General features: G+C 50.0%; 91 protein-coding genes, 1 CRISPR repeat array and 1 riboswitch (2 of these 93 running past the window's edge). Of the genes, 6 read left to right on the forward strand and 85 right to left on the reverse strand.

Going from position 1 to position 115,343, the window contains the following annotated elements; genetic code table 11:
• Positions 1-1,201, forward strand: the 3' portion of a protein-coding gene (locus SNR34_RS28180; RefSeq protein ID WP_486180657.1) for an allantoinase. Its footprint begins 155 nt before the window's first position; 1,201 of the gene's 1,356 nt are visible here — the last part of the coding sequence; its start codon lies beyond the left edge, outside the window; its stop codon occupies positions 1,199-1,201.
• Between the two features lie 185 nt (positions 1,202-1,386).
• The gene (locus SNR34_RS28185; protein WP_236420904.1) at positions 1,387-2,172 is read left to right on the forward strand and encodes an alpha/beta hydrolase; all 786 of its coding nucleotides are present in this window, start codon (positions 1,387-1,389) and stop codon (positions 2,170-2,172) included.
• A 134-nt stretch (positions 2,173-2,306) separates the two neighbouring features.
• On the opposite strand, the gene argH is transcribed toward SNR34_RS28185, so the two are convergent.
• From argH to argC, 7 genes are all read right to left on the reverse strand, one after another.
• Positions 2,307-3,710, reverse strand: a complete 1,404-nt coding sequence (gene argH / locus SNR34_RS28190) for an argininosuccinate lyase (protein WP_236420946.1) — start codon at positions 3,708-3,710, stop codon at positions 2,307-2,309.
• A gap of 148 nt (positions 3,711-3,858) precedes the next feature.
• Positions 3,859-5,094 (reverse strand): argininosuccinate synthase, encoded by a 1,236-nt coding sequence (locus SNR34_RS28195; RefSeq protein WP_339274895.1) that lies wholly within the window; start codon positions 5,092-5,094, stop codon positions 3,859-3,861.
• Between the two features lie 299 nt (positions 5,095-5,393).
• The gene (argF, locus tag SNR34_RS28200) at positions 5,394-6,359 is read right to left on the reverse strand and encodes an ornithine carbamoyltransferase (protein ID WP_236420906.1); all 966 of its coding nucleotides are present in this window, start codon (positions 6,357-6,359) and stop codon (positions 5,394-5,396) included.
• 195 nt (positions 6,360-6,554) lie between these two features.
• Entirely contained in the window at positions 6,555-7,817 is a 1,263-nt protein-coding gene (gene argD, locus SNR34_RS28205) for an acetylornithine transaminase (protein WP_486180658.1), read from the reverse strand.
• Positions 7,818-7,911: 94 nt separating this feature from the next.
• Positions 7,912-8,754 carry an acetylglutamate kinase gene (gene argB, locus SNR34_RS28210; RefSeq protein ID WP_486180659.1) on the reverse strand — a complete coding sequence of 281 codons (843 nt, stop codon included), beginning with the start codon at positions 8,752-8,754 and terminating at the stop codon, positions 7,912-7,914.
• Positions 8,755-8,858: 104 nt separating this feature from the next.
• Complete coding sequence (gene argJ / locus SNR34_RS28215; protein WP_486180660.1) at positions 8,859-10,097, reverse strand: bifunctional glutamate N-acetyltransferase/amino-acid acetyltransferase ArgJ; 1,239 nt, start codon at positions 10,095-10,097, stop codon at positions 8,859-8,861.
• Between the two features lie 127 nt (positions 10,098-10,224).
• Positions 10,225-11,274: an N-acetyl-gamma-glutamyl-phosphate reductase gene (gene argC, locus SNR34_RS28220; RefSeq protein ID WP_486180661.1), complete on the reverse strand. Its 1,050-nt coding sequence runs from the start codon at positions 11,272-11,274 to the stop codon at positions 10,225-10,227.
• A 561-nt stretch (positions 11,275-11,835) separates the two neighbouring features.
• Here argC and cls point away from each other — a divergent pair.
• Entirely contained in the window at positions 11,836-13,284 is a 1,449-nt protein-coding gene (cls, locus tag SNR34_RS28225; protein WP_236420910.1) for a cardiolipin synthase, read from the forward strand.
• 128 nt (positions 13,285-13,412) lie between these two features.
• On the opposite strand, the gene SNR34_RS28230 is transcribed toward cls, so the two are convergent.
• The 5 genes from SNR34_RS28230 to SNR34_RS28250 form a co-directional block, all read right to left on the reverse strand.
• A complete protein-coding gene (locus SNR34_RS28230) occupies positions 13,413-14,318 on the reverse strand; it encodes a YitT family protein (protein WP_486180662.1) in 906 nt (301 codons plus the stop codon).
• 286 nt (positions 14,319-14,604) lie between these two features.
• Positions 14,605-15,718 (reverse strand): peptide chain release factor 2 gene (prfB, locus tag SNR34_RS28235; RefSeq protein ID WP_236420911.1). Its coding sequence is split into 2 segments (ribosomal slippage): positions 14,605-15,645 and positions 15,647-15,718, totalling 1,113 coding nucleotides; the frame shifts between segments, so codons are not numbered across the junction.
• A 111-nt stretch (positions 15,719-15,829) separates the two neighbouring features.
• The gene (gene secA / locus SNR34_RS28240; RefSeq protein ID WP_236420912.1) at positions 15,830-18,334 is read right to left on the reverse strand and encodes a preprotein translocase subunit SecA; all 2,505 of its coding nucleotides are present in this window, start codon (positions 18,332-18,334) and stop codon (positions 15,830-15,832) included.
• 738 nt (positions 18,335-19,072) lie between these two features.
• Entirely contained in the window at positions 19,073-19,633 is a 561-nt protein-coding gene (gene hpf / locus SNR34_RS28245; protein WP_236420913.1) for a ribosome hibernation-promoting factor, HPF/YfiA family, read from the reverse strand.
• A gap of 397 nt (positions 19,634-20,030) precedes the next feature.
• On the reverse strand, positions 20,031-20,228 hold the full coding sequence (locus tag SNR34_RS28250) for a cold shock domain-containing protein (protein ID WP_024631599.1): 198 nt from the start codon (positions 20,226-20,228) through the stop codon (positions 20,031-20,033).
• Positions 20,229-20,747: 519 nt separating this feature from the next.
• On the opposite strand from SNR34_RS28250, the gene SNR34_RS28255 reads away from it, so the two are divergent.
• Positions 20,748-21,902, forward strand: coding sequence for a hypothetical protein (locus SNR34_RS28255; protein ID WP_486180663.1), 1,155 nt, complete (start codon positions 20,748-20,750; stop codon positions 21,900-21,902).
• Between the two features lie 69 nt (positions 21,903-21,971).
• Here SNR34_RS28255 and SNR34_RS28260 read toward each other — a convergent pair whose 3' ends face one another.
• The 35 genes from SNR34_RS28260 to fabZ form a co-directional block, all read right to left on the reverse strand.
• Complete coding sequence (locus SNR34_RS28260) at positions 21,972-22,313, reverse strand: hypothetical protein (RefSeq protein ID WP_486180664.1); 342 nt, start codon at positions 22,311-22,313, stop codon at positions 21,972-21,974.
• Positions 22,306-22,707 (reverse strand): flagellar export chaperone FliS, encoded by a 402-nt coding sequence (gene fliS / locus SNR34_RS28265; RefSeq protein WP_486180665.1) that lies wholly within the window; start codon positions 22,705-22,707, stop codon positions 22,306-22,308. The genes SNR34_RS28260 and fliS overlap by 8 nt, the downstream gene beginning before the upstream one ends.
• Before the next feature lie 26 nt (positions 22,708-22,733).
• Positions 22,734-24,584 (reverse strand): flagellar filament capping protein FliD, encoded by a 1,851-nt coding sequence (gene fliD / locus SNR34_RS28270; RefSeq protein WP_486180666.1) that lies wholly within the window; start codon positions 24,582-24,584, stop codon positions 22,734-22,736.
• A 20-nt stretch (positions 24,585-24,604) separates the two neighbouring features.
• Positions 24,605-24,883: a flagellar protein FlaG gene (locus SNR34_RS28275; RefSeq protein WP_486182521.1), complete on the reverse strand. Its 279-nt coding sequence runs from the start codon at positions 24,881-24,883 to the stop codon at positions 24,605-24,607.
• A 225-nt stretch (positions 24,884-25,108) separates the two neighbouring features.
• Positions 25,109-26,359 carry a flagellin lysine-N-methylase gene (gene fliB, locus SNR34_RS28280; RefSeq protein ID WP_486180667.1) on the reverse strand — a complete coding sequence of 417 codons (1,251 nt, stop codon included), beginning with the start codon at positions 26,357-26,359 and terminating at the stop codon, positions 25,109-25,111.
• A 130-nt stretch (positions 26,360-26,489) separates the two neighbouring features.
• Positions 26,490-28,205 (reverse strand): flagellin N-terminal helical domain-containing protein, encoded by a 1,716-nt coding sequence (locus tag SNR34_RS28285; protein WP_486180668.1) that lies wholly within the window; start codon positions 28,203-28,205, stop codon positions 26,490-26,492.
• A gap of 144 nt (positions 28,206-28,349) precedes the next feature.
• A complete protein-coding gene (gene csrA / locus SNR34_RS28290) occupies positions 28,350-28,595 on the reverse strand; it encodes a carbon storage regulator CsrA (protein WP_486180669.1) in 246 nt (81 codons plus the stop codon).
• Between the two features lie 2 nt (positions 28,596-28,597).
• Positions 28,598-29,044 (reverse strand): flagellar assembly protein FliW, encoded by a 447-nt coding sequence (fliW, locus tag SNR34_RS28295; RefSeq protein WP_486180670.1) that lies wholly within the window; start codon positions 29,042-29,044, stop codon positions 28,598-28,600.
• A gap of 88 nt (positions 29,045-29,132) precedes the next feature.
• On the reverse strand, positions 29,133-29,690 hold the full coding sequence (locus SNR34_RS28300; RefSeq protein WP_486180671.1) for a DUF6470 family protein: 558 nt from the start codon (positions 29,688-29,690) through the stop codon (positions 29,133-29,135).
• A gap of 32 nt (positions 29,691-29,722) precedes the next feature.
• Positions 29,723-30,643, reverse strand: coding sequence for a flagellar hook-associated protein FlgL (gene flgL, locus SNR34_RS28305; protein WP_486180672.1), 921 nt, complete (start codon positions 30,641-30,643; stop codon positions 29,723-29,725).
• Between the two features lie 25 nt (positions 30,644-30,668).
• Positions 30,669-32,216, reverse strand: coding sequence for a flagellar hook-associated protein FlgK (gene flgK, locus SNR34_RS28310; protein WP_486180673.1), 1,548 nt, complete (start codon positions 32,214-32,216; stop codon positions 30,669-30,671).
• Between the two features lie 22 nt (positions 32,217-32,238).
• Positions 32,239-32,742, reverse strand: a complete 504-nt coding sequence (locus tag SNR34_RS28315) for a flagellar protein FlgN (protein ID WP_486180674.1) — start codon at positions 32,740-32,742, stop codon at positions 32,239-32,241.
• Positions 32,743-32,753: 11 nt separating this feature from the next.
• A complete protein-coding gene (gene flgM, locus SNR34_RS28320; protein WP_486180675.1) occupies positions 32,754-33,041 on the reverse strand; it encodes a flagellar biosynthesis anti-sigma factor FlgM in 288 nt (95 codons plus the stop codon).
• Positions 33,042-33,203: 162 nt separating this feature from the next.
• Positions 33,204-33,611: a TIGR03826 family flagellar region protein gene (locus tag SNR34_RS28325; RefSeq protein WP_486180676.1), complete on the reverse strand. Its 408-nt coding sequence runs from the start codon at positions 33,609-33,611 to the stop codon at positions 33,204-33,206.
• Between the two features lie 148 nt (positions 33,612-33,759).
• Entirely contained in the window at positions 33,760-39,243 is a 5,484-nt protein-coding gene (locus SNR34_RS28330; RefSeq protein WP_486180677.1) for a fibronectin type III domain-containing protein, read from the reverse strand.
• Positions 39,244-39,484: 241 nt separating this feature from the next.
• On the reverse strand, positions 39,485-40,477 hold the full coding sequence (locus SNR34_RS28335; protein WP_486180678.1) for a ComFC family protein: 993 nt from the start codon (positions 40,475-40,477) through the stop codon (positions 39,485-39,487).
• Positions 40,478-40,503: 26 nt separating this feature from the next.
• Complete coding sequence (locus SNR34_RS28340; RefSeq protein ID WP_486180679.1) at positions 40,504-42,360, reverse strand: helicase-related protein; 1,857 nt, start codon at positions 42,358-42,360, stop codon at positions 40,504-40,506.
• Between the two features lie 608 nt (positions 42,361-42,968).
• Positions 42,969-43,349: a hypothetical protein gene (locus tag SNR34_RS28345; RefSeq protein WP_236420940.1), complete on the reverse strand. Its 381-nt coding sequence runs from the start codon at positions 43,347-43,349 to the stop codon at positions 42,969-42,971.
• A gap of 267 nt (positions 43,350-43,616) precedes the next feature.
• The gene (locus SNR34_RS28350) at positions 43,617-44,339 is read right to left on the reverse strand and encodes a response regulator transcription factor (RefSeq protein WP_236420949.1); all 723 of its coding nucleotides are present in this window, start codon (positions 44,337-44,339) and stop codon (positions 43,617-43,619) included.
• Positions 44,340-44,343: 4 nt separating this feature from the next.
• On the reverse strand, positions 44,344-45,504 hold the full coding sequence (locus SNR34_RS28355) for a sensor histidine kinase (protein ID WP_236420941.1): 1,161 nt from the start codon (positions 45,502-45,504) through the stop codon (positions 44,344-44,346).
• 47 nt (positions 45,505-45,551) lie between these two features.
• Positions 45,552-48,275 carry a stalk domain-containing protein gene (locus SNR34_RS28360; RefSeq protein ID WP_339274945.1) on the reverse strand — a complete coding sequence of 908 codons (2,724 nt, stop codon included), beginning with the start codon at positions 48,273-48,275 and terminating at the stop codon, positions 45,552-45,554.
• A 481-nt stretch (positions 48,276-48,756) separates the two neighbouring features.
• Complete coding sequence (locus SNR34_RS28365; RefSeq protein ID WP_486180680.1) at positions 48,757-52,515, reverse strand: SwmB domain-containing protein; 3,759 nt, start codon at positions 52,513-52,515, stop codon at positions 48,757-48,759.
• Positions 52,516-52,711: 196 nt separating this feature from the next.
• Positions 52,712-53,914, reverse strand: coding sequence for a methionine adenosyltransferase (metK, locus tag SNR34_RS28370; protein WP_486180681.1), 1,203 nt, complete (start codon positions 53,912-53,914; stop codon positions 52,712-52,714).
• Between the two features lie 273 nt (positions 53,915-54,187).
• Positions 54,188-54,460 carry an alpha/beta-type small acid-soluble spore protein gene (locus SNR34_RS28375; RefSeq protein ID WP_290371414.1) on the reverse strand — a complete coding sequence of 91 codons (273 nt, stop codon included), beginning with the start codon at positions 54,458-54,460 and terminating at the stop codon, positions 54,188-54,190.
• A gap of 149 nt (positions 54,461-54,609) precedes the next feature.
• A complete protein-coding gene (locus tag SNR34_RS28380; RefSeq protein WP_486180682.1) occupies positions 54,610-55,215 on the reverse strand; it encodes a hypothetical protein in 606 nt (201 codons plus the stop codon).
• A 322-nt stretch (positions 55,216-55,537) separates the two neighbouring features.
• On the reverse strand, positions 55,538-58,156 hold the full coding sequence (locus tag SNR34_RS28385; protein WP_486180683.1) for a hypothetical protein: 2,619 nt from the start codon (positions 58,154-58,156) through the stop codon (positions 55,538-55,540).
• A gap of 133 nt (positions 58,157-58,289) precedes the next feature.
• Positions 58,290-61,922, reverse strand: coding sequence for an S-layer homology domain-containing protein (locus SNR34_RS28390; protein ID WP_486180684.1), 3,633 nt, complete (start codon positions 61,920-61,922; stop codon positions 58,290-58,292).
• A gap of 496 nt (positions 61,923-62,418) precedes the next feature.
• Positions 62,419-62,760 (reverse strand): hypothetical protein, encoded by a 342-nt coding sequence (locus SNR34_RS28395; RefSeq protein ID WP_486180685.1) that lies wholly within the window; start codon positions 62,758-62,760, stop codon positions 62,419-62,421.
• A gap of 204 nt (positions 62,761-62,964) precedes the next feature.
• Complete coding sequence (locus tag SNR34_RS28400) at positions 62,965-66,933, reverse strand: S-layer homology domain-containing protein (RefSeq protein ID WP_486180686.1); 3,969 nt, start codon at positions 66,931-66,933, stop codon at positions 62,965-62,967.
• Between the two features lie 167 nt (positions 66,934-67,100).
• Positions 67,101-68,228: a glycosyltransferase family 4 protein gene (locus tag SNR34_RS28405; protein WP_339274953.1), complete on the reverse strand. Its 1,128-nt coding sequence runs from the start codon at positions 68,226-68,228 to the stop codon at positions 67,101-67,103.
• Between the two features lie 428 nt (positions 68,229-68,656).
• The gene (locus SNR34_RS28410) at positions 68,657-69,415 is read right to left on the reverse strand and encodes a WecB/TagA/CpsF family glycosyltransferase (protein WP_438286877.1); all 759 of its coding nucleotides are present in this window, start codon (positions 69,413-69,415) and stop codon (positions 68,657-68,659) included.
• A 7-nt stretch (positions 69,416-69,422) separates the two neighbouring features.
• Complete coding sequence (gene csaB / locus SNR34_RS28415) at positions 69,423-70,568, reverse strand: polysaccharide pyruvyl transferase CsaB (RefSeq protein ID WP_486182522.1); 1,146 nt, start codon at positions 70,566-70,568, stop codon at positions 69,423-69,425.
• Positions 70,544-72,565 (reverse strand): DUF5693 family protein, encoded by a 2,022-nt coding sequence (locus SNR34_RS28420; protein ID WP_486180687.1) that lies wholly within the window; start codon positions 72,563-72,565, stop codon positions 70,544-70,546. Before SNR34_RS28420 ends, csaB begins: the two co-directional genes overlap by 25 nt.
• 249 nt (positions 72,566-72,814) lie before the next feature.
• Positions 72,815-74,536 (reverse strand): phospho-sugar mutase, encoded by a 1,722-nt coding sequence (locus tag SNR34_RS28425; RefSeq protein WP_236412999.1) that lies wholly within the window; start codon positions 74,534-74,536, stop codon positions 72,815-72,817.
• A 96-nt stretch (positions 74,537-74,632) separates the two neighbouring features.
• Entirely contained in the window at positions 74,633-75,064 is a 432-nt protein-coding gene (gene fabZ, locus SNR34_RS28430) for a 3-hydroxyacyl-ACP dehydratase FabZ (protein WP_236413000.1), read from the reverse strand.
• 44 nt (positions 75,065-75,108) lie between these two features.
• Between fabZ and SNR34_RS28435 the strand changes: the two genes are divergently transcribed.
• Positions 75,109-75,399 carry a hypothetical protein gene (locus SNR34_RS28435; RefSeq protein WP_486180688.1) on the forward strand — a complete coding sequence of 97 codons (291 nt, stop codon included), beginning with the start codon at positions 75,109-75,111 and terminating at the stop codon, positions 75,397-75,399.
• A gap of 152 nt (positions 75,400-75,551) precedes the next feature.
• On the opposite strand, the gene SNR34_RS28440 is transcribed toward SNR34_RS28435, so the two are convergent.
• The 32 genes from SNR34_RS28440 to tnpB all read right to left on the reverse strand — a co-directional run bounded on the left by SNR34_RS28440 (position 75,552) and on the right by tnpB (position 108,154).
• Positions 75,552-75,776, reverse strand: coding sequence for a DNA-directed RNA polymerase subunit beta (locus SNR34_RS28440; RefSeq protein ID WP_236413001.1), 225 nt, complete (start codon positions 75,774-75,776; stop codon positions 75,552-75,554).
• A gap of 9 nt (positions 75,777-75,785) precedes the next feature.
• Positions 75,786-76,625, reverse strand: a complete 840-nt coding sequence (locus SNR34_RS28445; protein WP_236413003.1) for a flagellar hook-basal body protein — start codon at positions 76,623-76,625, stop codon at positions 75,786-75,788.
• A gap of 86 nt (positions 76,626-76,711) precedes the next feature.
• Positions 76,712-77,596, reverse strand: a complete 885-nt coding sequence (locus tag SNR34_RS28450; RefSeq protein ID WP_486180689.1) for a flagellar hook-basal body protein — start codon at positions 77,594-77,596, stop codon at positions 76,712-76,714.
• Between the two features lie 104 nt (positions 77,597-77,700).
• Complete coding sequence (mreB, locus tag SNR34_RS28455; RefSeq protein ID WP_236413006.1) at positions 77,701-78,699, reverse strand: rod shape-determining protein; 999 nt, start codon at positions 78,697-78,699, stop codon at positions 77,701-77,703.
• A 220-nt stretch (positions 78,700-78,919) separates the two neighbouring features.
• Positions 78,920-79,207 carry a sporulation transcriptional regulator SpoIIID gene (spoIIID, locus tag SNR34_RS28460; RefSeq protein WP_024632710.1) on the reverse strand — a complete coding sequence of 96 codons (288 nt, stop codon included), beginning with the start codon at positions 79,205-79,207 and terminating at the stop codon, positions 78,920-78,922.
• A gap of 173 nt (positions 79,208-79,380) precedes the next feature.
• Positions 79,381-80,115, reverse strand: coding sequence for a M23 family metallopeptidase (locus SNR34_RS28465; RefSeq protein WP_236413008.1), 735 nt, complete (start codon positions 80,113-80,115; stop codon positions 79,381-79,383).
• Between the two features lie 706 nt (positions 80,116-80,821).
• On the reverse strand, positions 80,822-82,114 hold the full coding sequence (gene spoIID, locus SNR34_RS28470) for a stage II sporulation protein D (RefSeq protein ID WP_486180690.1): 1,293 nt from the start codon (positions 82,112-82,114) through the stop codon (positions 80,822-80,824).
• 306 nt (positions 82,115-82,420) lie between these two features.
• Positions 82,421-83,767: a UDP-N-acetylglucosamine 1-carboxyvinyltransferase gene (murA, locus tag SNR34_RS28475; RefSeq protein ID WP_236413706.1), complete on the reverse strand. Its 1,347-nt coding sequence runs from the start codon at positions 83,765-83,767 to the stop codon at positions 82,421-82,423.
• Positions 83,768-84,290: 523 nt separating this feature from the next.
• Positions 84,291-84,548, reverse strand: a complete 258-nt coding sequence (locus SNR34_RS28480) for a DUF1146 family protein (RefSeq protein ID WP_339274966.1) — start codon at positions 84,546-84,548, stop codon at positions 84,291-84,293.
• 639 nt (positions 84,549-85,187) lie between these two features.
• Positions 85,188-85,592, reverse strand: coding sequence for a F0F1 ATP synthase subunit epsilon (locus SNR34_RS28485; protein ID WP_236413013.1), 405 nt, complete (start codon positions 85,590-85,592; stop codon positions 85,188-85,190).
• 64 nt (positions 85,593-85,656) lie between these two features.
• Complete coding sequence (atpD, locus tag SNR34_RS28490; RefSeq protein ID WP_236413015.1) at positions 85,657-87,060, reverse strand: F0F1 ATP synthase subunit beta; 1,404 nt, start codon at positions 87,058-87,060, stop codon at positions 85,657-85,659.
• A gap of 150 nt (positions 87,061-87,210) precedes the next feature.
• Entirely contained in the window at positions 87,211-88,080 is an 870-nt protein-coding gene (gene atpG / locus SNR34_RS28495; RefSeq protein WP_236413017.1) for an ATP synthase F1 subunit gamma, read from the reverse strand.
• A gap of 240 nt (positions 88,081-88,320) precedes the next feature.
• Positions 88,321-89,835 (reverse strand): F0F1 ATP synthase subunit alpha, encoded by a 1,515-nt coding sequence (atpA, locus tag SNR34_RS28500; RefSeq protein ID WP_236413019.1) that lies wholly within the window; start codon positions 89,833-89,835, stop codon positions 88,321-88,323.
• 16 nt (positions 89,836-89,851) lie between these two features.
• Positions 89,852-90,400, reverse strand: coding sequence for a F0F1 ATP synthase subunit delta (locus tag SNR34_RS28505; protein WP_236413021.1), 549 nt, complete (start codon positions 90,398-90,400; stop codon positions 89,852-89,854).
• Positions 90,397-90,885, reverse strand: a complete 489-nt coding sequence (gene atpF, locus SNR34_RS28510; RefSeq protein ID WP_236413022.1) for a F0F1 ATP synthase subunit B — start codon at positions 90,883-90,885, stop codon at positions 90,397-90,399. The genes SNR34_RS28505 and atpF overlap by 4 nt, the downstream gene beginning before the upstream one ends.
• Before the next feature lie 115 nt (positions 90,886-91,000).
• Positions 91,001-91,225, reverse strand: coding sequence for a F0F1 ATP synthase subunit C (gene atpE / locus SNR34_RS28515; RefSeq protein ID WP_090903513.1), 225 nt, complete (start codon positions 91,223-91,225; stop codon positions 91,001-91,003).
• A 75-nt stretch (positions 91,226-91,300) separates the two neighbouring features.
• Positions 91,301-92,119 (reverse strand): F0F1 ATP synthase subunit A, encoded by an 819-nt coding sequence (gene atpB, locus SNR34_RS28520; RefSeq protein WP_236413023.1) that lies wholly within the window; start codon positions 92,117-92,119, stop codon positions 91,301-91,303.
• A gap of 40 nt (positions 92,120-92,159) precedes the next feature.
• A complete protein-coding gene (locus SNR34_RS28525) occupies positions 92,160-92,540 on the reverse strand; it encodes an ATP synthase subunit I (protein ID WP_236413024.1) in 381 nt (126 codons plus the stop codon).
• On the reverse strand, positions 92,533-92,787 hold the full coding sequence (locus tag SNR34_RS28530; protein ID WP_236413025.1) for an AtpZ/AtpI family protein: 255 nt from the start codon (positions 92,785-92,787) through the stop codon (positions 92,533-92,535). The genes SNR34_RS28525 and SNR34_RS28530 overlap by 8 nt, the downstream gene beginning before the upstream one ends.
• A gap of 187 nt (positions 92,788-92,974) precedes the next feature.
• Entirely contained in the window at positions 92,975-94,132 is a 1,158-nt protein-coding gene (gene wecB, locus SNR34_RS28535; protein ID WP_236413026.1) for a non-hydrolyzing UDP-N-acetylglucosamine 2-epimerase, read from the reverse strand.
• Between the two features lie 42 nt (positions 94,133-94,174).
• Positions 94,175-94,804, reverse strand: a complete 630-nt coding sequence (gene upp / locus SNR34_RS28540; protein ID WP_236413027.1) for a uracil phosphoribosyltransferase — start codon at positions 94,802-94,804, stop codon at positions 94,175-94,177.
• A 205-nt stretch (positions 94,805-95,009) separates the two neighbouring features.
• Entirely contained in the window at positions 95,010-96,260 is a 1,251-nt protein-coding gene (locus SNR34_RS28545) for a serine hydroxymethyltransferase (protein ID WP_486182523.1), read from the reverse strand.
• Between the two features lie 30 nt (positions 96,261-96,290).
• Positions 96,291-96,884 (reverse strand): TIGR01440 family protein, encoded by a 594-nt coding sequence (locus SNR34_RS28550; RefSeq protein ID WP_236413031.1) that lies wholly within the window; start codon positions 96,882-96,884, stop codon positions 96,291-96,293.
• Positions 96,885-97,020: 136 nt separating this feature from the next.
• Positions 97,021-97,103: riboswitch (ZMP/ZTP riboswitch) on the reverse strand.
• 119 nt (positions 97,104-97,222) lie between these two features.
• Positions 97,223-97,795: a low molecular weight protein arginine phosphatase gene (locus tag SNR34_RS28555; RefSeq protein ID WP_236413032.1), complete on the reverse strand. Its 573-nt coding sequence runs from the start codon at positions 97,793-97,795 to the stop codon at positions 97,223-97,225.
• Between the two features lie 283 nt (positions 97,796-98,078).
• Positions 98,079-98,639 carry a manganese efflux pump MntP gene (locus SNR34_RS28560; RefSeq protein ID WP_236413035.1) on the reverse strand — a complete coding sequence of 187 codons (561 nt, stop codon included), beginning with the start codon at positions 98,637-98,639 and terminating at the stop codon, positions 98,079-98,081.
• A 547-nt stretch (positions 98,640-99,186) separates the two neighbouring features.
• Positions 99,187-100,308, reverse strand: a complete 1,122-nt coding sequence (locus SNR34_RS28565; RefSeq protein ID WP_486182524.1) for an L-threonylcarbamoyladenylate synthase — start codon at positions 100,306-100,308, stop codon at positions 99,187-99,189.
• 564 nt (positions 100,309-100,872) lie between these two features.
• Positions 100,873-101,541 carry a stage II sporulation protein R gene (gene spoIIR / locus SNR34_RS28570; RefSeq protein ID WP_486180691.1) on the reverse strand — a complete coding sequence of 223 codons (669 nt, stop codon included), beginning with the start codon at positions 101,539-101,541 and terminating at the stop codon, positions 100,873-100,875.
• Between the two features lie 170 nt (positions 101,542-101,711).
• Positions 101,712-102,929 (reverse strand): FtsW/RodA/SpoVE family cell cycle protein, encoded by a 1,218-nt coding sequence (locus tag SNR34_RS28575; RefSeq protein WP_486180692.1) that lies wholly within the window; start codon positions 102,927-102,929, stop codon positions 101,712-101,714.
• A 231-nt stretch (positions 102,930-103,160) separates the two neighbouring features.
• On the reverse strand, positions 103,161-104,399 hold the full coding sequence (locus SNR34_RS28580) for an FtsW/RodA/SpoVE family cell cycle protein (RefSeq protein ID WP_236413041.1): 1,239 nt from the start codon (positions 104,397-104,399) through the stop codon (positions 103,161-103,163).
• 82 nt (positions 104,400-104,481) lie between these two features.
• Positions 104,482-105,369: a peptide chain release factor N(5)-glutamine methyltransferase gene (gene prmC, locus SNR34_RS28585; protein ID WP_236413710.1), complete on the reverse strand. Its 888-nt coding sequence runs from the start codon at positions 105,367-105,369 to the stop codon at positions 104,482-104,484.
• A gap of 24 nt (positions 105,370-105,393) precedes the next feature.
• Entirely contained in the window at positions 105,394-106,461 is a 1,068-nt protein-coding gene (gene prfA / locus SNR34_RS28590; RefSeq protein ID WP_236413043.1) for a peptide chain release factor 1, read from the reverse strand.
• Positions 106,462-107,065: 604 nt separating this feature from the next.
• Complete coding sequence (gene tnpB / locus SNR34_RS28595) at positions 107,066-108,154, reverse strand: IS200/IS605 family element RNA-guided endonuclease TnpB (RefSeq protein ID WP_486180693.1); 1,089 nt, start codon at positions 108,152-108,154, stop codon at positions 107,066-107,068.
• 68 nt (positions 108,155-108,222) lie between these two features.
• Between tnpB and bluB the strand changes: the two genes are divergently transcribed.
• The gene (gene bluB / locus SNR34_RS28600; RefSeq protein ID WP_486182525.1) at positions 108,223-108,897 is read left to right on the forward strand and encodes a 5,6-dimethylbenzimidazole synthase; all 675 of its coding nucleotides are present in this window, start codon (positions 108,223-108,225) and stop codon (positions 108,895-108,897) included.
• Positions 108,898-108,914: 17 nt separating this feature from the next.
• Here the strand turns inward: bluB and SNR34_RS28605 are convergent, their stop codons facing one another.
• The 6 genes from SNR34_RS28605 to fni form a co-directional block, all read right to left on the reverse strand.
• Positions 108,915-109,514 (reverse strand): SUKH-4 family immunity protein, encoded by a 600-nt coding sequence (locus SNR34_RS28605; protein WP_339274976.1) that lies wholly within the window; start codon positions 109,512-109,514, stop codon positions 108,915-108,917.
• A gap of 433 nt (positions 109,515-109,947) precedes the next feature.
• On the reverse strand, positions 109,948-111,048 hold the full coding sequence (gene ychF, locus SNR34_RS28610; protein ID WP_236413049.1) for a redox-regulated ATPase YchF: 1,101 nt from the start codon (positions 111,046-111,048) through the stop codon (positions 109,948-109,950).
• A gap of 219 nt (positions 111,049-111,267) precedes the next feature.
• Positions 111,268-111,738: a GNAT family N-acetyltransferase gene (locus SNR34_RS28615; RefSeq protein ID WP_486180694.1), complete on the reverse strand. Its 471-nt coding sequence runs from the start codon at positions 111,736-111,738 to the stop codon at positions 111,268-111,270.
• Positions 111,739-111,882: 144 nt separating this feature from the next.
• Positions 111,883-112,077: an aspartyl-phosphate phosphatase Spo0E family protein gene (locus SNR34_RS28620; protein ID WP_486180695.1), complete on the reverse strand. Its 195-nt coding sequence runs from the start codon at positions 112,075-112,077 to the stop codon at positions 111,883-111,885.
• Positions 112,078-112,528: 451 nt separating this feature from the next.
• The gene (locus SNR34_RS28625; protein ID WP_486180696.1) at positions 112,529-114,001 is read right to left on the reverse strand and encodes a transcriptional regulator; all 1,473 of its coding nucleotides are present in this window, start codon (positions 113,999-114,001) and stop codon (positions 112,529-112,531) included.
• Positions 114,002-114,525: 524 nt separating this feature from the next.
• A CRISPR array of direct repeats spans positions 114,526-114,961; the repeat unit is 32 nt; unit sequence ATTTCAATCCACGCACTCATATAGAGTGCGAC.
• Positions 114,962-115,218: 257 nt separating this feature from the next.
• On the reverse strand, positions 115,219-115,343 hold the 3' end of the coding sequence (gene fni / locus SNR34_RS28630) for a type 2 isopentenyl-diphosphate Delta-isomerase (RefSeq protein WP_486180697.1). It continues 943 nt past the right edge of the window; the window shows 125 of its 1,068 coding nt (coding positions 944-1,068); the start codon falls outside the window, past its right edge; the stop codon is at positions 115,219-115,221.

Consider the following 115,343-nt stretch of genomic DNA (forward strand, 5'->3'; position numbering starts at 1 on the left):
TGTGCTTCCAGGCATGATCGACGTGCACGTTCATTTCAGCGAGCCGGGCCGCGAGCATTGGGAAGGCTTTACGACCGGATCAGCCATGATGGCTGCCGGCGGCTGCACCACCTTCTTCGATATGCCGCTGAACGGCATTCCGTCTACGGTGAATGAGGAGGCGCTGCTGGATAAGGCTCGTCTTGGAAACGAAAAGTCGCTCGTCGATTTCGGCCTTTGGGGCGGACTCGTGCCGGGTAACGAAGACGATCTGCAGCCTTTGGCGGAATCTGGCGTGATTGGATTCAAAGCGTTCCTGTCCACGACAGGCAACAAAGAATTCGAAGCCGTGGACGACATGACGCTCCTGAACGGCATGAAAAAGATCGCAGCACTCGGCAAGGTACTGGCCTTGCATTCCGAGAGCGCAGCAATCACCAACTGGCTGAAAGCGGAAAAGGAAGCGGCGGGACTTGTGAGTGCTGACGACTATCTGGAGACTCGCCCGATTCTCGCCGAAGTTGAAGCAGTGGAACGCGCACTGCATTATTCGGAAATAACCGGCTGCGCGCTGCATTTTGTGCATATCAGCTCGGCTGCGGCCGTGGCGAGAATCGAGGCGGCGAAGGCTCGCGGCATGAATGTAACGGTTGAGACGTGCCCGCATTATTTGCTCTTTAATCACAATAGTCTGCGGGAAAAAGGCAGCATCGCCAAGTGCGCGCCTCCACTGCGGGAAGCAGACGAGCAGCAACGGCTAATCGCCCTGCTGGCACAAGGCAAATTCGATATGCTGTCGTCGGACCATTCACCGTGTCCGTACGATATGAAGGACCCGAAAGATTATAACCTCTTTCAGGCCTGGGGCGGCATTAGCGGTGGACAGTTCACGCTGCTGTCGGCCCTGGAACTGGCACTGGCGCACGACATCCCGCTCGAGCAGGTTGCCGCGTGGACGGCATCGAATCCGGCGGAGCGCTTCGGTCTCGCGGGCAGCAAGGGCACCATTGCCATCGGGATGGATGCCGATCTGGCGATCGTCGATTTGAACGAAGCGTTTACGGTCACGGAAGAAAATTATTATGCGAAGCATAAGCAGAGCCTGTATATCGGGCATACCTTCCCGTGCAGCGTGACCGGTACCATCGTTCGGGGACATATCGTCGCTCGCAGCGGCGACGTGTCGACGGAGGTTGCGACAGGCAGCTGGCAGAAGCCGTGAATAGATACGAATCACAAAGAAGCAGGTTGAGAGATCAACCCGCTTTTTTTCATTTAAGTATGCGACTACCGTTCTATTTTCATCGATAACGGATACCGTTCGAGAAATCCATATTCATGATTGCAAAAGAGGGACAATCCATTTAATCTTGGTATGAACACGAATGAAAGGGGTTACTTCACGTTATGGCACTGATCACTTGCAACTTTTATTCCGATACGCTTGGCTTGAGCACAAGTATGCACGTCATTCTCCCGCAGCAGACCCACACCCAGATCGGCATGGAAAATGTAACGGGCAAAGGACTTCATCCTACCCTGTATTTACTGCACGGTTTGTCCGACGACGATTCCATCTGGCTGCGCCGCACCTCGATCGAACGTTATGTGGCTCAGCTCGGCATTGCCGTCGTCATGCCGCAAGTCCATCGCAGCTTCTACACCGACATGGCCGAAGGCGGGCGGTACTGGAGCTTTATCAGCGAAGAGCTGCCCGCGCTTGCGCGCTCGTTCTTCCCGTTGTCCGACCGCCGGGAGGACAACTTCGTTGCCGGCCTCTCCATGGGCGGATACGGCGCTTTCAAGCTTGCGCTGCGCAAGCCGGACCAGTATGCGGCCGCAGCCAGCTTGTCCGGCGCGCTCGACATGGCAGCGCACATGGACAACGCTTCCGGCGCACTTAGCCGCGCGGAGCTGGAACGCATTTTCGGGCCGAGCATCGCCGGGACGGAAAACGATCTGCTCCATCTGCTGAAGGAAAGCCAAGCTTCCACAGGACCTCGCCCTCTTTTATACCAATGCTGCGGCACAGAGGATTTCCTCTACGAAGACAATCAAACGTTCCGACAGGCCTGTGCACAGACAGACTTCCAACTGACTTACGAAGAAGGGCCTGGGGCTCACGAATGGGGATATTGGGATGCGAAAATCCAGGATGTCCTGAAATGGCTGCCATTGGCGAAGAAAGAATAGTCGGCAAGCGAGAGCGATCGGAGCAGAATTTTACATTCTGCCCGCTTCGTCTTTTACCAAAAAAAGAAGCAGGCACGAGAGCTTACGCTCTCACCCTGCTTCTTTGTATATAACCGGTCGTTTCGGACCAAACATTAACCGCGGTTTTCGATCCACTGCTCCGTCAGCTCGAGCACCTTTTCGCTGCGTGCAATCGCTTCGGCAACCTGGCCGGATGCCGTTCCGCCGTAAACGTTACGGGCGTTGACCACCGCCTCCGGCTGCAGCACATCATAGATGCGCTCATCGAACAGCGGGGAGAACTGGCGGAATTCGTCGATCGTCAGATCGAGCAAATATTTGCCGTTCTGGATACAGTAGAGCACCGTTTTGCCGATGACTTCATGCGCTTGGCGGAAAGGCAGCCCTTCGCCCACGAGGAAGTCGGCGATGTCCGTTGCGTTGGAGAAGTCCTGATTGACGGCCTGACGCATGCGACCTTTGTTGACTTTCATCGTCGCGATCATCGGAGCAAACAATTGCAGCGCGCCTTCCAGCGTGGCTACCGTATCGAACATGCCTTCTTTGTCTTCCTGCATGTCTTTGTTGTAAGCAAGCGGGAGAGATTTCAGCACCGTGAGCAAGCCCATCAGATTGCCGTATACACGTCCCGTTTTGCCGCGAACGAGTTCCGGTACGTCCGGGTTTTTCTTCTGCGGCATGATGCTGCTGCCTGTGCAGAACGCGTCGTCCAGCTCCACGAAGCCAAACTCCGTGCTGCTCCACAGCACCAGTTCCTCGCTCAGTCGGGACAGATGCGTCATGATCAGGGACGCCGCTGCCAGGAACTCCACGATAAAGTCACGGTCGCTGACCGCATCCAGACTGTTTTCGTAAACGCCGTCGAACCCGAGCTGCTCGGCCACGAAGTGGCGATCGATCGGGAACGTCGTTCCGGCAAGCGCTCCGGCGCCCAGCGGCAGCACGTTAATGCGTTTGTAGCTGTCCATCAGCCGCTCTGCATCGCGTTGGAACATGGACACGTAAGCCATCAAATGATGCGCGAACAGGATCGGCTGCGCACGCTGCAAATGCGTATACCCCGGCACGATCGTATCCAGGTTGTCCTTCGCTTGCCCGATCAACGCTTGCTGCAGCGCATGCAGCATGCCGACAAAACCAACCACGCGCTCGCGCAGGTACAAGTGCATGTCCGTTGCGACCTGGTCATTCCGGCTGCGCCCCGTATGCAATTTACCGCCAACCGGGCCGATCGTTTCGATCAGGTTTTTCTCGATGTTCATATGAATATCTTCGTCAGATACCGAGAACTCCACTTCGCCTGCACGGATTTTGTGCAGCACGGTAATCAGGCCTTCCTTGATCGTTTCCACGTCTTCGGCAGGCAAAATGCCGCATTTGCCGAGCATCGTCACATGGGCCAAACTGCCTTGAATGTCTTCCTCAGCCAGCGCTTTGTCAAAGTTGATGGATGCCGTGTACTCCTCCACCAGATGATTCGTTTGTTTCGTAAAACGTCCGCCCCACAGCTTGCTCACGGTGAATATTCCCCTTTCGCTCATGGACAAAGCCGCTCCTGCCGAAGTTTCGGCAAGAACGGCCCGCCTTGTCATTGATTATGCATGCCAACGCTGGCAGCTTGTATATGCACGTTCCGAGCCGTATAAAACGCCCGGCGCCCGCGAATTAGTTTTTGTTTTGCTCCACGCCGGAGTTCACTTTCAGGCGCAGCGCGTTCAAGCGGATAAAGCCGGTTGCATCTCCTTGGTCATACGCTTGCGTCGGGTCAGCTTCCATTGTAGCGATGTCCGGATTGTACAGGCTGACAGGGCTTTGAACCCCTGCGCCGATAATGTTGCCTTTGTACAGCTTCACGCGCACGGTTCCGGTCACGTTTTTCTGACTTTCGGTCACGAGTGCTTGCAAGGCAAGGCGTTCAGGCGCAAACCAGAAGCCGTTGTATACCAGCGTGCTGTAACGCGTAATCAGGCTGTCGCGCAGGTTCATCACTTCGCGGTCCATCGTGATGGATTCCATTTTGCGGTGAGCGGTGAACAGGATTGTGCCGCCCGGCGTCTCGTATACCCCGCGGCTCTTCATGCCGACGAAGCGGTTTTCCACCATGTCGACGCGTCCGATGCCGTGTTTGCCGCCCAGCTCGTTCAGTTTCTCCATGACTTGCAGCGGGCTCAAACGCTCGCCGTTCAAGGCCACGCAATCGCCTTTTTCGAATTCCAGCTCCAGATATTCCGGTTGATCCGGCGCATCCTCGGGAGAGCTGCTGAGCAGGAACATGTCTTTATTTTCTTCAGAGCTTGGATCGAACCAAGGATCTTCCAGCACGCCGCTTTCATAGCTGATGTGCAGCAGGTTGCGGTCCATCGAGTATGGTTTTGCCGCGGAAGCCGTTACCGGAATGCCGTGTTTCTCGGCATATGCGATCATTTCCGCACGTCCAGGGAATTGGTTGCGGAATTCTTCCAGACGCCAAGGCGCGATCACTTGAATATCCGGTGTCAATGCAGCCGCGTTCAGCTCGAAGCGAACTTGGTCGTTCCCTTTGCCCGTAGCGCCGTGAGCGATCGCCGTAGCGCCTTCGGCGCGTGCGATGTCCACCATGCGTTTGGCGATCAGCGGACGCGCGATGCTTGTGCCGAGCAGGTATTGTCCCTCATAAAGAGCGCCTGCCTGGAACATTGGATAAATGAAATCTTTCGCGAACTCGTCGCGCAGATCGTCGATGTACACTTTGGACGCGCCCGTTGCGAGTGCTTTCTCTTCCAGTCCGTCCAATTCTTCTTTCTGACCGATATCTGCCGTGAAGGCGATGATTTCCGCATCATATGTTTCTTTCAGCCATTTCAAAATGACCGATGTGTCCAGTCCGCCGGAATAGGCGAGTACGATTTTTTCCTTAGCCATTGTCGCTTCCCCCAAAGTTGATATCCGTGAATATGTTGGGTTGTGCACACCACTCCGATTGCAGTACCATCTTCCGATCTTCGTTATCCCCGGATTTTTTGATCACCCTATAAACGGGCAAATCCGGTGATAAAGGCGAGCGCTTCGCTTCTCCAGATTGGTTCTGCACTCTCCGTTAATGCACAAACATCAAATCCACTTCTATCAAAAAATATAATTAATAAATAATGATAAATCTCGCTTTGTTCTATCATCGCTAACCCCGTCCTCAAAATCAACCATTTTGAGGCAAACGGCGGTTATTCGCTCATTAACGCAGCCATCAAGGCCTTCTGTGCATGCAAACGGTTTTCGGCTTGGTCGAAGATGACGGAGTTCGGGCCGTCAATGACGCCTTCGCTCACTTCTTCGCCGCGGTGCGCCGGCAGGCAGTGCAAGAACAGGTAGTCCGGCTTTGCGCCTTTCATCAACTCTTCGTCCACTTGATAGGCCGCAAATGCTTGCTCGCGCACTTTTTGCTCCTCTTCAAAGCCCATGCTCGCCCATACGTCCGTGTATACCACGTCCGCGTCCTTCACAGCTTCATGCGGATCGTAAGTTACGGTAACTTCAGAGCCGCTCTCCTTTGCAATGCTGCGTGTCTGCTCTACAATGGCGCTGTCCGGCTCGTATCCCTTCGGCGTAGCAACTGCGACATGGATGCCCATTTTCGCCGCACCCAGCATGAGGGAATGCGCCATGTTGTTGCCGTCGCCCACGTATGCCAGCTTCAAGCCTTCAAGCTTGCCTTTGTGCTCCAGCACCGTTTGGAAGTCAGCCAGCACTTGGCATGGATGCGCTGCATCGCTTAGGCCGTTGATGACCGGAATATCTGCATGTTCCGCCAATTCAGTCACGTTATGATGTCCGAACGTACGGATCATGATTCCGTCCAGATAGCGGGACAATACTTTCGCCGTATCATGCGTCGTCTCGCCGCGACCGAGCTGAATATCGTTTTTGCTGAGGAACAGCGCGTGTCCGCCCAACTGAAACATGCCTACTTCAAAAGATACCCGCGTACGCGTGGACGATTTTTCGAAAATAAGTCCGATCGTTTTGCCTTTCAGCGGCTGATAAGGCACGCCGTTTTTCTGTTTTCCTTTGATCTCGATGGCCAGATCGAGCAAATAACGGATTTCCTCTGCCGTATAGTCCGTGAACTCGATGAAATCCCGGCCTCTAAGGTCGATTTTTTTGATTTGGGTTTGCGATGCTTGCGTCATTATTCGTATCCTCCTTCATTCCGGTTCCCTGCACCCGCCTGGGCAGAAAAGAAAACCCATTCTCTTCTGCATTCTCACGCGGCGCCATGCGGCTGCAGGGATTCAGCTGTACATGTTTACCCGTAGGGCCAGAAGTGGCCCCCGGAGCAAACGAAATATTTTAACCAACCTTCAATTGAAGAGTGGACTTACAAATTACGCGTTTTTAGCAGCAACATGCTCTTGGATCAGTTCCGTAACGAGGGTTACCGCCTGATCAACCTCTTCCTTGCTCACCAACAGGTTAGGCAGCAGACGAATCACGTTCGGTCCTGCATTGACGAACAGAATGCCGCGCTTTTGCCCAGCCGTAATAATATCGCCGACCGGCTCCGCACACTCGATGCCCACGATCAGCCCGAGGCCGCGCACTTCCTTCACGAACGGAATGTCTGCGAGCTTCTCGCGCAGTGCATTCATCAGGTATTCACCAGTCTCTGCGGCACGCTCCGGCACGCGTTCCTCCAGCATCGTTTCCACGGTGGCGATCACCACCGACGAAGCGAGCGGCGTACCTCCAAACGTAGTCGCATGGCTGCCCGGCGTAAACGCATCTTTCAGATATCCTTTACCCAGCATGGCGCCCACAGGGAAGCCGCTTCCGATCCCTTTGGCGACCGTGAAAATATCCGGCTCAATGCCATAATGCTCATGCGCAAACAGCTTGCCTGTCCGTCCCATGCCCGTTTGCACTTCATCCACGATCAGCAGCAATCCGTGCTCGTCGCACAGCTTCCGGATATGCTCGACGAATTCGCGTTTGACCGGATGCACGCCGCCTTCCGCCTGCACCATCTCAATCATGATCGCCGCCGTTTTGGGCCCGATGGCTGCTTCGAGCGCTTCTGTATCATGGAGCGGTACGGTCACGAAACCGGCCGGGAGCGGAAGGAAACCTTCCTTCACTTTATCCTGGCCTGTTGCCGTCAACGTTGCCAAGGTGCGTCCATGGAAAGATTGGGCAAACGTGATCACTTCATAGCGGTCCGTACCCTTCACTTTCTGGTGATAGCGGCGAGCCAGCTTGATGGCCGCTTCGTTCGCTTCCGCCCCGCTATTGCAGAAGAACACCGCGTCCGCGCACGTATTCGCCGTCAACAGCGCTGCCGCTTTCTCCTGGCCGGGAATCTGGAACAGGTTGGATACGTGCCACAGCTCATCGATCTGCGCTTTCAGCTTCGCCGCGATTTGATCGGGCGCATGGCCAAGGCTCGTTACCGCAAGACCGCTCATGAAGTCCAAGTATTTGTTGCCTTGATCGTCCCATACCCAGCTGCCTTTGCCCTTAACAAGACTGATGGGATACCGCGAATATGTCTGAAAAAGCGAGCTCTCCGTTTGCCCGGAAGGCGCCGCCCCAGTCGCTACGGCACCCGCTACCGCCGTAGCGGCGCCGATTTGTTCATTGTCTTTTGCCATCGCCGTTTCACTCTCCTGTTCCTTAATGAATGCGTAGGGAATGCCGATTAAGAGGCTGCAACGAAATAAAGCATCGCTACTTTCCTTGCAGCTCCTAAGGCATCCGGATAATGCGCGTACCGATCGCTTCTCCGCCAAGCACGCGGCTCAAAATTTGCGGTTCGCTGCCATCCACGATAACGACCTCGCGGACGTCGCCATGAATGCAGGCAATGGCCGCGCGCACTTTCGGAATCATGCCGCCATAGATTTCTCCGGTCTGAATCATGTCCTCGATCTCCTGCACGGAGACGGAAGGCAGCACCTTTTTCTCGCCGCGTACCGTCTTCATGATGCCAGGCACGTCCGTCACGACGATCATGCGGCTTACGCCAAGGTGGGATGCTACTGCTCCAGCCGCCGTGTCGGCGTTGATATTGTAGCGCTGCCCGCTCACATCCACGCCCACCGGCGCGATGACAGGCATGTAACCCATGTCCACAACGCCTTGAATAATCGGCGCTTCCACACCAGTTACTTCACCAACCCAGCCGATTTCAGCGTGGTTCGTTACCGGTCTGGCCTGGATGAGTCCCCCGTCCACGCCGGACAATCCGATCGCCCGGCCTCCTACGCGCTGGATCAGGCGAACGATCTGTTTGTTGATGCTGCCCGCGAGCACCATCTCCACGACATCCAACACCGCTTCGGTCGTCTTGCGCAATCCGTTCACGAATTCGGTCTCGATGCCGAGCTTTGCCAAATTGTCCGAGATCGCCGGGCCGCCGCCGTGCACAATGACGGGCTGAATGCCCTGAGCCTGCAGATCCCGCAGATCCGCAAAAAACGATTCCGGCAACGCCGCCAGCGTGCTTCCTCCACATTTCATCACAAAGCGCTGCTTACCCGCTTCGGTCTGAGCCCCGTTCTGTTCGCTTGGCAAAGTTGTTGAACTCATGACGCCACCCCTTTCACTGATGAATTAACATTGAACCAATGATTTTTACACGGAGACACTACGTGGTCATGTAAATGTCTAGTTCAACCTATCCAAATGCTCTATTATGTGCGGTATGCCGCATTGATTCGTACATAGTCGTAAGTCAAGTCGCAGCCCCATGCGATGGCGGAACCTTCGCCATGGTTCAAGTCGACCACGATGCGAACGGTATCGCCTTGCAGGTAGGCCAGCGCCGCCTCTTCATCGAAAACTACCGGACTGGACTGCTTCAGCACCGAAATGTCGCCCAAACGGATGTCCACCGTATTCGGGTTAACAGGCTGGCCTGCACGCCCTACAGCCGCGATAATGCGCCCCCAGTTGGCATCGGCGCCGAACATGGCGGACTTCACCAGGCTGGACCCGATCACGGTCTTGGCGATCGCCTGTGCGGAGTCATCGCTAACTGCCCCGGTTACTTGGACTTCCACCAGTTTCGTGGCGCCTTCGCCGTCTCGGGCGATCGCTTTGGCCAGCACTTCGCACACATAAATGAATCCAGCCGCAAAAGCTTCCCAGTCGGCATGCTCAGGCGTCAGCTCTTCATTGTCGGCCAATCCGCTGGCCATGGCCACCAGCATATCGTTCGTGCTCGTGTCCCCGTCAACGGTAATCATGTTGAACGTGCGGTTGGTCGTCTGACGCAGCAATTGGTGCAAGGCCTCCGAACCGATGGCCGCATCCGTGGTCATAAAAGCAAGCATCGTCGCCATGTTCGGGTGGATCATGCCCGAGCCTTTGGCCGCGCCCGCAATCGTTACCGTTTTGCCGTTTACTTCAACGGATACGCAAGCTTCCTTTTTCACCAGATCCGTGGTCAGGATCGCTTGGGAAAATTGGTCCGCCTGCTCCGCATCCACGCCCAGGTTTGCTGGCAATGCGGCAATGCCTGCATGCACCGCGTCCATTTTCAGCAATTCGCCAATGACACCCGTCGATGCCACGGCAACATCGTCCTCGGCTACGCCCAGCTCGCGTGCAGCCGCAGCGCGCATGGCGTACGCATCGTCCTCGCCCTGCTGCCCCGTGCAAGCATTCGCATTGCCGCTGTTCACTACCACCGCTTGCAGGCGGCCGTTCACGAGACTTTCGCGAGTGACCTTGAGCGGGGCTGCCTGGAATACATTCGTTGTATATACCGCAGCCGCAGCCGCCGGTACGTCGCAGCGAATGGCGCCGATATCGTTGCGCGATGTTTTTTTCAGCCCGCAGTGCAATCCGCCAGCAGCGAACCCGCGCGGGGTTACGATTGTTCCGTTCTTAATGACGGCAAAAGCCTGTTGTTCCACATTTGTTCCCATATGTTATCCCCCGTCAAGCGTTCGGCTGCATGCCGACCTCCGCCGCTTTCATGAACCGCTACCCCAATGAAACAGGACCGGGAGTGACCGGCAGCTTGAACCGATGCACTCCTTGCGTGCCCATTTCTTATGGATATACAGGCGTCATGTTCAGTCCGAGGTTCTCCTCCCATCCCATCATCAGATTCATATTTTGAATGGCTTGCCCGGAAGCCCCTTTGACCAGGTTGTCGATGACTGAAATAATCGTCAGTCTGCCTGTGCGAGGGTCTGCCGAAAATCCGATATCGCAGTAGTTCGAGCCGTACACTTCTTTCGTCGCAGGCCAGATGCCTGGCTCCCGAACGCGGACGAAAGGCCGATTCTCGTAGTATTTGCGGTACAAGTCCACAATTTCACGGTCCGTGTGTTCCCCTGTAAGGCTCGCATACATCGTGCTCATGATCCCGCGCGTCATCGGTACAAGATGCGTCGTGAACGTCACCGTTACCGGCTTCCCGGCAATCAGGCCGAGAACTTGCTCTATCTCCGGAATGTGCTGGTGTTTGTTCAGCTTGTAGACCCTGAAGTTTTCGTTCATCTCGGCATAATGATGAGGAAGTCCAATGCCTCTTCCCGCACCGGATACGCCGGATTTCGCATCGATGATGATGGTGGACGGATCGATCCAGCCTGCTTCCACAGCCGGAATCAGCCCCAGCAGCGTAGCCGTCGGGTAACACCCCGGATTGGAAATGAAATTCCGATCCTTCACCTGATCGCCGAACACTTCAGCCATGCCGTATACCGCTTCTTCCAACAATGCCGCCGGCGCAGCAGGGTGTTTGTACCACTGTTCGTAGGATGCTCCGTCTTTCAACCGGAAATCGCCCGAAAGATCGATGACTTTCAGTCCAACCTCAAGCAGGCTCGGCACAAGCTTGGCGCTTACTCCGGATGGAGTCGCAGTGAATACCAAATCAGCGTGTGTCGCAATCTCGGCCGGATCAACGCCGTCGAGCGGCCTTCGCACAACCCCCGTCAGATGCGGGAATCCATCCGCGATGGATTCGCCGCTGCTGGATGATGAGATCACAGACGTAATCTCAACATGCGGATGATGTTGTAAAAAACGAATCAGTTCCACCCCGCCGTAGCCGGTGGAACCGACGATTGCCACTTTCAATTTGCTATTCACTCTCGCTCCCCCAATCCCGCTGCATACGCCGTATAGTCTATGTCGCGCTTCGTTTCCCGATTACCTTAAAGTCAATCGGCGCGCCTATCCGTCGCTTCTATGCATATTTGTGTATTATTATACATCCACATTTATATAAATACAACACTCTGCCATGAATTTCACATGCTTTCTCTTTCAGCTCGAAACATATCTTTCCAATATCTGCGGACGAACCACGTCACTTCTGCTAAAATACGTAGTATGAGGCCACATTACATACAAAGATTACGTGGCCAATTTTGCCGCTCGGCAATAACTATATAAATCGCAAAATACATACACACGTTAACGGAGAGGCAGAACCAATCTGGAAAAGCGAAGCGTTCGCCTAAAAGCTTTCTGAAAGAAAGCTGCTTCGGAAGCATAGGCTGTTCACCGGATTTTTCCTTAGAAAAGGGGAATCCAAGAAATCTGGGGATAACAGCGATCGGAAGATGGTCCTGCACTCGCAGTGCCCTAGTGTGAATGATTAATGCGATTTATATAGATGACATCTATTTTGAATCACGGAGGGCTACAGTGCACATCGAATCCATCTTGCTTATCGTACTTCTGGGCCTGAACATCATTTTCGCAGCAGCCGTCGTCTTCTTCGAACGGAAGGATGCCAGCGCATCCTGGGCTTGGCTGCTCGTCCTCAACTTTATTCCAGTGCTCGGATTCGTACTATATTTATTAACCGGCCAGAATCTGACCCGTTACAGGCTGTTCCAGTGGAAAGAACGCAAAAAGCTCGGTTTGGAGGAACGCATCTCCGCCCAGCTGGAGCAGCTGAAAGACCACCGAGGGCCTTTCCTCAACACGGCCACCGAAAGCCATCAGGACATGATCTACATGAACCTGAAGCAGAACGGCGCGCTCCTGACGGAAGACAATGACGTCGAAATCATTACGGACGGCATGGATAAGTTCCAACGTTTGCTGAGCGATATCGAGGCGGCCCAAGACCATGTCCACGTGCAATATTACATCTATAGAGGCGACCGCCTGGGCAAAAAAATCCGCGATGCCCTCATCCGCAAAGCGAGGCAAGGCATTAAGGTCCGCGTCCTGTACGATGCGCTTGGCTCGCGCAGGGTCTCAAACCGTTTTTTCAAAGAGCTCCGCGAAGCGGGAGGTTTGGTGGAAGTCTTTTTCCCATCCAAATTCAGCCTCATCAACCTGCGCATGAACTATCGCAATCATCGTAAAATCGTCATCATTGACGGCAATCTCGGATACACGGGCGGGTTCAATGTCGGCGACGAATATTTGGGGTTAAACTCCAAATTCGGCTATTGGCGCGACACACACCTGCGCATTCAGGGGAATGCCGTTCACGCGCTCCAGACCCGGTTCCTGCTCGATTGGAACGAAGCATCCAAACAGCATGACACGCCTTACGTGCCCGAACATTTCCCGAAAATCCAAGGTACGGGATCCACGGCCATGCAAATTGTGTCCAGCGGCCCTGATGCCGAGATCGAGCACATTAAGAACAGTTACCTGAAAATGATTAACGGGGCCAAACAATCCATCATGATCCAGACGCCGTATTTCATTCCGGATGCCAGCGTGTTCGAATCCATTCGCCTTGCCTGCCTGTCAGGCATTGACGTGCGAATCCTGATTCCGAACAAGCCCGACCACGCCTTTGTATATTGGGCCACGTTATCCTACATCGGCGAGCTGCTCAAAGTGGGGGCCAAAGCATTCGTTTACGACAACGGCTTCATTCATGCCAAAACGCTCATCATTGACCGCATGGTCGCATCCGTGGGAACGGCGAACATCGACTATCGCAGCTTCCGCCTGAACTTTGAGGTCAACGCCTTCATGTACGATGAAGGCATCGCCTCCAAACTGGCGAACACGTTCGAACACGATCTGAAAGTATCCCGGGAAATGACGATGGACGAATACAATCGGCGCAGCATCGTTATTCGTTTTAAAGAAGCCATCTCGCGGCTGCTCTCTCCGATTCTGTAAAATGCAAAAAGCAGGAAATCCCAGTCTGATGAACTGGAGGATTTCCTGCTTTTCTTTGAATATCACGTTGTCCTGCTCGAGCAACCGATAGCGCCTTTTTTTGACTGAGTACACTCTGCCTGTGACGATTAAACATGCTCCCGTTTGAAACCTTCGCCAAGCACCTCATGCGCATTGCTGATAATGACAAAAGCCCCCGGGTCCACGGACCGGATCAACGCTTTAAGTCTCGGCACCTCGCTCTGTCCAACCACGACCATCAGCACCGTCCGCTGGTTATCCGTATAACCTCCCCGTGCTTCGAGTTTGGTCAATCCACGATCCAGATCGGCGAGAATGATCTGTGTGATCGGTTCGATCTCGTTCGAGATGATGTATGCGACCTTGGAGCTGCCAAAACCCATCTCGACGCCATCAATCACTTTGCCGGTAATATACAAACCGATGAGGGCATAAAGCGACTGTTCCAGCGACAGCACAAAGCCCGCCAAAATGATCACCGTTGCATCCATGATTACGACGCAAATCGAATAACTGAGTCCGCTGTATTTCTGCACGATGCGAGCCATGATGCTCATGCCGCCCGTCGATCCCCGGCCGCGGTATACGATCCCGATTCCCAGTCCCGCGCCGATCCCCCCGTATAATGAACCGAGCAGCGGATTCATCGTTGGCACCGTCCAATCCTTCGTCAAATATACGAAGAGCGGCAGTACGATGCTGCCGAGCACGGAACGCACGCCATACTGTTTGCCGATCAACACGAACCCTGCGATCAGGAGCGGAATATTCAGTGCCCACTGGGTGTACGCCGGTTCCAGGCCAAGCCACTCTTTCCCCAGAATGGAGATGCCTGACACACCGCCCGAAGCGATCTGGTTCGGCAGTAAAAACAGATTGAAGGCCACGGCGATCAAAAACGATCCCACGATAATCAAGGCCGTATCCATAGCGGTCCGCCAGGGGCCGTTGAGGGGAATAAAGTTCGTTATTCTTTTCTTGCGGTTGTACTGCAAATGCGGTTGTTCCTGCATGTCATCTTGCTCTCCTTTGTTGTCCATAGTGCTCTATATATGCCATCCCGCCGATACGGGGAATACCAATGATGTTTAGAGATTTGTATTCAAGTTATATAAACCGCAATAATCATTCACATTAGGCCACTGCGTGCGCTGTACCATCTTCCGATCGCTGTTATCCCCAGATTTTTTGGATTCCCCTTTCTGAAGGGGAACATCCGGCTGCATCGTGCGCGCACAAAAAAAGCTCCTGTATAGACCAGCATACGCCTACACGTATCCAGTCCATACAGGAACTCGATTAATCGGTTTCCACTTTAATTTGGCTGCGCAAATAACCATCGATGAATGCATCGAGGTCGCCGTCCATTACCGCTCCGGTATTTCCCGTTTCCACAGAAGTACGGTGATCCTTTACCATACTATAGGGATGGAACACGTAGGAGCGAATCTGGCTTCCCCATGCAATATCCGACTGTTCCCCTCGGATTTCATCCAGCTCTTTTTGCTGCTCTTCAATTTTACGCTCATACAGCTTCGAACGAAGCATCGTCATGGCCCGCTCGCGGTTTTTGATCTGTGAACGCTCGTTCTGGCACGTTACAACGACGCCTGTCGGGATATGCGTAATCCGTACTGCCGAGTCCGTCGTATTGATGTGCTGTCCACCCGCGCCGCTCGCGCGGTAGGTATCGATCTTGAGATCTTCCGTCCGGATGTCGATCTCGACCGTATCATCGATCTCTGGCACGACGTCGCAGGATACGAAGGAAGTATGGCGACGGCCGGAGGAGTCGAACGGCGAGATGCGCACCAAACGATGCACGCCTTTCTCCGCTTTCAGATATCCGTAGGCATTGTGCCCCTTGATCGAAAGCGTAACGCTCTTGATGCCCGCCTCGTCACCCGGCAAATAATCGAGCACTTCGACCTTGAAACCGCGTTTCTCGGCCCACCGCGTATACATTCTCAGCAGCATCTGGCCCCAGTCCTGAGACTCTGTACCGCCAGCACCCGGATGCAGCTCCAATATGGCGTTCATTTTGTCGTATGGCTGGTTCAGCAGCAGTTGGAGCTCGAATTGCTCCAGCTTTTCCACAATGGCGGCTACGCTGCCGCTTACCTCGGCCGCGAGATCATCGTCGCCCTCTTCTTCAGCCAGCTCGACCATCATGGCTGCATCATCATAATCCTGCTGCAGCTTGTTGTATTGGTCTACCGAACCCTTGACCGCATTCATTTCGGCGATGACGGATTGGGCTTTTTCATTATCGTCCCAGAAATCGGGCGCAGACATTTTCTCTTCGAAGTTCTCAATCATTTCCTTTTTGAGATCTAAGTCAAAGAGACCCCCTAAGGTTTGTTAGTTTCTTGCTGATTTCACGCAGGTCATGCTTTACGCTTGGATCAATCATGTGCAATTCCTCTTTTCATTAAAGTAAGCTCCCGGCAACCAAGGAACCCATAGGTTATCCTATGAAATCCCCGGCTGCAAGGAGCCATGTGTCCTGACTATATATTATTTCCTATTCTTGGCCATGGCAATGTTTGTACTTTTTGCCGCTGCCGCATGGGCACAGATCGTTGCGTCCCACTTGATCGGCTACGCGCACCGGGCGTTTCTCGGCAGGCTCGCCGCTGGTAGAGATTTTGCTCTCGTCCACGACCGCCTGACGCTCCTGATTGCTTTCGATTTGGGCCCGCATTACGTATGTGGCCACTTCTTCCTGGATCGAAGCGATCATCTGATGGAACATTTCGAAACCTTCGAATTGGTACTCGCGCAGCGGATCGGTGCCGCCATACGCACGCAAGTGAATCCCTTGGCGAAGCTGATCCATCGCATCGATGTGATCCATCCATTTGCTGTCGACTGCACGAAGCACAACCACTTTTTCGAACTCGCGTACCATTTCCGGTCCGATTCGTTCTTCACGGGCGTTGTATTTCTTCTCTACTTTGTCGAAGAGATACTCGACGATCTCTTCGGCTTCTTTGCCCCACAGATCATCCTTGGTCACGGCGCCGTCATCCAGCAATTTGCTGTTCATGTAGTCGGCCACTTCCTGCAGCTCCCAGTTCTCCGGAATTTCGTCGCTGCAGTGCGCTTCAACAATACGCTCGATGGACGGTTTGATCATATCCATGACGATTTGTTTGATATTGTCGGATTCGAGCACCTCACGGCGCTGTTTGTAAATGATCTCACGCTGCTGGTTCATGACGTCATCGTACTGGAGAACGACTTTGCGGACGTCGAAGTTGTTGCCTTCAACGCGCTTCTGCGCCGACTCTACCGCACGGGTAATCATGCGGCTTTCGATCGGCTGGTCTTCGTCAAAGCCCAGGCGCTCCATCATGTTCAGCACGTTGTCCGCGCCAAAACGTTTCATCAGTTCGTCGCCCATCGACAGATAAAACTGCGTGGAACCAGGGTCGCCCTGACGTCCCGCGCGTCCGCGAAGCTGATTATCGATCCGGCGCGATTCGTGGCGTTCCGTACCGATGATATGAAGGCCCCCGAGCTCGGCCACGCCTTCGCCCAGGATGATGTCCGTCCCCCGTCCGGCCATGTTGGTCGCGATCGTTACCGCTCCCGCCTGGCCCGCGCCCGAGATGATTTCGGCCTCTTCCGCATGGTACTTGGCGTTCAATACCTGGTGACGCACGCCGCGGCGTTTCAGCATGTCCGAGATGCGCTCGGAGTTCTCGATGGACACCGTACCGACGAGAACCGGCTGTTTTTTCGCATGGCGTTCCACGATCTCTTCCACCACGGCTTTGAATTTGCCGTCAACGCTTTTGTAGACGACGTCGGCGTTGTCGATCCGTTTGTTCGGACGGTTCGTCGGAATTTGCAATACTTCAAGCCCGTAAATCTTCTTGAACTCTTCTTCTTCCGTTTTGGCCGTACCCGTCATACCCGCCAGCTTGCGGTACATCCGGAAATAGTTCTGGAACGTAATCGTTGCAAGCGTCATGCTCTCGTTCTGTACCTCGATGCCCTCTTTGGCCTCGATCGCTTGGTGCAGGCCATCGCTGTAGCGGCGTCCGGACATCAGGCGGCCCGTGAACTCGTCAACGATCATGACTTCCTCGTCGCTTACCACGTAGTCCACGTCCCGGCGCATGATGACATTGGCTTTCAGCGCCTGCACGATATGGTGGTTCAGTGTTACGTTGGCATGGTCGTACAGGTTTTCAATGCCGAACGCTTTCTCGGATTTTGCAACACCCGCTTCGGTCAAAGCTACGGATTTCACCTTGATATCCACGGTAAAATCCTCTTCCGGCGTCAGACGTTTCACGAAACGGTCTGCTGCGTAATACAGGTCGGTCGACTTCTGGGCTTGTCCGGAGATGATCAGCGGCGTACGCGCTTCGTCGATCAGGATGGAGTCCACTTCGTCAATGATACAGAAGAACAATGGACGTTGTACCATTTGTTCTTTGTAGAGCACCATGTTATCGCGCAAATAGTCGAAACCGAATTCGTTGTTCGTTCCGTACGTAATATCGCAAGCATATGCGTGCTGCTTAAGAGCATGGTCCATGCCGCTCAGGTTGACCCCGACGGTCATGCCCAGGAATTCGTAAATTTGTCCCATTTCGGCACTGTCGCGTTGAGCCAGATAATCGTTGACCGTCACGACGTGCGCGCCCTTGGATTCCAGTGCATTCAAATACACCGGCAGCGTTCCTACCAGCGTTTTACCTTCACCCGTTTTCATCTCGGCAATCCGGCCTTCGTGCAGCGCAATACCGCCAAGCATCTGTACGTCATAGTGGCGTTTGCCGAGCACACGGCGAGATGCCTCACGCACGGTAGCAAATGCTTCCGGCAGAAGCTCATCCGTCGTTTCTCCCTTTTCGATCCGGGCACGGAATTCCTCTGTTTTCCCCTTCAGCTGCTCATCGGAGAGAGCCTGAAATTCCGGTTCCATTTTATTGATGACGTCGACCGTCTTCATCAGACGTTTAACATCGCGTTCATTCATGTCTCCGAAGATCTTTTTGACAAGTCCTAGCATGGTATACCCCTTTCGTGCAAAACAGAATAGCCCCCCTGTTGCCGCACAGCGGCATCTTCGGATGATATCATCCACTTGCCCGGGGGTGACAATGTAATACAATACTATGAGATGAATCAACTCCAGGCTTGCAAGGGTCCCTCATGAAGCCGATTCGGTATTCAACCGGACCCGGGCCCATCCAAAATGAATCCGGAATCCAAGCCGGACGAATCATGTTCATGGTGCTGTGCCTGTCATTGATAATGATTGGTGATCATTCGTTGACAATTCCCCATCAGGACAATGATTCTCTTTCATAAATTGTAACAGTTTGTAAGAGACGCCGCAACACGGCACAGCCGACTTCTTTGATCTTTCGCCGCTCCTTTGGGTGGAGAATAGTGCAAAAAATCATAGTCGTTAGCCGAAGCGTTCGCCTTCATAAGCGCATTCAAATCAAAACGTCCTCCGTATGAGGATTTTTGCAGGAAAACTGGATCGCATTAGGTGTGCTACTCGCAAACCTGAGATAATATCCTATCCATGTATTAGACGCAGCAGCATAGGGAATAGTTTCACTAAACGGCATCCGAAACTTTTTCCACTCCACCTAGGAAAATCCAAAACCAAAAGAGCCCCATCCCGATTGGATGTAGGCTCTCGTTATATCGGATCCAGGAATCAAAGATTCCCCATGTTCAAGTACGTATTAAATTAAGTATTCATTTCATACCGCAAGCGTTTGAAACAAGCCCATTATCCTTGCTCGATCAAACCGTATTTTCCATCATTCCGTTTGTATACGACACTAACCTCTTCATTCTCAATGTTGGAGAAAACAAAGAAATTGTGGCCGACCATGTTCATCTGCAGAATGGCTTCTTCCACATCCATCGGCTTCAGCATGAAACGCTTCGTCCGGACCACTTCCAGATCGTCGTCCACTTCGGCATCCAGCTCGGCTGTAGCCGCGGTTCCGGTGGGATCCTCCACAAAGAAGTTTTTCAGGCCGCTGTCCTGGCGGAACTTGCGGTTCAATTTCGTTTTATGTTTGCGAATCTGACGTTCCAGCTTGTCAATGACAGCGTCAATGGAAGCGTACATGTCATCGCTCTTGTCTTCGGCGCGGAGCACCAGACCTTTCAAAGGAATCGTTACTTCCACCGCATGCAAACCTCTGGTCGTACTTAAAGTAACCGTACCGTCAGAGTTAAGGGGTGCATCGAAATACTTCTCGAGTCTGCTCAATTTTTTGTCGACGTAATCTCTCAAAGCATCGGTAACCTCGATTTGTTGACCTCGAATACTTAAATTCATAGGGCACTCCTCCTTTTCCTTTGCTCCTTCATTATACCACGAATGTAAGCGCCATGTAAAAACTCCGGGTGTCCGAATAATGACATCTGCACGAGCCAGTTCTTCCAGCATAGGCCAATCGCCATATTTCGCGATTTCTCGCCATTTTTAGGCGTTATCCTTGATATATAAAGATTTTTTTGAAACGGCGCTTGAGTATGTAAATTAACCGTTTTTTCGCTGTACCAATCGCTGTGGCACAAAGAGAAGGCCAATCTATGATCGCAAGCTCTCGCTGATTCGTGCGACTTCCGTTGACAACAAAAAAAGACCCTGGCCTGAGCCAGAGTCCTACGCTAGCGTTAATTCAATTCGGTAACCATCAAACCATGTATGTAGGTCGGAATCGCCCGGATGATTATAATTTGATTACGTTAGCTGCTTGCGGTCCACGCGCGCCTTCGACGATGTCGAATTCAACGGATTGACCTTCTTCCAAAGTTTTGAAGCCTTCGGATTGAATTGCGGAGAAGTGTACGAATACGTCGCCGCCGTCTTCAGTTTCGATGAAACCGTAACCTTTTTCTGCGTTGAACCATTTTACTTTACCTTGCATGCACTAACATTCCCTTCGTCATCAAATGAAGTGAAGCCTCAGCTCGAAAACCTAGCTCACAACTCAGACTATACCATCCAAACTTATCCATTGTCAATTGGTAATGCAAATGTTTTTCTGGAATTAATTTGTAGATTAATGATGAATTATGAGGAAAGATGGGTTTTCCAGTACTATACCAGCTTAAAGGCTACATGATAAGAAGAATTTAACCACTTTTCGAAAAAAGTAAACAGCCCCATAAAAAAATAATTATATAGGTTGAACTGGACATTTACACGCTAACGGAGAGGTCAGAAAGAATCTGGAGAAGCGGAGCGTTCGCATTTATCACCGGATTTCCCCCTTAATAAGGGGATCAAAAAAATCTGGGGATAACAGTGATCGGAAGATGGTTCTGACCACGTAGTGACTCCGTGTAAAAATTATTGGTTCAACTTATATAGCGAAAGACGACCGTTCTTATAACATGGTAAAATCAAGGAGGACAAACATCATCGATCAGGGGGAAATACATTCATGCATGTGCACTTCAGAAACAGAACTCCACTTTATGTTTTACTGTTAGCCATCCTGTTCGCAGGATTATGGGCCACGACTTCCTCGAATGCGGCCGAGGCCAAAGGGGAACGCATACCTGCAGAAGGATTAAAGAAGATGAGCCGATTGTCTTTCACGTTGAAAGACGCCTACCAAACGCAATATACCGTCTATATTTTCGCCAAAAACGAAGATTCGACAATCTTGTCGGAAGAAGATTACTGGACGGGGAACCAGATCGGAGACGTAAATTACACGGGTACATATCAAGCAGCACTCGTCAAAAAAGGAGCAAGCTACGGGACAGTCCAGTCGGTTAATCTTGACCTGCATTCCATCACAATGCCCCAGACTTGGCACTATACCGTCAAAAGCAAAGATGCCGGAACCCCGGATATGCTGGTGATCACCGAATGGGGGACATCCAACTTCAATCTGGCCAAACCTTTCATTATCCGCTCCGGAGAGCTGAAGCGTCTGACGTTCGTCAACCATAAAGGAAAGCCGATGGAAGACAAATACAACTATCCTGCCGGCCGAGACGATGGAATTCGCATGCTCTCGGACGCCCGGGTGCAGTTCAGATTTTACAATAATAGCGTATTTAAATATGCCGTAAACACGTTCAAGCTTAACGTCAGCAAGCTGGAGCTTCGTCTTACCGAGTCTCGCTATGTGAATATCGACCAGCCTGGCTGGCCCAACTCCGGCATCGGGGATCACGCCTACTTGGAGAGCCTTAAATCCGCCGCCAAGCAAGGGATACTTCCAGGTCAACCTGGCATCAAACTGGGCATGAAACACTCAGCGCTTCAGTCCCTTTTGAAGAAGGCCCGGTCTAGAGAAAACGGGGAATGGGGCGGGTATTACATCTATCCCCATTACGCCATCGGCTTTACCGATTATGTTCATGAATTGAACAAAAATTCGCGGATTATGGTATTCAATCTGTTCGTGGAAGAACGCAATCTGTATCCGGATACGGTCAAATTTTGGCTTGGCAAGCCCAAGTATGAAGGGTTTAACGAGGCAGAGGGCGGCTACGACATGATTTACAAGTTCGGGGATCGAACGTTGTCGTTCCACTATGCAGACGAATTTGAGGACCAAATTTATTTGGCAACGATATATTAAGATGTAAAAAACAATCCATCTTATATTTAACCATAAGATGGATTGTTTTTTATTTCCGGATATATAGTGTTACTTCTTTTTATCCATCAGAATGCTCTCGGGGGTATAGCCTGCTTCATATGCATTTTTTTGAATCTTGGCCTGTCCCCGCTTATGCAACCAATCTTGCGCTTCCAGCCTCAGCACATTCATACGAGCAAGAATTTCTTGATCGTGTTCCAGCAAACTTTGTATTGCCTCTTTTTCATGCTCTTCGGCCTGTTTAATAGCAAAGTGCTCTACAAGATCATCCACGAGTTCTTGTCGTACCCCGATAAAAGCCTCAAGCTGCTCGTAGTTTAAATGATATAAGTTAGCCATAATGTCATCTGTCAACATCTGTAGCTGGTTGATAGATTCTCCTCTATCCATGTGCATTCTCAGGTAAACTCCCCTGTCCTGCAGCAATTTTGGATGCTTGAATCCAAGTTTCGCGTAACTCAGACAGATAACCTACAGCCTCTTCAGCCTTGGTTTCATCTCTGTGAATATTGGCTTCAATCAGCAAATAGTTGGTGTACTCATACAAGGAATATAAATTTTTTGATATATCATAAGAACGATCCAACGTGCTCATTAACTCACTTACGATTGACTGAGCTTTCCCCAGATTCAAATTTGACTTTTCAATATCTTTCTGCTTCATGGCAGCGATTGCTGTTTTAACAAAACGAATGGCCCCGTCGTATAACATAATGACTAACTGAGCCGGATTAGATGTCTGGACAGAAGATTGACGATATTTATCATATGGAGAAGTGATCAACAGTCCCTCACCCTTTTTTATAAGATTTAGCTGGTCAAGCTAGAGAACAGATTGGACGATTGCGCCTGTAATTGCGACATTGCCTTTTCCATCGCGGCAAATTGTTTATAGTAACGATTTTCGGTGACTTCCAGGTTCCGCTGCATCAATGCAATACGGTTATTATAATCTTTTAGTTGTCTGCCCATTGGATTTTCATCACTGAAGGTACTGGTTATATCCGTTGTAAAACGGTTCGTACCCGCTCGATCGGATATCTGTTGAATGGCATTGGTCGCTGTATCAGCCAACTTATCGAATATCCCGTCATTCGGGGCGTTATCGGGTCCTTGGAATAAGTCAATTACAGCTTGTGGATTTGAACTAATCGCACTCTTTAGCTTTGCTTCGTCAGAAATAACCAGTTTGCCGTTCTCGGAATACAAACCAGTGGTTATTCCCATGGAACTTAACGAACCAAGCTTTTCTGAAATGATAGATCTCATATCCGATAATAGCGATTTAATAATATCATTGTTTTTCAACATCCCGCTTTTGGCTTTTTGCGTCCATGCTAGAATGTCCGATTCTTTCATTTCACTTTTTTGTTCGTCTGTGAGCGGTTTAAAGTCAGAATATCGGGTTTCCCTAATCGTTGAATTCAAAGACAAAATAAGACTGTTGTAGTCATCTATAAAGCCTTTAATCGTATCAAAAGCTTTGTCCGGGTCGGTCTGGTTTTTGATTATTACCGGGCTATCGACACCATCAGCGCCCTTTGTTACTTCCTGCAGTGTCAACTGTACACCATTTATAGTAAATGTATTAGATTTGACATCATCAAGTTCTTGATCATTTATTCTCACTTTTGCGTTCTTACCTTGTTCCGTAGTTCCTGAGCCTCCAAACAAACCTAGGAACTCCGAAGATTCGCCACCAAGTTTTACTTCTTCCCCACTTTTTCCTGTAATCGTTAATTTCCCTGTATTCGTATCGAAAGAAGCCATCACATTGGCACTACTATTATTAATTTCGTCAACAACCTCAGCAATTGAAGTTGAATCGTTAAATTCGAAATTTTTATCATTAATACTAAAACTATACTTTTTCGCTGCGGCACCCGGTTCAGGATCTTTGCCATCAATGACTTTTTTCAAATCTGCCAGTGTCTTCGCGTTATCAACACTCTCACCAACACCATTTGTTTGAAGACTCTTTTTGTCGGAGAACAGCATCAGTAAATGGTCTGCTCCTTCAATTTTCACTTTACCTTCTTGGCCTTCGGTTTTCGAGGCAAAAGATAGTTTTCCTGAAACTTCATCATAACTGGCAATAACATTAGCCTTCGCATTGGAGTTGATGGTGGAGACTAAAGTTGCTATGGAAGTTGCACCGTTGAATAAAGATTTTCCTTTTTCATCTTTAAAACTGACGCCGTTGATCGTGATGTCGAATTCTTTAGCCAGTAATTTATCACGGTCCGCTGGTTCCATTTTGGATAAATCGCCACCATCCAACGTCGCTAGGGAGGTACTCTTGCTTGTGCCCGGACCTAATCCTTGAGTCGAAAGGGTCGTCCGTGTCGCAAGCTGCTCAACGCTCACTTTCATTTCCACTCCATTAGCGGATGCTGTTGCATTAGCTTTAACCGCGGTTGTATTGCCTGTGACAACCGACTTATTTGCATTCAATGCTGATGAAACTCCGTATTTGGTCGTTAATTTGTTAATTCGAAAATCATATAGCTTGCTACTCAACTCACGGTAGCTTTCGCGTTGCCATTGCAGAACCTGTTTGTCCTGATTCAATCTGTCCAGTCTAGACTTTTTGGTAGCCATCATGCTCTTGACCATGCTATCGATGTCCATGCCTGAAAAACCGTTAATACGTGTAACCATCATGCACCTCCAAATAATTATTATATTTTCTCGTCGACCAAAATTCCCGCAATCTCCATCATCCTGGCCACTAAATCCAGTGTTTTTTCTCTCGGGATTTCACGAATGACTTCACCAGTTTCCTTGTTAAGGACTTTAACCATTATATCCCGTGTTTTCTCGTGCACACTGAAATCCAAAATCGTTTGAGGACCTTCAAGAGCCTTGACAGCACGATTGATTGTGCGAATCAACTGTTCTTCTCCCATTGATAGTGGGACACCTGACTTTTCTTTTCCATAGGCTTCCTTGGCAGAGATTAAATTCGTCCCCTCAATTGCTGTTATTCTTTGTTGATTATCGATCCCGGTTGTATTTGAGCCTGAGGTAGCAGATAAGGAAAATTGAATGTTCAATCTAAACAACCTCCAACATTATGGCGTTTATAGTATATATCGGCGCACATCCCCTCCAGCTTTAGGAAAATACAAAACTACTATCAAAGGCCTTGGAATTCATCCAGGGCCTTTGATAGTTGCGTAGCACTAATTTTTAATTAAGATGGACATGTAGGCCATCGAGGTAAATTTGTTTACTTCAAGCAAAGCCAAAACATTGTTCAAAAATGTAGGATTATGCTCCACAGTTTTGGCAAAAGACTGAATAAGCTTAACACACAAGTCACTAGTCAAACCTTTGTGAAAACCGGCCATTCCAATAAGATGCAATTTAATTATAGAGAAGTGGACAATCATCATCACATAATCATCAAATACTTTGGCTCTCCCGAATGGGAAGAGATTCTTAAACACATAATTGACCAGGTAGTTCTCCAAGATATATTCATTCTCATTCATAAAAGGCACGTAATAATTCTTACTTGCGTCCTCATAACGTTTGGAAATTTCCTCCAAAGATGCATCTTCAACATACATTATACCATTTAATGTTTCTGCTACACATTCATAATATCTACTAGAATTTCTTATACCATGCCCAAAGCGGTAATCCATTAATTCTTTACAAATATTCATTTGAATAGTGTAGTTTGATGGAATCTCACTAAGAGAATGCCTCATTGACGGATCTTTTAACATCTCTGTGTATGACAAAACAGCATTCGGTACTGCATCCAAGTTCTTCTCATCAATATGATTTTGTATCTTTTGATAAAATAATCCGAGAATAATAAGTCGTTCCGATAACGTGTATTGTCTATTCTGTAGAACTTCGATTGTGAAGATTCTCAGATCCCAGAAGTATTGTGTCAGCTTGTTGTTCGCATTTGGATTATTAGTTAGAATTTGCTTTTGAACCCACCCCTTCGTCTCAGCGGGTTCTTCAATTTCATTAAACTGAATGCCTGCTGGGTTCAAGAGAGCCAGCCTTGCAGCTTCCGGGCAAGACAATGTAGTCGACTTCTCCACAACACCATCAATACTATTAATACTTCTCGGATAGGTGGCGCAAGTATTCGAAAGAAAATCCTCCCCTAACTTTAATTGAACCTTACAAAGATTATCTTTCGACAAAAAAGAACATCTACCCTCACTATCCATTTTTATTTTTGCATATCTTTTTGAAGTAGGTTCTGAACGATTACGAACAATATTTTTACTAAAAAGAGATTTCAATTCAATATCTCGTGATTTCGAGTATTTTTTATAGGTTTGTTGATCGATTTCTACTCTCCATCCCACACAGCAAGAGTCCTCGCACGCTGATCCGATACACGCAAAATCCTTCATATATTCGGGTACTAAGATCACTCTATTTTTAGTCGTTTGCGCAGTCATGAATATACTCCTAACTATAGTGGATTTGTTAATAAAAATAGGTATCCTCCGTAGAAGATACCTATTTTTATTAACAAAATAAGAATTCCAGAGGGACGGATAACCGGTCCCTCCAGAATCTTTTTGCAAATTAACGAAGCAATTGCAGAACACCTTGTGGCTGTTGGTTTGCTTGTGCCAACATTGCTTGAGCTGCTTGAGCCAAGATGTTGTTTTTCGTTTGGGACATCATTTCTTTCGCCATGTCTACGTCACGGATACGGGATTCCGCTGCAGTCAGGTTTTCGGAAGAAGTCCCCAAGTTGTTGATGGTGTGCTCCAAACGGTTTTGAACAGCACCCAGTTTGGAACGTTCGCTGGAAACAGCGCTGATTGCTTTGTCTACTACTGTAATAGCATTGGCTGCGTTAGCTGCGCTTGTGATATCCAGAGCATTTTCAACATTTTTATTGTCTGTTCCGTCAGTTACGTTAGCTGTAGAAGAGAAGCCAGCTCCAGTACCTACGATGCCCAGAGCGCTTGCACGCATGTCATTAACACCCAGAGACAAGGATTGGTTTTGGTTGGCACCAATTTGGAACGCAGCGGATTTATCCTCTGTTTCACGTCCAACGGTTTCTGTTACCGTTTTAGGGTCAGCCATATCCAATTTAACAGTCGCCTCAAAATTACCACCAGTTACACCAGCGCCAACAGTGAAGTCAAACTTAATTCCGTTAGCATCGTATTTCAATGTTTCGCCAGCTGCAAGAGAGAAGTCAGTCGTTGTCAGTGTTTTATCGCCAGCAGCGTTGAGGAGGGCAACTGTAGCTTTATCACCAGTCCAAGTAACTTTAACTTGTGCTGCACCATCCAACAATTCTTTACTTGTGCCATCTACTTTAATGTCGGTCAACGTAGAGTCAGCACCAGTTGTTTGTGTAGTGACACCAGTTATACCTGAATCAGTACTAATTGCACCACCACTAACTAGTGTAGTTCCATCTGCAGCTGCATCTGCTCCAGAAGCCTTGTACAAATCGACAGTAACAGCGTCGCCAGCTTTCCAGCTATCTGCTTGTTCTTTTGTAAAGGAGAAGGAAATACCATTGTTATTATAGCTATATGTTTTCGTGTCTACATCATAAGCTACTGAATCAGCATCCACTTTGATCGTTTTATCAGCGCTGTCTTGAGCATTGATGTCAACTGTGAATGTACCGTCAGTTCCTTTAGTGATCGTCAGTTTTTGATCAGTTGTATCCTTGTCAAGTGATGCCCAATCCAAATCATTGTTCGCTTTACCCGTAAATTTGATATCAAATTTAGCTTGTGGATCAGTGCCACTCCAGGAAACTGGATTGTCACCAACCTTAGCTGTTTGTGTTGCAGCCAAAGTCACAGTCGTCGTTTGTTGAGTTCCAGCATTAACGACTTTTTGATCAGACAAATCACCGTTCAACAATTTCTTAGTATTGAACTCAGTTGTGTTACCGATACGGTTGATCTCGGAAGTCAACTGATTCATTTCTTTTTGCAGTTCAGCACGGTCTTGAGTTGTGTTCGTATCGTTCGCGGATTGAACGGAAAGTTCACGCATACGTTGCAGGATGGAGTGAGTTTCGTTCAATGCACCCTCAGCAGTTTGGATCAAAGAGATGCCATCTTGAGCATTACGAGTAGCTTGGTCCAAACCACGGATTTGTCCGCGCATTTTTTCGGAAATTGCCAAACCTGCAGCGTCATCACCAGCACGGTTGATACGCAGACCGGAAGACAATTTTTCGATGTTTTTGTTTGTGTTAGCAGTGTTAGTGCTCAGTTGGCGGTGAGTATTCAACGCCGCAATATTGTGGTTGATAATCATTGAGTGTTTCCTCCCTGAAAATAAGTTAGTTCCACATCCATGTGGTAAACGCCGCGACATTAAGGTCGGCCGCCCTCCTGAAGCAGCGTCTAAAATATATATCGACGGGAGGTTCGCAACTTTTTATAGCATTTGGAACATTTTCTAATCTTTTTTTATAACAGAACTGCGCAATCGTTCCATTAATGCCTGTACGTTAACCGTCACTGGCATAGCAGATTCACGGTTTGCCTCCTGAATGGATGCATACACTTCTTGTCGGAATATATCAATATGTTTGGGAGCGGATATACCAATACGAACAGTATCGCCTTCCACGGCCAATACCGTCACTTCAATTTGGTCTTGTATTATGATAGACTCACCTTTTTTTCGAGATAAAACCAGCATCCCTACTCACCACCCTTTATGGATTCCAATTGGTCATCGGTCCAGATTAAATTACGAGTACTGTATCCTGTTTGGTGTAATACCACTTGTTTTCCTTTGCCTTTTTTAGGATTCAAAACAATGGGTGCCAACAGGTTCATCGTTGATTTATGGACTTGCTCATGAATAGTGACCATGGCCATAACTTGAACTTGATCCGATATTTCAAGTTCCTCCCGATCCACGTCGGGCAGCTCAAAACTATAATCAGGTAAAAACAAAAACGGGTCTAGCAGCAAAAACGACAATTCCGGTTCCTTCAAAGATTGAAGATAGAAAAACGGGGTATCATCCCAAGGAATGAGTGCAAAACGATTTTCATCTTCAAAACCAGGCAACCCTTTGGCAAAATCATAAACTTGCTCTTCCTTAATATCAATTTCTCCCCAGACACTGGTTTGAATGCGCATAACATGTATCCTCCTAAAACCAATGGATTTGGCACTAAAAAAGCTATAGATGTCCGCTTCAAGACCGTCTATAGCTTCATTATAACTGCTACATGCCTACGTCAATAGCAGGCGGTATATATTCGATTGAGCCGTACTGTTTCATATAAATGTCGAGTTTACCTCGCTGATACTCAATTTCCGGCTTATTTACTATCACGTTTAATTCCGATACTGCAGGGGTGAATCGGATATCCGGCTTACGAACATCGAACCGAATGTCCACATTGTCATAAGATGCCGGTCCTCTAACTTCGGGAAACGTCGTCCCCTGCCAGTCTGAACCAATAATATTTGCAATTGTATTGCTGCCTGACTTATAGTATTCAGCAATTTGGTTCCCCTGCTGCACGCGATTAGCGATATTCTGCAAGAAAATCTGTTGTATTCCAGAATAAATTCGGGAATTCACATCACTTAGACTACCGCCGGTATACGCTGCAAACGCTTTGCTCTGGTCCACATTGAGCTTGGCAGGATAACTTTTGACCGTGAGCTCAGCTGGTCTTGTATTCAACTGAACATCAGCTTTCGGTTGTCGGAGTGATAATTGTCCGAGATCAGCATCAATATGCAATACTGCAGGGGTGGTTCTGATCTGAAGCATGGGTTGGGTTCTCATTTACGCATCCCTACCTTTTATCTCAAAAAGTCTGCTAGGGATGGTGAAATGATTTTAGCTCCAGCAGATAGAGAAGCGTTGTAAATATTTTCCTGGATTTTAGACTTCATAATCAACTCTGCGTAATCTGCATCCTCTACTTTAGCTTGCAAATCTGTCAGATTAACTCCAAGATCGTCCAAGCGTCCATTCATTAATTCAATTCGATTCGTTTTAGCACCGATTTCTGAACGAATCGCAAGCATCTTGTCCATTCTGCTGTCTATGGTGCCCAGTTGATTAGATAATTCTTTTTGATCTCCAACGGTCAGAGCCTTCAAAATGTTATCCACGACAACGAATAGATTATCTTCCTCCATATCGTTGCCGAAAACATCGTTTCCGCTCACATTAATGGGCAGTTGGACAGTCTCACCTACGATATAGTTTATTTTTCCGGGATCCGTCAGTATATCTGCTGCACCACTGATATCTGAATTTCCGCTAGTATCCTTAGGGAAATCGTAAGGTTTGATATCATACTTCTCGCCATTAAAAATATACTTACCGTTCAACGTACTGTTAGCAACATCAATGAGCTGTTCCTTTAGTTGTAACACTTCTTCTTTTACGCTATCCAGTGCTGTTTGCGGATTTGTTCCCGTTGAAGCTTGTACCGTCAACTCACGCAAACGTTGCACGATGCTCCCAGCCTGATCCATTACTGTATCGTTAAAGTCTAACCATGATACAGCACTATCCACATTTTTCTTATATTGCTCATTCGAGGACAGCTCTGCTCTGTATCGAAGTGAATAGGTAATGCCCACAGGATCGTCAGATGGTTTATTAATTTTCCGGCCCGTTGCCATCTGCGTCTGTGTATTGTTCATCTGTTGTGCGTTACGGTTCAAGTTGAGCAATAACTGCGAGCTAAGCATATTATTCGTAATTCTCATTTTGTTCAGGTCACTCCTTTCTTATTTATCTGCCTACCGTGCCCGTAGAATTAATTAATTTATCCAACATTTCATCAAAAGTTGTCATAAAACGCGCGGAAGCGCTGTAAGCATGCTGAAACTTAATCATATTGGCCATTTCTTCGTCTAAGGAAACGCCGCTTACGGATTGACGACGCGTTTCAACTTGCTCCACAAGAAACTCTGTGTTAGATGTTTGACGTGCTGCTTCTTGAGATTGAACCCCCAGTTGTCCAACGATTGCACTAAACTGCGCTCCAATGGTAGCATTACGCAAGCCATCTGCCGATTTCATTGGTGTGTCTTTCAAGTTGGCCATCAAAATAGCCAGGGTGTTATTTCCTTTGATTACCGTTTCTGCTCCGGAGGTATCCGTCGAAGTACGCAAAGAAGTAGCGATTTTGTTAGGGTTCTCCACAATTTCTGCGTTCAAAGCAATATTGCCAGCCGTAAAGTTCGCGCTCCCATCTTTGGTTGTAAAGAACGGAACTGCAGCGTTGGTAGTGCCGTCCATGCTATACCCCAACTGGTGAAGGCCATTTAACCCCTTAACAGTAACCTTCAGATCTTCCGTTAATGCTCTTGCTGTTCCTGTCAGTCCCAGTGAATTGTTTTCTGGCAGAACCGAGCCCGCGGGAAGAGTAATCTCGATATCCCCGTTGGCAAGCGTATTCGCCAAATCGTCCATTTGTTTGCGGTAATCGCTCACCAAGGTATCCCGGGACTTGATCATGCCGTGAACTTCGCCGTTGGTCAGAGTTCCTGCCGTATAGGCGTTGTTCAAAAAAGCAGAATCAACGGTGACCTGAACCGCATTACCTGTAACTAGTTCTTGTCCACCCATCTGAATGGCGTATCCCTGCGGAGAATCTGTAACCGTAATGTTAATGATTTTTGAAAGCTTGTCTGTCATCAGGTCGCGCTGGTCCCGTAGATCGTTGGCGTTATCGCCCAAGGATTCGATCTTGATGATTGCACTGTTCAGATTGGCGATATTACCCAAGTATCCTTGAATCTCGCTACTCTTTACTGCAACGTTATTGTCCAGATCTTCGCTGAGCGCGTTCAGTTGACGGCTAATTTGGTTCATGGCATCCGTAAGAGCAAGCGTCGTTTCCTTGACAATGCGGCGTGCCGTGACATCTTCAGGATTTTTACTTAGATCAGACCATGATTTATAGAAGTTATCCATAACGGTACGCAAGCCCGTGTCCGACGGTTCATTCACGATCGCTTCCAGTTTCTCCAGCGTATCGCGCTGAATGCCCCAGCTACCGAAGTTCGTATTCTCGTTACGGTACTGGTCATCAAGAAACTTCTCGCGTATCCGCGTAATAGATTCAAACTCTACCCCTGTTCCAAGCTGCCCGGGAGCTGTGCTATGCAAAAATGCAAATGGCTCCATAGGAATCGATGCCTGCATGTTGACTCTTTGCCTGGAATATCCCTCGGTATTCGCATTAGCAATATTGTGCCCTGTAGTACTAAGGGCTGTCGTTTGAGTAAACAAACTTCGTTTCGCTGTTTCAATCGAATGAAAAGTAGATGCCATTCTATTATCCTCCCCAGATTCATCAGGCACGTGTATCGAAAAGTCCGATTCGCCCCGAAATACCGTTCTTATCAGCAGGATGCTGATACGTGGCATCCTGTTCAGGCCGGGCAGCAAAGATGTCCATGGACAGGTCGATAAACATTAATGACTGCTCGATCAGTTGTTGGTTCAGTTGGTTGACTTCCTTTAATTCCTGAAGCGTTCCTGCCAGCTTTCTCTGGACCTCGAACAGCCGCTGCTTGTCAGCCGGGTCAAAAATCAGCTTGGAAATTTCCGTAATGTTCAGGTTCAACATGGATTTGATGCCGCGTTCTTTCAACAGTTCATGGACCGCGCTTTGCCGATCCGCTTCCAAAGGCTCGATCTGCTTCAGAAATCGGGATTCCTTGTTCAGAACCCTGATCAGTGCATCCACATCATTTTCGACGATAATCCGTCTTTTTTCCTTGCTCAGCTCCAGCATATCGCGGTGACCCTGCTCCATTTGCTGCAATACGACGATGAGTTTATCCAGTGCTGTCATCACAACGTCCCCTATTCCTTATCAAAAGACTTAAAATACGGTAGCAGCTTGTCGGCAAGCTTGCGGCTGTCTACCTGATATGTGCCAGAGCTTATTTGCTCCTTAAGCTCCTGAATCCGCTGCGCACGCGCCGGATCCTGTGTACGGCCTTGTTCCTCAAGCATTTTCATCGCCTCCGGAGAAATGGATACTTCATCCTTACGGCGGCTTTTTTTGGCGTCAGCCTGCTGCTGATTGGATTCAACGTTCCTCTGATATGAATTGATTGCACCAATTCGACTCGGTTCATTGATTTTCATTCCGAACTACACTTCCTTCCACCACAGGATTTTTTCATTATCTTGCATCTGTATGTTCTTAAACACGATTGGGATAATTAAAAAAACCGATAATCTTTAATAAGTTTATCGGTACGAAATAAAGCAATTGTTATAGTAAAAAAGGGATTTAAGCCCTCACTCCTACGAATCCCGCAGTTTGTCGACGGCTCTGTAGGTTCCTCTGCCTATGTCGTCGTTCTCCTTCTGGCCTACTTCCCGTGCGGCTCCGGCCAAGTCCTTGGTCAAACGCGCACGGCAAGAGTCACACATGTGCCCTTCCCTGATCAGGGTTCCGCATACTTCGCAAGGATACATCAGATTCGGGGCGTTCTCGACAGAGATTCGCCCCTCACGGATGAACTTTGTAATCTGTTTGATGGAAACATCCGTAGCGTCGGACAACTCCTGTATGTTAGCGCCTTTGTTTTCCCGCAAATACTCGGCGCATGTTTGGTACTCCAATTCGATCTCCTTGATGCAGTTGGAACATACGTCCCTGAAATTCAAGGCGTACAATCTGCCGCAGCGAGGACAATTACCCAAATTCATTCCTCTATCGCCCCTCTCAAGCTTCCTCTTTCCGAATATCGATTTATTTACTACATTACCTTATTTTCTGTCTTGAAGCCATAGGACATTTACAAAAAATAGAGAAACAGAATGCATATATACGCAAACTGTCCCTCTTGTTGGATTACTAATTTAACGCTTTGATCGTTAAAACTGCAGACCATGCACTTGAGTTTTGTTCACTAACGGCTCTGATCCGGTATTTGTGCTGACTGGCAGGAAGTAGATCTGCATGAATCCATTGGGGATCACTTGTTGTTCCAACGACTTGCCCATCCGCTTCAATCTCGTAAAACGTGGCGCCTGCTACCGGCTCCCAGCCCAATGCAATAGCGGTGCTGTCTGCTGTGCCTTTCAATACCGGTGTACCTAATAGCGTCATGCCGCTGATCAAGTCACTCCACGCGCCCACGCCTGCTGCGTTCTTCGAACGAATACGGAAGGTATGCTCTGTATTGGCAACCAGGCCGCTCTTCGTATACGCTACGCCCGTCACTGGCACCACCGTGCCGTCGATTTCGAGATCATAACCTGTTGCACCGGTGACGGCTGTCCATTTCAGCGCTATCGCAACGTTTGTCGTTGTATTGATCGCCAAGCCGCTCACTGCACCTGGCACGGTGTTCTGTGTCAGAACAGCTGTCCATGCACTTGTGTTGGTATCAGTCAACGCACGCACACGATATTTATGTGCCGTTCCCGGCAGCAAACTGCTATGCGTATAGGTTGGCTCCGTCACTGTGCCGACAACCACGCCATCGGCCTCCACTTCATATTTCGTCGCGCCGTCAATCTCTGCCCACGTCAGGGTTACCTTCGTTTCTTCCGATGCTGCTTTCAACACTGGCGTATTCAGCAGCGTAGTTGCACTAATCGGTTCACTCCATGCGCCCACGCCTGCTGCGTTCTTCGAACGAATGCGGAAGGTATGCTCCGTATTGGCGGCAAGACCGCTCTTCGTATATGCTACGCCCGTCACTGGTACTACCGTTCCGTCGATTTCCAGGTCATAACCTGTTGCACCGGTTACGGCTGTCCATTTCAGCGCAATCGCCACGTTTGTTGTTGTATTGATCGCCAGACCGCTTACTGCACCAGGAAGCGTGTTTTGTGTCAGGACTGCTGTCCACGCACTGGTGTTGCTCTCGGTCAGCGCACGCACGCGATATTTATGTGCCGTTCCCGGCAATAAACTGCTATGCGTGTAATTGGGCTCGTCCACTGTGCCTACAACCACGCCATCTGCCTCTATTTCGTATGTTGTGGCATCGGCAATCTCTGCCCACGACAGGGTTACCTTCGTTTCTTCCGATGTTGCTTTCAATACCGGCGTGTTCAGCAGTGTAGTCGCATTAATCGGTTCGCTCCATGCGCCCGGACCTGCTGCGTTCTTCGAGCGGATACGGAAGGTATGCTCCGTATTGGCAACCAGACCACTCTTCGTATATGCTACGCCCGTCACTGGTACTACGGTGCCATCAATCTCCAGGTCATAGCCCGTTGCTCCGGTTACGGCTGCCCATTTTAGGGCAATCGCTACGTTTGTTGTTGTATTGATCGCCAAGCCGCTCACTGCACCTGGAACGGTGTTTTGCGTTAAAACTGGTGTCCATGCACTTGTGTTCGTATCGGTCAAAGCGCGCACCCGGTATTTATGTGCCGTTCCCGGCAGCAAACTGCTATGCGTGTAAATGGGCTCGTCCACTGTGCCGACAACCACGCCGTCCGCTTCTACTTCATATGTTGTGGCATCGGCAATCTCTGCCCACGACAGGGTTACCTTCGTTTCTTCCGATGTTGCTTTCAATACCGGCGTGTTCAGCAGTGTAGTCGCATTAATCGGTTCGCTCCATGCGCCCGGACCTGCTGCGTTCTTCGAACGAATGCGGAAGGTGTGCTCCGTATTGGCGGCAAGACCGCTCTTCGTATATGCTACGCCTGTCACAGGCACTACCGTGCCGTCGATTTCCAGGTCATAACCTGTTGCTCCGGTGACGGCTGTCCATTTCAGCGCAATTGCAATGTTTGTTGTGGAGTTGATCGCCAGGCCGCTTACTGCACCAGGCACCGTGTTCTGTGTCAAGACTGCTGTCCACGCACTTGTGTTGCTCTCGGTCAGCGCACGCACGCGATATTTATGTGCCGTTCCCGGTAGTAAACTGATGTGCACGTACGTTGGCTCGGTCACTGTGCCGACAACCACGCCATCTGCTTCTACTTCATATTTCGTCGCACCATCAATCTCTGCCCACGTCAGAGTTACCTTCGTTTCTTCCGATGTCGCTTTCAACACTGGTGTATTCAACAGCGTAGTTGCACTAATCGGTTCACTCCATGCGCCCACGCCTGCTGCGTTCTTCGAACGGATACGGAAGGTATGCTCCGTATTGGCAACCAATCCGCTCTTCGTATACGCTACGCCCGTCACAGGTACCACCGTGCCGTCGATTTCGAGATCATAACCTGTTGCTCCGGTTACGGCTGTCCATTTTAGCGCAATTGCAACGTTTGTTGTGGAGTTGACCGCCAAGCCGCTCACTGCACCTGGCACGGTGTTTTGCGTCAGGACTGCTGTCCATGCACTGGTGTTTGTCTCGGTCAGCGCACGCACCCGGTATTTATGTGCCGTTCCCGGCAGCAAACTGCTATGCGTATAGGTTGGCTCCGTCACTGTGCCGACAACCACGCCATCGGCCTCCACTTCATATTTCGTCGCGCCGTCAATCTCTGCCCACGTCAGGGTTACCTTCGTTTCTTCCGATGCTGCTTTCAACACTGGCGTATTCAGCAGCGTAGTTGCACTAATCGGTTCACTCCATGCGCCCACGCCTGCTGCGTTCTTCGAACGAATGCGGAAGGTATGCTCCGTATTGGCGGCAAGACCGCTCTTCGTATATGCTACGCCCGTCACTGGTACTACGTTGCCATCAATCTCCAGGTCATAGCCCGTTGCTCCGGTTACGGCTGCCCATTTTAGGGCAATCGCTACGTTTGTTGTGGAGTTGATCGCCAGGCCGCTTACTGCTCCTGGGACAGTGTTTTGTGCCAGGACTGCGGTCCATGCACTGGTGTTGGTATCGGTCAACGCACGCACCCGGTATTTGTGTGCCGTTCCCGGCAGCAAACTGCTATGCGTATAGGTTGGCTCGGTCACTGTGCCGACAACCACGCCGTCCGCTTCTACTTCATATGTTGTGGCATCGGCAATCTCTGCCCACGTCAGGGTTACCTTCGTTTCTTCCGATGCTGCTTTCAATACCGGTGTATTCAGTAACGTAGTCGCGCTAATCGGTTGACTCCATGCGCCAACGCCTGCTGCGTTCTTCGAACGGATACGGAAAGTATGCTCCGTATTGGCAACCAGGCCGCTCTTCGTATACGCTACGCCCGTCACTGGCACCACCGTGCCATCGATTTCGAGATCATAACCTGTTGCTCCGGTGACGGCTGTCCATTTCAGCGCGATCGCCACGTTTGTTGTGGAGTTGATCGCCAGGCCGCTTACTGCTCCTGGGACAGTGTTTTGTGTCAGGACTGCGGTCCATGCACTGGTGTTGGTATCTGTCAACGCACGCACCCGGTATTTATGTGCCGTTCCCGGCAATAAATTGCTATGTGTGTAAGTGGGCTCGTCCACTGTGCCGACAACCACGCCATCCGCTTCTACTTCGTATGTTGTGGCATCGGCTATCTCTGCCCACGTAAGGGTTACCTTCGTTTCTTCCGATGTCGCTTTCAACACCGGTGTATTCAGTAACGTAGTCGCACTAATCGGTTCACTCCATGCGCCCGGACCTGCTGCGTTCTTCGAGCGGATACGGAAGGTATGCTCCGTATTGGCGGCAAGACCACTCTTCGTATATGCTACGCCCGTCACAGGCACTACGGTGCCATCGATTTCGAGATCATAACCTGTTGCTCCGGTGACGGCTGTCCATTTCAGCGCGATCGCCACGTTTGTTGTGGAGTTGATCGCCAGGCCGCTTACTGCTCCTGGGACAGTGTTTTGTGTCAGGACTGCGGTCCACGCACTTGTGTTGGTATCATTCAGCGCACGCACGCGGTATTTGTGTGCCGTTCCTGGCAGCAAACTGCTGTGTGTATAGGTTGGCTCGGTCACTGTGCCCACAACCATGCCATCGGCCTCTACTTCATATTTCGTCGCGCCGTCAACTGCGGGCCACGCCAACATGACTTCTTCTTGCGAAGGACTCGTTTGAATGACTGGAGTACTCAGTTGCGTTGTTACATTCAACATTTCCGTCCATTTGCCTGCCCCACCTGCATTTTTGGATCTGATCCGGAAGGTGTGCTCTGTATTTGCACCAAGACCCGTCTTTGTATAGGTCGTACCCGTTACCGGAGTGATTACCCCATCAATCTCAAGATCATATCCGGTAGCACCTTTAATCGCATCCCAGGATATCGAAATTTTGTTCCATGCCACGTCGGTTGTTTTCAAACCATTTGCCGAATTAGGGACAACCAACTGGGTGATCGTGCTGCTCCACTCACTCTCATTGTCCGACGAAAGGGCTTTGACCGAATATGTATGACTCGAATTAGCTTCCAGACCCTCGTGTACATAGGAGGTTACATTTCCTAAATTAATGGCTTCTCCGCCATCAACAACCAATTGATACCGATCAGCGTTGTCTACGGCTGTCCATTGTATCGTGTTTTTTCCTTCTTCTGAACTTGATGACAATATCGGTTTGGCCAAGAGTGTTTTGACCTCATATACACTGCTCCAATCGCTCGTACCCAAAGGATTCAGAGCCCGGACCCTGTACGTATGGCTCGTATTCGGCGCAAGCGCATCGCTCGTAAACGTTGTACCGTAAAACGGGCCCTTAATCACGCCGTCCTCTTCGATCTCGTATTGAAAAGCCTGCTGCACATGATCCCATGACAGCATAATCGCTGATTCGTTTTTAGTCGCGCTGAGATTAGATGGAGCCGCAGGAATCTGTTCGAAAGGAGTCGGGCTTCCACCTTCTAAATCAGGATTAGCGTATTCCGCCTTTTTTGTATAGTATGGGTTCAACTTGGAGTAGAAATCTACGACTTCTCCGGTATCTGCATTAACTACAAGCGTTAATGGACTCACGTGGTAGTCATATACATAAGTCGGTGTCGGCAGCCCCAACACATCATCATTAGTAATGGTCCACTGACCAACGTTCATGCCGGATTGTCTATACGTCATTTCGGAATAAGTCTCATAGATCCGGCTAAAATCAACGAAAAATGCATGATCTATCTGTCCCGCATAGTTGGAGTTGTAGGATCCGAACTGAACCTTCGTGATATAATCCACATTTCCAAGAACGGATTGTCTGCGGGTAAAAGAGTATCCTGTAGTAGAAATATTGTAGGACCTTACCCAACTTAAACTGATGTCCTTCTGGTTCACCTGCAATTTACCGCCGTCCTTTGTCATGACGTAACGGTAATCGTTGCTAGCCGAAACAATCGTTCCCCCACCAACCGCTGCAGCCTGCGCAACCTCCCCTCCATACAAGCCAAGTTGCCCGAATACCAACGTTAAAACCAGCATTCGGACGGCCCACAAATATAAACGGCTTTTTTGTTTTCCTGGTACCACCATCGTTCTCCCCTTCAAAAGATATATTGTGCCACCTCCGGGATATGGCCGATTCTGGAAACGGCAGCAATATGTATTCTATGCCGTGAACCTAATTCCTCCTTTTAACATGGGGGTTATTTATTGTTTTTTATAAAACCGGTAAATTCAGCAAACAACATGTTTGCATATGATATGGATTAATATTAAACCATCCAAAATTCAGCATGTTTCAAACGAATTTTACGCATCTCATTATTGAAAATTAAGATCTTGCTAACGTAAGTGTATACACCTCTGTCAAAATGCCGGCTTCCCGCGCAGCCTTCAGGATGACTTCGCTGCAAGCATCCAGCGTGCTGCCTGTTGTATAGATATCGTCCACCAGCAGCAAGCGGAGCGGCGTTTGTGAAGGTATGGGATCTTCAGAACGCTGGCGGCGCCCTAAATCGGCCAACAGCTGCATCGCATCCGGCTGCAGGGCAAAGGCATGCTGCATCGTCTCGATCCGCTCCGCGCGAGACTTGAAGCTCTGTTTGGCGGTGTTGACCGGGCGGCTTAGCAGGTCAACGAGCGGCATACGGTGCGCGGCGGCAAGGCCTGCCGCCAGCCGCTCCGCCTGGTTGAAGCCGCGCTCGGCGAGGCGTTCCCCGCTGACCGGAACATAGGTCACGGCGTCCGGCCGCCATGGCGGCAACGGTTTGCGCAGCAGCGACCCGTGTCTGCGGGTCGCTGCCGAAGGGTAGACGCCCGCGGCCATGGACGCGGGCGGGACAGGTGGATGGGGAGCGTCATCCACCCGCAACCGTGCAGAAGCGGCAGGTTGTGCCGCCAAAGCGGGGATCTCTTTTGCCACAGCCGCATTCATCTCCTCGCTCATCGCCCGGAAAGCTTGTACCACCATGGCCGTCAGAAGCGGGCCGTACCGCCCATGCCCCCGGAATTTGTACATGCCGATCCATTCCTTCATCAAAGCATTGTATTGCACGGCACTGCGGTTGCAGACAAACGAGCGCACCCGCATATGCGGGCGAAGGCAATCGGGGCAGCCAATGCCCCGGCCGCATCGCAAACAGCGGATTGAACGAATCCACGGAATTTGCTGTGTGCAGCGGAAGCAGATGCCGGGATAATCCGCCGACAACCTCGCTCTGGTGCCGCAAGTCAGACAGGTTTCTCCCGGCGGGGCGAGCAATTGATGCAGCAGGCGAGCGAGCCTGCGCAGTTGGCCGGATACTTCTTCGAACCCATTGAACATGATGGCTAGACACCTCAGTTTACGATTTATTGGGATTCCGGTGTGTTCAGATACCCTTTGCGGCGGGCGATCGCGTTCATTTTGCGGATTTGAGCCACGGCTTTGACCTGGGAGCGCGTCCGTTTGGGAGAAGCAAACACGACCTTGCCTGCCGGATCGTCCAGCGAGCGCCCTGCCCGTCCGGCCATTTGTACCAATGACGCCTCATCGAACAAGCCGTTGTCTGCATCCAAAATGAATACGTCGCTCCGCGGAATGGTCACGCCGCGCTCCAAAATGGTCGTTGTGACGAGCAGCCGGATGTCGCGTTCCCGAAAGGCGACGACTTTGCTGCCCCGTTCGGCGTCCTGGGAAGAGGTGCCCTCGACCCGAACATGCGGAAAGCGGCGGCGAAGCAGAGACACAAACGGTTCGATCTGCGCAATGCGCGTTACGAAAACGAAAACTTGCGCGCCGCGTTTAAGGGAGATCCGGATTTGGTTTTGCAGGGAAGCGGGAAGATCGCGTTTGCGGATGCACTCCGCCACGGTGGGTAACTTCAGCAGTAATGGCACCGGCAGCGGATGGCGATGAAAACGTACCGGTACTCGGGCATGCTCCAGTTTGCCCCGAGCCACTTCTCTTTGCATGCCGGCAGGCGGCGTAGCCGATAAGTAGACAAAGTGTCCTCCCGGTTTGCAGGACGCCGCCGCGGCATGTGCGAGCATAGGATCTCCGTGATATGGAAACGCATCGAGCTCATCAATCACAACCAGGTCAAACGCCTGGTAAAACCGCATGAGCTGGTGAGTGGTGGCAAGGGTCAGCTGTGCGTCTTTCCAACGCTCGGTGCTGCCGCCATACAGCGTGGCGAGCGTAGCATGCGGGAACGCTTTGGCGATCCGTGGCGCCAGTTCGAGCACGACGTCCCTGCGCGGCGTTGCCACGAGCGCTCTCCCTCCCCGCTCCACGACATGCTGCAGGAGCGGGAATATCATTTCGGTCTTGCCGGCCCCGGTCACGGCCCAGAGCAAGAACCGCCCCGGCCGGCCTCCTGCGGGCGGCCGGCCCAAAAACGCCAGCGCCGCGGCAGCCGCCTCGCTCTGCGCTGCGCTAAGCCCCCACCGGGCGAGCCCGCCCCCGGTGGCACCACCGGCCGTGCCATGCACGGCCGCAGGCGCTGCGCTGCGCAGCAGCAGCGCACAAGCCCGGCTGCGCCCGAGCGCGAGGCATGCCTCGCAGTAGGCGCACGCCGCCAGCCCGCAGGCAGCGCAGGGCACGCGCTGCCTGGCAACGCTGCCGCAGCGGCGGCAGCGGGGCGCGCTTCGCGCGCGGGGCAGCCACGCGGCACGGCGGCGCGTGGCAAGCTCCAGGGCGGCAGCGAGCTGCAGCCGCCCGTGCAGGTGCGCGAGCTGCGCAGCCGCGCGCCAGGCAGAGGCCAGCGGCGGGACGGTGTCCGCCAGCAGCGCCTCTGCCTCGGCCGCCAGCAGTTGGCGGCCGCGAAACCGCTCGGCCAGCAGGGCAGCATCCTGCCCAAGCTGAGCCCAGGCGGTGGCGGGATACGGCTCCGGCATCCCGCCCGCACCCTCTGCCGCCCAGAAACTCGCCGGGCGGCCTCCATCGGCTTCGCGTTCGCCCGAAGCCTCCTCATACTGCAGCAGTCTGCGCCGCATATACTGCTGCCAATGCTTTCTTTCCCACTGGTCCATGCCCCGCTCCGCTTCGAATCCGTTCACCAGCCAAGAGGCTTGACTCATCGCGAGCGCGCCATCCAGCAAAACCCACCGCAACGCCGCCTTCCCGCTCCTGTCTTCCACCCACCAGGCCGCATCGACCCGAATATCCAGCGACAGCTTCATGACCCATCCTTCGTCTAAACGGACGACATATAGCGCAACTTTCATACTCTCTCTCCTCCCTGTAGCACTCGAATCTCCCCAAACAGGAACCAAAAAAAGCACATACCGCCCGACAAAATGTCGGGAGCATGTGCTTCATGTCCACTGGATAATCTATTTTTGATTAGCTTGTCCTCTAAATATATCGTGGATATTCGTTTTCCACAAGAACCATTCGTTCATCAACTTGTTGTAAGACCAGCCTTTTGCACATGCGTCATGGAGTCCCCTTCAGGAATCGTCTCAATAACCAAAGAATTCCCAGACTCCATCCACACTCCGTCCATTTCTAAGCGAAAGTGGTCACCTCGTCCGTTCTCATTTCTCGATGTGTCCAACTTGGGAAAAGTTTCTCGAAACACGCGAAACTTTTCCCCGTTCGCTTCGTCTATACTTTTAAATTAAGAATTCCAGGTACGAACAAGTGACGTATGTGCTCTCCTCACCTATGAACCAATATACAACCATAGATTGCAAAAAAATCCATTATAACTTTAATAGCAGAATTGACTACAATGACAAAAAAAGACTACAGCTGCATGCTGTAATCTTCGCTTGTGGATTTATGGCATCCATACGTGGGTTTTGCCCACATGACGACGTAATCCAATCATTCACTGCGCAGGATCACGGAGGTCAATCAGGCGATACGCTGAGCTCCCTTGTTGTTTGGACAAATCCAAATCTGCCGGAACAGCCGGCAACACCGACAGCTCCATCCCCTGCCTCAACATCAGTTTCTCTATAATGCGAACCGTCTCCGCTTCCCTGCGTTCAGCAATGACTGTCATCGTAAAGCTCTTTCCACGATAAAAAAGCTCCCGGCAAAGCGTCCGTACAATACCTTCGATCCGTTGTACCTGATTGGAAGGAATGAGCACGATTTGCTCGATGCCTTCGGATTGCGGATGGGACAGATGACGGTGATGCATGACATGAACCGCCATTGCCGCCAGGAAGTAGATGAGCAGAATCATAGTCAGATGAGCAACCATGGCAACTGCACCTCCTCGAAAGGTCATGTTCACCCGTGGCGAACATCCCTGTATACGACAGTATATGCCGCACTTTCGAAAGGGTTACACTTGCTGCAGGTTTATCGCCTTGCTATGAACATTCGTTCTGCACGTCCCTGCACTTTGTTCATTTGCAGGATTAAAGTCCATTAACCCGCATACCGGTTCAACATTTTGAACAGGCGCGAGTGATCCATAATCCGTATATGATTTCGTTGGCTGCAATTCCCCTTGCTCCTTCGGCGATTACAGCGTAACCCAGCCATACTTAATAGAGTTGATAACAGCCTGTGTACGGTCATCCACTTCCATTTTTTGCAGAATGCTGCTGACATGGTTTTTCACCGTTTTTTCGCTGATGAACAAGAACTCCCCGATCATTTTGTTGCTCTTGCCTTCAGCCATCAGGCGCAGTACCTCAGCCTCGCGACGCGTCAGCGGATTGTTGTCGCCTGCAACGAACTTCACGCCCGCCTCCTTCGACACCCCTTCGCTCATGGCTCCCGTCTCATTCAAATATGTCATGCGGCGCAGCTGCATGATCAGCTTGCCGGTGACCTTCGGATGAATGAACGCATGCCCTTCATGCACGGAACGAATCGCATTGATCAGAGATTCGGCCTCCATGTCTTTCAGCAAATATCCGTTCGCGCCTTTGCGCAGCGTCTCGAACACGTAACTCTCGTCATCGTGAATGGACAAAATGATGACTTTGACGTCCGGGAACAGCTCGCGCAATTTCTCGGTCGCCTCTACCCCGTTCTCCACCGGCATATTGATGTCCATCAATACGATATCCGGTTTGTCCTGATTGCAGAACTCAAGCACCTGGATGCCGTCGCCGCATTCGCCGATGACCTCAATGTCGTCCTCCATATTCAAAATGCGTTTCAGTCCTTCGCGGAACAGCTGATGATCATCAGCGAGCAGAACCTTAATCGGTGCGTTTCCAGTATCACGGTTTTCCATCATGCTACTCCTTTCCCTTATCCACGTTTGTCGGAATATGAATCACGATTTTGGTTCCCTGATTCTCCGCGGATTCAATTTCTATTCTGCCTTCCAGTAGCTCAACCCGCTCTTTCATCCCAATCAAACCGAAATGGTTGTGCTCCTTGCTCTTCTTGGCGAGAAGCTCCGGTTTAAACCCAAGCCCATTGTCTTGAACGACAATTTTGACGAGCTGAGCCTGGTATGTAATTTCCACTACAACATAAGTGGGATAAGCATGCTTTGCGGCATTGGACAATCCCTCCTGCACGAGGCGGTAAATGGCTGCCTCCATTGCAGAAGACAAGCGATGTTCCTTTCCCCTTGTTTCAAAAAGCGCGCGGATTTTCGTTTTTTCCTCAAAATCCTGCACGTATTTCCGAAGCGTGGGGATCAGACCAAGATCATCCAGTGCCATAGGACGCAAATTGAATATCACTTTTCTCATCTCTTCAAGACTTGAGCGGACCTGGCCTTTCAAGTCTACTATTTCGGCCTGGACCATCTTAAAATCCTGCTTGGTGAGCATTCTTTCTACAATTTCCGTCCTAAGCACTAGATTGGCAAGCATCTGCGCAGGGCCGTCATGAATCTCGCGGGCAATGCGTTTTCGCTCTTCTTCCTGGGCCAAAATGATTTTCAAGCCGATCATTTGTCGGTTTTTGGCGGACTCAATGATGCGTGTCACTTGACCTAGTTCGCCAGACAGGTACTCCAGCACAACCCCCATCTGAGAACCGATCGTCTCGGCACGCTCCACAGAAGCCTCCACGTTTTTGGCGCGCTTCTGCAGATCGTCCCGACGAGCCTTCAGATACATTTCCTTCTCACGGTAAATCATCAAATCCAGCTGCAGCTGCGTGGCCTTCTCGTAGGCCTGCTTGATATCATGCTCGGAATAACGGACGAAGTCGCGGCTGACCTCGGTCAAACGAATGCGGGAGCGGCGGTAGTTCAACTCCAATTGATCGACCTTTTCGATCGTTTCCGCCGCTTCCTTCAGCACGGACTTCAGCTCATCGTTGAGCGTCTTCAGCTCCTCGCGCGTGGAGTCCATAATTTCGAACATCTGATATTTGCTGTTTTCCATGACTTGTATGGCGTTTTTGATGACGCGATCTATGGCATCGGCTTGTAAATCCACGTTAATTCGACTCCATTTCTATCGTTTCCGGTATATATCATACCATATCACGATGAGATGGTAACGGTCTTCGTGTTCTGTTCCCATTTTACGGTCAATCCAAGCTGCTCGGATACGAGTCGAAGAGGGACTAAAGTCCTACCTCCACTTACGTAAGGCGCAACCGCTGCGCTCTGTCGTTTTCCGTTCAAAACGAATTCTTTCTGCCCGACCACAAGGTCGATCAATTTTCCGCCGCGGATCACGGTAATGCGCTGGTTTTTGCTATCCCAGCCCGCCTGACCGCCAAAAGCGTCGAGCACATGTTTGATCGGTACGTAGGTTGTGCCGTTTTTCAGCACGGGTGCGGCATCAATCGTTTTTTTCGTGCCGTTTACCGTCATCGATTTTTGCCCCAGCACCAGGGATGCCGTGCCTGTCGGCAAACCGACCTCGCTCGATTTGGATGGCATCGTAAACGCGATGTTATCGAAGGCAACCGTTCCTGTTTTTGCACGTTCATCCTGCCCCTCTTCCACGTTTACGACATAGACGCGTTTCAGTTTGGCCGGATAAGCGATATTCAGGCTGTTCAGATCAACGTTTACCGTTTTCCAACCGGTCCAATCAATCGCTTTGGCGATATCCGCGTATACCGTATTGCCGTTTGCATCGGTGAACTCGGCACGCATCCAGTTCAGACTCTTGTCGCCCATAACGTCCATCGACATGGATGTGGCTGCAGCGGATATTTCTTTGCCCGTCGTACCGTTAAGCTGTGCGTATGCATACATTTTGCCGGTTCCAGCCGTCATGTCATAGCTTAATTGCAGCACTTTGGAACCTGCTTTGTCCCCCGTTCCCGCCGCTACCGTCGCAGAACCGGTCACTCCTGCCGCATTGGTCGTGAAACTGATCGGGTAATTCACGTTCTCGAAATTTTCCCATATCGTTTGGCTGTCTGCCGCCGTAAGCACAACTACCGTGCTGAACCCGTCATACCGCCCGATGGCATATCCGACCTGTGCTCCGGAATCCACGGAAGATACCGTAAGCTGGTCCCCGGACACTTTGCCTTTGAAGCCGATGAATTCCCATTTCAGCGAATCCGCCGGAACCGTTACGCTTTGTCCGTCCTTCGTTTTGGCCGTTACCGGAATCGAAACGGTTGCGCCGGCTTTCAGCGAGCCCATGCCCGATCCTGCCGTCAGCGAAGCCAGCTCGCTGCTGCCCAGCACCGTCACTTTAACCGAGGAAGAAACGCCGTTGCTTGTGGCCGTCAATGTCGCCGTACCCGGCTTCACGCCTTTGACCGCGCCATTGCTTACGCTCACGATGCCGTTGTTGCTGGATTTCCAGGACAGGGTAACGTTGCCCATATCAATCGGGTTGTAGTAGGTGTCATATCCTTTGGAGGTATACTTCCCTTCCTGGCCGACCAAAAGCGTTTTGGCACCACTGATCGCAAAGCCCTTCAGCTTGCCTTCCGGCGCTGTAGAGAACACACCCAGGGAATTCACGACTTGACGCTGCTCCGTCCCATATTCCGTATTAAAGGTCAGGCTGGCCGTTTCCTCTCCAAGTGGCCGGGTTACCATCGTCGTTGAACCGCCGCCGTCCAGATTCATTCCTTTCCAGACGCCGATGTTGGTCATGAACGACTGGAGCTCCGTTAACGACATGCCGCTGCTGTTGCTGTTTTTCTCCGCGGCCACGATGTAAACATAACGTCCGTCCTGAGAGTAACCAACCGCCGTTCTCGCCCGAATGCCTCCAATGCCGGAAGCTGCGATATCACGCGAAAAAGACGCCGCCTTCCCACCGTTAACCAGAATGGTATGACCGCCGATCATCGTTTGCAAATCGGATGGGTCGACCGTCTGTCCCGTTATTTTGGTCTTCAGCTTGTAATCCGTTCCCAGCTTCTGGCCAACAGCCAGATGGTTCATGATCCACGCCGCAGCCGTGCCATGTGCACGCAGAATGTACCCATCTTCAGGAACGGTCATATTGAGGGCAGCCTTATCCGAAATTTGGGTAATAACCCCGTTCTGCACAAGCACTTCGGTTGGCGTGGTCGAAGGATCGTTTGGACGTTTGGTTGAAGTCCAAGCCGGTGTATAAATATACATGGAGTTGGCATGGCTGTATTTGACGGAATCCGTTTCCACCGTATAATCTTCCTTATTAATACCACGAAGCGGGAACGTTGAACCATCATCCGCCGTTACAATGCCTTCAAAGGAATATTCGTCGATCATCGGTTTGCCGTCCTTGGTCACCGTGAGGGCATACATGCCCGAAAGCTCCGAAGGCGTCGACACGATTACGCCATCAGACACCTGTCCGCCAATCGGCGCGAGTTCGCCCGAGACGTTGAAATAATCGCCGTTCACGGCAGCTACCGCTTCGTTTTCCTTGGCCATGCCGCCCGTGCTTTGTTTGCTGTTCAGATTGCCGCCTTTGCCGGTCATGACATCCAGCTTCACGTATGGGTTCTGCAAATCCACCTGCACGACATCAGCCAGCACATTCACCTTTTGTCCTGAACGCGTCGTAGTATATTGATATTTGATCAGTTTTGCCCCTGATGTCAGAATTTCCTCGCTAAGCTTGCTTGTGTTCGTTGCCGCCGCGGCAGCCACCGACCGCCACGAAGTGCCGGACCATACCTGCGATCCCGCGCCCAATACGGGAGTAATCCAGATCACGCCTGCGAGCGTGACGATCATCCATTTTTTCGTTCTGCTGCCCTTCACGTCTTTCCGTAGTTTCCCGTGTTTCCCCAGCATGTTTGAAACGACTCTCCCATCTTGTATATCAAACTTAGGCATTCCGGATCCGGCTGCCGAAAGGCAGCCAAACGATCGGATTCCTAGCATACTCTACTAGTAATAGACTGCTTTGGGCCCGAAAAGTTACGCAGGCTGCCCGAATTGTTCGGCAATATTGTGGTATTCGTTTCCTGTTTGCGTTGAGGGTTACTCTCTCCTTTTGCAAAAAAAAGACTTCAGTTGCGCCTTTTCTTTGCGCACATCTGAAGTCTGATAAATTGTGGATTCATTATGAATGTTTAATCTATATAAGTTGAACCGATGATTTTTACACGGAGTCACTACGTGGTCAGAACCATCTTCCGATCACTGTTATCCCCAGATTTTTTTGATCCCCTTTGTTCAAAGGGAAAATCCGGTGATAAATGCGACCGCTTCGCTTCTCCAGATTCTTTCTGCCCTCTCCGTTATCGTGTAAATGTCTAGTTCAACCTATATACTATAAATATCCCAGTTTATTCAGCACACGTTTCAGCATCACTGCTGCCTGTGCCCGGGTCGCATTGCCTTGCGGCTGGAAGGTCGTCGAAGTCATGCCCTGAATGATGCCCTCCTGTACGGCTTTGGCGACCGAATCCTTGGACTGAATCTTTTTGTTGTCTTTGAATTTGGCCAGCGTTGCGGTCGTGGAAGACTGCAATCTTACCGTGTTTCCGCCATATTCAAGGGCACGCACCATCATGATCGCCATCTGCTCCCGCGTGATCAGGCTGTCCGGCTTAAACGTGCCGTCCGTATTCCCGGTAATGATTCCGGCATCCGCAGCTGCGCCAATGTAGGCGCTGGCGGCATTTCCTCCGCGAATATCACGGAAACGCATCGCTCCCGTATCATTGCCTTTCAACCCTAATCCTTTGGCAACCAATTCAGCAAACTCCGCACGGGTAATTTTCTGATCCGGTCCATAATAAGAACCGTTGGAAGTACCGATGATCCACTTGGAAGCCAGCTCCTTGATGACTGCACTTGCCCAATGATAGTTGGTGTCCTGGTACACGACCTCATGCGTCACGGGCACGATCATTTGATTTCCATTCAATTGGCCCTTTATGATCATTCCACCATTGTAGGTCGTGAACGTGCTCGGAACGTAAGACAGCAGAAATGTCATCGGATCGATCGTAGTGAATGTCGATGCATTGGTTAGCGTATTTCCGGACAACTGCTCCGCTAACTGGCTCGTGTTGTTTTGCTCCACTCTTTGATTGCTTACACTGTTATAAGCATACTGATACACGTCCGTTACATTCGCAAGCTTTTGCGCACCCGCGCTTGCCAGCATGCTATCCATGATCCCCGTACCCGACACCGGGACAGGTTCGATCTGCACGTAGTAGTAAGGACCGGTTGAACCGGATGTGGTGCTCGCCCCAGTTCCTACGCTTTGCAGCATGGAAGTCAAATTCAGATCGGATAAAGACACCATCCATAGACGTTCACCATATTTGATGCCGATCTTGCCTGTTCGATGGCTTGACGCGATCTGGACCAGCGTATTTATCGGAAAACCGACATAAGCGGAAGATTCGGTCGCCGGAACTTCGAATACGACAGGTTGTGCCGACTTTCCGACTGCTGCCGCGTATTCAAACGCCTGAATCAATTTGGCCGCATCTACGTTGAACTGACGTGTATTGCGATTATTTCTTGTCATGGCCGACGCCGAAGTCGCCGTATCGCTGCTCATCGCAAGCAAAGCCTGGCCGAAGCCCGAATCGGCAGCCCCTGCTTCTGTAAGCCAACTTGGACGGCTGTTCGTTGGCGTCGAGGTATTGCCTCCGCCTTGTTGCAGCGTCAATGGGCCGAAGGCCGCTACGGTTGTATTGAGCGAATCCCTTAATGGAACAGCTCCCGGTGTATAGCTGACTGTTCCGGTCTGTCCTGCAGAAGCGGCATTGGACAGCTTCAAGGTCACTACCGAACCAGATGCCGATGCCGAAAGAACACTCGCCGCAGCACCGGCAATCTGCACGTTGAACTGTGTTACCGTTAACGCCGACTGCGCTTGAAGCGGATTGCGGAAGTTGATCTGCACCGTATCTCCTTGCAGCGTCGCGGACAGAATTGTTCCGTTACCATAAGTATAAGTGACAGGTGTAAGGTTAAGGTATCCTGCGGGATTGCCGTTCAGGTCCGTCAACCGCAGCGCACCCGGTACATACGACAACGTCACATTCTGTGTGCTCGAGACGGAAGAAGCCAGTGTCAGGGTGACCACATCGTCTTCGATTTCGCTATCGTTAACAAATATGGCTTTGCCGTCTACCAATACGGAATACTGGCTCTTAAGCGGTTTGTTCGTGCGGCTCAGCGGCTCGTTGTAACGTATCCATAATTTGTTCCCGCTAACCTCAGCGCTTTGGAATTCAGGGGCTTTATTATCGACGCTGTTGCGAACGTAGAAGCCACTGAACCCTGCCAACGCCTGACCTCGACTGTCTTTCACGGGCCAGCTTCCGGGTTGATAGGATACGCGAACCACTTCGCCATTCTGGATGGAACGGCTCAGATTAAGCGTAACGAGAGAATTGCTGCCGGTTGAAATACTGCTAATGCCGACGTCCGATCCATCTGCTGTAACACTGAATTGTCTAGATGTGTCACTCGATGAAATATACACAGTCTCAGGATAATAGAGGCTGATCGTATTATAGTAAGCAGTACCTTCTCTCGGCTTCGACATAATAGAGTCCAGACCATTTTCCACATCTCTGGCACTGAAGGCTGCCGCTGGATTGGACGATAGATCTTGAATCTTGCGCGCACTTGTTCCAGGAGCATATGCAATGCGGACGACTTGTCCTACAGCAACGCCGGTATCCAGAACAACATACACGCTATCGCCAGATACATATGAAGTGCTCACATTCCGTGTCTCTCCGTTAACCGTTACGGTGAAACTGGACCCATACGGATCTGTGCTGGACAGGAATTTGTCATACGTCAGACGGATGATCGTATTGCTGTACATTTTGGCTGTTTTGAGAACCGGAGCCGTCGTATCCGGGCTGAGCGTTCTGAATGTCCATGACGCTGCCCCATTTAATCCTGCGAACAAGTTCCCCGATTTATCGCGCAGCACCCCGCCGGGAATATCTACGGTGTAAGCCGTATTGCTTGTAAGGCTGCTTAACGGAATAATGCGCAGCTGTCGTGGATTGGAGCTGTTGATTTCAACCCTTGTCGAAACGACGCTTCCGCTGGAGTTTTTCAGCGTGACCGAACCTGGGTAGCTTGGGTCCAGCTCTTTGCTGAAGGTCACGATCAGTTCCGGATTCAATGCAATGCCGGTCGCTCCATTTGCCGGTGATACGGAGGACATCGTCAGTGCTGTGGGATCGGACTGAAACGCTGTAAACATCCACTCATTGGCATTGATGCCGGCAATGTCGTTGTCCGAGGCATCCCGCAATGCCCCAGTCGGAATCACCACGTTGTATGTAGCATTATTGGCAAATTTGCTAGAAGGCGTTACCGTAAGCGTACTACCGCTCACACTGACGCGAGAGGAAGTTGAAACGTCGAATTCTTCAACGGTACTTGCTCCCTGCATAATCTGAATTTTTCCCGTTCCTTTACGGATTGCATCATTATAAATAATTTGAAGTTGCGAATTGACAGGTACATTCGTCGCCATTTTAGCCGGTAAAAAAGTTGCTGGCTTGATCGCACTCATCCCGATGGTCTTGAATACCCATGTCGTATTCCCAGTAATGGCTTGCACTTTCTGCGGAGACGTACCTTCTGGCTCCACGGTTTCAAATGAATCCGCATCGACCTCAATGTAATACGAAGTATCTTTCTCCAGCGTGTTATGCATGATTCGCAACACATTTCCCGTTGCGGAGCCACTGCCCGCAGCTGTGAGATCAGAATGAAGCGTAACTTTCTGATTATCCGAAATATTGATTTTCTCCGCTAATGTCCCGTTGCCGGACAAACGCATAATTCGAATTTCTCCCTGCGTTCCCTCAATCTTGCGAATTTCTTTCGAAAATTGAATATATAGCGGTGCTGAACGATCTACGTTGGTATCGTTCGTTTTAGGCAAGAATGTTAAGTCAAGTGCACTCGTGTCACCATCGGCAGCATGCGCCGTATTTAAGGGACTGAGCGGAATGCCTGACCAACCTGCAGCGGTTATTATAAGTACAAGCAAAACGATCATGCCCTTTTGAGCCCATTTTTTTACGCTCACGTTCTTTCCTCCTCCTTAACTAGATATCAACCGTCTGATACACAGACCTCATGATGTATATCGGTTTCGGGGAAAATTTTAATTAGCCATATGTAAATGATTAGGAATGAAACTCTGTGAAAATGTAGACACGCAAAAAGCCCCGATTCCTCGTTAAAGGATCAGGGCTTCAACAAATCCGAACGGTGCAGCGAGCTTACAGGCCCGCTTGGGATTTCAACGTATCCGCTTTGTCCACGCGTTCCCAAGGTACATCCAGGTCTGTACGGCCGAAGTGGCCGTATGCAGCCGTTTGTTTGTAGATCGGGCGACGCAGGTCCAGCATGCGGATGATGCCTGCAGGACGAAGGTCAAAGTTGTTGCGAACGAGTTCAACCAGCTTCTCTTCGCTGACTTTGCCTGTGCCGTATGTATCGACGTTGATCGATACCGGGTTGGCTACGCCGATCGCATAAGCAAGCTGAATTTCCACCTTATCCGCCAGACCGGCAGCCACAAGGTTTTTAGCCACATAACGAGCCGCATACGCTGCGGAACGGTCCACTTTCGTCGGATCTTTACCCGAGAAGGCACCGCCGCCATGACGCGCATAACCGCCATAGGTGTCAACGATGATTTTGCGTCCGGTCAAACCGGCATCGCCTTGAGGTCCGCCAATGACGAAACGGCCGGTCGGGTTGATGAAATATTTGGTCTGCTCGTCCAGCAATTCAGCCGGAACGACAGGCAGGATCACATGTTCCTTGATATCTTTCTGGATTTGCTCCAGGGTTGTTTCTTCGGCATGCTGCGTGGACACGACGATGGTATCGACGCGTACAGGCTTGTCGCCATCGTATTCAATGGTCACTTGCGTTTTGCCGTCCGGACGAAGGTATTCCAACGTACCGTTTTTGCGGACTTCAGCGAGACGACGCGCGATACGGTGGGACAAAGCAATCGGCAATGGCATAAGCTCAGGTGTTTCGTTTGTAGCAAAACCAAACATCAAACCTTGGTCGCCTGCACCGATATTTTCGGTTTCGCGAGCCATTTGCTCTGGATCACGATTCTCCAGCGCAGCGTTTACGCCTTGGGCAATATCCGCAGACTGTTCATTCAGGGAAGTCAGGACTGCGCAAGTGTTATAATCGAAACCGTATTTGGCACGAGTATATCCGATCTCCTTCACCGTATTGCGAACGATGGACGGAATGTCCACGTATTCCGATGCAGAGCTGATTTCACCGATAACAAGCACAAGGCCTGTAGCCACCGAAACCTCGCATGCCACGCGTGCATTGGGGTCATTCGCCAGGAATGCGTCCAATACGGCGTCAGAGATCTGGTCACAGATTTTATCCGGATGTCCTTCGGTCACAGACTCCGATGTGAATAAATGCCGGCCTTTCACAGACATTGAAGCTCAACCTCCCATAACTTGTAGTATGGCGATTGCCCGAATAAAACATTTACGGTAATTTCGTTTATTGTACGCGCATTCTGTTTACACGAGAAACCAAAGAATGACCTACGTTGGCGAAAATGAAATTGTTCAGGTAATTGCCTCGATATTCCAATAAAAAATCAACCTTTTCCGCTCGGGAAAAGGTTGCATACCTCAAATGCCATCTTATCGCATTTGTCAAACGGTGTCAATTATAGCAGCAGGGAATAAAACCTTGGAAAATGCCTATAAAGACTGCTCTGCCTGACGGATGAGCCGCTTGGTGATCTCCCCGCCAACCGATCCGTTTTCACGCGAGGTGAGATGCCCCCACCCTTTGTATTGTCCGTAAGAATGATTGCCGATTTCCCCCAGCTCGGAACCGAATTCCGTATCTGCCCCAGCCGATCCTCTGCTGCCATACCCAACGTTCAAACCGAATTCAGCCGCGATTTCGTACTTCATTTGATCCAACATCTGCCGGCTCTCCGGCACGACCTTGCGATTGCTTCTCGCCACGATAAACTGCACCTCCGAATGATGGTTTAGTACAGTTATAGATTAAACCGCCTGGTCATGGGTTAGCCGTATTAATGTTTGTTAGAACTGGTTAATCTGGACAAGGCATGATTTTCATGAATGTATAATTACCGTCAACACTGCACAACTTATTTCAGAGTATAACCGCCGCGAACCATGACAGTCAGGCTGTATTTGTTGCCTTCCACGACCTGAATGCCCCGTCCTTCCTTCGGAATCGTAAGCAAATGGTTCATTGGCGCCGCTTGACCATTGATCAAATCAACGCCATCCGTCAGGTCGGCCACGCCGTTGGTGCCTTCGCTGATGATGACCGCTTTCCCGCTGCGAACGATGAATTCCGTTCCTGTTGATCCGATCAACTGTTGTCCAGGCTTCACAGTGACGATCTCCAAAGCCTCGGAAGCGCCGGAAGCAAGAGGAGGAAGCTCGGTTGCACTACCGGCACTACCCGCATTTGCAGAAGAGGACGCATTGTTGTTGCCAGTACTGGCTGCATTTCCTGCATTTCCTGTATTCCCGGAATTTCCGACTTTCCCCGTTTCTGTACTAATACCGCCCCCAAGTGCCTTCTGAATCTGCTGATCCACGTAGCTTTTCGTAACGACAGGATCATCCGCCGTTCCCGGCTGAATGGTTCCCGCCCCCGTAGCGGTATTGCTGTATACAGACCCAACCCATACGCCGACGCCAATGGCCAGTGCAGCCAGGGATACTTTCATATAAGGTTTCATATCACTAATCCTCCTCTGGAAATCTATCTATAATTTACTATAGAGAAAAAGTAGGGCACAGACAAGCAAAACCTCGCTTCGCGAACGGCGAAGCGAGGTAAGTGTCCTTGATCATTTACGAATCTATATAGGTTGAACCAATGATTTTTACACAGAGACACTACGCGGTCAGAACCATCTTCCGATCGCTGTTATCCCCAGATTTCTTTGATCCCCTTTTTCAAGGGAAAAATCCGGTGATAAATGCGACCGCTTCGCTTCTCCAGATTCTTTCTGCCCTCTTCGTTATCGTGTAAATTTCCGGTTCAATCTATATAGTAAATCAGCGTCGGGACGAACCTGACTCATCTTCGGGAAATTCAGGCTCCTCTTTAGGCAATCTGGATACATCATAACTGTATCCTTGCTCGGCGATCCGGATGCGCTGCCCTTCGAATTGGTCATAGAAGATGACGCGGTATGTGCCGCCTCTGAGTTTATTAAACACCGTGTCATCGATGCTCCAGCTCAACGTTTGGTTGGCTCCCGTTTTCAGTTCGGTTCCCGGAGCCAGTTCTTTCTCAAACACCTTGCCTGAACCATCCGTAATCGACAAGATCCACTTATGATCGTATTCTCCGGTATCTACGGCTTCATCACGTGCCAAAGAGTAATTCATTTCGAATTGCACCGACGTACTGCCTAACAGATATCCTTTGATATTGCTGCCGGAGAAACGGTATGGATACAAATCAAGGTTGTCCAACGAAGTGAGAATATTCAACGATTTTGGCTCTATTTCGAATGCCATTGCATTGACGTATGCCGTCGCTTCGCCTTCACCCGTAATAAATTTGTTCTCGGCTATGCCTTCGCCTACGATCAGACGCATATCAGACATCGACGTGACACCCTTCGGCAATTTCGCCCAGAAGGTCACCACGCCCTTCTGTCCCGGTCCAGGTACACGTTTGGCTTGTTTCGCGGTCGCTTTGTAATATTGGCCATCCGGTGTTTTATAATAACCGACCAATTGGGCCAAGCCGCTTTGACGGGCAGACTGGTTCGTCATTTCAAATTCCGTATACACGATATCCGAAGCTGCACCTGGATAAATGTATGTTCTGCGTACACCCAAATCGGTCACTTTGTCTCCGTTAGTCAGCGTGAATGTTTTGCCTGCACTCACATAAGTCAACGGCGCGATGAGTCCGGATGTATTTAACGTAATCCAATCGTTTGTCTCTTGTTCTCCCACTTTTTCGAACAGAGTCACTTCCAGTCTGCGCATCGCCAGTTCAGATGGAATTTTGGTCAGCAGGTATGCTTCCGTAACCATGCCAGGACCGAGAAGCTTGCCACCTTGCGCCTGAATCAATTTCGTATCCCCATCAATGCGGGCAGAATCAATCGTAAACACGGCTTCCAGTTCAGGAAGCTGGACCGTCTTATTCGAGGCATTCCGAATCGTTACCTTGGCAGCAACGATGTCGCTATCCGTCCAAGGAAGGCGCTGCAGCGATCCGACGGACACGCCGAACATGCCTTTCGCATTTTTAATGATGGTTTCCGTCGTCAATCCATCGCCATTACTTACCGACTGCGGAATCGCATATATGCCGACCGGATAGGAGAATGTGAACTCATTGCTAACCGTGCTGTTATTCGCTCCCTCTTCGGAAGACGTGTTCTCCTTCGCTTTAGGCGTCATCACATAGAGCTTGACGCTGCTGGTATCGCCGCTGCCTTGAATGGTAGAGATCAGCTTAATCGTTTTGCTGGCCCCAGGCGCTAAACGCAGGTCATCGAGTGCTTTGGTTTCAATCGGATAGGATGTACCGTCCGCCGTCCGCACTTCAAGGGCATAGGTCGGAATTTTCACGGATTTTTTGCCCTCGTTTTTGATCGTGAACTGCATGGTTAATTCATACTCCTCATCATCGGTACGAACGCGAGCCGATTCCAGGAGGGTAGACACACGCTGCCCATCCACAGAAAGGATATTGGGTTGATTGACCACCGCTTCCACATTGGTCTGGCTGGCCTCAGGGAGCTGCAAGGCGGCTACAGGTAATGCGGTTTTTTCCTCGCCTTGTTCTTCAACGACCAACAACTCTGATCTCTGAATCTTGACTGAGGCAGGTAGTGACGCCAGCAAACTTAATGTTTTATTGGCTTGAGCCTGAATGCTGATTGGCGTACTGCTCTTCTCCAAGCTCAACGGGTAATTGGTACCGCCAGGCGTGCGCAAGATCCATTTCAGATTGGGGTTGTCCAGCAGCTTGTAACTAATGTTGTTCAGATTAACACCAATTTTGACGTTTTGTTTCTTATCTTCGCTGGGATACACCTTAACTCCCGAAACTTTTACCTTTACCGTGGAGTCACTAACACGAACGGTTTTGGTTTTGCCTACGGGTGTGCTGATCGTGTATGAAGCGGGTACGTTGAATTTGCCCAACGTGCTCTCATAATTCGGCTTACTGAAATCCCACTTCACAATCAGAAAATTCAAATCACTAAGCTTAACCTCACGACCGACTTTAAAGACATACGTCAATTCCACGGATGAACCAGGAGAGACGCTCTTTTTTTCCTGATCTCTGGCAATCAATTTAGGGGAATAGACCGTTCCCCCCTTGGTCTTCACTTTGCTCCAGTAATCGATCATCATTAAGGGCTTACTGTCATTATTTTGATACGTTAACGTGTAGGTTACCGTATTCCCATCTTCCTGCGCCAATACGTTGACATCCGTCAACTTTACGGTGCTTCGAGCGGTCACTTTCACAGCAGACAGATTAGCCAAAGTATGTACCACTTTCGTAGCTTTATCTTTTGTCGCACTTGCGGTTGTTTTCTGTCCCTCGCTTGCCGTATTAGCTGCAGACGCAATACCGCCGGTAGAACTGATCAACAACACACCTGACAACAGGGTCGCCATCACCTTACGCTGTTCCAATGCCAAACCTCCCATATTTTCCTTGTTAGTTATAGTATAGACGTTTGGGAATGGGAGAAGGTTACGATGTTGTTGGTTTTATAAAAAGAAAAAGCTTACCCAAAAAGGGTAAGCTCTTCTCAACAAGCTAAGATTAGTTAGCAGATGTTGTGATTGTAACAGTTTTGTTAGCGGCAGGAGTGTTAGCTGTAAATGTAACTTTATCAGTTGCACCACCAACAGTGTAGCCAGGCAGGTTACCAGAGAATGCAGTTCTGATTTTGCCAGCAACAGTGTCTACACTATCATTTGCAGCAACAGTGATTGTAACTTCCTTAGTTACAGTACCGTCTGTAAATTTAACTGTATTTTTACCATCGCGAGTAGCACCAGTTTTTACAGTGAGAGTTACAACTTGTGCAGCTGCTGCAACATCAGCTTTACCTTCAGTTGTAGTAGTTACAGTACCAGATACAGTAGTATCACCTGTCAAATTAATGTTAACTGTTTTGTTAGCAGCATTCGATTTAGCTTCGAAAACTACTTTAGTTCCAACACGTACAACATCATAAGCTCCATCAACAGTAGTATTTCCTTGAAGAGCTGTTACAGCTTTAGCAGCTACAGCAGACAAGTCGTCACCATCCGCTACAGTTACTGGTACAGTCTCATTTACAATTCCATCATTGAACGCTACATTAAGAGTTCCTGCTACAGGAGTACCAGTCAATGCCAACTCAATTACCTGTTTTTGACCAGGAGTAGCAACTGTACCAGTAGTAGTGTTCTCTGCAATTGTTGTAACACCTGTAGGAGATGTTACATTTGTAGTAGTTCTGTAAGCATCGGATTTGGAAGCAAATTTAGTAGTATCACTAGCGTTACGGATAAATGTTGCATTGTCTTTCACACTAACAACATACTCGATATTGCTTGGGTTCTCATAAGAGCTGTTGATTGTAACTACTACTTTATTGCCAACAATACGTGCAGTGTAGTCAGTTACTGGTTTCAAAGCATCACTATCAGAAGCTTTGTCTGCACGTTTAACCAACAGATTTGCTGCCAAACCAGCATTTTCTTCTGTAGTCAAAGTATCAAGTGTCACTGTGAATGGAATCTCGAAACTGCGATCAGTTTGAGGCAACACAGCATCCGATTTCAGATCTACTTGAGGAGCAATTTGTCCAGAAGTAGTCAGTGTTACTCCTGCAATTTTGTGACCAGCATAAGATTGAATAGCATTATTGCTCAAAATGCTAACATTAGTTGTTGCTGCCAGATCAGAAGAAGTTTTCAAAGTTACTTTTTGGTTGTCTACCGAAACAGAGTTCACAGTAGTTCCAGTTACAGCAAAGTCGTTTACAGAAGCTTGAGCAATTGCTTTGTTGAATGTCAACTCAATTGTTCTTGCATCTTTACGCACTGCAGATGGAGTAGTGAAGTCAGTTTCGTTCAACACTCCGGACTCGATCCAAGATGTAGCTTGACCTGTTTTAGATTTCAAACCAGCAATGCTAACTTCTTGAACAGATCCTGGGAAGGAAACAGCAGTTCCTTCGATGTATTGAGGGAATACCAGAACAACAGATTTACCAGTGTTAGCGACATTCACTTGTACATCGCTTGGAAGAGCAATGTTCTGAGCTACAGAAGAACCGGATTTCACGAATTTCACGTAGTAGTTATCACGTTTATTCAACGAAGCCAGATCGATTTCTCTGTCGAAAGTAAGTGCAACTGTACGATTGGCACGATTAACGTCTACACCATAACCAGCTTCCAGTTGAGGAGCAGCGCTGTCGCTAGCCAAGAAAGTACCTTCATAAGTTACCAAAGTGTTAGCCAACGCAGTTTTATCTTTCACATCAGCTACTTTCAAGCTGTATGTGCCAGACAGGTTGGAATAGAATTGAACATTGAACACTTTGTTATCATAACCAGATTTAGCATAAACAGCTTTAACTGGAATTACATCGTTACCTTTTTTAACAGTGAAGTATTTGATGTCAGCTGCATCAACAGCTTTGTCAAAGCGTACTGTAAGTTCGTTGGCAACATCGCTACCGAAAGTTACATCTACTACTTTAGGTTGAACAAGGTCAACAGAAGCAGTTACTTTGTGTTCTTTAGTAGCATTTGCGTTACCGGAGTAGTCTTTTACGTCAACGAACAGGTTTGTTTCATAACCTGGAAGACGGTTTGCAGTGAAGTCTACTTCGTACACATTTCCAGAGATTTGTGTAGCTTTACCAGTTTTCTTAGTCGTTCCGGACAACCAGTAGAAGCTTTCGTTTGTTACACTGTTTGGATCTACTTCTTCGTCAAAAGTAACAGTTACTTTCTCCAATGTAGCGGAGATTTCAGTTACTTTAGGGCCTTCTGTATCAACAGCTGCTGTAAAGTCATTAGTAGCTGCCAAGGATTTCAGACCAGCGTAGTCTTCAACCAGGGAAGTTGTCAATTTGTGATCACCAGCAGCGATTGTTCCTGTGTAGTCACGCAGGATTACTTCGCGCTCGTTAGCACCCAAAGTTACAGAACCAACAAATGCTTTGTCATCCAATTGGAAGTTGCTGCTTGTTGGTGCTTTTACTGGCTCAGAGAAAGTGATTTTGATCGCTTTAGTTCCCAGAGCTTTTACTTCAGTTACTGTAGGCAAAGTGTTGTCAGCAGATGTGAAGGAAACTTCACCTTGTGGCAATACTGTACCAGTGGAAGATTTCACGTTTTTAACAACTACTTTGTAAGTAGTACCTTGCGTGAATGCACCTGCGGAAGATGTATCCAACAAGACACGTGCAGTTTTACCATCTTCCAACAAAGTTACGGATTTAACCTTTCTGGAGTTGTTATCTACAGTGTAGTTGTTTTTGTCAGTAGCAGTAGCTTTGTCTACTTTACCGTCAAACGCAACGTCTACTTCTTTCAAGTTCACGGAAGAAGCGGATTGAACTTTAGTTGCAGCTTCTACAACATAAGTTACTTTTTCAGTGAATTGTTTTTCTTTGTAAGTGAATTTCACTTCAGTTTCTTTGTTAGCTTCGAGAGCTTTATCCAAAGTCACTTTTACAGTTTCGCCGTCACTGATTGTGAAAGTAACGACTTTACCGCCTTCACTTACTTCGTATTTAGTAACTTTCAGGTTTTGCGCTTGGTCAATTGCGTAAGCAGCGCCTACGAGCAATTCACGGGAAGCGTTTTTGGTGAAGTCCAAACCGGAATCAAGCAATCCAGCGTTGATTGCCGCTTGAACATAACCTTTAGCCCAAGCTGGAGCACTGTTGTTAGTTTCAGCTGGAACTTCCAGATCCAGTGCACGAGTCAGGATTGTAGCCATTTCAGCAATGGTTACTTTACCGTTGAAGTCGAAGATTTTTTTCTCAGTGTTTTTACCTTCCATGATACCCGCAGCTGTTACTGCTTCGATGTAAGGTACAGCCCAGTTCTTAGCTGTGTAGTTTGGATCGTTGTAAGAAAGAGTTCCAGTAACTTCTTTCAGACCCAGCAATTTAGTGATGACTTTCGCGAACTCAGCGCGAGTCATGTCTTTGTCCAGACCTGCTGTACCATTTGGATAACCGTTGAAGATGCCTTTAGCTTTCAAAGCATCGAATTGTTGTTGAGGTGTTACTGCTGTATCACCGAATGCTACAGATGCAAACATCGAGAATGCCATTGCTGTAGACAAAGCGACGGATAAAATTTTCTTCATAACCTTTTTTTCTCCTCCTTGGGCGTTCATAACATGGGAATTTTCTTTAATAAGTTCGCTCGTGTTCCTCATATATTGTTGCACCCCCTTTCCAGAGTCCTGAGCAAGTTAATATAAATGATGTCTGTGAGCATATCACAGAAACTTGTAAACCAATCAATCATGCAAAAATAGAGTAGTTTCCTAATCCTACCTACGTATTATACAATGGGTCTTGCGCGCCGTAAAGCAATTTTTTCTAAAAAATAGACAAGATTCTTCACGAGGTCATTCTTGGCAAGAGGCCCAATGTTTTTGACTCTACATCTTAAACGCAGTAAGTTTCAAAAAGTTGCGGGTTGCTCAAAAAAAGTTTTAGATTTTTTTCGTTCAGCAGGCCAGTCAACGTTTTTTGAGATTACAACCGTATGCAAAACCCTTGCTGCATCAGCATTTCTGCGCAATCCAACCGGGTGACCACTCTAAACATCTCCCCCGCATTCTTCCGGATGAAACGACATCTTCTTCAAAACCAAATAAAAAAACACCCCATTACTGGGGTGTTCTGAATTCCGGCGATATCCATGAATTAGCGAATTTTCATCGCCAGGTCGATAATTTGTGCACGCATTTTCGGATCACTGTTCAATCTCAGGTACATATCATCGATCGGTTGTCTGTTCTCACGATACGTTTTCTCATGCTTCATCGTTGTGTGGGACCAGTCGATCAGTTCGTTTTCGGCTAGAACCAGATTGTTGTATGCATCATGGAACCCGGTCGCTTGGACAAGACCTTCCATAACCTCCTGAGTAACTTCCTGCGTTTTGCGTGTATCTTCAATCTTTTTCTCCAGAATGACGGCTTGCTTCTCAAACTGTGTCTTCGCCTTCATGTAGCCCAGCTGAGCCTTCGAATAAATCGGTTTCATTAGCTAACTTCACCCTCTAGATCATTGTGTATTTACCGTTATTGTATCTTAAACTCTAGCAAATTACAAAAATAGTTATTGGTAAAATTTATTTTTCTTCTATTATAAATGTGTCTTTTACTAAATGACTTTTGGCCATAAAAGGACCCGTCCCTCTGTCCAAGAGACGGGCCCTTCTCATTCCATCTTGTTCCCCAGTGGTGCTTAGCTCAAGTTTTTAGGGAATAATGCCGTGCTTTTCTTGAGCAGTTCGACTGCAATTTTGGCAACCTCTGCACGGGTCATGTTCCCTTTAGGATTGAATTGATACTGCGGTTTCTTGGCACCCGCTACAGTGACCGGGCTTCCTTCCATAATCTTTGCCTTCGTAACGGCCTGCACCGCAGGACGAGCATAATATTCAATGGAGGAAGAATCCAGGAACGATTTGCCCAATGCAGCAGCAAGTTTGCTGTCATTCGCTGCTAATTTGGCATTCATGGCACGAGCGATCATGACGGCCGCCTCTTCCCTCGTCACCGGCGACTGCGGTTGGAAGAATCCATCGCTGCGCCCTTGTACAATCCCGGCACGTGCAGCTGTTTCTATCGCTTCGTAGCTCCAGAGGCCGCCTCCGCTGCCTTTGCTAACGTCGCTGAACGTTTGCGTCGTCGGTTTGATTAGCGGAATGTTCATGCCTTTAACCAGCAATGTAGCAAGCTCACCACGCGTAGTCTGGTCATCCGCACCAAACGAATTGGTTTTCAACGGTTTCATCAAGCCTTTGGAGTACATCGCATTCAGATAATTTCTGGCCCACGGATGGTTGGTAATATCCGCATAACTTCTGCTTTGTTTCATGACTTTGTAGTAGCCAAACTCATCGAACGGCACAGTAATCGTATGTTTCCCTGTATCCACTTTCCCGCCAATGGCAACCCAAGTCCCCGGAGAGGTTACATCCGAATATCTGAAGACCGTAATCGTTGATCCCACATCGTCCACGATAGACGGATCGTAGTTCAGGGTTAATGTACCGCGTTGTGAAGGCGTCAGAACCCGCTCTGGGGCGAATGTCGTGAAGCTTCCCTCTACGCTGTATGGCGCAACCCCGTTTGTACCCGGCTTATAACCGCTGTCGTTTTTGTTGCCCAATTCTCCCAAACCGCCGTTAATCCAATAAATGTCGGATATGAGCATGAAGTCACTGGTATCGAACGTCGAGGCAAAGTTCCCTGATAATGTTGGCGATACATGAATCGGCGCTTTTGTAGTACCTGTTCCTTTTTCATCGCCATCAATTTCAATGACATTGCCGTAATCGTTAATCCGTTCAACAATACCTTTTTTCGGTTCTGCGATACCAAACAAAATTTTGTTGTTTGGATAGAACTTGGTTGTCCCGATGGCGTCCACCGATTGCAGGACAGTTCCTTTCGGGAAGGACAATTGTAGTTCCTTGTTAAAGACCGTATATTTGTTGGCTACTTTAGGAGCCATGTATTGCGAATCCGTGGTTACTGCACTGGTATAGTATACACTTACGGTGTCCGTTATCGTTCCACCGTCGCGCACAATCTCGATTTTGATTTTGTTCTCTTTATCCGGCTTCAGCCCCACGTAATCCAGAATAAAACGGTTGTTGTAATCCGGACGTTTCGTAGCCTCTTCTTTGGCCACAAGAACGCGAGTAGCCCCTTCAGCTTCGATATCAAAACGAACAAAGTTTTTATTCACGATGATTTGATTACCTGTGGTCGGCTGCGGCGCAACGATCCGATATGGCGAAGGTTCGCGCACAATTTCGATGCGTTGTGTAGAGCGTGCACCTGTACTATTAATCAATTCAAGCGTATATACCTGGGTACCCGGAGCATCGAATTTCAGTCCACGCAGTCGTCCGATGAACTGTTCTTCGTTCCCCGCAAAATCCGAACCTGTGTAGTCACCGGTGGAATTGCTGACGATGTCCAATACAGGAGTAAGGTTCAATGTTTGGGTGAATATCACTTTCGACCCTTGGCTTACATTGACGGTCTGCGCACCGCTGCCTCGGAAGACCAGATCGAATTCTTTCTCACTTGTAACGTACTTATTGTCTTTCAACACGAAATCCGGCGTCACGGCAAAAATTTTGTTCAATTCATCATCGGTATATGTCGATACTGTATTTTTGTCAATCGCGCTTCTACCGTCCTTCGGAATCAGCGTTGGCATGAACGAAGCGATCGTCGAAGTGTTTTTGTCGATGACATTGATTTTCAGAATAGTGGATATCGTTTTCGGGCGACCTGCTGCATCCTGGTCAACAGCCCGGATTTCGATCGTATTCTCACCATAGAAGATCGGTCCTGTTCTAAGAATGGGCAGATCAAATGAGAAGTTGCCTGTCAACGGAAACGATTTGACCGTTCCTTTGACTAGGCTGCTATCTGTCGTTGCAGCTAGCTGGCCGTTCACAATCATCTCAGCCTTCAGGTTCGCCAGATCTTTGAAACCGAGCAATTCCCCTTTGACTAACAATGTCTGCGATCCTGCGGAAGAATCAAAAGGATAGGTTTTTCCGTTCTGGATACTTTCCACATAGATCGAACTAATCGATGCATATGTCACTTCTACTATTTTTGCAAGTTCGGGAGAAGGATTGTCACTAAACGAGAAACGAAGCTGCTGCTTGCCGCTCGCGAGATTCGTGATCATGTACACTCGTTGGGTGTCTTTTAATCCGGTTGCAGCAGGGACCCCTGTTTCCGATACTTCCAGCGGTTTAACCCCTGACGGCAAGTATACCCCTTTCAAACCTTTCGTGATCGGTTTACTTGATTCCACGAGGATATACAATTTATCCCCTTGCAGTGTTGCCCCGTTAAGCGGAACCTGCGAATCGATTGTTCCCCCACTGTAGTTTGGCAAATAATAGATATTGGTAATATCTTGAGCATCTGAAGAGTACGTATAAATCGCCGAATATTCAGCACTAAATGTACCTTGAGTGACCTTCACTTTGAGCTTTTGGTCTTTGGCCGCAGCCGCACCATCCAGCGTAAGATTGTAAGTACCAGTGCCTTTAAAATCGATCAACGTGTACTTTATGGTTTTCCCATCTGGACCTGTGATCTGTTTTTGACCGGAGGCTGGGATAGTGAATCCATAATCCGTAAATCCTGGGATATCCCCAACCTGGATAGCGATATCGCCATCTACAGCAAAGTCACCATTAGCTGGATCATAAGGAATTAACACTTGCCCGGACAACGTCGCCGTTGTCTGATTCGCATCCGTAAAGGTAGCCTTATCACTCCTGCTCAGCACCGATTTGGTTTCGGTACCAATGGTTACATCCAATGCGGAGAACGGTTTGGTTTTGTCGAAATAATAGACCGTACGTTCAGTTTCAATTTGATTTACTTCACTCACGATCTTGAATTTCATAATGTTTTTGCCCGGCAGCAATTTCATCTGAGCAGCGAAAAAGCTGCCGTCTGGTCTGACCGGCGTATCAATTTCATTTCCACCATTCACAGACACAATGACTTGGGTCGCATTCTGCACTGTACCAGAAAAATCTACCCGTTCCGTATCTACCACAGTCTCCGTGCCTTCGTTCAAATTATACGTCACACTTCCGCCTTCAGCAGTCGGATCGGTATAAAGCAAGAAATTTTCAATGAATGGAGCTTGGTCATACATCACGTAAAAAGTATCCGAACTTTCAACTGTACTCTGACCCTGCGTACCGATAAATGTAATCTTGTTGAATCCTGGAAATAAGCCTATACTATTTGCTGTGAATCGGTTATTGCCACTATCGGTAATGGCTGTGGTTGTTGTGCGAGTCTCATCAGGAACCCACTTTTGAACACTGCCTTCTTGTGTAAGGTTAAGTTGTTCAACCTTTACCTTAAGCGATGCACCATTAACCATCGAGAATGTACCTGTAATGGTTAACGAGGACGTTGGGCTTTTGTAAACATTATCTCTCGAGAGAAACAATTCTTTGTCGGCAGGCTTTTGGGAATCAAAAACCAACGATAGCCTCGAACTCTCACGTATTGTTTTTTCTGACGGCGTGAAATACGTTGAATAAGCATCCGCAGCGGAGGCAACGGACCCTTTGAACAGACCCTGTGGGAACAGCGAGAGCAGCATGGCAACCAGCATGATCCATACGAATGCCCGTTTCTTCTGTTGCATTAAATATCATCTCTCCTTCTTTTAAGTCAGTTACCCTTATATATCGGTCATCAGGTTCCATTTTTTTAGTAAAAAAAGCAAATAAAACAAAAAAACCTTGTCCACGCGGGACAAGGCTTAAGGTTATTTATAATTCATATAATGGCTGAAATCAATAAGTTTCGACCCTAGGACTTGGAACGTGTCTCCGGGTTCAGTTTCATGCGCATGCGCATCAGGAAATTAATAACCGGTTTTCTGGTTTTGCTGACAAGCCCGATAACTTCCGCCCCTACCTGCAGGAAGAACATCATGATACAGATCACGACGAAAGTGACCCAGTTCGCTTCGAACATGGCTGCCGATGATTGAATGATCGCCAGTACGCCGAAGAATGCGGCAATGCCGTAGATGATCAGTACCGTCTGACGATGACTGAAGCCGAGCTCACGCAAGCAGTGATGCAGGTGACCTTTGTCCGGCGAAAAAATCGGTTTCCGCTGCACCGCGCGGCGAATGATCGCGAACAGCGTATCGGAGAGCGGCACGCCGATAATAATCAGCGGGGTAATGAAGGACACGACGGCAATCTGCTTGAAGCCGAGCATGGACAGCATCGCCAGCGAGAAACCAAGGAACAACGAGCCTGAATCGCCCATGAATATTTTGGCCGGGTGGAAGTTGAAGAACAGGAACCCGATAATGCTGCCCAGCAGCACCAGACACATCAAGGCAATCATCATGTTGCCCATGAGGAACGACATGACGGCAATCGTACCGATCGCAATGCCGGACACGCCGGCAGCCAGACCATCCAGACCGTCAATCAGGTTAATGGCATTCGTTACCCCGACGATCCACAGAATGGTCAATGGAATGGATACCCATGCTTCCAAGGAAGAGTACGCGTCCTGGAAAGGAATATTGACGAAATCCACCCGAATGTTAAATCCGAACACAACGACTGATGCGGCAACGATCTGTGCAAGCAGCTTTACTTTTGCCGACAATTCGAAGCGGTCATCCAGCGCACCCGTCAATACGATAATCGTTCCGCCGACCAGGAATGCGCTGACAAAGCTCATGTCCCTTGTCGTAAACCACGCCGACACAAAAGGAAGCAATGCGGCTACCGTCACCATGAATGCGAGAAAGATGCCCAATCCGCCGAGACGCGGCATGACCCGCGTATGCACTTTGCGCGCATTTGGCTGGTCCATGGCCCCGACCTTAACCGCAAACTTCTTGACGAGCGGTGTCAGTGCAAGAGCCAGTCCCATCGACACAAGAAATCCAATGATAAAAATAGCTACCATTTGAGTATTCGACCCCCAATGATCTTACCTGTACGAATTATAAATCCCCTAATCTTCTATTTCTATATAAAGTTGATACTGACATACATTAAATAACGAACCTATATAGGTTGAACTAAATATTTACACAAAAACGGAAGGGTCAGAAAGAATCTGGAGAAGCGTAGCGTTCGCGTTTATCACCGGATTTTCCCTTTGAAAAGGGATCAAAAAATCTGGGGATAATGGCGATCGGAAGATGGTGCTGACCCTGTAGTGCCTCCGTGTAAAACCCTTTGGTTTCAACTTATAAGCAACCGGTGTGATAACGGTATTGAGACGTATCAACGCCCCTGCATAATCCGTTCTGAATTATACGCTGAACATGGGCGAAAAGCCATCCTCAATTTTTAGCAAAAACACGTGATTTCCTCCATATTCGCCTATATTTATCGGGATTTTATCACGTTTTCTTTATCGCGCATCACTTTCAAGGCGAATTTCGGAAGCGCAAGCATCCGGCCGGCACGGCTCGGTTCCCGCAGCAACCGATAGAACCACTCAAGTCTCAGCTTCTGGAACAGCTTCGGTGCGCGTTTGCTCTTACCCGAAATCACGTCAAAACTGCCTCCGACGCCCATCATGACAGGCACTTGAAGCTTGTTCTTATACTTGTGAATCCACGGTTCCTGAGTATCGGCTCCCCGGGCAACGAACAGCAGATCCGGCGCAGCTGCGCGAATCGACTCAACCACCTGCTCATCTTCATCCGGACCGAAGTACCCGTCGCGATACCCTACAATGCGCACCGCAGGATATTGCTGTTGTAACCGTTCCGCCGTCGCTTGAATCACTTCCGGCGTGGAACCGAGCAAATATACGCCCCAGCGATAGTGTTCACCGACGCGCAGCAATTCATGTAAAAGCTCAAACCCCGGCACGCGCTCCGCCACCGGTTCACCGCAATAGTTCGCGGCCCACACGACGCCGGTGCCGTCAGGAACGATCAGCTCGGCCGACTGCATGACTTTCATCATCGCCGGATTCTCCAATGCGGCCATGACCATGATCGGATTAGCTGTAATCACCTGATGCGGCTGTTTGGACAATACCGCTTCCCGGAGAACCTCCACCGTTTCTTTCATGTCCAGCTTCGAGAACGGGATGCCATAGATCGGAACCGTAGGAACAGAACTGGTCTGATTCATCTTCATTTCACCCTTTGCGGCCCAAATAGTTAATAATTTGCTGTGCAGGCACTTTGGCTTCCTGCTTCAGCTCTGTAATGCCTTCTTCGCGCTCCTTCAACCACTGCGAGCGCTGATCCAGCAATTTGGCCACCGTTTTGGCCAGTTTGTCGGCATCCAGCGCCTTCGTATCTCCCACCGGCTCACTGTCCAGGCGAAGCAGGAACTGGTCGATCTTGGGGTCGTACGAGATGCCGACAGGCGGCACGTACTGCGAAGCCGCGTAGATCAGGCTGTGCAGGCGCATGCCGATCATGACATCGCACTTGCTGACTTCCTGCAGCATAAGCTGCGGGTCGGTCAAATCCTGCGTGATGCTGATTTCGCTGCCTTTGCCAGACACGTCTCCGATCATTTCCATCACGAAACGCGAAGCCTGCTCATCGCCTGGCAGGTGAAATGGCATGAAACGCAGATGCACGTTTTTGTGCGTGCACAGCTTCTTTAACCCGGCCGCGATGGCATGAAGCTCTTTGCGATCCGATTCCCAGAAACGGACCGAGACGCCGATGACCGGGAGCTTGCCGTCCTTGGCCTTGGAAGACGATGCAGCTGCATTGCGATTTTGCGTTTCGTCAGGCAGCGGAAGCCCCATCACAGGGTCCGGCACCACATTGATCTTGTTCCATTGCAATCCGAGCTGGCGCAAATATTCGGCCGATTGCTCGTCCCGCACGGAAATGTATTTACAGCTTTTGAAAACCGAACGAATCATCGGATTAAAAATCTTTCGATTCACCGGCCCTATGCCTTGCGCATAGATAAAGGTCGGTTTCTTCATCCACTGGGCCAGCTTGATCACGCCAAGGTAATACGGAATGGACTTCAACCCGGTCGCGTCCTGCAAAAGGCTTCCGCCGCCACTGATCAGTCCGTCGCTTTCCTTGATAGCTTCGCGAACCTCTTTGAACTTCATCCGGTGCACGGACCGCACTCCATACATAGAGGCGGTCGACTCCGGGTCAATGGAGAGCACGATCGGCTCGATCGTTATGCCCGAGCGTCGGCTCTCCTCTTCCAGCGATGTCAGGATAGATTTCAGTACCGCTTCGTCTCCGCTGTTGCGAAAACCGTAATATCCCGAGATGACTAACTTTTGAGAAGTGGTGACCATTTTTTCCAACATCCTTCCGCTACTTGCCATACACCGATGGCGATGAGTCCGAAGATCAGGCCGATGCCCAGCCCCATCACGCCGCGAATAAGCGACAGTACGGCCGGTGTATGGATATGCGCAAACGTATCAACCATGGACAGCTGTCCGATGGCTGCAATAAACAGTACAAACACGACATTCCGATATTTTAATGCAGCGAACACACCAACGATAAACAGCGGATGTCCCAGCACGAATTCCTTAAATCTTGGACGAACGCCGAACGTATCCTCCAGCGCCGTACGCAGGAACATTTCAAACGGCGTCACCGAACCGGCATTGCCCGTGCGGGTCAAATAATAATACCCTGCGCCTGCGGCAATCACGGCGAGTACTACCATCAAAATGTTAATACGAGTCAACAGCAAACCTCTGATCTGCTGAACAGAGATGGTGCCCTTACCCCGATAAAACAGGATATAAATGGCAACCAGGCCCATTGGAGCAAAATGCAGCAAACTAACGCCGCGGAACTGGTTAATAACCAGGCTATACGTAATATTGTTCAACAGCGCAATCATAAAGGGAACGGCGAGCAATGACAAAATTGAAGTTCTGACATATAAAATCAATGATTGTTTCAGTCTGCGACCTGCCGGCGCATCCGGATTGCGTCTCTGTTGTTCATTCACGGAGCGAACGGCAAGAATGACCGCTATGGTCGGCGCGCTAATGGCTACCAACAACGCTACGCCCTGCTCCAGCAATGTTGGTTTCAAGAGGAAGAGACCTGCGCTTCCCACCAAACCAAGCGCAAATACGAGCAGCGTAATCATAGGCACGAAATAGGAAACCATCAATGAAATCATGGCAAGCGCACCAATCAAGGCAACAAGCTTGGCAGGACGCTGGATCGAAGATTCCTTCACGGTGAAGGCTTCGGCTTGTCCAAGTTCAAAACCATGCTTCGCCATGCGTTCAACGGCATGTCCCGGTTCGCCCAGACTGTTGATCAGGTTGTCGATCGGGTCGGTGATCATCGCTTTGGCCGTATTCCGGCTAGGTGCTGCATTCATATAAAGCATGCGAATGTTGCGATCCTTCGTCGCCAAGACGAAGCGGTCGGCAATGACATTCACGTCCAGGTTGGCATCCGCATCGCTAAGCGAGTACAGCCGGGTTACGTTGTAATCCGTTTTGTACGCGAGTGTCGCAAACCCGGACTGCGGTTTTTTCAAATTTTCGATGGCAGCCAGGCCGATATGATGTTCGTTCAGCAGCTGTGCGAACTGGTCCAGGCTTTTCGTCTCCGCATTATCATTGTATCCTTTTACGGCATCGCCATCAAACAGGATGCGGGTTACCCCATTCTCTTCGAAATAGGTAAGCAGTCGTTCCATCGATTCCTGGTTGTACGGAACGCTGTCCGAAATCCGGGGCAAAATGTGGAATCCGTATCCCCGCAGCATTTCGATCGCGCCCGGATCAGGCATGAGCGGCTGCATGTTGGCATTTTCCGGAGGTGTCTGCAAAATCAAACCGCTGCGGCCTTCATATTGCCATGGAACAACCGGGATCTCACGGTCCGTAAAGGTTTGCTCGATAATCGGCGCATAGGTCTGCGCATTCTCTTCGCTCGTGAACACCACATACGTATAGTTGTCATTGGATGACACGACTTCTTTATTCGCCGTGGCGATATCCGCACCGTTATATACCATCAACTTCCGTGATTTTCGCAGCTCGTCGAGCGAGCTCTCGAACACGGCCATCGTCGTAATTCCGGCCTCTTTCAGGCGCGGCAGCTGTTCTTTCAGAAAATCCTGGGGATGAGCCTGATAGGTCGAGATGTCCAGGAGTCCCCGGTAGTTAAAGACCAGCTCCACCTTGTTGGCCGAATTCTCGGTCTGCACCCGATCCGAAATGACGGGAATGGTCGCAATCAAACCGATGATCACGACGATCCACAACCATTTCCGGGAAGCATTATTCCATTTAAGCCATTTTTGACGCACTACATGTACCTCCTCAAGTGTTGGAACCAAATTGCACCTTTCGCTCAACATCAATTCCATTCATCATTGCTGCCAGAATCCGGATATCAACAGCTTGCGTCAACAAGCCTTCTTATATCCGGACGATTGCACCGGCAAACGGTTCATTGCTTGACTTCCGTTCACATTCCAAAGAAAAAGCCTCTCCGCCAATCAACCTTTCGGTGCGGAGAGGCTTTCTCGCTTGCATGCGTGTATTGCAAATTCAAATTATTGGGCGTCTACCCGTGCCATGACTTCGGCAGCGAGGCGATCGATACGGCTCTCCGCATCTTCCAGACTCTCTCCACGAACGGCAAAATACACTTTGATCTTCGGTTCCGTACCCGAAGGACGCAGGCAGAACCAGGAGCCGTCTGCCAATATGAATTTCAGGACGTTTTCCTTCGGCAGGCCGTCCAAGCCAAGGGAGTAGTCCAGCACGTCCTGTACGGCCACGCCTGCAACTTCTGTTGGCGGATTGCTGCGCCAGTCGCTCATTTTGCCTTGAATCTGTGCAACACCGTCCTTGCCTTTCAATGTGCGGGACTCCAGTCTTTCCAGGAATGTGCCGAACTGGCTGTAAAGGTCCTGCAGCACATCGTAGAGCGTTTTGCCTTGATTTTTGTAATAAGCGGCCGCTTCCGCGATCAGCATCGAAGCCAGGATGGCATCTTTGTCGCGCGCATAATTGCCTGCAAGGTAGCCGTAGCTTTCTTCGTAACCGAACAGGAACGTATGACTGCCCGTTGCCGCGAATTGGTCCATCTTTTCGCCGATATATTTGAAGCCCGTCAGGGTGTTCATCACTTCGGCGCCGTAGTGCTTCGCAATGACCGCACCCATCTCGCTGGTAACAATCGTTTTAATGACAGCGCCGTTGGCCGGCATTTTGCCGGTTTCCTGCAAACGGCTCAGCAAGTAGTGCACCATGATGGCACCCGACTGGTTGCCAGACAGCACGAAATATTTGCCGTTGTTGTCCTTGACGACCGCACCCATGCGGTCCGCATCCGGGTCCGTTCCGATCAGAATGTCCGCGCCGACAGACTCGCCCAGCTTCATCGCCAGCGTAAACGCTTCGCGCTCTTCTGGGTTAGGGGATTTCACGGTCGAAAACTCGGCATCCGGCTGCTCTTGCTCGGGAACGATGTACACCTGCTCGAAACCGATCTGCTCCAATACGCGGCGTACCGGGATGTTTCCGGTTCCGTGCAGCGGCGTGAAAACAATTTTGAAATCGCGGCCGATGCCGGATTGGATCAGTTCACGGCTCAGGCTAACGCTGGCCACCGTTTCCGCGAATGCGCGATCTTCATCGTCTCCGAGCCATACGAGCAGTCCTTGCGCTTCGGCTTCTTCCTGCGTCAGCTTTTTCACGTCAGCCAGGGAAGGAACCTCCTGAATGTATTGGATCACTTGCTCCGCCTCATGCGGAACAAGCTGACCGCCTTCATGGTTGTACACTTTGTATCCGTTATATTCCGGCGGATTATGGCTCGCCGTGACCACGATGCCTCCGGTGGCTTGCAGATGCCGCACGCTGAATGACAGTTGAGGCGTAGGACGGAGCGACGTAAACAGCTTGGCCACGATGCCGTTGCCTGCAAGCACCAGTGCTGCGTCAAGCGCGAACTCCGGCGAGAAGTGACGGGAATCATGCGCAATGACAACGGAAGGCCGGCCTTCCTTGTCTCCGTGCTGCTCCAACAAATACCGCGCAAAGCCTTGTGTCGCACGCCCCACGGTATAACGGTTCATGCGGTTGCTTCCCGCACCGATCACGCCGCGCAATCCGCCGGTACCGAACTCCAGATTTCTGTAAAAGCGATCCTCGAGCTCCTTCGGTTGATCCTGCAAATCGCGGAGTTCCTGTTTCGTCGCTTCATCGATCGAAGCATCCTCCAACCACTGCTGTAATGTCTGTGCTGCTGTCGAACTTAACTGTTCCATTGCTGCAAACCCCTTCCCACGATATCAATTCATTGATAATGACTTGCTAAAGCGACGCAGAGTAATGTACTCCGTCCGTATGCGCTGCTTATGAAATCAGCTTGGGTCAGACAAGGCAAACATAATTTCGCCTTCGGCGACAACCTTGTCTCCGACTCTTGCCGTAGCTTGGCCTTTTCCGATGGAGCCTTTGAGACGCGTAATTTCGACTTCCAGCATCAACGTATCGCCAGGTACGACCTGACCACGGAAACGGAAGTTATCGAGTCCTGCCAAAAATCCGATTTTCCCCTTGTTGCTCTCCACGTTAAGAATGGCTGCGGCGCCAACCTGCGCCAATGCTTCGGTGATCAATACGCCTGGCATGACCGGATATTCCGGAAAATGGCCGATGAAGAACGGTTCGTTGATGGTTACGTTTTTCAATCCGACGGCGCGTTTGCCGTCCTCCATTTCCACGATCTTGTCCACCAACAGGAATGGGGGACGGTGTGGAATGATGGCTTGAATCTGTTTGCTATCGAGCACGGTATTTTCTCCTCCCGGGGCTATTGATAGGATGCTTTTCCGTTATGGCTGACATTTTAACTCCAACGACTCAGCCGTTCCGGTTACGGATCGTTCTTCCGATCGCTGTTGTCCCCGAATTTTCCGAATGGCTTGAAAGGAGGTTGAAATTCGGAGCCAAAGGCGAACGCTTCGCTTCTCCAGAATCGATTCCGTCCCCTCCACTAGGTCGTCAAAAAGAATCATCCCTAAAACAAAGCACCTATCAAGTTCATTTTTTATTTTTCTTTTGCATAAAAAACTCATTTGGCGTCCACACTAGTATTACCCTTCATGACTGCAGTAGTGAAGGTTAAGATAAGGGGTCTCTCTTCGCGACGACAATCGTCTTTCGCAGGGGAGGCCTCTTTTGACGTCAAAACGTCAAACGTCACCCACCATTATACTGTTTTCAACGCCAAAAAGAAAACTCCTGCCTGCGCAGGAGTTTTCGATCCATTTCACCGCTTTATGGGGCGAACACCAAATCATATACATGCTTCCAGGTATCCAGCTCGAACACGGAGCCGAAATCCTGTTTGCCCAGTACCACATAGCCGGCCACCATGCCGCCGCCGAGGGCCAGAACAAGCAGGAATGGAACCAGAAACCATCTCAGGACCCGCCATCCGCTTTTCTTTTTCTTAACCTTCGTCTTATCCGGCTTCTCATTCTGCCGCTGTGTATCTGTCATTGCATTCACCTAGGCTCTCAAATTGTTGGCAAGGCCCGCCATGGAATCACTGGATGTCAATGCTCGAGCTGCCAACTGATATGTTCGTTGCCCTTGCAGTAACAAAGCCATCTCCTGCGTCAGATCGACGTTGGATTGCTCCAGATAGCCTGGACGAATGTTTGCCGTTGAAGGACGCGTTGCCGCATTCGCTCCAAAGACGTCATCTTCGGTCAGCCCGGCACCCAATCCGAACAAATTGTCCGAATACTGTACCAGTCCTTCAGGACGTTCAATGTCAACGACTTGCAGCTGCGCCGCAATGGTTGCGTTGGCTGCATTGCCTCGACGAACCAGCAGATTCCCGTTTTCGTCGAAAGCGACTTTGCTGTTGTTCGGAGCTGTGATCCGTTCACCGTTGCGTCCCAGCACAAAATATCCTTCGCCGTTCACGAGCACCATCCGGTCCGGATCGTTCGGATTCGCCTTAGGTCTCGTGTCTTCCACGAAATGGAATGCGCCTTGACGCGTCCACATTTTTTGCCCGTCTACCTCAACGGCAAACATCGCGTTTCCTTCAATGGCCAAATCTGTAGGATTTCCCGTTTGGTTGAGCGATCCTTGGCCCATGTCCTTGGTCAAGTTTGCCAAACGTACGCCAAAACCAAGATTGTAGCCCATCGGGGATGAGCGTCCATCCAGCTTGTACTTGTCCGGTTGTTGCTGCACTCGGGTAAGAACGTCCTCAAACGCAGCTTGTTTGCTTTTATAGCCTGCCGTATTTACGTTGGCAATATTATCGGCAATAACATCCAGCCGCTGCTGAATGCCCGTCATGGAAACCATGGCGCTAATCATGGAATTGTTCATCCGCGGGTTAACCTCCCTGCTCTGCTCGCCAAGCACATTCCGCTCTCGGCGCTGCAGCAATAATCATATGGTAGATGCCGGCGTCGTTATACGCGCCCTACTTCGTTCACGGCCTTGTCCAAACTGCGATCATAAAATTGCACCATCTTCTGGTTCGCTTCGTATGCGCGATAAGCGGCGTTCATGTCAACGGTGGCACGCGAGGCATCCACGTTGGAGCCTTCCAAATATCCTTGACGGATCTGCACGTTGTCTCCGGCGGCCATCATTCTAACCGTAGCTCCCCCTTGACCGTTCAGGCTAAAGTTGCCGTCACCTTCACGCACCAGCTGGTTCGGTTGGTCAACCACGCTGATTCCCAAAGTGACTCCAGTCGGATCACCTGTATTGACATCGACCAAGCGTCCTTGCCCATCCACTTTAAATTGCTCGACCGAGCCTGTCAATACAACCGGCTGACCATTATTGTCCAGTACTTCTGCTCCCGTGGAGCTCAGCAGCGATCCATCCCCTGTAATCTGGAAATGCCCGTCGCGCGTATATCTCGTATTTCCGTTCTGGTCTCTAACCGTAAAATAAGCCTGCGGCTGATAAAGGACCGTTCCGTCCTCACGCACGAATTTGCCGGATTCATTAAAGGCAACCGGTTGTCCTGTCTGCGGATCGTTAAGGGTCAGGTCGGAGGAAATGGCGAAATCGTTCTTCTGCCCGCTTTCCATCAGGGTTCCCTGCACGTTCATGGACAAGCTTTCTTCCGCAAATACCCCCGTGTTCAGCCGGCCAAGGCGCTTCGTCGGCACATTGACATCTCCGCCCACCAGGCCGATCAGCATTTCCGGAAAAGAACGGCTTACGCTGTTGACCTGTTTATATCCTGTTGTGTTCATGTTCACGATGTTCTGGGTGGCGGTGTCATGGCGGCGCTGCTGCGTAATCATGCCGGCAGCGGCGGTATACAGCCCTCTTAACATGGAGTAATCCCCTTTCTATCCTATGCTTGTCCTACGTAAAAGGAAGAAAATATGCCCGTTCCATTCTTCCTTCCGGACAACTCTTTGATGTTTATATCGGCAGATCAGAACTTTTTCTTAACGACTTGATCCAAATTGTTCAGCATGATTCCCGTTCCCTTGACGACGCAATGCATCGGGTCCTCTGCTACCCATACCGGTACGTGAAGCTCGTTGGTTAACAGTTCGTCCAATCCATTGAGCAGCGCTCCTCCGCCCGTCAACACAACGCCCCGGTCGATAATGTCCGCCGACAATTCCGGCGGTGTCCGCTCCAATACCGATTTGGCAGCCGCGATGATCGACTGCACCGAATCCCAGAGCGCTTCCTGTACCTCACTCCCCGAGATGGTGACTGTAACCGGTAAACCCGATACCATGTCACGCCCGCGAATATCCATTTCTTTTTTCACTCCGTCCGGATGGACGGAACCGATGGCGATTTTGATATCTTCCGCCGTACGCTCGCCGATCATGAGTTTGTATTTGGCCTTAATGAATTTAATAATAGCTTCGTCAAACTTGTCCCCTGCTACTTTAATGGAAGAGGCGGTGACAATATCGCCCATGGAAAGCACGGCAATATCCGTCGTTCCGCCGCCGATGTCCACAACCATATTACCGCTCGGCTGAAAAATGTCCATGCCTGCGCCGATCGCCGCCGCCTTTGGCTCTTCTTCCAAAAATACTTCTTTGGCACCGCTGCGTTCGGCCGCCTCACGGATCGCTTTCTGTTCCACGGAGGTAATGTTCGTCGGCGCGCAGATCAAAATACGCGGACGGCTGTACCAGTTGCGCGCCCCCACACGATTGATGAAATGCCGCAGCATGGCTTCCGTGATTTCGAAGTCCGCGATAACGCCGTCGCGCAGCGGTCTGATGGCAACAATGTTGCCGGGCGTGCGTCCCACCATGCGACGCGCTTCTTCTCCCACCGCAAGGACACGTTTCGTATCGCTTTCAATGGTCACGACAGAAGGTTCGTCGAGAACGACCCCGCTTCCTTTCACGTGAATGAGCACGTTCGCCGTGCCAAGATCAATACCGATATCCTTGCTTAACATAAAAGAGCCCCCAAAGTGATATTATTTTGGTCAGCGTATCCTGTGAAAAAGAGTCCCTTATCACGTCACCGCTCGTTCGACAAAGTGCAGCATTTATATGTAAAAATCGGGCTGATAAGATGTCATAATTCGATCCTGTACCAGCTTTTAACATATCATACTTCAGGGGAGGGATTCAATCCGTTTGTGAGCTTTTTGGCCTATGTCTTTTCCCGCTCCTTCATGATTTGGCAGAAGCCAATACTTCGCGTTTTTTTCCGCTTGTTTTTTTGTATTTGATTTTGGTTGCTTCCCCGCCCCGCAAATGGCGGATCGACTTGTGGTACTCCAGAATATGCTTCACCTGGTCAGCAAGATCCGGGTTGATTTCAGGCAGACGCTCCGTCAGATCCTTATGCACCGTGCTTTTGGATACGCCGAATTCTTTAGCAATGGTTCGGACCGTATTTCTCGTCTCAACAATGCAGCGACCGATTTTAATGGTCCGTTCCTTGATGTAATCGTGCACGCTCCCGCCTCCCTACTGTGTGGATAGTTTGGTACATTATATGAGGGGCAGGTCTAGATATTCTCGGTTTGGAGCGTGACATGCTTCAAAGGTCCCATTATTTTAACAAAAGCACAGAAAAGAGCAGAGGGACAAACCCTCTGCTCCTTCATGCGGATCAGGCATAAACCATTTTACTTTTCCGGAAGGTATCCTTGCGGATTAACCGGCTGTCCGTCTTCGTACACTTCGAAGTGAAGGTGATTACCCAACGTTTTGCCGAGTTCGCTCACGCCGGCGGAAGCAATGGTGTCTCCCAATTTCACTTCATCGTTTTGTTTCACTTTGACGTCGGCCAAGCTTTGGTAAACCGTTTTGAGATTTCCATCGTGCGTAATTTCCACGACTTGACCCGTCAACGGGTTTTGTTCAACTCGGGTAACTTTGCCGCCGAGCGCTGCTTTGACTTCGAAGGTTTCATTATCCCCACGAGCCAGATCCACGCCTGTATTCGGAATGAATGTGTCGTTGTACTGAACCATCGCCGCCTCATGCTCTTCGGCAGATCCTTCATTGTCATAGAATGGTCTCACGACCGAGATTTCCGAAGGGTTGCTTACAGGCCATGCAAAATTCTCCGACTTCGCGACCACTTCCACACTTTCCTGACCCTCTTCCGCTGCTGTTTCTCCCGTAGCTACGGAGCCGTTTTCTACTACACCCGTGGGTTTGGATTCAAGCGTCTTTTGGCTTGTTCCTTGATAGACCCAAACTAAGGTTAGTATAATACCTGCTGCCGCGATGTAAGCTGCCGGGAACACCCAGCGTTTGGACATTGCTCTTTTCCATGAAGAAGGCTGGCTTGCCGGTACTCCTTGAGTTGTTTTAGGAGTCTCTTCCTGGATGGTTTTTTTGTTTTGTTCATTCATCTTGATCACCTCAGTAACAAGTGTTACCGGGTGCAACTCTTTTATACACGGGCGACTCTAATTATTTTCACAAAGCTTTCAGAGAGTGCTATACATGCCGAATTTGCCGGATTACACTGTGCCACTACGCTGTCAGAACAATCTTCCGATTGCTGTTATCCCTGGATTTCTATTATTCCTTTATATAAACCGTACTAATCAATCCCAAGAGGCCACTACGAGTGCAGTACCATCTTCCGATCGCTGTTATCCCCGGATTTTTTTGATTCCCCTTCTCTAAGGGGGAAAATCCGGGGATAAACGCGACCGCTTCGCTTCTCCAGATTGGTTCTGCCTCTCCGTTAACGTGTGTTATCTTTTTTGCGGTTTATATAAAAGGTTGAAATCCAGGGATAAAGGCGAGCGCTTCGCTTCTTCAGATTTATTCTGCCTGCTCCGTTCTCGTGTAATCTCAATCCGATAGAGTATAGCCAAGTCTTGAAAGCTTTGTGATTGGGCTGGGTATGGTAGGTGGCTTGGTTCTAGCTTACCTCGCCATTAAAGGCCTAGTTGATCTATAAGGCTGAAGTACAGCTCACGTCACCTGCCGGGCATGCAGCCTATCCCATTAATGAGAATCTGGTATGTTTAAAGATCAGATAGAGATTGGGGGCTTATCAGGAAACGAGTTCTTTTTTGTGGAGATCCTCATCCGATCTCTCTGGGGTTATTGCTTTGCCAGCATCTTGGATGCATGTCCAAAGGAGATACCCGTATAGTAGTGCTTCAGGATCTGCGTTGCGGTATACCCCTCCTGCGCCATGCCGTTGGCTCCCCATTGGCTCATACCGACGCCATGACCGTAGCCGTATGTCGTAATCCGCACCTCATCCCCTTCTGCTGCCCAGGTGAACTGGCTGGACCGCAGACCGAGCAGGTTTCGGACTTCCGGTCCGCCGAACACTTTGCTTCCGATCCGCACTTGCTTGATTCGATGTCCTGCGGTCGTGGACAGCACTTCCATCCAGGATCCGCCGTTCTGCGCCGTTGCGGGAATCGCGTCATCGCCAAGCTGCAGTTTTCGAAGGATTTCGGACCGGCTCATCGTCACGGTCTCTTCGAATCCCGGAGCTACCTTTTTGTCCCAGGGGCTGTCCACGCTTTTCAGATAGGGTACCGCATTTCCCCACACATCTTCTGCATTTTCCGTATAACCGTTGCTTGTCGAAAAAAAGGATGCCGTAATCGGCTTGCCTTGGTATGTCATCACGGTGTCCTTGCTCTCACGAACGGCCTGCTGCAGCTTCTCCCAGTCCTTCGTTTTTCCGAGCTTTGTCCACTCGGTCTTCACTTGATCCGGCGGAAGAAAAACCTGATGGCTTACGGTATCGGTCACGTCAGCGACCCCACCCGGCACGCCGCTTGTATCGTTGGCCTCCAGACGTCGAACGATAAATGTGCGCGCTGCGATCGCCTGGGCTTTTAACGCCTCTAGCTGGAAGTCCGAGGGCATTTCCGCCGCGATTACCCCCGCTACATACTCTTCCAGAGGCAGGTTCATCGTAGTTCCTTTACCCGATAGGTACACCCGCACCTCCGGCTCAGGATACGCGACAGGTACGACGGGGGAAGGTTTGGAAGTTGAAGTTTGTTCCTGCACCGCCGAAGCCGGAGAAGGTGGAACCTTGATGTCATTCGGCCAGACCAGGATCGCCGGTATAATTAATGCCACCCCCACCAACGCGGATACGGCTGCCACAGGTTGCCACCTCCTAGGATTACGCTGACCCCATCCCCGATTCTGTCCAAACACCTTCATTCGCCGCCTCTTAACGACGCGATAATGATCCAGTTCTATAATAGGCGCATGAGCCTGCTCCTCGCGCATCCTTGTTGGAAAAGGCTTGTCTTTTTTCTCAACCGGCTGCAGGGCAGCCTCGGCTTCTGCCCCGTTCTCTACTGCTTCTCCAACCGTTGGAGCGTTGAGGGGCAATTTGACCTGTATACGCGCTTCCTTCATTTTCGTTAGCCCTCCATTGTCGTAATCAGCCTATGAACTCATCTTTCGTTTTCATTCCATAGTTAAGAGTATGAGCGGTCACGATCTGGTAGAACCCGATTTGAGAGAAACGCCTGCTAGCCCGGTGCCTAAAAAGAAAAAGATGGAACTTTAGGAGCAGCTATTCATAGAATCAGCTCCTAAAAAGGAGTATCTCTCATTTGGCATCGTAAACGTGTCCTATCTATCCATTAAAGAGGCAAAAAAAAGAGCCAAGCTCTAAGGCTTAGCTCTTTCATGTATTCCATTTTAATTATCTTTTGTTCATTAAGCCCAGGTTGGTTGCACCTTGAACATCGGCACTTCGTCCTCCGGTTTCTCGTTCGGGGTTTTGACCGATTCCAGCTTCGGCTCATCGACGGAAATCCGATAGATGTCGGCACCCAGTCCATTCAGCTTTTCCGCCAAATGTACATAACCGCGATCGATGTGATGCACGCCGCCAACTTCCGTCGTACCTTCAGCAACCAAGCCGGCAATGATCAGGGCTGCCCCTGCTCTCAGGTCCGTTGCGGTTACCTTGGCACCCTTCAGTTTCGCATTACCCGTGACGATCGCCGAACGGCCTTCCACCTTGATCTCCGCATTCATCAATTGGAATTCATCCACATGCATGAAGCGATTCTCAAACACGGTTTCCGTCACAACGCTTGTTCCTTCGGAAGCAAGCAACAAAGCCATCATCTGGGACTGCATATCCGTCGGGAAACCAGGGTACGGCAATGTCTTCACGTCTACCGCTTTGAGTGGACGGTCTGCAACAACTCGTACGCCATTTTCGTCAGGAATAATCGTGACGCCCATTTCTTCCATCTTGGCAATGACTGAGCCCATGTGATCCGAGATGGCACCTTCGATGTATACGTCTCCGCCAGAAATGGCTGCAGCAGCCATATACGTGCCCGCTTCGATCCGATCCGGGATGACGGTATGCCGAACACCGGTCAGCTTCTCCACGCCTTCAATGCGAATAATGCCTGTTCCCGCTCCGCGAACCTTGGCCCCCATACCGTTCAGGTAGTTGGCTAGATCCACGATCTCGGGTTCTTTTGCCGCATTCTCCAGAATGGTTACCCCATCTGCAAGAGTAGCAGCCATCATAATATTTTGAGTAGCTCCAACGGAAGCTACATCCAGATAAATTTTAGCGCCGCGCAGCCTTCCTTGGCTACGTGCTTCGATGTACCCTTGGCCGAGGCTGATCTCTGCCCCCATAGCTTCAAACCCTTTAAGATGTTGGTCAATCGGCCGCGTGCCGATCGCGCATCCGCCAGGGAGAGAAATTCTTGTGTGCCCCATACGCGTCAATAAAGGCCCCATGACCAGAAAGGACGCCCGCATTTTGCTTACCCATTCATACGGTGCTTCACAGGAAGTCAAATTCTCCGCATTCACGGTAATCACTTCGTCCCGGTATGTAACCTTGGCTCCCAGCGATTCCAACACTTTATTAATCGTCATCACATCGTCTAGAGGAGGCGCGTCTACAATGACGCTTTGGCCTTTTTCCCCTAAGAGAGAGGCAGCGATGATCGGAAGAACGGAATTTTTAGCGCCGCTAACTTTGACACTTCCGGTCAATCTTTTGCCACCGCGGACGATAAATTTGCTCATCATGGTTCCCTCCGCGCTTTTATTCCCTTTTCTTCATTCCGAAATGCATAAGCCCCTCCAAAAAAACGAAAGGACCATGACTGTATATGGAATTTCGACATTGTCTGGTAAGAAAACACCTTGATGTCTGATCAGAAAAGATTGGTTTATGATCCAAATAGATGATACCACATGTCGTGACGAATGCCTCTGGACGTTTGAAATAAATCATGAATGCCCAACCGGCCTGCGACCTTGTTTTTCGGGATGATTTTTAGCCGGATTGAACCGGGTATCCCTTTATAGCCTTCAAATTTAAAATAAAAAATGTGAATTCCCTAACTTCCATCATAACACCGTTGAATTGTTGGTTACAAGCATTTTTAGAGAAAATGAATCAAAACCATCCAATTTTGTGTCGCATTTTTTTCCCAATCGGCAATTGTCCTTCAATCTTATTCTAATTGTTAACACAATCAATCGATGTTATTCGACAACGACGCTGCATGAGAGCCTAACAGATGATTAACCAACCATATCTTCTTCAAAACAAATAGCGAAGCATCTGGGTCCAGGACATATAGTCAATGACGAAACCGGATACCGCATGACCAACGATAATCGCCAACAACAAATGCAGCAATCTGCCTTGAGGTCCTTTCGGCTGCCTAATGATGAGTTCCAGCTTTAGATTTTGCAAGGCCCACCACGCCACCGCGATACACAACAGCGATACACAGATCGAAATCAAGCCGTTTGCGCTTAATGTCTGGTTTACCTGATTCGTCAGATCATTATCCATATATTCATTACCTCCGCATTTGTTACAGCAATCCGAACAATTCAAATTGTCCTTCACTACCTAAGCATGATATGGCCTTCTTCCAAAGTTATCCCACACATTTTTTTGCATCATCTGACTCTATGGAATATAGGCTCTTTCATCATACCTTGTCAATTACATTGATTTCCACTTTACTAAACTATTCTAAAATCAAACGGTCAGGATTAGGTAACCAAAACGACATAAAAGAGCGTTTTTTCGATATCGAATTTGTCATTTCCTCGGAAATAATTCCGGTTTTCGCGGCCAAAAAATGGTTCTCTAAGTGGTAAAGATACCTATTACTTTAGTCCTATATCATAATCAATTATGTAGGTTTGCTAATCAAAACTAGAAAAAAAACCCGCAGAACTATCCCCTAATCTCCCTTTTTAAGGACGTTATACGGATCATAGAAGACGTTTTCGTGAAAGAAACTACGCCTATTCTAACCAACGAAAAGGTACATATTCCCACGATTCGCTCGATCCTCTCGATCCATCACAACGCATTTAAACAAAATCATCACCGTTACGATGTTCAAGCACGCATCACAAGAAGGACTGCAACCTTAAAAAGAAGCCCGGCAGTTAGACTGCCAGGCCCCCTCATAATTGTTTATTTGCCGTAAACGTTGATCCGGTTAATCGCTTTTTGCAGTGCGATTTCTGCACGACGATGATCGAAATGATCCTGATTGCTCTGGCTGCTAAGCCGGCGCTCCGCCCGCTCTTTTGCCGCACGAGCACGGTCCACATCGATGTCCTCCGGAAACTCGGCGCTCTCTGCAAGTACAACAACCTTATCCTTACGGATTTCAATAAAGCCGCCACCTACGGCAACCAGCTTTTCTTGCTTTCCGTTTTTGATCGTGATTGGTGCGATTTGCAAAGGAGTTACCAACGGAATATGCCCTGGCAGAATGCCAAGCTCCCCTTCAACACCACGAGCGATAAGGCTATTCACTTGTTCGGAATATACAAGTCGCTCTGGGGTAACGATTTCCAACAATAAGGTGCTCAATTCCATCCCTCCTGAAAACTATCCGAAGGATAGCTCACTTCATTAAGGACAATCCCGGATCGGATTATACCAAAGTTTTGGCTTTCTCCACTGCCTCTTCAATGGTGCCCACGAAGAGGAAAGCTGCTTCCGGAAGATCGTCATGCTTGCCTTCGAGAATTTCTTTAAAGCTGCGCACCGTTTCTTTAACCGGAACGTATTTACCCGGAATACCGTTGAACGCTTCGGCAACGTGGAATGGTTGGGACAAGAAACGCTGGATTTTACGAGCGCGGTAAACGAGCGCACGGTCTTCCTCGCTGAGCTCGTCCATACCCAGGATTGCGATAATGTCCTGCAACTCATTGTAACGAGCCAAGATGCGTTTAACGCCTTGAGCAACGTTGTAATGCTCTTCCCCTACAACCTCAGGGCTGAGGATACGAGAGCTCGATGCCAATGGATCTACCGCAGGGTAGATACCCATCTCGGAAATTTTACGCTCCAAGTTCGTCGTTGCATCCAAGTGAGCAAACGTTGTCGCTGGAGCCGGATCCGTATAGTCATCCGCAGGAACATAGATCGCTTGGATCGATGTTACGGAACCTTTTTTCGTCGATGTGATCCGCTCTTGCAATTGACCCATTTCCGTAGCCAACGTAGGTTGGTAACCTACCGCAGAAGGCATACGTCCAAGCAAGGCCGATACTTCGGAACCCGCTTGGGTGAAACGGAAGATGTTATCGATAAAGAGCAGCACGTCACGGCCTTCTTCATCACGGAAATATTCCGCCATGGTCAGACCCGTGAGGGCTACGCGAAGACGCGCGCCCGGCGGCTCGTTCATTTGTCCGAAGACCATTGCCGTTTTGTTGATAACGCCGGAATCGCTCATTTCGTGATAAAGGTCATTACCTTCACGCGTACGCTCACCAACACCCGCAAATACGGAGATCCCGCCGTGCTCTTGGGCGATGTTGTTGATCAGTTCCTGAATCGTTACGGTTTTACCTACACCGGCACCACCGAAGAGGCCGATTTTACCACCTTTAGCGTAAGGGGCCAGCAAGTCGATAACTTTGATTCCCGTTTCCAGCATTTCTGCTTGGGTCGTCAGTTCGTCGAATGCAGGAGCCGCTCGGTGAATCGGATTTTTCACTTCTGCTTTGACTTCGCCATTCGTATCAATCGCTTCGCCAAGCACGTTAAATACGCGACCCAGAGTTGCTTCCCCTACCGGTACGGAAATTGGAGCACCTGTGTCTACAGCTTCAACGCCGCGTACAAGTCCATCCGTGGAAGACATCGCAATACAACGCACGCGGTTGTCACCCAGATGTTTGGAAGCTTCCAGCGTAAGGTCGATTGCAACGCCGCTTTCGTTCTGCGTTTTGATCGTAATGGCATTGAGGATTTCCGGCAGGCCGCCGCGTTCAAACTCGACGTCAACGACCGGACCCATGATGCTCACAACGCGTCCTTTGTTCATCTTAACGTTCCCCTCCTACAAGCCTGCTACTTTTGCAAAAATAAGTTCCGTTCATTCATCCTTGCATTGCAAGCTTTCATATATAAACACGCCCATTTTCAACGAGCCGAACCTTGCTCCCACTTCTTTGAAAGAAATGAGAATGCATCTTTAACTTTGTGCGTTGGCACCTGCCACGATTTCCGTGATTTCCTGCGTGATTGCTGCCTGACGGGCACGGTTATAGGTCAATGACAGATCATTGATAAGTTTGGATGCATTTTTGGTTGCATTACCCATGGCTGTCATCTTCGCACCCAACTCACTTGCTTTACCGTCCAGGAGCGCGCCGTAGATGAGCGTTTCCGCGTAACGCGGGAGCAGCACCTCGAGCACAGCTTCAGGAGATGGCTCATATTCGCAGCTAGCTACCGGGCCTCCTGCCGTGGATACCTCTGGTGTTTCCATCGGAAGAAGACGGTCCACCGTAGGGATCTGGGTCAATGCATTCACAAAGCGGTTATAGCAAATGAACAACTCATCGAATTCAGCCAGTTCAAATCCATGAACCGCTTCATGTGCGATCGATTTGATATCCGCAAATGCAGGTGAATCAGATAAGTCGGTTGTAGTTGCAGCCATTGCGATATCACGTCGTCTGAAGTAGTCCCGCCCTTTGCGGCCGATGACGAACAGAGCGTACTCATCCTTGGATTTATGCTTCTCCTTAAGCGTTTGATTGACCAAACGCAAAATATTCGCATTGTATCCTCCCGCAAGACCGCGATCTGATGTGATGACCAGATAAGCCGTCTTTTTCACCGGACGACTGTCAAGCATCGGATGTTTGATCCCCTTGGTGCTCGTAGCAATGCTTGCCACAACTTCTTTCAACTTCTCAGAGTAAGGGCGTGCTGCTTCAGCTCGTTCCTGCGCTTTGCGCAGCTTGGCTGCCGCAACCATTTCCATCGCCTTGGTGATCTGCTTTGTACTTTGCACACTCTTAATTTGCCGCTTGATTTCGCGCATGCCTTTTGCCATGATTTCACCACCTTAAAACTTTGGCAGAGCCAAAGTTACTTCGAAAGCATAAACTCAAGTTTTGACAGAGTCAAAACTACTTCGTAAGCATAAGCCTAACTTTGGCAGAGCCAAAGTTACTTCGAAAGCTTCAACATCAAGTTTTCACAGCGTCAAAACTTCTCATATGGACTACATATTGAAGTCGGTACACGCAGACATGCGGAATCGTAATATCAACTCCGCAGCTGCATTTCTATATTAGTGCGAGGCAGCGAAGCTTTTTCTGAATTGCTCGATCGCAGCTTTCAGAGCCGTTTCGTTGTCTGCAGTCAAATCTTTGTTGTCCACGATGGATTGGAGAATCTCAGGGTGCGAGCTCACCATAAACGCCAGGAATTCACGTTCGAAGCGAGTTACGTCGCCTGTAGGGATTTCATCCAGATATCCTTTAACCGCCGTATACAAGCTGACTACCTGTTGTTCTACAGGCAGAGGCTGGTTTACGCCTTGCTTCAGGATTTCCATCATGCGAGCACCACGATTCAGGCGAGCCTGCGTGGATTTATCCAGATCGGAGCCGAATTGGGAGAACGCCTGCAACTCGCGATATTGGGCGAGATCGAGACGCAGGGAACCTGCAACCTTTTTCATCGCCTTGATCTGAGCGGAACCGCCGACACGGGATACGGAAATACCCACGTTGATCGCCGGACGTTGTCCTGCGTTAAACAGATCGGACTCCAGGAAGATCTGACCGTCCGTAATCGAGATTACGTTGGTCGGGATATATGCGGATACGTCGGAAGCCTGTGTTTCAATGAATGGCAACGCGGTTAAAGAACCACCACCAAGCTCATCATTCAGCTTCGCAGCGCGCTCCAGCAAACGGGAGTGCAAGTAGAATACGTCACCCGGATAAGCCTCGCGGCCTGGAGGACGACGAAGCAGCAAGGACAACTCACGGTATGCTGCCGCTTGTTTGGTCAAGTCATCATATACAACGAGAACGTGCTCGCCTTTGTACATGAAGTACTCACCCATGGAACAACCGGAGTAAGGAGCGATGTACAGGAGCGGTGACGGATCGGAAGCCGATGCCGTTACAACGATCGTGTATTCCATTGCGCCTCTGCGACGCAGCGTTTCAACAACCTGCGCAACCGTAGATTGTTTTTGACCGATAGCAACGTAGATACATTTCATGCCGCTGCCTTTTTGGTTCAGGATCGCGTCGATCGCGATGGATGTTTTACCTGTTTGACGGTCACCAATGATCAACTCACGTTGACCGCGACCGATTGGAACCATAGCGTCAATCGCTTTGATCCCCGTTTGCATCGGCTCATGAACCGATTTACGATCCATTACGCCTGGTGCACGGCCTTCCACTGGACGGAATTCCGTCGTTGCGATTGGGCCTTTGCCATCCACCGGAATACCGAGCGGATTCACAACGCGTCCAATCAATGCCTCACCAACAGGCACTTGCATGATTTGACCTGTACGCTTAACTTGGTCACCTTCACGAATGTCGGAGTAAGGTCCCAGGATAACGACACCAACGTTGCTCTCTTCAACGTTCATGGCGAGACCCATTACGCCGCTTGGGAACTCAACCAACTCGTTGGACATGACGTTCTCAAGTCCGTATACACGGGCAATACCATCGCCGACCTCAATAACCGTACCTACTTCAACGACATCGATGTCGTTTTTGTATTGTTCGATCTGGCTTTTAATCAATGTACTGATTTCTTCTGGTTTGATACTCAAGTGTCCTCACCCCAATCTACTGTACTCGTCTATTAAAAGACTGCTCAAGACGTTCGAGCTTGCCAGACAAGCTGCCGTCATAGATCGTATCGCCAATGGCGACTTTCAATCCGCCCAAGAGGCTCGGATCAACGATATTTTCAATACGTACCTGTTTATTGACACGGCCGCCGAATTCGCGAGCAACCGCTTGTTTTTCTTCCTCATTCAGCGCATAAGTCGAGTATACGAGCGCATCGGCAATGCCCAGCGACTCTCCCTCGATCTTCACGTAATCACTCAGCAGAGCATCCAGCAAATCAACGCGTCCGCGCTCGATCAGGAGCAGGACAGTTCGCAGGACGGACTCAGACACTTTACCGTCAAGGCTGGCGTGCAGCGCATTCCGTTTTGCCTCATCCGAAATGTTAGGAGAAGAGATAAACTTGCCGATCTCCTTATCCCCGGTCAGTGCAACAACAACCGCCCGCAGCTCTTGCTCCGTTTCCAGCACGCGTTGTTGCTGCTGCGCCACTTCAAACAATGCTTTTGCATAACGTTTGGCAACAATCGTATCGCGGCTCATTTTCTGCCCCCTACCTCATTGAGGTATTGGTTCACAAGCTCTTCTTGTGCAGGACCGTTCTCAACTTCTTTTTTGATCAGTTTGGAAGCGATCTGTACCGAAGCAGAGCCCAGCTCGCTGCGCAATGCCGCAACCGCTTTGTTTTTCTCGCTTTCGATTTCACGCACTGCATCGTCTTTCAGGCGATTCGCTTCGGATTTGGCATCGGCCAAAATCGTTTCGGCTTGCTTGTTTCCGGTTTGTTTGGACTGCTCGATAATATCGTAAGCTTCTTTGCGCGCTTGTTCCAAAGCTTTCTTTTGTTCCTCAACATAGGCAAGAGCTTGATCACGAGTCTGCGCAGCCTCATTCATCTGCGTCATTACGAGTTCGCGACGTTTCTCCATGATGGAGAAAAGCGGGCCAAATGCATAACGGCTAAGCAGCCAATATAAAATAACAAAAGCGATGATCGCCAGAACTGTATTTTCCCATACGAAACTCAATCTGTTCACTCCTTCCTGGAGATATCCTCAGGCTGCATTTCCGGGTTTACGGACGCTACCTAAAAAGAAGGCGCGGATGGCTGTGGCCTTCCCCGCCAAACCTGCATTGATTTTATTAAGCCGCGCCGTAGAAAATGAACGCCAGAACCACACCGATGATCGGCAATACCTCGATCAAACCTACCCCGATAAACATTGTTGTTTGCAGCGTGGATTTCGCTTCTGGTTGACGAGCGATCCCTTCAACTGTTTTGCTGATTACCAAACCGTTACCGATACCTGCGCCAAGTGCGCCCAATCCTGCAACAATTGCTGCTGCCAATAATGCCATTGCTCCCATTTGTATATCCTCCTTAGAATAATCGTTAAATTTTATAGTTCAGTCCTGCAGGGCTAATCCGTTTGGACTTGAATCTTAATGTTCGTCATGAGACTCGACGGTCTGTGAAATATAAACCATCATCAGTACTACGAAGACAAATGCCTGAATGGCACCGATAAAGATACTGAAACCTTGCCATGCAGCCAACAGCGGGATTGCCGCAATTGCACCAATCCATTTGAAAGCCGTCAGTTTCATGATGGTTGAGATGAGAACCTCGCCCGCAAAGATGTTTGCGAACAAACGCATTCCGTGTGTCAACAGTTTGGATGCCGTCTCGATAATGTTAATCGGGAAGAACAACCAATGCGGCTGGAAGTAGTGTTTGAGATACGCTCTAGTATTTTTGAACAATCCCAGACCGTGAGCGATCACAAACGCAATAAGTGCCAGTCCCATCGTCACAGAAAGGTCTGCGGTCGGTGATTTCCACCAAGCAATCTCAATGTGAGGGTGAGCATTCGGATCTTTCTCATGCGCTTCGTTGAATGCTTCGACAGCACTTACGATCGGTTGACCCGCAATCTGTGCCTGACTTACATCAGTCATGCCAGTGACTACCCCAAAAGGAAGCCCAAGCATGTTACCCACAAAAATAAACATAATCATGGTTGTTGCCAGAGTAAGGAAATGCTGGCCCTTCTTCATGTCCATCGTACTCGAGATCAGGTTGCGAACAAACTCGATGGCCCATTCCAAAAAGTTCTGCATTTTACCTGGGTTGTCTACAGACAAGTTTCTTGTCGCCAGTTTACAAATGATAAAGACGATTAAGCTAGTCACCACCAGCATCAGTACAACCGACAAGTCCAGTCTGAATCCACCCAGATCAATAATGGGAGCTTCATGCATATTTTTCTCACCCCTTTCTCGCGTTCAATTCGGTTCAGTTCTATGATTCTGTGTTGCGGGATAAGATGATCCCTATAAATAGGAGGGAAAATTGCGCAAAGACGAGGCCACCCACGACCGCGTATGTATTGAAGTACTGCGGATACCGCATCGCCAGAAAAACACCGAGCACCGCAAGTGCCGCCCTTGTCAAAAATCCCAGATTTACCCTCTTCAAATTACCCCCAGCCGCATCTTCCGACATAATCCTCACTTTACGTCCGAGATAGGAAGCATTGATCCAGCTGATGCCTACGCCCAAAGCCAGTCCGACTGCGATCGTCTGGATGTCGGGAAACAATGCGGCAATCAGGAAACAGATCATGAGGATGGTCATAACGCACACTGTCATCCATTTGCGAAGTCTGGTTAGTTCACTCATCACTTTCCCCCATGAATTTTTTCGCGATAAAGTAGATGCTCACGCCGCCTGCCGCCAGAAAAAAGAGAACGCTTACGGCGGTCCATATTCCGGTAGTTCCAAAGGTCTTGTCTACCCAGGAGCCGACGAAATATCCGGCAACGGCGAGGACGGCAATCTCGATCCCAAAAGCTGTCACGAGCCCCATCGCTTTCCACACGTTATCATCATGGTTACGGGATGAATTTGGTTTGTTCGAATCGGCCATTTTCCACGCCACCCTTGCAATCCCAGTTAATTTTACTGAATGATGAGAGTCTTTGTCAATTGAATGATTTTAGCGTTTTAAAGGGTAAAACGACGGATTTATAAGCCCTCAAAAGCCCATAAACCCGCGTAAACCGTACAGTTTAACTGTATGCTGTACCCTTCGTGAATCGAACAAAAAAAGTAAATTATTTTTTGAATTTTCTGTGAAATGATTCCGGTCTTTCGTCTTTCCTGCCAAAATGGTGCAAAATCGCATTGACAATTCTTTCCGAAGCCTGTCCGTCACCGTACGGATTAGCAGCCTGACTCATGCTTTCATAGAGTGTATCGTCCGTTAGCAAAGCCCGTGTCCGTTCATAAACGCGTTCCTCACTCGTCCCGACAAGCTCCAGGGTGCCAGCTTCGATGCCCTCGGGACGCTCCGTCGTATCCCGAAGAACAAGGACAGGCACGCCAAACGAAGGCGCTTCTTCCTGCAAACCGCCTGAATCGGTCAAAATCAAGTGAGTATGCGGGTAAAAGTTATGCAAATCCACTACGTCTAGCGGATCAATAAGTTTAATTCGGGGATGATCTCCCAAAATTTCGTGAGCCGGCTCCTTCACAGCAGGACTTGGATGCACCGGGTACACGATGGCAATATCTTCGAACTCGTCGGCAATCCGTTTGACGGCCCGGAAAATGTTGCGGTGAGGCTCGCCTTGGGATTCACGGCGGTGAGCTGTCATCAGCACAAGGCGTTTGCCTTGAGCCCAATCAAGTACCGGATGTGTATAACCCTGCCGTACTGTATATTGAAACACATCCGTGATCGTATTGCCTGTGACGTAGGTACTAGACTCCGGTTTATTTTCTTTGGCGAGGTTCGAGGCAGACCAGTCCGTCGGCGCAAAATGCATATCTGCCAATACGCCCGTAAGCTGACGGTTCATCTCTTCGGGATATGGAGAAAGCTTGTTCCATGTCCGAAGCCCAGCTTCCACGTGCCCCACTTGAATCTGCTGCATGAAAGCGGCATAACTGGCCAGGAACGTCGTCAGCGTATCCCCATGAACCAATACGATATCCGGTTTCGCTTCGCGAAGTACAGGTTCGAGCCCTTGCAATACGCGGATGCTGATTTCGTTCAACGTCTGACGTTCTTTCATGACATCCAGATCGTAGTCCGGTTTAATGTTGAACACCTCGAGAACCTGATCCAGCATCTGGCGATGCTGTGCCGTTACGCACACGATCGACTCGATCGATTCAGGATACTTCTGCAGTTCCAAAATGAGCGGAGCCATTTTGATCGCTTCCGGCCGCACGCCGAAAATCGTCATTACTTTGATTTTGTTGGACATTCGAGCAAAGCCCCTTTTCTACTACCGCACAGAGACGTGCGCTTATTTTGTGCCGTACAGGCGGTCTCCTGCATCTCCCAGTCCGGGAACGATGTATCCATGGTCATTCAGGCACTCGTCCAATGCAGCCACGTAAATGTCTACATCCGGGTGAGCATCATGAACAGCCTTTACGCCTTCCGGTGCTGCTACAAGGTTCATCATTTTGATTTGGGTGCAGCCGCGCTTTTTGAGCACGTCAATCGCAGCGATGGCCGATCCGCCGGTGGCCAGCATCGGGTCGATCACGATCAACTCGCGTTCCGTCACATCCGTAGGCAGTTTGGTGTAGTATTCGACAGGCTGCAGCGTTTCCGGGTCACGGAACAAGCCGACATGGCCAACCTTCGCTGCAGGCAGCAATTTCACGACGCCATCCAGCATACCCAGGCCTGCGCGCAGGATCGGCACCAGTCCGAGCATGCGGCCCGAAATCACTTTTCCTTTCGTTTGGGCAACAGGAGTCTGAACGTCGATCGATTCCAACGGAATCTCTCTCGTAATCTCGTAGGCCATCAATGTGGCTACCTCGTCCACGAGTTCGCGGAAATCTTTCGTATTTGTACGCATGTCGCGAATAAACGTCAGTTTGTGTTGAATCAAAGGATGATCACATATTACCAATTTTCGCATCTTAATTTGTCCCTCCGGTAAGTTCTTCAATGTACAGCTTATCCAATATCGCCTGACGATCATTCATCCGGCCCGATAAATCCTGTATATTATATCATCACCCACACCGAATTACACCCTCCAAGGACATCGAATCATTACAGAAAAACGAATCCTACAAAAACAGGACCGGAAACATAGTGTCCGGTCCTTGAAGAAGTAAATTCTAGTATTTCAGGTCAGTGTACAGCGGGAATTTGTCGGTCAGCTTCGTTACTTCGCTGCGCGCTTCATCCAGAATCGCTGTATCTTTCGGGTTTTTCAACGTTTTGGCAATGATTTTACCGATCGCAACCATCGCTTCCTCATCCATGCCGCGCGACGTTGCCGCAGGCGTACCGATCCGGATGCCGCTTGTGATGAACGGGCTGGTCGGATCGAAAGGAATGGCGTTTTTGTTGACGGTGATACCAATGGAATCGAGCACATGCTCCGCGTCTTTACCAGTAATGTTCACGCTGCGAGTGTCGATGAGCATCAAGTGGTTGTCCGTACCGCCGGAAACGATGTTCAAGCCTTCGCTGATGAGCGTTTCAGCCAGAACTTGCGCATTTTTCACGACGTTTTGAGCATATGTTTTGAAAGAAGGCTGCAATGCTTCGCCAAGGGCTACCGCTTTGGATGCGATGACGTGCATCAGCGGCCCGCCTTGGGAACCAGGGAATACGGCTTTGTCGATCGCCGCTGCCCACGATTTGCGGCACAGAATCATACCGCCGCGAGGTCCGCGCAGCGTTTTGTGCGTCGTTGTCGTTACGAAATGAGCATGCGGAACCGGGCTTGGATGCAATCCGGCAGCCACAAGGCCAGCGATGTGAGCCATGTCGACCATGAACAACGCGCCTACATCATTGGCGATGGCGGCAAGCTTTTCGAAATCGATCGTGCGCGGATATGCACTTGCACCGGCAACGATCAGGCGGGGACGATGTTTGAATGCCGCTTTGCGAACTTCGTCGTAATCAATCATGAACGTGTCTTCCTGTACGCCGTAAGCCACGAAATTGTACAACAGACCGGATGCATTGACCGGGCTGCCGTGCGTCAAGTGTCCGCCATGGGCCAGGTTCATGCCGAGCACGGTGTCACCTGGTTTCAGCGCTGCCAAATATACCGCCATGTTCGCTTGTGCACCGGAATGGGGCTGTACGTTAACATGCTCCGCACCAAACAGCTCTTTTGCGCGATCGCGCGCGATATCCTCAACGATATCCACGTGTTCGCATCCGCCATAGTAGCGTTTGCCCGGATATCCTTCGGCATATTTGTTCGTCAGTACAGAACCCATCGCTTCAATTACCGCTTCGCTGACGATGTTCTCGGATGCGATCAGCTCGATGTTGTTGCGTTGACGTTTCAATTCGAGATTCATCGCTTCCAGTACTGCCGGGTCACTCTTGCGCAATTGTTCCATGATTAAATTCCTCCCGTTTATAAATGAAGTTAGTCAGTCACAAAATGTTGAATCAAGCTCTTCGTCCAAACGATACACCGCGCGTTCCCCGCCGATGAGTTTGGGCCGGGTCAACGCGGCCGTTACCCGCGCTTCGCCGATATAGCGAAGAGTCGTGCGAAAAGGTACTGCAACATGGCGCAAATGCATGCCAATCATCGTTTCTCCGATGTCCACCCCCGCATGGGCCTGCACATGTTCAGCCAGACATGGTTTCGCCAGCGAGCGATAGGCCGCGGCTGCCATGGAGCCGCCTGCCTTTGGCACCGGAACGGCTCCCACCTCGGTCAATCCAAGGCGCGTCAACACCGAACGTTCCATGACCAGAGCACGATTCAAATGCTCGCAGCACTGAAACGCCGTGTCGAAACCGAATTCCTGTTGTACCTCGCGAATACCGTCAAGCAGCTGCTGGGCAACTTCAAAGGCACCGCCCGTACCAATCCGTTTGCCTGCAACCTCGCTTGTGCTGGTACCGATCACCACGATCTGCCCAGGCCCAAGCTTGCCCGCAATCGCCAGTTCACGCAACACCGCTGCGGTCTGCTCCTGCAATCCGGGTTGATGCGAATCCAACTCCGTTGTCATCCTATCGCCTCCCGATTAAATCATGCCCTTCTTCCTCTGGATTGTCTCGCATGCATGCGTGGCATTTCAGGTACCATTATAGCGAATAAACGGACGAAATACGAAAAAAGAGCAGTCTGCGGGTATCGCAGAATTGCTCTTTTGCCCAGGCGACCGGCCGTTTGTTCTGGTGCTCCACCGTGGTTAAACCCACTTTTGTCGCCAGTTACACCAGATCCCTGTTTTCCATTTCATCATAAATCAACCCGCGCTTAAAATCAACGGGAAATTTACACTCGATGTCCTGTTTGACAATGTCATCCCATCTTGACGAACAACAGCCTTATGCTCTGCAGACGCTATTCCAGTTTGTCCAGCAATCGGTCCAGCGCGGTGCGAATTTCAGCTGCGGCCACATTGTAATCATCCCGGCTCCCGCCGAACGGGTCGGAGATGTCAAAGCTCGGGATACGTTGACGAATCTCGATGGCACGCTCGCGCTCGTCTGCTGAAATTTCCTGGCCGAGCGCTCGTTTCATCTCCAGCGTGGCGAACAGGCTGTCCAGTTCCTGCAAGTCGTTCATAACCTGTTCATCGTCTTCCACGTACTCTTTCAGCGTATACGTTTTGTGGACCGAGTCTGGAAACACTTGAATAACATGCTGCTTGTGCCCTCTGGTCAGCGTAAGCACAAGATCCGCCCATTCGATCAGATCGGCATTCAGCTGCGTGGAGTGTTCGGGGCCGCGGACGTCATGATCCCGCAAAACCGCTTCCGCATGATGGGAAATCGGCATACCCGTCGTCGCCGCAACCCCGGCGGAACGCACCTCCACCTCGATCCCCCGATCGGCTGCCAGCTTGCGCATCAGTCCTTCAGCCATGGGGCTGCGGCATGTATTTCCGGTGCATACAAACAAAATATGTTTCATCGTGCAAGCCTCCCCATTTAAAATGATGTCCATATATGAATAACGCCATAAATCCCGTAAAAAACGCTAACGAAGCGTTTTTTTGCACAGGCGAACTTCGTTTAACCGTTTGTTGCTTGAAATATCGGCTTTCACATGCAGTACTCGGATGCTTTATGAAACTATGGACCAAGCATCCATCGATATATTTTCATATTCGAATAAACCGGACCCGTTCTATCGATGCTTTCTTGCTATTATAGGATGGTTAAGCCCTGTTGAAAACATGTACACCGCACAACGTTCAGAAAATAAAGAGCAGCCCGAAAGCTAACAAGATCGCTCCCCCGACAGCCTCGCCGTAATCGCCAAGATTTTGACTGACACGCCGTCCGAGCAAAAGGCCCATGATGGACATCACGCCGCCGCAAATCCCGAATGCCAGCACGGTGAGCAACAAATTGCTGCTAAACATGCCCAGCGATACCCCAACCGAGAACGAGTCTATGCTTACGCTGAACGAGAATAACGTGACCCCCAGCATGGTACGGTGATCAACCAGCTTGGTATCCCCTTCGCGAAAGGCGTTCCAAATCATATGCCCACCTAGCAAGATAAGCAAACCACCCGCCGCATATGTCGTGATATCCCCCAACAGGGCACTGACGTATTTGCCCGTCACCATGCCGATCAATGGCATGATGACGTGAAACAAGGCCGTCACCGTGCTGATCTTCAGCACATCCCGCAACCGTATGCCTTTCATGCCGATGCCGATCCCCAGAGAAAAGGCATCCAGCCCAAGAGCCACAGCCATGATCAAAATGGTTACCAGCTGCCCCACATGGGCAGATACATCCCACATTCCCATTCCCCCATGTCCCGTAAAGATTCTTGTACACGATATGCGGACAAGGCCATAAACATGACCAGGGATAATAAGAGGCTGCCGGAAACCCGGCAGCGTCGGGCCAAACGATTCGCTTTATCGCCGTTCGGGCAAGGAATGGGCGGATGGAGGATGTAATCAGGGTGCTGACGAACATCAGCAGTCTTATTTCATCAAAATGATGACCGTTCCAATTCTAACGAGCTTCAGTAACGTTATTTCGCTGAAAGTGGCCTTCTACACGCCATTTCATATCCCGTAGCGTGCCTCAGGTTCGCTGCACAATCACGAGCGCTATTTCGCGCCAAATAACGTGACCAGGGTTCGTTAGAGCTGGACGGGACGTAACGGGGTGCGGCAGACCGACCGGGCAGGCGCAGAACAAAGCGTAGTGCATGCCCTGTAAGCACGGGCGAGGTCGAGGCGACTGGAGGTGATGCGTCTGACCGGGCATGCTGCGGTGGAGCCGCGAAAGCGCGGTGCGGCGCACCCGAGCATAGCGCCGCGGGCCGCTCCCGGCGGGTCATCCGACCTGAATCAGTCGGTGGCTCGCCGCCTTGAGCAGCCGATTCATGACGGCTGCGCCAAGCCCTTCGCGCGAGCAGGCTTCCGCCACAATATACGTGGCGCCCTGCTCATCGCAGCTGCGCAGCGCGGCGTACAGCCTGCGCGCAGCTTCCTCCAGCTCGCTGGCTTCGCCCAGCGAGAACACTGCGTCGGCGCGGTACTGCTCCGCGTGCTCGGCGAACGCCAGCACTGCGGTGCGCTCCCCGCGCTGCGCCGCCTCCGCGAGGGCGGCGCCGATCCAGGCCGCCACCGCATCAGGCGGCCCCTCCACCACGCACAGCGCGCCAACGGGCGCATAGTGCGTGTACTTCACGCCCGGCGAGCGCGGCGCCGGGCGATCGTCGCCGCCGGGCCCTTCGGCCAGCAGGCCCGGGTCCGTGGCGACGCGGGCGGCCACGGCGGACAGCTGCTCCGCCGTGATGCCGCCAGGGCGCAGGATGGTGACGGTACCGTCGTCACCGGCCTGCACCACCGTGGACTCGACGCCCACCCCTGTGGGGCCGCCGTCCACAATGCCGCCGATGCGGCCAGCCAGGTCCTCGCGCACATGTGACGCGAGCGTAGGGCTTGGCCGCCCCGAGCGGTTGGCGCTTGGCGCGGCGACCGGGCAATCCGCCGCCGCGATCAGCTGCAGCGCAACCGGATGGTCCGGCATGCGCACGCCCACTGTATCCAATCCGGCGGTGACGCGAGGCGATACCGCGCCTTCTCTAACAGGCAGCACCAGCGTAAGCGGTCCAGGCCAAAACGCATCCATCAGCGCTTCCGCAGTGGCATTGACCTCCGTCACCAGCGGATCCAGCTGGTCCCGGCGGGCAATATGCACGATCAGCGGGTTGTCGGAAGGCCGGCCCTTGGCGGCGAATACGGCTTCCACCGCTGCCGTGCTGCGCGCATCTGCACCGAGACCGTACACCGTTTCGGTCGGGAAGGCAACGGTTTCCCCTTGACGTAGGCAGGCTGCGGCAGCCTGCAAGTCGGCGAGCGCCTGCTGCCTTGCAGAAGCGCTCTCCCTTTTTCCATCCCCATCTTCCGGGTTGATCAGCACCTTCACGTCCCAAATGACCGTATCCTTCATCGGCTGGCCTTGTTGAAAACCAACGCCCGCCTCTCCTGCATTTCCATTCGTGTTGCTTAACGGCTGCATCGCTTCTTGTTCTCTGTTCATCTATTCATCATTCCCAAACGTTCATAGTAGGTTATGTTCGCTCGCACGGATACTATATAAACCGCACTATCAATCACACAAGGCCACTGCGAGTGCAGTACGATCTTCCGATCGCTCTTATCCCCAGATTTTTTCGAATCCTCTTTCTTTAAGGGAAAATCCGGTGATAAATACGCACGCCTCGCTTCTTCAGATTGGTTCTGCCTCTCCGTTAGCGTGTGTATGTTTTTGTGGTTTATATAGTTATACGCCACCAGCGCTCGAACAAACATCAATACATTAGTATTTATCCTTCTTCGTTGCAAACGCAAGATATTCGTCAGGTTCCTTCCTGCAACAAATATGGTAACAGCGTCGTTCCCCAATTATAACACATCCCTGCTGCTCCCGGACGGGCTCGCTGCCGCGGCAGCATGCCGTAAAAAAAGGACAGTGCCCACTTTGGAGACCGTCCTGGTTGAATCGATATGAACATCAAGCAAACCATCCGGTTACCCAGCTCCAGACATTGACCGCCAAATCCCACAAGAAGAAGCGCGCTTCCGGAGCAGCGTCCTGAACAGACGCGGCGGTTTTAGCAGCTCCAGGCTCGGCAGCAGCGGCGGCAGACGCCGTCGTCGGCTTGGCCAACGCATCGCCCGTACCTGCATCGATGAAGCACAGCGGCGGAAAAAGAACGCACCACCAATTTTGCCCCTCGCCTTTACCCAGTGTTACGCGCACTGCCTCATAATCCCCGGCGGGATATACGGTACCCCCATACAGTTTGGTGGGAAAAGGAACCACCCCAAGCTCCACCTGATAATCGTAGTTCAGCCCGCGACTCTTAAGCTCCGCTCCCACCAACGCCTCCAGCTCGGGCAAATGGCGACGGATGACAGCACGCGCATCCTCGATGCTCTGCGGGTTGTCCAGCTCCGATACCCACTGATCCATCTGGGCAACGACAGCATCGCGAATCTCGCGTTTCACGAGCTGGTCTCCGGCGGAATCCGAGTTGGCCAAAATGCGCAAACGGATCGATTGCTCCGGAATGTTCGCGGCCGCTACGGCTGCATCCGTTTTCTGTCCTTCCCACATCATAATTACCATCATAAGACAGGCTATAATAAGTCCAATTTGTTTCACGAATCGTCTGCTCATCCCATTCTCCCCCTTGGCTCCCGTAGTCATGTTCCCTGCAACTCTCTCATGTCTATCAGTATGCCCGGGGGAGACGAAAGTAAACCTATTAAATTCACGAATCTAGCAATATTGCAAAATATATATATTCCGGCGCTTTCTCCCGTACGTTTGAACCAACCACGTCCGGATCATCCCGTCATCTTGCCTGTTCCCATCCTGCCTTTTAACCGGCCCCACAATCCGCTCCTCTGTTCCGCAAAACCAAAATCATCGTCCTCTTCATGCCCGTACAGCTTGATGCTCATCACAAATCCGATGCACGCCATATTGATCAGCAGCGACGTCCCGCCGTAACTGATGAAAGGCAGCGTAATTCCCGTTAACGGCATCAGGCCGAGGAATGCGCCGATATTTTCATAAACCTGATACAGCAGCATGCCGATCACGCCCACAATGATGACAGGTCCGGTCCGATCCTTGCATTCAAGCGCGATCAGCACCATCCGGTGGATCAGGATAAAGTAGAGCAGAAGCAGCACCGAACCGCCAACGAAGCCGAACTCCTCGGCAATGACCACGAAAATGGAATCCGAATACGTATAGGGCACCCTTCCGCTTTGAACCGAAGTTCCTTGAAGGTACCCCTTCCCGGTAATGCCGCCCGATCCGATCGCAAGCCCGGCGTTTTTCGTATGCCAGGAAGCCTTCGCCGTCGCTTTCTCCGGTACGAGCCATGGATCGATCCGCTCTGCCCAATGCTCCCGATCCGCCGCTTCCAAAAACGTATAAATCTCATCATGGTATGTCGTATACGCCTGTACAAAGCCAAATATTGAACCCCCTATGATCGCCAAACCGATCAGAGCGTGAGACAGCTTGATATTCCCGATCCAAAGCACGGCCGCCAAAATAACAACGTAACCAAGCGCGTTGCCCAGATCGTTCTGAGCCATGACCAAAGCAAACGGCAGGAACGTCCACAATCCGATGGGAACGACATCCCGCCAGAAGCCAAGCGGCCGTTTCGTCCTGATCAGCAGGAGTTTGGCCAGAAACAAAATCAGCACCAGCTTAAAAAGCTCCGCAGGTTGAAGGGAGAACGATCCGATCTGCAACCACCCATTGGCATTGTTGATGGCATTCCCGACAAAATGAACGAGGATCAGCAACATAATACCGACCCAGTAAATCCAGAACGCATACTTGATGAACAGCTTATAGTTAACCAGACCAATACCGAACACGGCTGCGAAACCAGCGACATAAAATAACAGTGTCTTTATATGATGGCGTCCCAGTTCCGGACTTGCCTGCACAGCGCTGTATACCGTAACCACGCTAAATATCATCAGCAGGAACAGCACGAACAGAATAACGCCATCCATCTTCTTCAACAAGCTCCACATGCCGTTGCTCCCCCTCGACCTTTACGCGATACAAACGGAATAGGCATCAAGAAATTTTTCCCAGATGCAACACTATTATATCCAATACAATGAACAAATGGAAATAACCCCGAAAGAACGAGCGGATGACTCCACTTCTTCTTTCGGGGTTATTTTCGTGATTGCATATTCCGTGAAGATAGGGCGATCCCACGGTGGCTTGACGTTCAGAAGATCACCTTAAGCCTGTCATCAGGCAAGATCCCCTTGCTCTTCCTCGGATTGCGGCCGCTTCCGCTTGAACAGCTTCACAAACAGTTCGCTGATGGTTGGCTGCTCCGTCGTGCCGAGAATGTCTTCATTCTCCTCGGTATGCACCTTGATGCTCATAGCGATCCCCATACTAAGCATATTCAACATAAGCGAAGTACCCCCGGAACTGATAAACGGCAGCGTGATGCCCGTCAACGGCATCAGACCGATAAACGGACCGATGTTAACGAAGATCTGGTAGAGCAGCATCGCAATAATGCCCACAATGAGATAAGGTCCGGCTCGATCCTTACACTCCAGTGCAATCAGTACAAGACGGTGAATGAGAATAAAGTATAACAAGAGCAGTACGGACGCTCCGACAAAACCGAATTCCTCGCCGATCTGTACAAAGATGGAATCCGCATAAGCCAGAGGCACGCGATTCGATTGAATGGTCGTGCCTTGCATATATCCTTTACCAGTAATGCCGCCCGAGCCGATAGCCAGCTTGGCATTATACGTTTGCCACAAGACGTCCCGTGACGTCTGGTCCGGCACAAGCCAAGGATCGAAGCGGTCTGCCCAGTGCGATCGGCCGATATCCTTCAGAAACTTGACGATTTCGTCGTGGTAATGGATATAAGCCTGGGTCCCGCCGATAAAAGCAGCAACCGCAATGACGAATCCGATCAACGCATGCGTAAACTTAATGTTGCCGATCCAGAGCAATCCGATCAGGATGACCACGTAGCTGAGTGCATTCCCCAAGTCATTTTGCAGCAGAACCAGCAGCAACGGCGGTAATACGCACAAGGATACCGGAATGACATCCCTGCCGAAATACAGCCGCCGATTCGGCTTTCGCGCCAGCAGCGCTGACAGAAACACGATCAGGCAGAGCTTGAACAGCTCGGCAGGCTGCAAACTGACACCAAATACAGACAACCAACCTTTGGCACCATAGTACTCCTTACCGAAGAAAGTAACGATGACCAGCAAAGCCATGCCGGCACCGTAAATGTACAAGTAATTTTTGATAATGAAGTTGTAGTTAATCATCGAGATGCCAAAAAAGACGACAAAACCCAAAATGTAAAACATCACGGCACCCTTGGTGAGTGATTCAAGTTTAGGCCGGCCAAACGTTGTACTGTAGATGGATAAGATACTTATCGCCATCAGAACCAGCAATATAAAGACGATCGTGTAATCAATTTTTTTAAATTTATCGAGCATGCGTTACGTTCCCCCAAATATCGACAATCTTCGGTATATCCATTGTAGAGGATTTCGCGGCAAAAAGAAAACCCGCCGAATCTTACACTTCTGTCACCGGTTCCGAAGCGCGAATTCCGAGGACGTGACGTTCGATGCCGGCAAGGTCCGGCACGATGACGATTTCCGGCCAGTGTCCGGCAGCCTCCAGCATGGCTGCAATGTCGCGCGCCTGCCCTTGGCCAAGCTCAAAGCCGATCACCTGCGGCGGCGCGGGCAGCAGCGCGAGCTGCCGCAGCATGATCCGGTACGGCGCAAGCCCGTCCGGCCCGCCGTCCAGCGCGGTGCGCGGCTCATGGTCGCGCACCTCCGGCTGCAGCCCGGCGATATCCTCCGCCGGGATATAAGGCGGGTTGGACACCAGGATGTCCAGCCGCTCCCCCGCGAACGGGGCCAGCAGATCGCCTTCACGGAAGTCGATCCGCACGCCGTTCGCCGCCGCGTTCCGCGCGGCCACTTGCAGCGCCGCCGCCGAGATGTCCCCGGCGGCTACCTGCCAGCGCGGGCGCTGCGCGGCCATCGTCACCGCGATGGCCCCGCTGCCCGTGCCGACGTCGACGGCGCGCACCGCGTCGCCGGCGGCAAACACGCGGTCGGCCGCGCGCAGCACGGCTTCGACCAGCAGCTCGGTCTCCGGCCGCGGAATCAGCACGGCCGGCGTGACCTCGAACGGCAGCCCGTAAAACTCCTGGCTGCCGATGATGTATTGCGCAGGCTCGCCCGCGGCCTTGCGCGTCACGGCCGTTTCCCAGCGGCTGCGCAGCTCGCCGGGGAACGGCTCCGGCAGCTTCATGTAGTACGCGGCCCCTTCGAGGCCGAGTACATGCTCCAGCAGCAGCCGGGCGTTATTGTGCGGCTCTGTCACGCCGCACTTCTCCAAAAAAGAGGAAGCCTCCACGAAGGCTTCCCGGCAGCTCTGCTCCGGCGTCATCACGAATTTCGCCTGAGTCACAGATTATTCTCCTCTTTCCATCATCTCGGTCTGCTCGGCAATCGTGAGCGCAGACACGATCTCTTCGATCTCGCCGTTCATGATCTGATCCAGCTTGTGCATGGTCAGGCCGATACGGTGATCGGTTACGCGGCTTTGCGGGAAGTTGTACGTACGAATCCGCTCGCTTCGGTCCCCCGTTCCCACTTTGCTTTTCCGTTCACCCGCGTACTTCGCTTCTTCTTCCTGGCGCATCATGTCATAGATCCGGGTGCGAAGCACCTGCAGCGCTTTCTCCTTGTTGGAGTTCTGCGATTTGCCGTCCTGACAAGTTGCTACGATGCCGGTCGGAACGTGGGTTACGCGAACCGCCGATTTCGTCGTGTTGACGGACTGTCCGCCCGCGCCGCTGGAACAGAACGTATCTACGCGAATGTCCTTGTCATGGATTTCGATGTCGATTTCTTCGGCCTCGGGCAATACCGCCACCGTCGAAGTGGACGTATGGATCCGTCCGCCGGATTCGGTGGAAGGGATACGCTGCACGCGATGCGCGCCGCTCTCGTATTTCATTTTGCTGTACGCGCCGCGTCCGTTGATCAGGAAGATGACCTCTTTGAATCCGCCCAGGTCGTTCGTATTGGCGTCCATCAGTTCCACGCGCCAGCCTTGCGTATCCGCATAACGCGTATACATCCGGTACAGATCGGCCGCAAACAGCGCGGCTTCGTCCCCGCCGGCCGCGCCGCGAATCTCCACGATGACGTTTTTATCGTCGTTAGGGTCCTTCGGCAGCATAAGCACGCGAATTCGCTCTTCCAGCTCCTTCAAGCGGGCCGTGAGCTCCTCGATTTCCATTTTGACCATTTCGCGCATCTCGTCGTCCAGCTTCTCGCCCTGCATTTCTTTGGCAGCTTCAAGATCTTCGCTGGCCTGCTTGTATTCGTTATACGCTTCATACGTCGGCTGCAAATCCGACTGTTCTTTGGAATACTCCCGCAATTTTTTGTTGTCGCTGGCTACATCCGGGTCACACAGCAGCTCGCTGAGTTTCTCGTAACGATCAGCCAATGCTTGCAATTTATCCAACATTTTCGTCACCTCGCGCTTTATTTTGTTCCGCTTTCGTCTATCGCAACATCATTCATGCATTTCCATGTTTCGAATCTATAGTTCACAATGCCTTGGGCCTTGCTTGTAAGCCCTGCCGCAACATTTCATTCAATGACTGACGCACACTCTCGCTACAACGTCATCAAATCCTTTGCTTGTGATGGTTAGGTTAAAAAAGAATCCTGTACGCTGCATGTTTGCCCGCTTTCATTGCTGAAACAGCGCACACAAGTAAATACAGGTACACGACTCTTAATTATAGCATATTACATCCATCCTGAATAGATACTTTTCAGGCTTTGTACAGGGCGTTCATTGGCTATACGAACCAGCGCCGCTATACTTATATTACAATCATATGGCCGTGCCCGTTCCGGCATCCATTGCCAACCAGCCCGGCCCATTTATTTTGCACAGGAGCTGAGTCGCCATGTTTAGCGAACAAGAAAAAGAAGCGCTGTTTGAACACTCCCACCACTTAACCTTCGCTTGAAGTGGGGGATTCTTGGGTAATCGAACCTCTTGGTTCGAAGTGGACCAAGCGATCCCTGTGGTCCCCACAGTTCTCGGGCGATATGACGATCTATATGGCAACATCCTTAATGTTTCGGGCTGCATTAACATCCCGATCATGGAGGGTTTTGCAGGATGGACACACCCATTGCCGTATCGAAAGATCTTTCACCTCGCGGTGTAGCGCTCCGCATACATGGCAGGTTTGACTTGTCGGTGCAAACGTATTCGCAATCTTGAGGGTACGCCCGTACCATTCCGCTTTATACGTGAGCTGCCTTCTGAACTCACTCCAGGACGCATCGGCGATCGATTTGGCCAGCTTGTGATTCTTGAGCATGTTTGAAACCTTTAAGTCCTCGATGCTGATCGTTTGGTTTTCACGAATCAGCTTGGTGGACAGCTTGTGCAAAAAGTCATGGCGGATATTCACCATTCTCTCGTGGATCAGGGCGACCTTCCGTTTGGCTTTTTGCCAATTGGTACCGTCTTTCGTACGTCGGGCCAATCTCCGTTGCCAGCATGCCAACTTCTTTTCGTACCGGCTGAAGGCTTTCGGATGAGTATCCCGCATACCCTCGGAGGATACCGCAAACGTTTTAAGTCCCAGATCGATCCCTACCGACTTATCGTTATCCCGCAAGGGCTTCATTTCCACTTCACAGACGAGCGAAACAAAATATTTCCCCGCGGCATTTCGCCGTACCGTAGCCGAGAGAATGCGTCCTTCACAGGGGCGGGAGTTTGCAAAACGCAGCCACCCCAGCTTGGGGAGCTTCAGCTTCCTCCCATTCACAGCGATATTTCCATTCGTATATCGAGTAGTGTAGCTTTGCACCGGATGTTTACGATTTTTGAAACGCGGAGCCTGCGTCTGCTTCTTGAAAAAACGATCAAAGCTATCGGCTACATGCCGAACAGCCGATTGTAGAGCGATACTATCCGTTTTTTTCAACCAAGGATGTTCTTGCTTTAGATCTGGGAGCTGCGTGGCACAAGCATGGTACGACAAGCCCTTGCCCGTGGCGTCAAACGTATCCTTCCATTGCCCCAGAAAATGGTTGAACACAAACCGGCAACATCCAAACATCTGATGAATCCACTGCTGCTGTGTACGATTGGGGTAGATCCGATACTTGTATGCTTTATGGAAGAACATGCCATGCACCTCCGTTCCTTGCAATTATCATAGCACATATGTTCGGTTCCGAATAGAAAAAAATGGCGATTCATCCCCCACCTAAAGCTGACGCTTTTGAGGAGGGAGTCTTCTCGCCTTCAACGAAAGTCATTTATACCAGGCGGGATATTCGAACTTTTATGGATACACCCATTCCGAAAGATACCATTGACCGGATACTGCATGCGGCCCATCACGGTCCATCGGTCGGCTTCATGCAGCCATGGAGCTTTATTTTGGTGACGGAGGAACATACGAAATCCCGCCTCGCCTGGGCGGCCGACAAAGAGCGGAGAGCGCTCGCCATCCACTATGAGGACGAAAAGAAAGAACGCTTCCTCGGCATCAAAATCGAAGGTCTCATGCAGGCCCCGCTCACGATCTGCGTCACGTCCGATCCGACCCGCGGCGGGTCCCATGTCCTTGGGAGAAATTCCATTCCCGAAACCGACCTGATGTCCACCGCCTGCGCCATTCAGAATATGTGGCTTGCCGCTTGCGCCGAAGGGCTTGGTATGGGCTGTGTCAGCTTTTACAAGAAAAACGACGTTAGAGACATCCTGAACATTCCTCCGCATATCGAACCTGTCGCTTTACTGTCCATTGGATATACGGAGCATTATCCGACGAAACCGATTCTGGAAACGGCCAACTGGGAAAAAAGAAGAGATTTGCAGTCGGTCATTTATCATGGACGATGGGGCAACGCCGAGGAAATGTAGCTCATAAGGCTGGCAGCCTACAGCAAATGATCTTCCAACTGTTCCAGCACCACGCTCCACCAGGCATCTTCACTGGCTAAGCTGGCGGGATCCTTTTCGATATAATATGCTCGAAGTTCCTGAACGGCTTTCTCTCGCGCGGCGATTGAGGTGCTCTTGTTTCCGGGTTTGATCTCCCCGCGCCGAAAGGCTTCCAGCTTCAGTCTAGCCTGCTCCGCCGTGAGGATCGTCGGTTCTTCCCGGGTGGAAAATTGCTGCATAACATCTGCATAACGCTTCAGAAATTCGACGAATGCGGCCAAGGAAGCGTTGATTCGGCCAAGCTCGCCCGTCTCTGCATCCATGATGCAGACTCGGCCCGTTCCCGTTTCCACGCAAAGCCAGGCAGCAGTTTCTTCCCACTCGTATCCGATCGGAAACAGTTTCAGCTTTCCTTCTTTGTCCGTGATGAAATCTCGGTCCGTACGAGGTTGAAAATGAACGCCAAGCACGTCTTCATCGTTATGGCGCAGCTGCGGCAGGCCCTGTTCCAACAAAAGCCGACGCGTTTCCTCCGGCAAACATGCAGCCTCGACCAACGTCTGATCGTAACGAATATACGGTATTGCTTCGTCCATTCCCCCACCTCCGCTTGATATTGCTAATATTATAATCACCCACGGTGATGCCAGCAATCCGGCGTAGAACCTAAAAGAAAAACCATCTATATAGGTTGAACTAGACATTATACGATAAACGGAGAGGGCAGAAAGAATCTGGAGAAGCGGAGCGTTCGCCTTTATCACCGAATTTTCCCGTTACATAAGGGAATTAAAAAAATCTGGGGATAACAGCGATCGGAAGATGGTTCTGACCACGTAGTGAATCCGTGTAAAAATCATTGGTTCAGCTTATATATCGATGAATTTTCGGAGAAGGCAGACTGCGTTTGGCAGTCGTTTTTGTCCCTACAGTCTGCATGTATTGAAAAACCCTGCGATCTTCATGCGAAGAACCAGGGTTTTTGAACCATTCTATATTTGTCGTCCAGCTTGATCCGTGCCGGGCGAATTATACGTTGAAACGGAAATGCATGACGTCGCCATCCTGCACTACATACTCTTTGCCTTCGAGGCGAAGCTGCCCACGCTCTTTGGCGCCATTCATGGAACCTGCAGCAACCAAATCCTCGTAGGATACCACCTCTGCACGGATAAATCCACGCTCGAAGTCACTGTGGATGACGCCCGCCGCGCCTGGAGCTTTCGTTCCTTTGCGGATGGTCCACGCGCGTACTTCTTGCACGCCAGCAGTGAAATACGTGTACAGGCCTAGCAATTTGTAAGCCGCCTTAATCAGGAGGTTCAGGCCGGAATCCTGAATGCCGAGCTCTTCGAGGAACATTTGCTTGTCCTCGCCTTCCAGCTCGGAAATCTCTTCTTCCACCTTCGCGCTGATCGGCACGACTTCCGCGTTCTCGGCAGCAGCGAACTCTTTTACTTTTTGTACATATGCATTGTTGGCCACATCGCCGATTTCATTCTCGGACACGTTGGCCGCATACAGCACAGGCTTCAGGGTCAACAAGTGCAAATCGCGGATGATCAGGCGCTCATCGTCGGTCAGGTCCATGCTGCGCGCCGGTTTGTCTTCATACAAAACAGCCTTCATGCGCTCAAGCAATTCCACTTCCTGCGCGTATTGTTTGTTGCCGCCCTTCATGTTTTTCTTGGAACGTTCGATACGCTTCTCCACGCTCTCGATATCGGCCAGGATCAGCTCCAGATTGATCGTCTGAATGTCGCTGATCGGATCGATCTTGCCGTCCACATGCGTGATGTTCTCGTCCTCGAAGCAGCGAACGACATGCACGATCGCGTCCACTTCGCGGATATGAGCCAAGAACTTGTTTCCAAGCCCTTCACCTTTGCTCGCGCCGCGCACCAGACCCGCGATATCCACGAATTCGAATGCCGTAGGTACCGTTTTCTTCGGTTCTACCAGTTCGGTCAGTTTGTCCAGGCGCTCATCCGGCACTTCCACGATGCCCACATTAGGATCGATCGTGCAGAACGGATAGTTGGCCGATTCGGCACCAGCTTGCGTGATTGCGTTAAACAGCGTGGATTTCCCGACGTTCGGCAAACCCACGATACCAGCTTTCAAAGCCATGTATATGACAACTCCTCATTCATTACTTGTTCGGTTCGAATAATCCTACTCATTATATATGACAAGCACCGGTGCATCAAGGAAGTTTGCCAATTCCATGCGCACCGGAGCAGGAAGATCATCCACAATCTTCTATGAGCCTTGGGTCAAATTACGTTGCTGAGATCTGTTAGCGTTGGATCACGCTTCATATCGGCCACATAAGGTGGCTGATGTTCGTTAGCGCCCGAGCTCCTTGTACATGGTCATGTCCGTAATGACATACCCCATCTTGCGGTACAACTCGCTCGCCCGCACATTATGCCCGAATACATGCAGCCCGATGCGATTCACGCCAAGACCCGCAGCCGCTTGCTCCAAGGCGGCCATCGCTTCTTTTCCATATCCTTTGCCGCGATGCTCCTCTTCAACGACGATGTCGAGCAGAAACGCCTCTTTCCCGCGCAGATGCTCCGTCACGTTAAACCAGATATAGCCCACATTTCCGTCCACCTCATGCATAAGGTTGTATATGTACGCTCCCTTCGTCTGCAGGCCCTCAGGCAAAAATCGGCGATAGGACTCACGGGATAACTGCTCCGCCTCTTCTTCCCCCCATGTGCCCGCTTCCACTTTATCCAGAGCAAAGTCCTTAATGCCCCGGTCCAGAAAACGCGCAAACTCCTGATCATTCATTTGTACCAATTGCATCTGATGTCCCCCCATTTCAGATAAACCAACGAAAATATAATGGTTAAAGAAGAATGTATGTAATCATAATACTTCGCGCCATAACTATGTTAAAATATATAGGCGAGCGACCCGCCAAAAGTTTCTCGCCCAAAGTCGATTGGATTATTCCATCGGCTTTTCTATTTTAACATGATTGTATTGATTAATCAGATCATCCAGGACCATAGATTGCTGTATAACAAGGGGATGTAGAAGATCTCCATATTCCAACTTTAATTGATAGAGCTTCTGTCTCGCTGCTTCGATCTGCAACTTAAGCTTGCCACAATCCATATTCACCCCTCCCTGTTGTAACATTTTAGACTGTTCTGCTAATTAGTAGGAAAACAAGTGAACTCCAACACAGTTTGGTCATCATCGTCTGCAGTCATGTTGGTTAGCCTCTGGCTACATATCCCTCTTCAAAAACACAGCAAAAACATGCCTAATACGAAAAAGCCCCTTCGAAGTAGACGGATTTAACCAGTCTGCTTGAGGGGCATACCACATTTAAGAATACCTTTATTATTAAATTAATCGTTAACTTCCAAGCCCGTGGCTGTTCGTTGTCATTTTGACAGAAGACGTTAATGTTCATGTATATTAGTGAATACTATTAGGAAAATCAAGTTCCCATGCCATGACCATTAGTTGTCATAATTGTGGGATGATTTATTGCGATGGGGTTCGGTTGAGCGGTCGGAAAAATGACTCCTGCCGCAATACTACATGTAAATATGAATAGTGCCAACTTCATTTTCATTCGTTTTCACACCTTCCCTATCAATTTTTTGTAACGCTGTTTGGCTTCTTTACCTGCATAATACCGAAATTTTTCAAACAATTTTATACATTCCAGCATACCGTCTTTATTCTTAATTTCAATAGCAAAATCCAAACCACTAAGGATCAGCTCAAAGCCCCTATTATAATCTTGATTTGTTAGATAATATGTACCTAGGCCCACAAGCAAAGTACCATATTGATCATTCGTATATTGCTCACTGATTTTTCCAATACGGTTACTTTGTTCTTGGTACATGAAATAAGATTCATACGCTTCAAGAACTGAATTAATGTCAATATCAAATCGATTCGCTGCAGTCACAATTGCGCATAAAGCAGGGAAGATCTCGTTCTCTCTTTCAGAGATATAGTTTAGATAATCTTGGATAACCTCTGTTTTGCCTGACATTAACTCATATAAATAACGATTGCCTTCTGCCCATTCCTCGAACTGATGGATAACAATGATCTCCTCGTCGCTCGGGTCACTTACCCAGCTATAATCCGTGTACAAAGAGACATATTGAAGTGCTTTTTCATATTCTTCATAGTAGTAACAAGCCTCTCCAAGTGCCAAATATGCGTATAAAACATAGAATATAATCTGCTTTTTAGGGTTATCTTTCGCTACTCTGGCTGTTTCCTTCAGCTCATAATGGATCATTGCTTTTAACTTTAACTGATCAGCAAGTATCTTCACTTTATCCCATCGGCGCAATGAAGCATACACATTAATCAGGTCGTTCAGACCATCTAGCTGATAAGGCTCGTCAAGCCTGTCTACAAAAAACTCAAATTGAATAGCTAGGGCAAGATTGCTCATCTGATCTTTGGAAAGCCCGATCGTGAACAAACGATACTGACTGAGAGCCAATCGTTCAGAGTGTTGCATTTTCTCGCTCTCGGCTACACAACGATATAAGGGCTTGGCGGCCTCAAGCTTCCCTTCACGATATAACTGCTCGGCCAACTCAAACAAAAGGGGTGCATAGGAAAGATTATCCATAATCAGATTAACAGCTTCTTCCATACACGCGACCTTACCGAGTTCGGCACAACGGTATAGAAAAGGCCTAAGTCTTCGCCAATCCGGGCTTGTATGTACAAAACACTCATTTATGTATAACTCATAGAAATAACCCTCAGTCAAACCCATCCCGGCAGTAAGCCGGTCCAGTTGTTGCATGCCTATAGGGCGTAGTCCGTTCAGCGTTCCACTCAACGTCCCTGAATTAATACCCGATATCTCCGAAAAATGATTGAGTGTCATATTGTTTCTTTTTAAATAGTCTTCTAAATGATCACGTATCGTGGCTACTGAGTTCAAAAGGACACCACCTTTCAAAAAAATTAAGCAACGGTCAATAAAACTATACAATATTTTTACATTTAATTTCAATATTTTACTTGTAAATAATTTACTTTTCTTATTAGAATACTTGTCAGCATTGCTCAATGGTTGTCAAAGATGGTCCCAAGGGTGCTTGGGGGCCTACATCAATTGAAAGTGCTCAAGGTCTGGAGTTCACAATACAACATCCGTAAGAAATGACAAAGCAGCATCCATTATGTTTGACGTCTATCGATAACATCATTAGAAATAGCCTGATTTAGAAACCTTAGATAATATGGTTAACACTATGCGGAAATTGCAGGACATGCCTGTTAGAGTACACACCAAATGATAAGGGGTAAAAACACAAACTGGGCTAAACATTATTGTCACGAAGCGTATGGCTTTCTCACATTTAAAGATAAACACAAAAAATCCCTCCACTTTTTACTTTGGACGGATTTTTTGTATTTCTGATGATTAGGTTAGTACGCACTCAGCGTGGCTAATAGAATGTGATCATATTTAGCACTTCATACGGAGTGCCCATTCAAATGTTGAATGAAATAAAACGAGAAGAATAATTCATTCGCGCACTCATATAGAGTGCGACGACGCCACCAACGTGGCAGTTTCCCAACGAGGAAATTTCAATCCACGCACTCATATAGAGTGCGACGAGTACCTGTTCGATGTTATCTCGCTGCTCCCGAAATTTCAATCCACGCACTCATATAGAGTGCGACGGAGGGCGTACCTACCCTACATCAACAAGCTGATAATTTCAATCCACGCACTCATATAGAGTGCGACCTTCCAGCAGTACGCACACAGCGGATGCTTCTTGAGATTTCAATCCACGCACTCATATAGAGTGCGACTTCTCGCTTCCCGGCATGACTAAAAGGTTGGCATGGATTTCAATCCACGCACTCATATAGAGTGCGACCGGCGCCATTACTTATGAGGCAAACGATGTGAAAATATTTCAATCCACGCACTCATATAGAGTGCGACTTCGTACGTATGTGGGAGAGTGAATAGTATGGGAATTTCAATCCACGCACTCATATAGAGTGCGACAGCGAAAATACACGTAATAAAGTTATATAATTTAGGCATTATTACGTATTACCTCTAATTATAACAAATAGTATCTACATTTGTGATAAAAAGAAGCCTAAATTCAACATCAATGTTGCCAAAAGGTCACAAAAAACATATTTTCGACAAAATTCGAGGTGCGAATCCCCCGGGAAAATCATGTGAGCTTGAGGTTCGCACCGAACAACATCGTTAGTCCTTCCTGTGAACGAGAGTACAAATATCACTTTATCGTTTCAGCGCCGCTCCACCAAACGGCTCGTCAGCCGCAATTCCTCGATTCGACCCGCGCCGATGCCAAACATGACGGTGCGCAGCTCGAATTCGACCTGCTCCAGCCGCTGATCCAGTGCCTCGTCCG

The sequence above is a fragment of the Paenibacillus sp. XP01 genome, from assembly GCF_057364885.1.

Bases quoted from the DNA above. Each gene is read 5' to 3' on its own strand.
- prfA (WP_236413043.1), bottom strand. From the start codon at position 106,461: ATGTTGGATAAATTGCAAGCATTGGCTGATCGTTACGAGAAACTCAGC.
- atpD (WP_236413015.1), bottom strand. From the start codon at position 87,060: ATGAACAAAGGACGCGTTGTGAGCATCATGGGTCCGGTCGTTGACGTC.
- SNR34_RS28465 (WP_236413008.1), bottom strand. From the start codon at position 80,115: ATGAATGAACAAAACAAAAAAACCATCCAGGAAGAGACTCCTAAAACA.
- argB (WP_486180659.1), bottom strand. From the start codon at position 8,754: ATGAGTTCAACAACTTTGCCAAGCGAACAGAACGGGGCTCAGACCGAA.
- spoIIR (WP_486180691.1), bottom strand. From the start codon at position 101,541: ATGAGCAGACGATTCGTGAAACAAATTGGACTTATTATAGCCTGTCTT.
- wecB (WP_236413026.1), bottom strand. From the start codon at position 94,132: ATGTCCAACAAAATCAAAGTAATGACGATTTTCGGCGTGCGGCCGGAA.
- flgK (WP_486180673.1), bottom strand. From the start codon at position 32,216: ATGGCATCTACTTTTCATTCGATTGAAACAGCGAAACGAAGTTTGTTT.
- SNR34_RS28185 (WP_236420904.1), top strand. From the start codon at position 1,387: ATGGCACTGATCACTTGCAACTTTTATTCCGATACGCTTGGCTTGAGC.
- SNR34_RS28330 (WP_486180677.1), bottom strand. From the start codon at position 39,243: ATGGTGGTACCAGGAAAACAAAAAAGCCGTTTATATTTGTGGGCCGTC.
- hpf (WP_236420913.1), bottom strand. From the start codon at position 19,633: ATGAATTTAAGTATTCGAGGTCAACAAATCGAGGTTACCGATGCTTTG.
- SNR34_RS28615 (WP_486180694.1), bottom strand. From the start codon at position 111,738: ATGCAATTGGTACAAATGAATGATCAGGAGTTTGCGCGTTTTCTGGAC.
- SNR34_RS28390 (WP_486180684.1), bottom strand. From the start codon at position 61,922: ATGAGGAACACGAGCGAACTTATTAAAGAAAATTCCCATGTTATGAAC.
- mreB (WP_236413006.1), bottom strand. From the start codon at position 78,699: ATGTTAAGCAAGGATATCGGTATTGATCTTGGCACGGCGAACGTGCTC.
- SNR34_RS28450 (WP_486180689.1), bottom strand. From the start codon at position 77,596: ATGTTAAGAGGGCTGTATACCGCCGCTGCCGGCATGATTACGCAGCAG.
- SNR34_RS28250 (WP_024631599.1), bottom strand. From the start codon at position 20,228: ATGCAAGGTAAAGTAAAATGGTTCAACGCAGAAAAAGGTTACGGTTTC.
- fliB (WP_486180667.1), bottom strand. From the start codon at position 26,359: ATGACTGCGCAAACGACTAAAAATAGAGTGATCTTAGTACCCGAATAT.
- argF (WP_236420906.1), bottom strand. From the start codon at position 6,359: ATGACGCAAGCATCGCAAACCCAAATCAAAAAAATCGACCTTAGAGGC.
- SNR34_RS28440 (WP_236413001.1), bottom strand. From the start codon at position 75,776: ATGACAGATACACAGCGGCAGAATGAGAAGCCGGATAAGACGAAGGTT.
- SNR34_RS28340 (WP_486180679.1), bottom strand. From the start codon at position 42,360: ATGAAAGTTGCGCTATATGTCGTCCGTTTAGACGAAGGATGGGTCATG.
- fliD (WP_486180666.1), bottom strand. From the start codon at position 24,584: ATGGTTACACGTATTAACGGTTTTTCAGGCATGGACATCGATAGCATG.
- SNR34_RS28605 (WP_339274976.1), bottom strand. From the start codon at position 109,514: ATGGACGAAGCAATACCGTATATTCGTTACGATCAGACGTTGGTCGAG.
- SNR34_RS28285 (WP_486180668.1), bottom strand. From the start codon at position 28,205: ATGATTATCAACCACAATATTGCGGCGTTGAATACTCACCGCCAACTG.
- SNR34_RS28360 (WP_339274945.1), bottom strand. From the start codon at position 48,275: ATGCTGGGGAAACACGGGAAACTACGGAAAGACGTGAAGGGCAGCAGA.
- SNR34_RS28555 (WP_236413032.1), bottom strand. From the start codon at position 97,795: ATGAAACATATTTTGTTTGTATGCACCGGAAATACATGCCGCAGCCCC.
- SNR34_RS28560 (WP_236413035.1), bottom strand. From the start codon at position 98,639: ATGTGGGATGTATCTGCCCATGTGGGGCAGCTGGTAACCATTTTGATC.
- SNR34_RS28325 (WP_486180676.1), bottom strand. From the start codon at position 33,611: ATGAATTTGGGTAATTGTCCTCGCTGCGGCAGATTGTACGCCTTGAAT.
- SNR34_RS28260 (WP_486180664.1), bottom strand. From the start codon at position 22,313: ATGGATAGAGGAGAATCTATCAACCAGCTACAGATGTTGACAGATGAC.
- SNR34_RS28400 (WP_486180686.1), bottom strand. From the start codon at position 66,933: ATGCAACAGAAGAAACGGGCATTCGTATGGATCATGCTGGTTGCCATG.
- SNR34_RS28395 (WP_486180685.1), bottom strand. From the start codon at position 62,760: ATGAAACCGATTTATTCGAAGGCTCAGCTGGGCTACATGAAGGCGAAG.
- atpE (WP_090903513.1), bottom strand. From the start codon at position 91,225: ATGGGAGCAATGGCATTATTGGCAGCAGCAATTGTTGCAGGATTGGGC.
- SNR34_RS28300 (WP_486180671.1), bottom strand. From the start codon at position 29,690: ATGCTTCAGATCAGAACCACCCCTGCAGTATTGCATATTGATGCTGAT.
- SNR34_RS28405 (WP_339274953.1), bottom strand. From the start codon at position 68,228: ATGGTAGCTATTTTTATCATTGGATTTCTTGTGTCGATGGGACTGGCT.
- SNR34_RS28315 (WP_486180674.1), bottom strand. From the start codon at position 32,742: ATGACAGCACTGGATAAACTCATCGTCGTATTGCAGCAAATGGAGCAG.
- metK (WP_486180681.1), bottom strand. From the start codon at position 53,914: ATGTCTGTGAAAGGCCGGCATTTATTCACATCGGAGTCTGTGACCGAA.
- secA (WP_236420912.1), bottom strand. From the start codon at position 18,334: ATGCTAGGACTTGTCAAAAAGATCTTCGGAGACATGAATGAACGCGAT.
- flgL (WP_486180672.1), bottom strand. From the start codon at position 30,643: ATGAGAATTACGAATAATATGCTTAGCTCGCAGTTATTGCTCAACTTG.
- atpG (WP_236413017.1), bottom strand. From the start codon at position 88,080: ATGGCAAAAGGCATGCGCGAAATCAAGCGGCAAATTAAGAGTGTGCAA.
- tnpB (WP_486180693.1), bottom strand. From the start codon at position 108,154: ATGTTCTTCCATAAAGCATACAAGTATCGGATCTACCCCAATCGTACA.
- SNR34_RS28575 (WP_486180692.1), bottom strand. From the start codon at position 102,929: ATGTGGAGCTTGTTGAAGAAGATGGATGGCGTTATTCTGTTCGTGCTG.
- SNR34_RS28380 (WP_486180682.1), bottom strand. From the start codon at position 55,215: ATGAAACCTTATATGAAAGTATCCCTGGCTGCACTGGCCATTGGCGTC.
- murA (WP_236413706.1), bottom strand. From the start codon at position 83,767: ATGAGCAAATTTATCGTCCGCGGTGGCAAAAGATTGACCGGAAGTGTC.
- fliW (WP_486180670.1), bottom strand. From the start codon at position 29,044: ATGCGCATTCAAACCAGTGTCTGGGGAGAAATTGATATTAAGGAAGAG.
- SNR34_RS28335 (WP_486180678.1), bottom strand. From the start codon at position 40,477: ATGTTCAATGGGTTCGAAGAAGTATCCGGCCAACTGCGCAGGCTCGCT.
- SNR34_RS28425 (WP_236412999.1), bottom strand. From the start codon at position 74,536: ATGGAACAGTTAAGTTCGACAGCAGCACAGACATTACAGCAGTGGTTG.
- SNR34_RS28435 (WP_486180688.1), top strand. From the start codon at position 75,109: ATGGCTGACATTTTAACTCCAACGACTCAGCCGTTCCGGTTACGGATC.
- SNR34_RS28525 (WP_236413024.1), bottom strand. From the start codon at position 92,540: ATGAGTGAACTAACCAGACTTCGCAAATGGATGACAGTGTGCGTTATG.
- SNR34_RS28195 (WP_339274895.1), bottom strand. From the start codon at position 5,094: ATGGCTAAGGAAAAAATCGTACTCGCCTATTCCGGCGGACTGGACACA.
- SNR34_RS28230 (WP_486180662.1), bottom strand. From the start codon at position 14,318: ATGCAGGAACAACCGCATTTGCAGTACAACCGCAAGAAAAGAATAACG.
- SNR34_RS28580 (WP_236413041.1), bottom strand. From the start codon at position 104,399: ATGCTCGATAAATTTAAAAAAATTGATTACACGATCGTCTTTATATTG.
- SNR34_RS28480 (WP_339274966.1), bottom strand. From the start codon at position 84,548: ATGGATAATGATCTGACGAATCAGGTAAACCAGACATTAAGCGCAAAC.
- SNR34_RS28620 (WP_486180695.1), bottom strand. From the start codon at position 112,077: ATGTTACAACAGGGAGGGGTGAATATGGATTGTGGCAAGCTTAAGTTG.
- spoIID (WP_486180690.1), bottom strand. From the start codon at position 82,114: ATGAAGGAAGCGCGTATACAGGTCAAATTGCCCCTCAACGCTCCAACG.
- SNR34_RS28255 (WP_486180663.1), top strand. From the start codon at position 20,748: ATGCATGTGCACTTCAGAAACAGAACTCCACTTTATGTTTTACTGTTA.
- csrA (WP_486180669.1), bottom strand. From the start codon at position 28,595: ATGCTGGTTTTATCTCGAAAAAAAGGTGAGTCTATCATAATACAAGAC.
- SNR34_RS28445 (WP_236413003.1), bottom strand. From the start codon at position 76,625: ATGAACAATTCCATGATTAGCGCCATGGTTTCCATGACGGGCATTCAG.
- SNR34_RS28345 (WP_236420940.1), bottom strand. From the start codon at position 43,349: ATGGTTGCTCATCTGACTATGATTCTGCTCATCTACTTCCTGGCGGCA.
- SNR34_RS28565 (WP_486182524.1), bottom strand. From the start codon at position 100,308: ATGAAGGATACGGTCATTTGGGACGTGAAGGTGCTGATCAACCCGGAA.
- ychF (WP_236413049.1), bottom strand. From the start codon at position 111,048: ATGGCTTTGAAAGCTGGTATCGTGGGTTTGCCGAACGTCGGGAAATCC.
- argJ (WP_486180660.1), bottom strand. From the start codon at position 10,097: ATGGGAACAAATGTGGAACAACAGGCTTTTGCCGTCATTAAGAACGGA.
- argD (WP_486180658.1), bottom strand. From the start codon at position 7,817: ATGGCAAAAGACAATGAACAAATCGGCGCCGCTACGGCGGTAGCGGGT.
- SNR34_RS28550 (WP_236413031.1), bottom strand. From the start codon at position 96,884: ATGACAACGGAGTTGGATTCGCATCAACCCGGATTGCAGGAGCAGACC.
- flgM (WP_486180675.1), bottom strand. From the start codon at position 33,041: ATGAAAATCAATGAACCGAGTCGAATTGGTGCAATCAATTCATATCAG.
- atpB (WP_236413023.1), bottom strand. From the start codon at position 92,119: ATGCATGAAGCTCCCATTATTGATCTGGGTGGATTCAGACTGGACTTG.
- SNR34_RS28530 (WP_236413025.1), bottom strand. From the start codon at position 92,787: ATGGCCGATTCGAACAAACCAAATTCATCCCGTAACCATGATGATAAC.
- csaB (WP_486182522.1), bottom strand. From the start codon at position 70,568: ATGGTCACCACTTCTCAAAAGTTAGTCATCTCGGGATATTACGGTTTT.
- upp (WP_236413027.1), bottom strand. From the start codon at position 94,804: ATGCGAAAATTGGTAATATGTGATCATCCTTTGATTCAACACAAACTG.
- prmC (WP_236413710.1), bottom strand. From the start codon at position 105,369: ATGACGCCGGAGCAGAGCTGCCGGGAAGCCTTCGTGGAGGCTTCCTCT.
- SNR34_RS28505 (WP_236413021.1), bottom strand. From the start codon at position 90,400: ATGAGCCGCGATACGATTGTTGCCAAACGTTATGCAAAAGCATTGTTT.
- SNR34_RS28410 (WP_438286877.1), bottom strand. From the start codon at position 69,415: ATGAATCAGACCAGTTCTGTTCCTACGGTTCCGATCTATGGCATCCCG.
- SNR34_RS28350 (WP_236420949.1), bottom strand. From the start codon at position 44,339: ATGGAAAACCGTGATACTGGAAACGCACCGATTAAGGTTCTGCTCGCT.